Origin of the sequence: Palleniella intestinalis (genome assembly GCF_013166595.1) — a bacterium.
GTDB lineage: Bacteria > Bacteroidota > Bacteroidia > Bacteroidales > Bacteroidaceae > Prevotella > Prevotella intestinalis.
On sequence record NZ_JABKKG010000003.1, the window covers coordinates 173014 to 288356 of the forward strand.

Genomic DNA, 115343 nt, shown 5'->3' on the forward strand with positions numbered 1-115343 from the left:
GAACTCTGTCGATTCCCTCAACACTGCTGTGGCTAACGTGACAACAGAAAAGGATGCTGCGCAGAAAGCGTCATTGCAGTTGGAGAACGAGCTGAACACTTGCTACTACACTGTAGACACAAAATCAAATCTCAAGAAGCATAAGGTCATCGAGACTGGTTTCCTGCGCAAGTCAAAACTCATGAAGGGTGACTTTGACCAGAACGTGTTTGTCATCAGTGACAAGAGAACCCTCACCACAATTAATCTGAAGTCAAAGAAGGCGAAGATACGCACAAACCATCCTGCCGGCTCTTATGAGTTGGTGGAGAACAACGGACAGAAAGTGTTGCGCATAACAAAGCCGCAGCAGTTCTGGGAACTTTCCAACTATTTGGTTGTCCAGACGGATTAAAGTCTTGCGCCTTTCCGAACATAAGGAAAAAAGGAGATTCATCCAAACTGGGATTGGCAAACCTGAAAGCCTTCTGACATGGTTTACACATTTATATAATTAGGTTTGCCAGTACAGTGTTTTTATAAAGAATATCCTTCTGAGGAGCGTTCGCAGATACTTGCATCTTATGTGCAGTCTGTGGACGCTCTTTTTGTGTTATGGCTGTTATATTCCCGTTTGGGTAATAAGAGTATGTATCGCATAGACAGAGGCATAAAACAAAGATGTGCAGACATTTCACAATGTCTGCACATCTTGTTTGTATTGATTTCTAAACTTTTCAAAAAGAAAGACGAGCCTCACGGCTGGTCGGTGTTACCTGAATTAACAACAAATCTTTTTACACTTAAAAATCTAATACAATCTAAACTAACTAACTTTTACCTAATAACTAAAACCTAACTATATACTATCTATGAAAAACTAATTTCTTTTTTGTGTCAAGACTGTGTTTCAAGTCCTGTTGTCATCAGTACTTTTTGATGTCTCTACATCCTTTGTTCCTTTTGACGATGCAAAGGTACGACTGTTCTCGCACATGACAAAATATTTATGTTGTTTTTTACTCAAAAAAGCGTTATTATTGATAGGGGTCAAGCAGGTTTCGCGGTGTATAGTGTAAATGTAACACTTTTTCGCATTTATCACGATTCTTTGTGTTTTCTCTGAACAGCATATTTTTGCATATTGTTTGTGCTTATTGTTCCTTTTTGTGACATATATTTATGGTAGGGTAGAGTATTCCTGACATTTTGCAATATGGACGTTTTACGTGTTTTTCATGTTTAATGCTTTGAAAAAGATGTTTTTTGTTGTGAAAAGCCTTTTTTTGCGGATATGAAAAAATGGGGCTGCACTTCAAATAGGTGCAGCCCCATGGAAAGGTAAGGTAATGTTCTTTATTTTATCTTGTTCACGTAAGCATCGATTACAGCCACGGCAACAATGTTGACCACGTCACGAACTGTAGAGTCGAAGTCAGTGAAATGGATAGGCTTCTTAAGACCCATCTGTATAGGGCCTATCACTTCAGTCTCAGGAGAGAAGCCCTTTATGAGCTTATAGGCAGAGTTTGCTGCCGAGAGGTTTGTGAAAATCATTGAGTTCACTACCTCACCGTGCAGGCGGAGGAATGGGTACTTCTTGTCTCTGCGCTCATGGTCAAGTGCAAGGTCGATAGACATCTCGCCGTCAATCTTCAGGTCCGGGTATTCAGCCTGCATCTCTGCCACGACATCGTGCATAAGTCTTGGGCTGCCATCCTTGTCCACACCGAAGTTTGAGTATGAGATCATTGCCATCTTCGGCTCATCATTGAAGAATCGGATGGAGTCGGCTGTGAGGCGTGCAATGTCCTTCAGCGTGTCCTTGTCCGGGTGACGGTTGATGAGAGTGTCAGCGATGTAGTATGTGCCACGCTTTGAATTGACGAGATGCATTGTGCCGAAGTGCTTGTAGTTGTCGCGTATGCCGATTACTTCCTTTGCCACTTTGATGGTGTTTGAGAACTTTGTGTAGACACCAGTGATGAATGCGTCAGCCTCTCCTGTCTCAACCATCATCATGCCGAAGTAGTTGCGCTCGAACATTTTGTCGTTTGCCTCCTCAAAGTTATACCCTTCGCGGCAGCATTTCTCAGCAAGCAGCTGTGCATACTTCTCACGGCGTGCCATTTCTCTGTCATGACGGAGGTTGATGATTTCTATTCCTGTCATGTCAAGATCCAGTTCGGCGGCTTTCTTTGCAATCATCTCGTCGTTTCCGAGAAGTATTGGCTGGCAGATGCCCTCCTGCTTAGCCTGCACGGCAGCCTTTATCATTGTCGGGTGGAGTCCTTCGGCGAACACCACGCGTTGCGGATGCTTGCGTGCGGTCTCGTAAAGTGACTGTGTGACATTTGTCTCCTGGCCCATCTTGCGGCGCAGGTTACGCTTGTATTCCTCCCAGTCAGTGATAGAGGTGCGTGCCACTCCTGAGTCCATGGCTGCCTTTGCAACAGCAGCGGAAACCTCAGTGATGAGGCGTGGGTCGACAGGTTTCGGAATGAAATAGTCAGGGCCGAAGGTAAGGTTGTTCACCTTATATACTTGGTTCACCACATCCGGAACCGGCTGTTTTGCAAGGTCAGCGATGGCATGTACAGCCGCAATCTTCATTTCCTCGTTGATTGCAGATGCGTTAACGTCCAGTGCTCCGCGGAAGATGTAAGGGAATCCGATGACATTGTTTATCTGGTTAGGATAGTCAGAGCGTCCTGTTGACATGAGGACATCAGGGCGTGCCGCCATTGCGTCCTCGTATGAGATTTCCGGTACAGGGTTTGCGCATGCGAAGACGATAGGGTTCTCTGCCATGGAACGTATCATGTCCTGGCTGACAACATTGCCCTTTGAGAGTCCGAGGAACACGTCTGCACCCTTCATTGCCTCTTCCAGAGTGTGTGCGTCGCGGCGTTCTGTAGCGAAGAATTTCTTCTCTTCCGTAAGATTAGGTCTGTCGCTGGTGATTACGCCCTTGGAGTCAAGCATCAGGATGTTCTCCAGTTTTGCGCCGAGGGCGACATACAGCTTTGTGCACATTATGGCTGCCGCACCCGCACCGCTGACCACAATCTTCACATCCTCAATCTTCTTTCCTGCCACCTCAAGTGCGTTGAGAAGGCCTGCTGAAGAGATGATTGCCGTACCATGCTGGTCATCGTGCATGACAGGGATGTCAAGTGTCCTCTTCAGACGCTCCTCGATGTAGAAACACTCTGGAGCCTTGATGTCCTCAAGGTTGATGCCGCCGAATGTCGGTGCTATCTTCTCCACTGCCTCGCAGAATTTCTCCGGGTCTTTCTCGTCAACCTCAATGTCGAAGACGTCCACTCCGCCATAGATTTTGAACAGAAGGCCTTTTCCCTCCATGACAGGCTTGCCTGACATCGCGCCTATGTCACCGAGTCCGAGAACGGCTGTGCCATTGGAGATTACGGCAACGAGGTTGCCCTTGTCTGTGTACTTGTAAACAGAATCAGGATTATCTTGAATCTCCAGGCAAGGATATGCCACGCCCGGTGAGTACGCTAATGACAAGTCTGTCTGAGTACGATAAGGTTTTGTTGGCACTACCTCGATTTTACCGGGTCGGCCGGCCTCGTGATATTCAAGGGCGGCTTCTTTCGTTATTTTCACCATAATATTATATGTATTTAAAAAGTTTAGTTATCGTGAATGAATCTTTTTATAAGAAAAACCTGCTGCAAAATAACAAAAAAAAAACGAGTTGACCAAATATATATAATGTTTTTCTCCAAAATAACAAAAAAACTAACAAACTTTTTGGTACTTATTGATAATTTTCTTAACTTTGCGGTACAAAAAAACTATACCGAAGATATACAGTTCAACTATATAAACAAATAAAAAACTATGGTAAATTACAAAGAACTTGGTCTCGTAAATACTCGCGAGATGTTCAAGAAGGCTGTTGCCGGTGGTTATGCTATCCCTGCGTTCAACTTCAACACAATGGAGCAGATGCAGGCTATCGTCATGGCAGCAGTGGAGACAAAGTCACCTGTCATCATGCAGGTGTCACGCGGTGCACGTAACTATGCTAACCCGACAATCCTCCGCTACATGGCAGAGGGCGCTGTCGAGTACGCTAAGGAGTTGGGATGCCCTAATCCTGAAATCGTTCTTCATCTTGACCATGGTGACTCTTTCGAGACCTGCAAGTCATGTATCGACATGGGCTTCTCTTCTGTAATGATTGACGGTTCTTCACTCCCTTACGAGGAGAACATCGCTCTCACAAAGAAAGTCGTTGAGTATGCACACCAGTTCGACGTGACTGTCGAGGCTGAACTCGGCGTGCTCGCAGGTGTTGAGGATGAGGTTGTTGCTGAGGAGTCTCACTATACAAAGCCTGAGGAGGTTATCGATTTCGCTACACGCACAGGCTGCGACTCACTCGCTATCTCTATCGGCACATCCCACGGTGCATACAAGTTCACACCGGACCAGTGCACACGTGACCCTAAGACAGGCAAGCTCGTGCCTCCTCCACTCGCATTCGAGATTCTTCATGAAATCGAGGAGAAGCTCCCGGGATTCCCAATCGTGCTCCACGGCTCTTCTTCCGTGCCACAGGACTGCGTGGATACAATCAACGAGTTCGGCGGCAAGTTGCCTGATGCAGTAGGTATTCCTGAGGAACAGCTCCGTGAGGCTTCCAAGTCTGCCGTTTGCAAGATTAACATCGACTCCGACTCACGTCTTGCAATGACAGCTGCCATCCGCAAGTATCTCGCAGAGAACCCAAGCCACTTCGACCCTCGCCAGTACCTTACACCGGCTCGTGAGGCAATGAAGCAGATGTACATCCACAAGATTGTTGACGTACTGGGCTCCAACGACAAACTGTAATCTATGCAAATGAAGAAATATATAGTTGTGGCAGTCGTCTTTTTGACGGCTGCCATTTCTGCTTTTGGGCAGAAATACCATGTCACCAATGTCACACGGGAACGCATCCTTGTCGACAGCACCTTTGCCGACGATGCGCGTGGCGTGGAGGTTCTTGCGCCCTACAAGCACATTGTCGATTCCATAATGTCACCGGTTGTCGGCAAGGTTGCCAAATACATGGCGGCACACAATCCTGAAAGCGAGCTGTCCAACCTCCTTGCGGACATCATGGTGTGGCAGGGCAGGCGGTACGGCGAGAAGCCCGACCTCGGCATCTACAACATGGGAGGCATCCGCGCGGCACTTCCCGCCGGCGATGTGACGTTCGGTGATGTCAATGACGTCGCGCCTTTTGAGAACTACATCACTTTCATCTCCCTTACAGGCGGGCAGATGAAGACACTCTTCGACCAGATAGCCAAGAGCAACGGGTGCGGCCTGTCAAAGGGAACAGCCCTCGTCATAAAGGGCAGGGAGGTGGAATCGGTCACCCTCAACGGACAGCCGATAGACCCGAACCGCACCTACCGCATTGTCACACTGAACTATCTTGCTGAAGGAAACGACGGTTTTGCGGTGCTTCCTGAAGGTTTTGACATAAAATCCCCTAAGGATGAGCAAGCCCGCACAAGAGAATTCATTGTCGACTATTTCATCGAGAAGAACAAGGCCGGTGAGGTTGTAGATGCGGAAATAGAGGGGCGTGTCGTGCTGAAGTAAGCATGAAAGGCCGGAATTCAAAGTAAACAAAAAAGCGGAAAACTATGATTGATTCTATAAAGATTAAAGCCATTGTCGTCTGTGCCCTTGCCTGCACCCTGCTGCCTGCATACGCACAGAAGCGGCTCACCATACTTCACACCAATGACACGCACTCATGCGTCCTGCCGATGAACCCGAATCTTTCCGACAAGAGCGTTGCCGGACGTGGCGGATACCTGCGGCGCATCACGCTGATTAACGAGGAGCGGACGAAAGACCCTGACCTCCTTTACATCGATTCGGGTGATTTCTCGCAAGGCTCTTCCTACTACACACTCTTCAAGGGTGACGTGGAGGTGCAGCTGATGAATGAGATGGGCTGTGACGCGTCGACAATCGCCAACCATGAGTGGGACTACGGACTGGAAAATCTTCTGCGCAACGCACGCATGGCAAAGTTCCCGTTCATCTGTTCTAACTACGACTTCAAGGGCACGGAGCTTGAGGATGTCATCAAACCGTATACAATCATCAAACGTAACGGTCTGAAAATAGGCATATTCGCCCTTTGTCCGCCACTCGAAGGGCTTGTGTTTGCCGGAAACTGCAAAGGTGTTACCTACAACGACCCTATTGCTTGCGGGCTGGAAATGGGGACGTTTTTGAAGAAAAAGAAGAAATGTGATGTCGTCATCTGCATCTCCCACCTTGGCTGGGACGAGCGTGGCGACATCGGGATGATAAAAGGCTCACGCAACATAGACATCGTTCTTGGAGGCCACAGCCACAGTTATTTCACCGAATTGCAGTATGCCAAGGACCTTGACGGCAAGGATGTCCCTGCCGACCAGAACGGAAAATCCGGCATATATGTAGGCAAAATCGTCCTCGAGCTTGACAAATGACATGACTTCCATGTAGTGGTTGCCGTTGTTTTGCGGCAAACACGACTTGCGTATAGGTTGGTTTGCCATAGCTGTTTATGGAGTCAGGCGGTATCTGTAACGCACGGATACCGCCTGATTTGTTTATGGATGTTATCGAAAAAAAGTGCATGAGTTTTCTAATCCTCTATTTATCATAATGTGAGAAACAAGCCTTCGTTACGTGAAAAATCATGCTCCATTCAGTCAAAGCCGGTCATTCAGACAGTAAATCAATACCTTTGGCAGTGCGAAAGGTATTGATTTTCACTGCAAAGCGTTATGGTTTGCAGGGTAAATGGTAACGAATTGGCGTGCTTTATCATGCCCCATAAGTGCTGTTTTGTTGCTAATGCTTTGATTTTCAGAAGAATGATAAAGCGGCTAAATTTGAGGAATTTCCGTAATTCCCTTGCGAAAAAATCTACAGACGATTCTCAGAGGGCAAAAATGGTGTGAGTTTTCTAATTCTTCTCCTCTTTCAGCGGTTGGGCATACAGCACAAGTGCATATCCCACAGGATTTCTGCTGCCCCGTGGAAATACCAATACAACGAAATAGTCCACAGTCTGTTCGTAGGAACAAGCTGTGGACTGTCATGTCATAAGCTGCTATGTAGCAAAAAGCGTAACTACTCAAAGTACAGTGACAAGCAAATCATCTTCGTGCGTGTCTTGTCCACGGAGTAGGCGTAGGGCAGCATACTCTCGTCGCGGAGAGTGCCGGCATGCTTCGTGTCAAGGCTGTTTGTCAGGCTGTACATGAACTTCAGTTCCGGGCGGAGCTTGAAGAAAGGCAGATAAAAATCGCACCCCAAGCCCGCAGAAAGGAATATGTCGTACTTCTTCAGGCGCAGATAATCGTTCGCCTTTGTTGTCAGATTGAACATCGGAGTCAGTCCGGCAACGATGTAAGGACGGTGGTTGTTGAAACGTTTCGCACTGAAAATCATGTCCATTGTCGCCGCGATGTACACGGATTTCATGTTCTGCACCACCTCTCGCGGCTGTTCCTGCTCGTCAAGGTCTGTCCGATTGTGGAATGTAAGGTGCTTTGTGCCGAAATAAAGCATCGGTGCAAGGCGGAAAGCAAAGTGTGCTCCGAGGCGCGCTTCGCCAAGCACACCAACCTGAAAGCCCGGATCCCAACGGTCCTGGTCAACGCTTACGACAGATGTGTATTGCCCTCCGTCCTCCGTCTCTATGGTGACGGGACCGACATTGTTCAGTTCCATGTCCTGCAAGTGAGTGCCGAGAACCACGCCGAAATGGAACGGACGCAGGTCTGTATACGGGCGGTTCTCCACCGACCTGTCCTGTGCGCCGGCGTTGAGAGCCGGCAGCAAAGCGAGTATTATTATCAAAATATTCTTCATCTTTTATATAACGTGTAGGCTTTTGTTTTATTGTGCCAAAATGGTGCTGCATGAATTTATCTGCATTTTCCTTGGTAGTGCATAATATAAAATAAGGTGAAAAGTTTGGGAAATTGGGGAAAAATGAGTAACTTTGCCCCAAATTAGCAAACCGTAATGGCAAAAGACTTGCAGAAGACAGAAAGTCAGTTCCATGAAGCATTGGAACTGTGCAGAGATATTTTCCGGAAGAAGCTCTATGACTATAAGCCGTCATGGAGGATGCTGCGTCCGTCGTCACTGACCGACCAGCTCTTCATCAAGGCAAAGCGTATCCGTTCGTTGGAGATAAAGAGGGAATCCAAAGTCGGTGAGGGCATTTTCCCTGAGTTTATAGCGTTGATAAACTACGGTATTGTAGGGCTTATCCAGCTTGATAATGGCTTTGTGGACGAGATAGACATCACCAACGACCAGGCTATGGCACTCTATGACGAGTATGCCGAGGCATGCCTGTTGCTGATGATGAAGAAGAACCATGACTATGATGAGGCATGGAGAGGCATGCGTGTGAGCAGCTATACCGACTTCATCCTCACGAAGATAGAGCGCATCAAGGAAATCGAGAACCATAATGGCGAGACCATCGCTTCGGAAGGCATCGGCTCCAACTATATGGACATCATCAACTATGCGGTGTTTGGTGTCATAAAGTTCATGGAAGCGGCAAAAATGTAGAAGCCTGTGGATAAACGTAAGATTGCGAATGCTGTCATAGTAAACCTCTCCAGGGTATTGCTTGGCGTGGTTTTTGTGTTCTCGGGCTTTTCCAAGGCTGTCGACCCGTTAGGGACTGTCTACAAGTTCCAGGACTATCTTGCAGCCCTCGGGCTTGGAAACACTATTCCGGACGCCCTGCTTCTGCTCTGTGCCGTGGCATTGTCAACTGTCGAGTTTGCCATGGGCGTGTTCATCCTGCTGGCAATATGGCGTCGCAAGACATCGAAGGCTGTGCTTGCCTTCATGGCTTTCATGACGTTGCTGAGCGTCTGGATTTATGCTGCCGACCCGGTGCAGGACTGCGGATGCTTCGGCGATGCACTTGTTCTGACGAACAGGGACACACTCATCAAGAACCTGCTCCTCATGGTCTGTGCCATCGTGCTTGCCCGCTACCCGCTGTCAATGCCACGCATGCTTGGCAAAAACATACAATGGATGACAGTGCATGTCACTGTTGCAGGCTCAATCGTGCTTAGCGGATGGTGTCTTTACGACTTGCCGGTGGTGGATTTCCGCCCGTATCATGTCGGAGCCGACATACGTCAGGGGATGATTGTGCCGGAAGACGCCGAGCAACCGGAGTTTGAGACTGTCTTCATCTTGGAGAAAGACGGCAGGCGGGAGGAGTTCTCGCTGGAGAACTATCCGGACTCCACATGGACATTTGTTGACAGCAGGACAACCGTTGTCAAGCAAGGGTATGTCCCTCCGATACATGACTTCTCGATAATGACCTCCGGTGACGAAGACATAACCGAGGATGTGCTGTCCTATAAAGGCTGCACGTTCCTGCTCATAGCACCTTTTATTGAGAAGGCTGACGACTCCAATTTTGGTGAGATAGACCGGATTTATGAGTTTGCGGACGACAACGGCCACCGGTTCTATTGCCTGACATCCAGTGGCGAAAAGGCGATTGGGCACTGGCGGAACATCACCGGCGCGGAATATCCTTTCTGTTTCACCGACGGAACGACGCTGAAGACCATAGTCCGAAGCAATCCCGGTCTGCTGCTCCTTAAGGATGGCAGGATTATAGGCAAGTGGAGCCATAACTTCCTTCCGTCATTGGAGAGGCTCTCGGAGATGATAAAGCAGAACAAATAACAGTTTAACACTTAAAAAATAAAAACAAAATGGCAAAGAAAATTGTTGCGGGCAACTGGAAGATGAACAAGAATCTTCAGGAAGGTGTTGCCCTTGCTAAGGAACTTACAGAAGTTGTCAAGAACCCTAATTGCGGTGTAATCATCTGCACACCATTCATCCACCTTGCAAGTGTGGCTGAGGTTGTCAAGGGTTCTGCAATAGAGCTTGGCGCAGAGAACTGTGCTGACAAGACTTCCGGCGCATATACAGGTGAGGTTTCAGCAGAGATGGTCAAGTCAACCGGTGCAGAGTACGTTATCCTCGGCCACTCAGAGCGTCGCGAGTACTACAATGAGACTCCGGAAATCCTCAAGGAGAAGGTTGAGCTTGCACTGGCTAACGGTCTGAAGGTGATCTTCTGCATCGGCGAGTCTCTCGAGGAGCGCGAGGCAAACAAGCAGAACGAGGTTGTTAAGGCAGAGCTTGCAGGTTCTGTGTTCCACCTTACAGCAGAGCAGTGGAAGAACATCGTCATCGCTTACGAGCCAATCTGGGCTATCGGAACAGGCAAGACAGCTACTGCAGAGCAGGCTGAGGAGATCCACGCTTACATCCGTTCTTGCGTTGCTGAGGTTTACGGCGCAGAGGTAGCGGCAGAGACATCTATCCTTTACGGTGGTTCTTGCAAGGCTTCCAACGCTCCTGAGCTCTTCGCAAAGCCTGACATTGACGGCGGACTTATCGGTGGCGCGTCACTCAAGGCTGCTGACTTCAAGGGCATCATCGACGCTTGGGGATAATGGCGTGAAGCCTGTGGTGGAATGGAGGAGAGCATATTTTATATATGATTTTTTGAATATGATGAAACATCTCTTTATTACAATATGTCTGGCATTGGTGGCTTTCGCTGCCAATGCACAGACTATTACTGATGAACTCCGACGCTCCAAGGACGGAGAGGGTACGGTAGTCATAAACCAAAGTCAGGAGATCGAACGTCTCGTGAATGCTGCAGATGTGCGCCAACAGGCAGAGAAAGCACCGTCGGCAACGACATCAGAGCCGGCGACAGCAACCGCTCCGTCAACGGAGAGAGGCACTTCCGCCACGGAAGGTGTAGCCGCCACGGCGGAAACTGGAAAGAAAATAATGCGCCATAGTTACAAGACTACAGGCTACCGCATACAGATTTACAGCGGAGGAAACAAGCGTGCCGACCGCATCAAGTGTGAGCAGATTGCGCAAAGGGTGAAGGGCAGTTTCCCGAATCTCCCTGTTTATGTGCATTTCTACTCTCCGAGCTGGAAGTGCCGCGTGGGAAATTTCACCAACCAGGAGGAGGCCTCGGCTGTGCTTAAGCAGATACGTGCCATGGGATATTCACAGGCGTGTCTTGTCAAAGGTAAAATTAATGTTCAGTATTGATGACAGAGGAAGAGACATATTTGCGTCCGGGGCTTGATGAACTTGCAGGACATTACAAGGAAATCCTCGGACTGCTTGGGGAAGACCCCGGGCGTGAGGGGCTTGAAAAGACACCGATGCGTGTGGCAAAGGCGATGCAGTTCCTTACGAAAGGCTACGGGCAAGACCCGAAAGCGATACTTGAAAAGGCGCTGTTCCATGAGGAGTACAGCCACATGGTTATCGTCAAGGACATCAATTTCTACTCGATGTGCGAGCACCACATGCTGCCGTTCTACGGGAAAGTGCATGTGGCATACATCCCAAACGGAACAATCACAGGGCTTTCCAAGATAGCACGCGTTGTGGAAGTCTTCGCACGACGCCTGCAAGTGCAGGAGAGAATGACTCATCAGATTATGGAAGTCATACAGGAGACCCTGCATCCTATGGGTGTCATTGTTGTCATAGAGGCGGCACACATGTGCATGCAGATGCGCGGTGTGGAGAAGCAGAATTCCGTAACCACAACATCCGCATTCTCGGGTGTGTTCAAGGCACAGGAGACTCGGCAGGAATTCATGAACCTGATAAAGTGAGCAGGCTTTCCCAGGGATAGCCTTTAAGCGGTTCAATGCCGCCGTACGTACGGTGGAAGCCGTATATTTACAGGAAGAAAACAAAAATAAATCAACCATAAATCAAACTAACAATGACAGCAAAAGAACTTACTCTGCAGTCAGAAACCAACCGTAAGCGCTTGGTGGAGATTGTCTACAATGGAGGTGCCGGCCATATTGGCGGCGACTTGTCATGCCTTAATGTTATGACAGCACTCTATTTCGATGTGATGAATGTTAACCCTGAAGACCCTAAAATGCCAGAACGCGACCGTTTCGTGCTCTCTAAGGGACATTGTGTGGAGGCTCTTTACAGTGTGCTGGAAGCAAAAGGCTTTATCACAAAGGAACTTACGGACACTCTCGGACAGTTCAATTCTGTGCTTTCCGGACACCCTACGATTGAGGTTCCGGGCATAGAGGTGAACTCCGGCGCTCTCGGCCACGGCCTTCCTATCGGTGTTGGAATGGCTATTGCGGCAAAGATGGACAAGCAGCCATGGCGCACTTATGTCATGATGGGCGACGGCGAGCAGGGTGAAGGCTCTATATATGAGGCTGCCATGGCAGGCTCTAACTACAAGCTGGATAATCTTGTGGCAATCATTGACCGCAATCATCTTCAGATTTCCGGTGACACAGAGGATGTCATGAAGATTGATTCCGTAAAGGAACGCTGGACAGCGTTCGGCTGGGATGTCATTGAAATCAATGGCGACTCTTGTGAGGAGATTCTTGATGCGTTCCATTCTATCGACTACACTAACGGCAAGCCTCACCTCATCATCTCTCATACGACAAAGGGATATGGCATCTCTTATATGGAGAATGTGGCAAAATGGCACCACGGAATGCCTAATCAGGAGCAGTACGAGCAGGCTGTCAGTGAGATAAGCGCACGTATCGAAAGCCTGAAGTAAGTAGTCTTCATGGCAGGATGTTATGCTTTTCCTGCCCAATCCATCAACATTTAACCTAAAAATCGAAAGAAATGATTGCTTGTAGAAAGAGTTTTACCGATGAGCTTTTGCGTCTCGGTAAGCAAGATAAAGATATTATTGCCGTGACAAGTGACGCGCGCGGCTCAGTGACATTGGGCGATTTCGCCAACGAACTCCCTGAACAGTTCGTGGAGTGTGGCATCGCCGAGCAGGATGCTGTCGGCATTTCCGCAGGTCTGGCTCACTCAGGAAAGAAGGTTTTCTGCTGCGGACCGGCATGTTTCTATGTCGCACGCTCCTTGGAGCAGGTAAAGGTTGACCTCGCATATTCACAGAATCCTGTGACAATCCTTGGCGTATCGGGCGGTATTGCCTATGGCGCACTCGGCGCAACCCACCATTCTCTCCACGACATCGCTGCTCTCCGCACATTCCCGGGAATGTCTGTATTCCTCCCTGCTGACGGCCAGCAGACAAAGGTTCTTGTCGGCAAACTTGTGGATTACAATCAGGCGGCTTATGTACGTGTGGGACGTGCTGCCGTTCCTGAGGTTTATCCTGAGACAAAGACAGACTTCGAGATTGGCAAGGCAGAGCAGATTCATGACGGCGACGATGTAGCTATCATCGCAGTAGGTGAGCCTGTATGGCACGCTCTTGAGGCTGCAAAGCGTCTTGAGGCTGACGGAATCCACGCCCGTGTGATAGACATGTCATTGGCAATCAAGCCATGCGACCGTGAGGCTGTCATCAAGGCGGCACGTGAGACCGGACGCATCATCACCGTAGAGGAGCACTCCCGTTATGGAGGTCTTGGCGGTATGGTGGCAGAGATTGTCTGCGAGGAAGTTCCGGGAACAGAGTTGACAATCCTTGGTATTCCTGATGAGAATGCCGTACACGGCACAGACAAGGAGATTCGCCACTATTACGGACTCGATGCTGACGGCATCTATGCTACTGTTAAGGAGTAATTCGTATATTTGATAATACATTTTACAAAACTGTAAAATAATGATTATCTCTATAGATCAGAGCACATCGGCTACTAAAGCCCTGCTCTTCGACGATAACTGCAAACTTCTGAAGCAGGTGGGCGTGCCTCACAAGCAGCACTATCCTCAGCCGGGATGGGTGGAACATGATGCGGAGGAGATTTGGCAGAACACCATAACAGCCATGAAAGAGGCTCTCTGTGCGCTCCCGGAAGGGGAGGGCATGGGAGGCTCTCTCAGCGTTGCCATAACAAACCAGCGCGAGACGGTTGTCGTATGGAACCGCGAGACCGGCAAACCTGTCTGCAATGCTGTCGTATGGCAGTGCATGCGCGGACAGCAAATCTGTGATGACCTGAAGGCAAAAGGCTATGGCGACATGGTGAAAGAGAAGTCCGGACTTCTCATCGACCCTTATTTCGCAGGCTCAGGTGCCAAGTGGATTCTTGACAATGTTGACGGTGCGCGTGCCTTGGCAGAGGAAGGGAAGCTGTGTTTCGGCACGATTGACTCATGGCTTGTTTACAAACTGACCGGTGGAAAGGTGCATGCCACAGATTATACCAACGCTTCACGCACAATGCTGTTCAATGTCCACACTCTTGATTGGGACGACGAACTGCTTGACATGCTTACCGTGCCACGTTCAATGATGCCGGAAGCACTGCCTTGCGATGCCGTTTACGGTGAGGTGTGTGAGGAAGTGCTTGCGCAATTAGGATGCAAGGCAACCATAGTGAAGATAGCCGGAATCCTTGGTGACAGCCATGGCGCACTCAGCGGTCAGATGTGCTTCGCGGAAGGCTTTGGCAAAGCGACTTACGGCACAGGCTCTTCCGTCATGGTGAACATCGGTGAGAACTGCGCTCCAGCTCCTGACGGACTTGTGACATCTGTGGGATTCTCTGCTCTTGGCAAGACTTTCTATGCTTTTGAAGGTAACATCCACTGCACAGGTGCAACGCTTAACTGGCTCCGTGACCAGCTTCAGCTCATCAACGGCCCACAGGAAGTGGAGGCAATGGCTACATCCGTGCCTGACAACGGTGGTGTTTATTTCGTTCCGGCGTTCTCGGGACTTGGAGCACCATGGTGGAATGCTGACGCAAAGGCGTGCATCTCAGGCATGACTTTCGCCTCTACAAAGGCTCATGTGGTACGTGCCGCACTCGAAAGCATTGCCTATCAGGTGACCGACCTTATCAAGACCATGACCGAAAAGGCAGGAATCAATCTGAAGGAAGTCCGTGTCGACGGCGGTCCTACCAAGAACAAGTTCCTCATGCAGATGCAGTCCGACCTCCTTCAAGTGCCTGTCGTGCGTTCCGAAGTGGAGGATGCTTCAGCGTTCGGAGCACTTGTAATGAACCGTTTCGCCCTTGGCGTATGGAAAACTTTTGACGAGGCACAGAAGGCATGGACAGCCCTTGAAGCCACAACTCCGGTACATACTCCTGAGGATATGGCACCGGCGTATGCCGGATGGCAGAAGGCTGTGCAGAGCTTACTATAAAAATAACTTGGGTTGCAAGAGGAATTTAGTGATAAATCATGATTCATCATGATGAAACATGTTGCATCAACCCACAATCAATCACCCCATAATCAATAACAAACAACCCAAATACCTATTAATATTATGTATCAACCAGCTAAACCGGGAAAAGAGACTTTCGGTCTCATCATAGGCACACGCGCCTATTTCAATTATGAGCTTGCCATTGACGTGCGCAACACTCTTATCAGTGAACTTACCAAAGCAGGCTATGGCATTGTGCTTCTTGATGAAAACGAGACAGTTACAGCAGGTGCAATGGAGACTGTCGAGGACGGCAAGAAGTGTGCTGAACTCTTCCGCAAACATCGTGACGAGATTGACGGAATCATCGTCTCTCTTCCAAACTTCGGCTTCGAGATTGGCATCATCAACGCCATCTCACGTGCAGAGCTGAATGTCCCTGTACTCGTTCAGGCTTGTGACGACGAGAACGACAAGGTTGACCTTGACCACCGCCGTGACTCTTTCTGCGGAAAGATTTCTGTTTGCAACAACCTCTACCAGTATGGCATTCCTTTCACAGACACAACTCTCCACACATACTCCATCAACTCTCCGCTGATGATGCAGGATGTCAACCGCTTTGCTGCCATTTGCCGCGTGGTGAAGAAGCTGACTCACTGCCGTGTGGGACAGATAGGCACACGTCCGCTTGGCTTCAACACTTGCCGCGCATCCGAGAAACTCCTTCAGGCTTCCGGCATAACAGTCGTTCCTGTCGACCTTTCTGAAATCCTCTACAATGCAGAGCGTGTGGCTGACGATGACCCGAAACTCATCGAAAAGATGGCTGCCATCCGCGGATATGCCACAGTTCCTGAGGCTTATGACGACAAAGTCAAGACACAGGCTAAGTTCGGTGTTGCCGTAGAAAACTGGATTGAGGCAAACGAAGTGGACTGTGTGGCAATGCAGTGCTGGGATTCTCTCGAAGTAAACTATGGCTGCGCTGCCTGCGTGACAATGTCCATGCTCGGCGAGAAGGGCATCCCTTGCGCTTGCGAGACAGACCTCGCCGGTGCTGTGGCTATGTATGCTCTGCACCTTGCTTCTGAGCTTGCTCCTGCTCTTGCCGACTGGAACAACAATTTCGCCGAGGATCGTGAGAAGTGCGTGGTCACACACTGTGGCAACTTCCCTAAGTCATTCATCCGTAACGAGATAAAGCTCGGCCCTCTCGGTGTGCTCGGCCGTACTCTCGGTAAGGTTCGCACCTTCGGCGCTGTCTATGGCAAGTGTACAGAAGGTGAGTTCACATATTTCCGCATCTCTACCGATGACACTCTCGGCTGCATCAAGGCTTACCTTGGCAAGGGCGAGATGACAAACGACCCATACGGAATGGACGGCTGCATCGCTGTCACTAAGGTGCCAAACCTCCAGGGACTGATGAAGTTCATCTGTAAGAATGGCTTCGAGCACCATGTCGCTATGGTACGTACCGATGTCGTTGAGATTCTCCGCGAGGCTATCGAGACATACCTCGGCTGGGAGCTTTATGTACACGAATAATACATACGTTCCGCAATGAAGTTCATTTCATGGAATGTCAACGGTCTGCGTGCTTGCGTAGGGAAAGACTTCGAGAAGTCTTTCCTTGCGCTTGACGCAGACTTTTTTTGTCTTCAGGAGACAAAGATGCAGGCGGGACAGCTTGATTTGCAGTTCGTCGGGTATAAGTCTTATTGGAACTATGCCGAGAAGAAAGGCTATTCCGGCACAGCCATCTACACAAAGCATGAGCCGCAGAGTGTGCTGTACGGCATGCGTCCAATCCTCGGTGACGATGTCGACGAGCATGAGCACGAAGGCCGCGTGATAACCCTCGAGTACGAGGATTTCTTCCTTACAACAGTATATGTGCCGAATGCCCAGGACGGACTGCGCCGCTTGGACTACCGTATGCGTTGGGAAGACGATTTCCTGCGCTACATAAAGGCTTTGGACGAAAAGAAACCTGTCATCTTCTGCGGTGACCTCAATGTCGCCCATGAGGAGATAGACCTTAAGAATCCGAAGACAAACCGCAGGAATGCGGGCTTCACCGACGAGGAGCGCGGCAAGTTCTCCACCCTGCTGGCAAACGGTTTTGCGGACACGTTCCGCACACTTCATCCCGAGGAGCAGACCTACTCATGGTGGTCCTACCGTTTCCATGCCCGTGAGAAGAATGTCGGCTGGCGCATCGACTATTTTGTTGTGTCCGAACGTCTGATGCCGAGGGTGGAAAGTGCCGCTATCCATACAGACATTTTCGGCAGCGACCACTGTCCCGTGGAGCTTGTTTTGAAATGAGGAATCTTCGCTCGTCGCATGAGGATGTCATTACTTTCCCATCCGGATTCGGAAGATTTTTGCAGATAAAACAAATCCAATGCGTGTTTGATATGTAAGAGTATCAGACACGCATTGTTTGTAAATCATTGTTTTCGCGATACCCATTTTAAGCTTCGGATGCCAAACAAAAATATATTATTCTAACAGATTGAAAAACAGAAGGATAGAGACGGGGTGACGAAAGGTAACACTTTACATTGCAAAGTGTTACCTTTCGCTTGGTAAAGTGTTACCTTTTACAGTGTCAAGTGTTACCTTTCGCCCGATGAAGTGTGTCACCTTCCGTAATGTCTCGGTGTCAATATGAGAGAAAGCCGTTTTTTTTCAGTAACTAATCAGTGTGTATCAGTCCGGAAAAAGTTACTTTTCCCATGGGATTTTGTTAATGTATTGTAAAAAATATGTTGTTCGCTTGATAGTTTTTGGATATTAATGAAATAAAAGTTAACTTTGTTGTTGACTTTTTAGAGTCTTTGTCAAAATGTTGTGAATGAGAACGTGTTCTTGCAATGCAACATGACGAGGGCAGCCTGCGCCGGGTTGATAAGCAGACGCTTTGCAACGGATGGGTGGGAAAGAAAAGTCAAGACATAATTAAGGCGTTTACTTAACGCTACGTTCGTGACGTATCAGAAATCTAGCAAATTTTAAGATACAAATATTAAAGTCGTGGACATAGCAACGGTAGATGCCCCGGGTGTGATTATATCACGACCTATCGTGGATTGGTGCAAAAACCTCTTTAAAAAAAGTGGTCATATTGCGCCATGGGATGGGTGTATTATATTCATATCGGCGTGGGCTCTGACGTTGTCTGTTCGACTTTAATAGGCAATTGCTAGAGCCTCTGATGCGTGGAATGGACAGCAGGAAGTTCTCACGCTTTTTTTGTGTCCTATTGAGTTGATTATATATTATTATGTAGGACTATTTCCGGCTCAGCCGTTATTCATTTATGGGTGCATTGTTTGATATCATGTATTATGCCATTGGTAGCTTCTTTTTAGGAGTTATCCTCACGTTGTTAGGCATGATTCTTATGTTTTTTCTTGTGAAGTCTTGGCTTAAGAATGCAGAGTTCACTCTTGCAAGTTACATTGTAGGAGGCGTCCTGTTCTTTTTCCTTGCGTTTCAGACAGTTCTTCTTTGTGGTGCTGTAACGATAAAGTCGTATGTCGGTGATGTGGAACTCTATGTAAACAATTTGGTTTCAGGACTATCACAATCGGCAGTGTTGTCAAGTCAGGATAGCCAGGAGATACTTGAAAGCATCAGTAATGAATTCCCGCTTGTCGGCTACTATGTCGATATTGCAGATTTCAGTGGGCATACTCCGCTTACAATTGCTGCATCTATGGCTGAGGAGTTGGGCAGCTATATGAATTGGTATATTCTGAGGCGATTGTTATGGATGTTGCTGTTCATTGCCATAGGCGCATTTGCTGTGATTAAGACAATGGACAAAAGCATGAAATATACGCCAAAGCGTGGCAGCACAACTAACAGGTATGTGTATGACGACTAACTTTCCAGTAGAAATAAACAAGTAATCAAATAACTTAATAAAAACAATAATTATGTCAAATCATCTTATCATTGGACTTGGAGGTACAGGTGGAAAAGTTCTCCGTGAATTCCGTAAGCGTGTATACGAGGAATTTCGTAGTAACGACCCTTGCCATGGTGTGTTTTTGGATTATGTCTATGTAGATTCGTCGCCTGCCGACCTTAACGACCGTTCCGGTTGGAAGGTAATAGGCAAAAGTGTTCATCTTGGTGAGGCTCAGAAAGTTAACATCAATGGCATGAACGCTTCTGTGCTCCAGAATCTTGGAATGTATCCTGGCATCCAGAGCTTTATCAATGGCAATGACAAATCCTTGATGGACAGGCACATGGGGCCGCTTATCACTGCCGGAATTGGAGGTCAGCGTCGCCGTTTGGGACGCATGTTGCTGGCTAACAACCTTAGTGATTCTGCCAACCAAAGCAATCTGAACAATGTGATTCACAATGCCGTGGTACGTTTGCAGAGCGCGTCAGGCGACAATGATGTGACTTTCCACATCTGTGCAGGTTTGGCAGGTGGAACAGGTTCGGGTTCGATTGTGGATGTCATTGCCCAGATACGAAAGCAATATCCTTATCAGGAGAGCACTCATGCATTCAAGATTCGCCTTTTTGTGTACATGCCTGAGCGCAATATGGTTTATGCCAACCATGACAGCGGATTCTATCAGGCCAATGGCTATGCTGCTTTGCAGGAACTGAACGCCATCAGTGCAGGTTACTATGCCCCTGTGGACATTACAGGCGAGAAGGATGTCTACACTCAGGAAGTAAGGAAACTTATGGAGAGGCAGGAATCTTTTGAGGCTGCCTACATTTACAGTAATGTGAATGAAGCCGGCAAGATGCTTGACTTGAGCCATGGACTTCCGGCATCTGTAGCTGATTTCATGTTCCAGACCATCGTTGTCGCCAACATGACAGGCGGCGCAGGAAAGATGGCAAGGCTTGTGGGATGCGAGAATGACGGTGCCGGTCCTGAGCAGGATCAAAGCGGTGCTAAGAACAGAAGCCGTAAATTCCTGTCATTCGGTATCAGCCGCATAGAGTACCCTGAGTCAGAAATCAATGAGTATATGGTTTATAACTATGCCATCCAGGCTGCACGTCAGCTCACATACGACATGTGGCAGGAGGGTATAGGCTATGGTGAACGTTCCATAGAAGAGGTTGGTGCCGGATTCTTGGATGAAATCAAGAACCCAACAAACAGAGAGCGCTTCAAATTGGCGAACTCTTATATCACCTTAGGACGCCCTATCATTGAGTCTTCCTCAACAAAACGGTGGAAAGACCTGACTACCACATGGGAAGACCGCACACAGCAGGATGCCGGTCTGGTGCAGTCGCAATATGAAAAGAAACAGTGGTTTGCTGAGTTTACCACATTGATAGACGCTTATTATGCCGATGGATTCCGTTCCCATGGTGTAGTGAAGTTCTATGATATACAGCGTCAGGAAGTGAAAGCCTACGCCCGCAACATCCGTAGGGTCATTGAGAAAATTCTTTTTGATGAATGGACAAGCGGTGGAAAAGATAGCAAAAGCATATTGGCGATAGAGCGTTATGCACAGTTGCTGCGAGCGGACTGTAATGACCGTATTGCTACTTTTAAGCGGCAAATCGGAAATATGGAGGCGGAACTTGAAGAACATTCTGCTGCTGTCAAGGCTGCTGATACCGCTTGGAATAACATAGGCTGGCTTAAGGATGCGCTTACAAATGCGTCATCAAAGGTTTTTGCACAATACAAGACTGCAAAATGCAACTATTACACAACATCCACGCGCATTCAGGCTTACCTCTATGGCATAACCCTCCTGCAAGAGATTATTGTGGAATTGGGCAACATGATAGAGGGAGTGCAGGCGTTTAAGAATGAACTGAACGAAATCTTGTCACAGGTGGTTGTTCAGGCAGGCACGAAATGCCAGGTGAATGCTGTTCAGGATGATGCTATCATCAAGAAGTATGACCCGGAGAAAATACAGCAGTTGGGCAAATTGTATGCAACAAACTTTGAGTATCAAAGTGGTAATGCTGCCGAGATTCGTGCAAAAATGGTAGCGAACTTAGGCGAGGATGGTGAACATACATTTGCTAATCTGTATGATTCCATTGACCAGGAGACGGCTATGGGAATCATTTTGGATGTCTGCACAAAGAACGCCCATGCCGCAATGGATGATTCAGCAAAGAATGACCCGATGATGAAAATGGTAGGAGTGAACATCCTTGACAAACTTAAGGTGGAATTGAACACAGAGGAAAAGATAGAGGCGTTTGTTAAGTCGTGTGTCAATTGGGCGCGTTCCTATGTACAGTTCAATCCGGAGGAGACAGGCAAGGTCATTGCAGGCAATTCGGGTAAGATGATGTCTATGGTACAGGTGGCTCTGCCAAAGGCTGAAAGTGACTCCACAGAGGCTTTCCGAAACAAACTCCTTGATGCCTTTGTGCAGAATGTTCCTGGATTTGTTCCTAACCTGGACACTGACTTGTCAATCAACTATAAGTCGAACCAAATGGTTGTGGTGTGTGCTAACGCCGGTTTCCCACTGCGCTATCTGGAGAACATGAAGACTTTGAAACAGAAATATGACCAACTGTTAGCTTCTCCTGAAGGAGAGTTGAACAAGATGGTGCTTCATACAGCAAGTTTTGCAAAGCCTCTTCCATCGCTCTTTGAACAAAGTGCGGTAGACTTGATGGAGAAGGCAAAGCGTCAGTTGATGTTGGCATTTGCATTTCAGATTGTCAAGCAGCACCAAGATCCTGTCACAGGGGAAAGTTTCTATGCACTGCGTGTGCCTGACGGAGACTTTGGTGATAGCTGGGTTAAACTGGCAAAAGATTTCAAGAGCTGCTTGGAGGCACTGTCACAAAACTTCAAGAACTACACACTTGTGGAAGAACAGGTTGCAGCAGAATTGAAAATCCAGGCTCGCAGCAATGAGCAGAAAGCAAACATGCGCAAGGCTGTTGGTGCTGTTGTTAAGCAAGTGATATTGCCGACAATGTGTGAGAACAATGAGTTTGACCCAACATACCTCAAATACAGAGATTTGGCAAAAGACATCTTCAATATGGAACTGAAAGAACTTTAATAGCAACAAAAAAACTGAAATACAAAATGGCAAAGATAAAAGGACTGTGTCACAATGATGATTGTGACTTGGCGGCAGAAAGAGTTATCCAAGAGGTAGAGAAATCCAACTTTGTGTGTGAGGAATGTGGCAAACCGTTGATTCCATTCGGCAACACATCCACAAAACCTAAGAACGGCTGGCAAAAGAATGTAGCCATTGGTGTTGCTGCATTGGCAGTGCTTGGTGGCGGTGGCTTCGCCCTTTCCCAAATGGGTGGCGGTGAGGAAAAGACTCCGGAGGCAGTTAATAAAGTTGATACAGCCAAAGTTGAACCGGTAAAAGCCGATACAGCTAAGGTTGAACCTGTCTCCGAACCTGTGAAGCCGGAGACGGAGAAAAAGGAGGAGACAAAGCCTGCACCGGAGAAAACACAGCCTGCTGCCCCTAAAGGCCCGTCTGTATCGTGGGGCAAATATACCGGTCCTGCTAACGGACTTGGTGGCACTATACGTGTGACAAAGTCATACTCTCTTGACCTGAACAATATGGATGGCGATGTCCTTGAACTTAATCCGGGTGATGAGATACAGAACACACAGTTCAAGAACGGACAGCTGCGCGGAGGTGTATGGGTGCATGGCGGTAAGCGCAGGTTCTTCAACAGATAATCCTCGATGCTGATGGCACAGCCATTTATGATAATAAAGCGTTTGTTGGCATTCCTTGTCTTGGGGATGCTGGCAAACGTATGCTCTTTTGCTGCTTCAGGATTCCGCTCCAATCTCTTGCAGGAAATGGCGGTGGTGTCGGGCATAAAACCTCAGATTGATAAACTTACGGACGGCTGTTATTATGATGTGTTCTCTTATAAGAACCGTCCGCTGACAGTGGTTGTGGACAATGATGAGGTTGTGCATGTCGGTTACACAATCTTTTCTCCAATGCAGAGGGAGTTTGTTGGCAGAGATATTGCTGATTTTATTGAAAGGTATTGGCTGTCAACTGATTTGCCATTGAAACGTTTGAAGACAGTAGAGCAACAAATGCGTGAGGACAGAGTCGTTTTTTCCAAAGGCTCTATGTCTGTAATTGCCAAGTTGCAAGGAGATTCAACTTTGTCTGTGCAGACATTAATGGATTTTGAGAGGCGTTATGACATTACTTGGAAGAAAGGCGATGTTACAGTGTGTGCATTGAGCTTCCCTGTCGATAATGAATTGCTCAGTGGCAGAAGCCTTATCGAGAATGACCAAAGGTTGGCTGATGACATTCAACGTGCAAGACAGATTCAGCCCTCGAAGGACATTACCGTAAATGGCGACATGTTGCAACATTCTCAGGAACATGGATATTATGTGCTTCCGGGTGAAAGCTATTACATGGATTCGCTTACAGGCAACCGTTATTTCCATAGGGACAAGAAGAATAGACAGTTCCACTTGCTGAATACTCCTGAATATGGGTTTGAAACCATAGCGAACATGTTGACAGGCACAGACTTGCCTCAGGCAGAGAACTATGCTCTTACGCTTCGGCAGCAGACCTATAATTACCAACAGAAGATTGTCACGACTTCCTTAAGGCAATATGTCTCGTTTTGCCTGCAGAGCGGTTGCACTCCTTATGTGGGGCTTATAAGTGAGACGGGCAACATCGTGGAGGTTGAACTTGTGATGCGTAATGTCGCGTTGGGATATGTGCATGTCGCAAAACTGACATTCGACACCTCACAAATGGGTGAGGGCAGGGGAACAGTGTCCGGACGACTGAACGCGTATGTTCCGACTGCCAATGTCAAGAATCTGTTCAAAGACTTAAAAACAAAATGAAAGAGTAATGAAAAAGATATTTTTATGTTTGGTTGCATTGCTGACGTTTTTCCCAAACCTTTCCATCGATGCTATGGCACAGGAAGGGGAGTCCCCTTCGAAGACTATCAATAAGATAAAGCGGGACGGCAGCTATGTTTATGCGGAAGCTACTGCAAAGACAAGGGAAGAAGCTGCTGAGGCTGCAAAACAGTTGCTGTTGATAGAGATTAGTCAGTATGTGGCAACAAAGAAGAAGTTCTCAGGAGCCGACCAGGTGCTTATCAAGGACATGCAGACAGAAAGCCAGTCCATAGAGATGCCGCGTGGAGACATGACAAGAGTTTTCCTGTATGTAAAGAAAAATGACCTTATTGCCGCTGAAACTGTTGAGGCTGTCAATCAGAAAACGCTCAATGCTATCACACCGCGACCTGAACCCAAGAAGGTGAAAGAGGAAAAGAAAGCTGCTCCTGCACGTAAGGAAGAGGTGGCAGAAACCGTAACTCATAAGGTGTTGACGGTGAATGACCCTTCATTGAAGGACTGGCAGAAGAAACTTGTACAGGATGTGATGGACAGACAGGAATTCCATAAGGTCAAATTGGCTCTCAATAAGTACAAGTCACAATACAAGGTTAAACGCCTTGGCAGCAATGAAACATCTTGTCCAAATCCAAGCGAAGCGTTTTACGTGGTGTTTGGGAACGGTGGGAGCATCACACAGTTCATAAGTGCCGATACAGGCTCAGGGCGTATAGACTACGTGTCAGGCAAGTCGGCTGATGCAAGGGGTATAGAGTCAAAAAAGCATGTATGGTTTACGCTTTCTAAATAAACAAAACTTATATAACAATGAAAAAACTTATATATTTATTTCTCTTTTCACTTGTCTTCTGTGGCAGTGTGCATGCGCAGAATCATGTTGCTTTTGAAATAGACAAGAATGGTGGAGTCGCTTCCGATATGCCTGTCTCCATGATAGAGACAAATACGGCACGGCTGTTGACTGCCATTAATAATGCTGAGGCTGCAAAATCAAAGGAGCTGGACTTCTCCGGCATCAACATGACGGATGATGCAAAGAACAGTTTGGCTCAGATGTGGGCGAATGTTCATTTCAAAGTCATGGATGATGATATTTTCCAGAAGTGCATATCACTGAAAGCCAATGGGCGTGTGCGTGGCTATGAGGTGGCAAACATCGCCATTGAGATGATTCCTATGAATGACGAATATAAAGAGAGCCGCACTCAGGAGATAACCATCAGCTACAACAAGGGTGGAACGATTGATGACATTGTGATTTCAATGGGCAAGCATCAGTACACATCGTTGATGAAAGGTGCGGTGACACTTGATGACTACGACCGCCGCATGCAGATTCTACATTATGTGGAGCAGTTCCGCACGGCTTACTGCCAGAAGGATATGACTTTCCTTGACAATGTCTTCAGCGACGACGCACTTATCATAACCGGCAAGCGCACGATGAACAGAGTAAAGGATGGGCGTGGCATGGTTGCCAAGACTGAATACACCAAGCAGTCAAAGGCGGATTATCTTGCAGGGCTTGCCAAGGCATTCAAAAAAAACAAATACATCAATGTGAAGTTTGATGAAATCGAGGTTGAGAACAATCCTTTGCATACTCACATGTACGGAGTGACATTGAAACAGAAATGGAACTCTTCCACATACAGTGATGAAGGCATTGTCTTCCTCTTATGGGATTTCTCCAACGAGGAAGCTCCGAAGATTTATGTGCGTACATGGCAGTATCTGGACGATCCAAACAGGTTCAAGACAACTGATTTCGAATTCTAACAAATAAAAGCGATTTTATGAGACACCGATTAGTGTTTTTGCTGGCAACATTCTTCCTTTTAGCCTCTGAGTCCTATGCCCAGTTGAAGGTTTCGACCCCATGCTACAAGAAGGAAGGAGACATTTCTGCTAGCACAGAGGCACAAAACAGACCTTCAAAGAATGCTTATGGACAGAATCTTCCGTTTGCCTTGGTTCGCGTAGGCTTGGCGGAAGAGAATGTAAAGTTTGAGGGAAAGGGCGTCATCGAGAGCGAGTTCCGTGACAATGAGTATTGGGTTAGATTGCTGAGTACGGCAAAGGAGATGACCATCAAATCCCCACTGCATGAGCCATTGATTTACAGATTCCCCATACAGCTTGAAAACAACGCCACTTATATCATGTCCATAAACAAGGTTTTAGGAAAGCTGGAAATATCAAGCAATCTTGGTTCAAAAGTCAAAGTCTACATTGACAGCTGTCTGGTAAGCGAAGTGACCCCTTTCGTCTTTGAAGGAGACCAGGGGGAGCATGAACTGCTTGTCAAAGCCGATGGTTATGCCGATGAGAAGCGCGCTGTGAAAATCCCTGCCAACGGAACTGTAAAGATAACTGTCAATCTTAATGTGGAAGGCTCTCTGAAGGTAGGCAATGTCAGCTATGGAGAGATAGCCGTACGGAATGTTTCATTCTCCATGGGTGACAATAGTTTCTACTATGGTCGTCCTGTGCATACTGTGCAACTCCGTCCGTTCAACGTTGGCAAGGCAATGGTTTCCGCATCATTATGGAAGAGCGTGATGGGAGAGATTGACGAGAACATGATAGGTGCAAACGGTCAGGTTGTCAATGTGACTTACAGCCAATGCCTGGATTTCATTGCGTTGCTGAATGAGAAGACCGGCAAGTCCTATCGCCTGCCTACTGAGGCAGAGTGGGAGTACTGCGCCAAGAATGCCGGCAAACTTGGCATTGAAGATATGACAAGATGCCGTGAATGGTGTTCGGACTGGTTCGGTCATTATGCACAGTCAGGACCTTCGCCACAGGGACCGGCAACCGGCTTCCTGCGTGTTGTCAGAGGAGCAGATGGTCCGGGTACTTATTTTACTGTGGGCAGTGCCACATGGCGTGGGCAGATGAATCCTGAATCATCTGCCAAGGATGTCTCTTTCCGTTTGGCATCCGATAACTGATAAATTAAAACTACAATTAAAGAAAAGATTATGAGAGCAAGAGAATTTCTTTTGACAGCATTTGCTGCTTTGGCTGCAATGTCTGCCAATGCACAAGTGGAAAAGGTTTACATGAACCCTGTACAGTCTGCTGTCTCTTTGGACAGTAACAAGAAAAACCGTCTGCAGACAAAACTGATTATGGGTATGAGCAAGGCACATACTCTGAAAACGACAAAGGGACAGACGCTGACTGCCAACGGAAAACTGGCTTCCGACGGATATAAGTATGCACTCAACGTAAATGTTACGGAGGCGTCACACAAGCAGGATGAGGAACTTTTCTCAAGCAAGAAGAAGGACACCTACACTGCTACGGTGAAGATGAACGTTGCTTTGGTTGACGTTACAAACGGCAAGGAGGTGGCGAGCTCCCTCTTTGAGTGCTCTGCCAGCAACAAGGACATCAACACAGCCTACTATAAGGCTTTCAATACTGTTGACGAGGACATAATCGACTTCATAGACAACAGTCTTCCTGTCACGGCTGAGATGATAGAAATCTATGAAAGCAATGTTGACAAGGAGGATGCCGAAGCTAAAGCAGTGAAGGTCAACAAAGGGGCTGCCGCCGGTGTGCGTCGTGACATGATGTTCACTGTCTATAAGGAAGTCAACGGCGACAGACAAGAAATCGGCAAGGCGCGTTGTGAGCAGGTGCTCAGTGCCGATGAGTCTTTGCTGAAGGTTTATGGCAAGGAGGATGGCGACAAGACTGTTGCCGAGTTGTTCAAGAACATGGATGGCTCGTTCAATGTGGTCTTTGTCTCACGCTCCAAAAAACTATGGGGAAAGTTGGGCTCCAGTCTGACAAAGGTGTTCAAGAAGGATGAACGCACCAACTACTATGAGCCGGACCTTGACCGTCAGGCAAAACTCAAGGTTGGACTCATGGGCATCAATGCTGCAAACTCCAGTGTGACAAAGGAAGCCTTGGAACTTCTGGCATCTGAGACTGTGGAAGGCTTGTCAAAGGTGACAACAATCGACTTCGTCAAGCAGCTGCATCCTACTCTTGAAGCTGCTCAAAAGGCGGGTCTCGACGGACTGATTAACATCACTTTCGACAAACTTGACCAGACGACAAGCAAGACAAAGGAAGGCAAGACAAAGTATGAGTCTCACGCATACATCTCCATCGAGGGAATCAACGTGCACGACGGCTCATGGATAGAGATGACTGATGCCGACCAGCCACACTCCTCAATGGAGAATGCTGCAGAAGCTGTGAAGAAGGCTGTGGACGCTATGGATGACCATATCAAGAAATTTGCCGAGGATGTATTCCCTGTTGCCGGCAAGGTCATGGAAATCAAGGAGGCAAAAGACTATGTGGACAAGAAATCAAAGAAAAAGAAGGCAGAGGAGGACAATGCCCAGCCTGCCAAGCAGCGTGGCTCTGTGAAAGTGGCATCCATAAGCATCGGCTCAAATGTCGGAGTGCGCAAGAACATGATGTTTGACATCTACAAGCAGATAAAAGGTGTCGGTGCGGACTCACGTGTGTTCCTTGGAACAGGAAAAGTCAGCGAGAATCCATCTGCAACCGAGGCTGTAATCAAGATAAAGGGCTCAAAGAAGGGTGACGAGGTGATTTATGACATACTGAAGAACGCCACCGACGATTCAATCGAAATTATCGTCATTTCACGTGCCTTTGACGGACTTGGCGGTTTCTTGGACAGATTGTTGTAATATAAAAAAGCAGCTTATGAGATTATTATTTGGAATCCTGTTCGCACTGTCGGTAATGCCCTTGTTCGCTAAAAGTGATGTAGTCTATTTGGAAAAGGTCGGCAATGGAGGGACACGCGTGTTCTCGGTCGTTGTCCCTGTGATGGACAAAGAGCCTGAGACGATAGACTTGGCGAAACGCACATTGATAAATGCCTTGCTGTTTGAAGGTGTGGAGAACTACAATGGCGGCTTTCCGCTTGTGTCGAATCCCGAGCATATCTATGCCAAGGAGATGGTTGACCCAAACAAAGGTCAGTACCGCATCTACAGCAAGGAAATCTATTATGAGAATCGCGACAGCAGATCGTTGGCGTATTTCACCATTGTGCTGAACCATTTCAATTTGCTGAGGGTGCTGAACATGCGCAAAGCGATGGACACTCCATTTGCGGAGTAACCGTGAAAAGCAGTGTGCAGCTTGTTCTTATGCAATGAAATAATCTGCACACCGGAGAATGTTTTTAATTTAATCAGGGGTAGTAATGAGTTGTGAAAGTCATTACTACCCTTTGTTTTGTCAATATGTAAGCAAAAGTGTGCCTGTTGCTTGTAAAATGCTACGTATCTTAGTGTTTAAGGTAAACTGAAAAACCAACAAATGTTAAAATATTATTGCCGTGACGGAAGCTAACGCTTTGCATTGCAAAAGGTAACACTTTGCTTGGTGAAAGGTAGCCTTTCGCACTGTAAAAGGTAACCTGTCACTGTGCCCGGCATAGTTTGATGAATATGTAAGAATTCATTTGACTGTTTTGACTTATACATAAACCTTAAGTTAATACAAATATTTGTGGAAAAAAGAGTGAAAATCTGGTGGTCTATAATTTAATTGCTCAAATCTTAAATAATCTCAGTTATTTTCGTTAATTTTGTGACAAAATTAGAAAGTAAAATTATGAGCAATACTCTTATCGACAACAGTTGTGGCTTTGAACTTATTGAATACTTGAAAAAATATGTGTCAGACAACAGATGTAATCATATTCGCATAGCTTCCGGTTATTGGGATTTGCCGGGAACAAAACTCATTTACGACGAGCTCCAGGCATTTCTGCATCATGGCGGCAGATTGGATTTGTTGATTGGGCAAGAGCCTATGCTGCGCAGTTATCAAATGCGTAACGATTTGTCCAAGGAAGAGAGATTCCCAGATTTCTATATCAAGAGGGATGTTGATAAACTTTCTGACGAATATAAGCCTGTTGTACATTTACTGCTTGACTATATGAATGAGGACGAGGATAAATCTCAAGTCAGGATAAGAGTGTATGGACAAGATGGCGAAGAAAAAAGATTCCTTCACGCAAAATGCTATATATTTACCGGAGAAGGCTTGGGCTACGGTATTGTAGGAAGCTCTAACTTTACTCAAAAAGGATTACAGGACAATGCAGAATTGAACTATCTTGAAACCAGTTCTTTGATTGTCAAAAACGAATCTATAATAGACAATCAAATGCCACACCTTTATTGGTTTAACAAGCACTGGGAAGAGAGTATTCCTTGGACTGGTAAATTCATCAAGGAAATCCTCTTGCCTTCCCCGGTTGGCACAGCCGTACAGAAAGAAAAAAATGAGTTGACGCCATACGAGGTGTATATAAAATATCTACAAACGCAATTCGGTGACATTGCAAATCCTGATGCAATTGAGATTCTGAAGTCTTATCTTCCCAAAGGGTTCACATCTCTAAGCTATCAGCTTGATGCTGTGCAACAGTGTTTCTACATTATGCGCCAGCATGGCGGTTTTATTCTTGGCGATGTTGTAGGACTGGGAAAAACAATTATAGGAGTATTGGTAATCAAAAAATTCCTGAACGAAGCATCCTCACTTGGCAGATTGCCAAAGGTTCTTGTTGTAGTTCCACCAGCCGTAAAATCATCATGGGAAAAGACTGTTAGTTATTTTGACAAGGAACGTATAGACAAAATAGCACCTTTCATAACATTCATAACAACAGGCAGTATTGGAAAGATAATCATGGAATCCGATACCAATGATGCCACTGATGTAGAAGATACAGGCACAGAGGACTTTGAGTCTGAACTTGCATATGATAATTACGGGATGATTCTCATAGATGAAAGCCATAATTTCCGTAACCGCAGTGCTCAGAAATACAAAGACCTTGACGACCTCATACAGACGATAGATGCGCGAACCGGTGCTGCACCTTTTATCGGTCTGTTATCTGCCACACCTCAAAACAATACGCCTACCGACATATATAATCAGATTCTGTTCTTCCAAAGAGAACCAAACAAAAGCAGTCTGCCAAACATTCCCGGCGGAAAGCTTGACAGCTTTATGAGCGAGAAAAGTAAACTCTTTGCCGAACTCAGAAAAAAGGACACTCCTGAGGCAAAGGCGGAACTGCAACTGTTGGCGGAAGAAATAAGGGATAAGGTACTAAATGAACTGGTTGTCCGCAGAACACGTAAAGACATAAAAACATTTTATCAGCAGGACAGCGAGACATTGCGCTTCCCTACGGTGAAAGGTCCGCACAAGCTGGAATACAAGCTGGACAAGCAACTTTGCCAACTGTTTGCTGATACTATAGACTACATTGTCGGTGACCCTAAGAACAATCAGAAGTCAAAGATTGGTTACTATCGTTATACAGGCATCACATTCTTCAAAGACAAAAAGAACAAGGATCTGTATAAAATCAAAAACCTGACACCTGAAAAGATTGCCGAGCAGTTGGCAAACATCATGCGCATCTTGCTTGTAAAACGACTTGAAAGCAGTTTCACGGCATTCAAGAAGTCGCTCCATAACCTGCAGCGATACACGCAGAACATGATAGACATGATAAATGCCGATGCAGTGTTCATTTGCCCGGACTTGGACATCAACGATATAATCGCAAAACACACGACACTGCAAAACGCCATTCCGTTCATAGAGGAAAAAATCAAAGAAAAAGGCGGCAATAACAGGCGTTTCAATAAGGCTGATTTCAAGGATGAATACTTGGATAATCTGAAAAAAGATAAGGCACTTATCGATGCATTGTGTGAACGATGGGATGAGAATGACTATGACCCAAAGCTTGATGTATTCAAAGAGTGTATCAATACCAAACTGTTTAATCCTGAAATCAATAATCCTTCCGGATTTGACAAACCACGGCTTGTGGTGTTCTCTGAAGCCAAGGACACTGTGGATTCATTGGAACGTGTGCTTAATGCAAAAGGGCATAAGGTCTTAAAAGTCACAGCAGAAAACAGAGTAAAGAAACAATCCGAGATACAAGAGAACTTCGATGCAAACTCTAAAGTACAGAAAGATGACTACGATGTGATTGTCACAACTGAGGTGCTTGCCGAAGGCGTGAACCTTCATCGTGCAAATGTCATTCTGAACTATGATACCCCATGGAATGCAACACGACTGATGCAGCGCATCGGACGTGTGAATCGCATTGGTTCAAAAGAAGAGTTTGTGCATGTATTCAATTTCTTCCCGTCATACGAAGGCAATGAACAGATAAAACTTGCAGAGATAGCATACGCCAAGTTGCAGGCTTTCCACACTATGTTTGGGGAGGACAACAAAGTGTTCACAGAGGCAGAGGAACTGTCAGAAGCCGGATTTCAGCATATTGTAGACGGTGAAGTGTCTCCATTGAGTGAATATATACAAGACATGAAGGACTTCCAGAACGAGCAACCTGAAAGATTTAAGTATCTGCAAGGGAAAGAGTTCCTGCACATTGGCGGAACTATTGGCTTCAAGGACGAGCAACAAAGCCTTGTGGTTATTCATTCAGAAAACAGGGGACTGACAAACATAATCATTGACAAAGACAGCAAAGCATCAGTCGTTGCACCAATCACAGCTATGCAGTTCCTGAAATGCGGCAAGGATGAAAAGTTTTCCAAGAAGCCTATGGACTCGGAAATTGAAAAGCAGTCCATGATGGAATACAGTATGCATGTGAATAAGATGCGCACCTCGAAAGATGCTACAGCTGAAGTCAAGAAAGCACAAAAATTCCTTCATGAAACTGTAAAACCAAAACTTATCTCACAAGAAGCACGTAAGGCATACGGATATGCAGATAAGGCACTACGTGGAAACTCACATGCAGTGGCACGGCAGATATTGAAATTTGCAAAGGTCTATGAAACCCAAGGCGCATCAATGTTTGGACTGGACAATGATGTGAATGAATGGGTGACATCCGCATTTGGAAGACTTGCAGAACAAGGAAACAAAAAAAATGGAGAAGCAAAAATTGCACTGACAATAACAAAATAAGATATGCTGAAAGATAATCTTAAAAACATATTCAATAGTGACTATCCCGGTATAAACACTATTGCCAACGAAGTGATTTTACCTATATTCAAGGAGAGTGCAGAGATATTCCAATATCCTGAATCACAGGAAATAGACAGGTATGCTACCAACGCAAATATTACAGAAATCATACACTTTGGGTGCATTGACACTAATGCAGTAGGAAATGACCCAATAGAGCTGTTTGATGTTTCTGTAAATAGTCATTCTAAGTTGGAGCGTTCCCGTGTAAACATTCAGCGATGGATAAGAAAAGAACTTGCCAACTATTCTCATGCATTCATTGTATTTCATTATGATGAGCCAAAAGGAAGAAGCTGGAGATTTTCATATCTGCATAAAGACACGAATGCCTCATCCACAGATGCCAAGCGTTACACATACTTGTTAGGTAAGAATTTCTCTGCGAAGACAATCACAGAACGTTTCACCAAACTTGCATCAAGCAAACTTGATGATGCAGCATTAAAGGAGGCATTCTCTGTACAAGCTGTTTCAGATGATTTCTTTAACGGCTATCGTGACTTGTATGCAGATTTCGTACAGTATATTACAGGAACAAGATACGAAAAAGTTAAAGGTAAGTGGGTAGAAGTGCAAAAGGGAGAGCCGACGGAAGAAATCTTTGCTGAATTCAAGAATGACAAAAAGGCTGTCCGTGACTATATCAAGAAGATGATGGGAAGACTCACATTCCTTTATTTCTTGCAGCGCAAGGGCTGGCTCAATGGCAGCTATGATTATATGAACAGCTTGTATGAATCTTCTTCCCAAAAGGAAGATTTCCTTGACGCTGTACTTGAACCTCTGTTCTTTGGTGTGCTGAATACTCCATTAGAAAAAAGAATGGATGTTTTCACAAGAAATCATTGGGACACGGATTTGTTGGAGGAATGGAAGGGCATCCCTTACCTCAATGGCGGACTATTTGAACAGAGCGATGATGACCGACGCACTGTCAAGTTCCCGATGGAATACTTTGACAATCTCTTCGATTTCTTTAGTCGGTATAACTTCACTGTTGACGAGAACGACCCTAATGATTCGGAAATAGGCATCGACCCGGAAATGCTTGGACGTGTATTCGAGAGTCTGTTGGAGGATAATAAAGACAAAGGGGCGTTCTATACTCCAAAGGAGATTGTACAGTATATGTGCAAACAGAGTATCATCCAGTATCTGAAAACAAACACGGAGGAGACACTGTATCCTGACATTGAGGAACTTATCAATACAGGTTTCGTCAATCAATCATTGCAGGAAAAAGGAAATGCTACAATGGTGTATAATCTTCTCTGCAACGTAAAAGTATGCGACCCTGCCATTGGCTCCGGAGCTTTCCCTATGGGCATTTTGGATTTGCTGTACTCCACACGCAGGCATTTGTATGATTACTTGGAATTTCCTGAAGCGTTCAATCCTGTTGAAGTGAAGAAGTCTATCATTAAGAACAACATTTTTGGTGTGGATATAGAGCAGGGAGCGGTAGACATTGCTCGCCTGCGATTCTGGCTGGCTATATTGTTGGAAGAAACAGAACCATCGCCACTGCCAAACCTTGATTACAGGATTATACGTGGAAACTCATTGTTGACAACTTTCAATGATGAGTACCTTGACTTGTCATGCCCATCAGACAGAAAGGTGAAAATAAACAGAATGAAAAGAGAGCTGTTTATATTGCAGAACCAGTTGTATAGCTTAAATGGTGATAAGAAATTGGAATGTGAGATTGCTGTCAAACATAAGATTCTTGATATTGTCGGGTATCAATTAGGCTTCCATAAGAAGAGTGCACTCTGTGGAATGAGAACAGATACCGAGGATTTGTTTTCAGACCAACCTGTATTAACCAAAGCACAAAAGAAACAAGAAGAAAAGGCAACGCAGATTTATCACATCAAACAGAAGAGCATAAACGCAATAGACGGAATGCTGACCAAACTGAAAACTCCTAATTATTCATTGATGGATAGAGCACAAACAGACATAAATTTCTTTGACTGGGAGATTATGTTTAGTGACATATTCTGCAATGGGGGATTTGATGTTGTCATTGGTAATCCGCCGTATTTTGTTTACGAAGGTTCTCATAAAGATGAAATATCCAATTTGAAATCTAAAGAGGAATTGAAAATAGCTTTTGGAGGAAAGTTGAATGCCTATAAATTATTTTTGGCAAAAGCATTGAATACACTTGTAAAGGAAAATGGTGTAATCTCCTATATATTCCAAAATTCTTTTTTGGCGGACAAACAGGCAGCTACTTTGAGGAAGAATGTCTTGCAGAATAATCAAATAATAGTGGTAGATTCTTATCCTGAACGTGATAGCATAAAAAAGCGTGTGTTTGAATCTGCCAAAATGAGTGTATGTATCTTAACTGTAAAACATACAAAAAACAACATGCCATTTGTTGTTAATATCTGGGATGACAAATACAAATCATCTGGTATAACGACACATTTTGTATCTTCAGAAATAGAGAGCATTGATCCTGAAGGTTTCTCTATACCTAGATTAAGGCAAGAGCATCTGCCATTAGTAATAAAAATAAACAACATAAACAAAAAGACTTATCTGCGTTGTTTCCAAGGGGAACTTAATATGACTATTCATCGTAATTTTTTCTCATGTGACACAACGTTTCCGAAAGTGCTTAAAGGTGCTTCCATACAAAGATATTTCTGGACAGAAGATGTCAGCCAGGGAGTTAATGAAACTGTTGATGAGGTTGCCTATTTGAAAGCATTCCCAAAGTCGGAAAAATCTTCTCACCATGCAATTCCTCGTATAGCAATGCAAGGAATGACAGGAGCTAATGACAAAATAAGAATAGTCGCCACTTTAATTGATAATAATCTATATCTTGCCCATTCGTGTAACTATATAATACCAGTAGAGGGCTTTGAACTTAAGTATATATTGGGCATACTGAATTCAAAATTAGTTAATTGGTATTTTAGATGCTTCAGCACAAACAGTAATGTCAATAGTTATGAAATAGAAAACATTCCCTTTCCCAATATTTCCATAGAACAGCAACAACCGATAGCAAAACTTGTTGATAGTATTCTTTCTGCTAAGAATTCAGATGCAAATGCAGATACCTCTACATATGAGCATGAAATAGACTTACTTGTATATCACCTCTACGGCTTAACTTATAATGAGATGAAAATAATCAATCCAGATACACCAATAACAAAAGAGAAATATAATAATATATGATATCACCTACACAAATAAGAAAACCTGAGAATTGGCAAGACTTTGAGAAACTCTGTAAGTTTTTATGGGGAGAGATATGGAATTGTTCAGATAGCATAGTTCGAAATGGACGTAGTGGTCAAAATCAACATGGTGTAGACATTTATGCTATGCCTAAAGGTGAAAAATGTTATTTTGGGATTCAATGTAAATTGAAAGACGAATATACCCATGCTAAATTAAAAAAGAAGATTGTTGACGAAGAGATAAATAATGCAAGAAATTTCAGACCGAAATTGGGTAAATTAATTTTTGCTACTACGGCAAACAAAGATGCGGAAATTGAGCAATACATCCGTGAAAAGAATATTGAACATTTGGAGAATGAAGATTTTGGAATAGAATATAAAGCATGGGAAGATATTGTTGATTTATTAGAACAGCATAGGTCTACATACCAGTGGTATGTCAATAACTGTCAGTATAAAGATGTTGCAAACATAAATGTATCATTTCAAGGAAATGAAACAGTAACTATCTATCCGGAATATGTAAGAACAATTATCAAAACTGTTTTTGAGGAGTTTACGGAATATGACCCAGTTTTGATAAAGCTTAGGAATTTAAACAGAAAGATAGCACAACAGCAAAAAATAGCTATTCGGGGAGAGCATGATTATAGATGGCAAAAGGTGTATATTGACATAGAAAACACAGGTAACGTAACATTAGACGATTGTAAGTTGTACTTATACTTAGACATGTCAAAAGTAGAAAATATCGATACACCATATCATTATATAAATGATTGGCGAATATCTGATGTGGAAAAGGCTCAGGCTAATGCACGTATAGATAACGAACGAGATGTTTTCAAGATAGATAACGGTATTGTGTATGAACCTATAATTCCATTATTATTAAAGGATTCTATGCAATTTCATTTTAGTATTATTGCAAAAGATAATGTTACATGTATTCCTGTTGTATGGGAGTTTAAATCACGAGATTATACAAAAGAAGGATGTCTTAAAATACATGTATCGCCTCAATATGAGGAAGTCGTTGAAAAAAAAGTAGTAAGGGACAAGTCTGCAATTATTGATGATGTTATTGAGATTAAACCAAAAATAAAATAATAAACTTTGTCAGATATGATAAACAAAGACGAACTCATAAAGCTTCTGCATAGCACAGAAACATACAGAATAGAGCGCACTGTGTCTACAGGAGACATGGATAAGTTTCAGGAAGCAATATGCGCTTTCTCAAATGACTTGCCAGGTTCTCACAAGAAAGGATATCTGATAATTGGAGCTCGAGACAATGGATGTTTGTCCGGGCTTAAGGTCAATGATGCCTTGATGAAACGAATATCAGGTATAAGGTCGGATGGAAATATTCTTCCTGTACCTATTATGTCTGTTGAACGGTTTGAGTTTGACGATGGTGATTTACTTGTTGTAGAAGTCTCTCCATCATTACTGCCACCTGTGCGTTATCGTGGCAGAACATTCATCCGCATTGGTCCACGTAGAGACATTGCAACAGAAGCAGAAGAGCGCATATTGAATGAGAGACGCACTGCGTTTATGGCGACATTTGATGCTATGCCTTGTTTCGATGCAAAACTGACGGATATTGATGTAGACTTTATTGTAAACAAGTATCTGCCACAAATCATTGATGAAGAGATCTTGGTTAATGACAAACGTAATGTGAAAGAACAATTAGCTGCCATACACTTATATGACTTAAAGCATGATTGTCCAACGTATGCTTCTCTTATTCTGTTTGGGAAAAATCCCAAATACTTCATGTCTGGTGCCTATATCCAATATGTTCATTTTGAAGGTGTGGACAATGGAAGTGAGATAATGAATGAACGCCAATTACATGGAGGGCTTTATGCAATGCTGCCACAGTTGGATACATTTGTGCGTGATGCGATTGTTATGGAACGCCCTATTCCGGAAAGTGTGTTACGTGAGAAAATGGTCGTCAATTATCCCTTTCCAGCTCTTCGGGAGCTACTCATGAATGCCTGTATGCACCGCGACTATCAGTCAAATATGCCCATCAGATTATATCAATACAAAGACCGCATTGAAATAATGAATGCCGGTGGTCTGTATGGTGAAGCACGTCCTGAGAATTTTCCGAAAGTAAATGATTACCGCAATCCCATTATAGCAGAGGCGATGAAAGGCATGAAATATGTCAATATGTTCAATCGTGGTATACAGCGTGTAAAAACAATGCTTAAAGAGAATGGAAACCCTATACCGGAGTTCAGGGTTGATAAAATCACAGCTTTTGAGGTTTGCGTAAAATTAAACAGAAAGGCTCAAAAGGGCATGAAAGGGCATGAAAAAGGGCATGAAAAAGGGCATGAAAAAGGGCATGAAATCAAAGAGATAATACTACTTATATCTAAGGATAACTCCATATCAATAGTTGGATTGGCTAAAGCGAGTGGATTGTCTGTGAAATCTGTCCGGAACATTATCAACAGATTGAAAGATTCGGGAAAAATACAGCATATCGGACCTGCAAGAGGTGGACATTGGAAGATTATGGATGATTGTGATAAATGAACTTTCTGACAAGATGTTTATTTCTGTGTCTTTTTAACATCTGACATAAATTGCAAGATTCAAGAATGCTTAACATTCCTGCCAGATTTATGAAGAAAAGAATAATCGTATTTTCTTCGCACCTTATTACTATGAGGCGTATCTCTTTCCCAATGAAGAGACACGCCTCAATTATTATAATAAGTTCATCAACATGATTTCAGAGCTTTTATTATAACTCCTATGTTTTTATATAGTAAAATCTTTGCTTAAAACATGAAAAACAACAAAGATAATGGCATGTACCCCCCCCATTGATACCCCTATAAAATTTGGAATCGCTTGTGAAATGTTGTACCTTTGCACCAGCGAAGATAAGTTGCACCTTAGCATACATGAATTAATTCTGTCTGCATTCGGTTGGCACTGGCTTTGCATCCGTAATCGAAACCTTGATAATGGGGGATTACAAGTGTTCTTTGACAGATTTGCCATACAATATTATATTATAGTGCCGGGAGAATGCCGTGGGTATGTTTTCGTAAAGCCAGATGGGCAGAGCCGAGTGTGCTTGTGCTATGCCATGGAGATGAAAGGTCGAATGGGGTGCAACAAAAAAATCTCGCCACCATTATTTTTGGTGGCGAGATTTGAGTTCTCATTAATCGAAGATTGCCGATGTAGGAATGAATCCCGGCGGCACATCTTATCGGCGGAGACCAAGAGCCTTAATGATGGCACGATAGCGATTGATGTCGCGGTCGTAGAGGTAGTCAAGGAGAGCACGGCGCTTGCCGACGAGCTTTGTCAGTGAACGTGCTGTTCTGAAATCCTTGTGGTTAACCTTCAGGTGCTCTGTAAGGTGCTTGATACGGTAAGTGAAGAGTGCGATCTGGCTCTCTGCTGAACCTGTGTCAGTTGTTGACTTTCCGTACTGTGTGAAGATCTCTGCCTTCTTTGTTGGGTCTAAATACATGAATTTAGTGTGATTAATGGTTTGTTAATTACGTTCTTCTGATGTCTCCGCAACCTTAATCGTAGTCCGGCACATCATCGAATGCAGCACTCCTTAGTGAAAATGCGTTGCAAAATTACAACTTTTTCCTCTATCAGCAAAATATTTAATATATTTTTTGTAATTTTGCACCGAAAAATAATGATAATTAGGTTGTAACCATAAGTTTTTCTGTCACAGGAATGCAATGATACTGGTTTTCATGCTATTGTGGCAGGATGGCAACGGTAAAATGAAATTGTGTTTCTTTGGAACACCAAAAAAGATTATGCAGGATATTAGAAATATCGCAATTATTGCGCATGTCGACCATGGCAAGACTACTTTGGTTGACAAGATGATGCTTGCGGGAAAGCTTTTCCGTGACGGCCAGAACAATTCCGGCCAAGTGCTTGATGCCAATGATCTTGAGAGAGAGCGTGGCATAACGATTTTGTCAAAGAATGTCTCTATCAATTGGAAAGGGACAAAAATAAACATCATCGATACTCCGGGACACTCCGATTTCGGTGGTGAGGTGGAGCGCGTGCTGAATATGGCCGACGGCTGTATTCTTCTTGTTGATGCCTTTGAAGGTCCTATGCCGCAGACTCGTTTCGTATTGCAGAAGGCTTTGCAGATAGGCCTGAAGCCTATTGTTGTGGTGAACAAAGTTGATAAGCCTAACTGCCGTCCGGAGGAAGTCTACGAGATGGTTTTTGACCTGATGTTCTCGCTTGATGCTACAGAGGAGCAGTTGGATTTCCCTGTAGTATATGGTTCTGCCAAGAACGGTTGGATGTCAGAGGATTACAATGTTCCTACTGACAATATCGACTATCTTTTGGATAAGATTGTTGAGGTCATCCCTGCTCCGACTGTGCTTGAGGGCACTCCGCAGATGCTCATAACATCTTTGGATTACTCTAATTATACGGGACGCATTGCTGTCGGCCGTGTTCATCGTGGTTCGCTGAAGGAAGGCATGAATGTCACTATTGCCCACCGTGACGGCAGCATGGAGAAGACACGCATTAAGGAGGTGCATGTCTTTGAGGGCATGTCACATGCCAAGGCTGCGGAAGTCCAGAGTGGTGACATCTGTGCGATTATTGGTTTGGAGAAGTTTGAGATTGGTGACACTATCTGTGATTTCGAGAATCCTGAGCCAATGAAGCCGATTGCCATTGACGAGCCGACAATGTCCATGCTCTTCACTATCAATGATTCTCCTTTCTTTGGCAAGGAAGGCAAGTTTGTCACTTCACGTCACATCAATGACCGTTTGGAAAAGGAGCTTGAGAAGAACCTTGCCCTCCGTGTAGAACCTTTCGGAGACTCCACAGACAAATGGATAGTCAGCGGGCGTGGTGTGCTCCATCTCTCTGTCCTTGTTGAGACAATGCGTCGTGAAGGATATGAGTTGCAGGTGGGACAGCCTACTGTAATCTACAAAGAGATTGACGGTGTGAAATGTGAGCCAATCGAGGAACTTACTATCAATGTGCCGGAGGAGTTCTCTTCAAAGATGATTGACATGGTTACACGCCGCAAGGGCGAGATGACTTCAATGGAGGCGCAGGGCGACCGTGTGAACATTGAGTTTGACATACCTTCCCGTGGCATTATGGGACTTCGTACAAATGTCCTTACAGCGTCACAGGGTGAGGCTATCATGGCTCACCGTTTCAAGAAATATGAGCCATACAAGGGAGACATTCTCCGTCGTACAAACGGTTCTATGATTGCTCTTGAGACCGGTAACGCATTTGCTTACTCCATAGACAAATTGCAGGACAGAGGAAAGTTCTTCATCGATCCGGGTGAGGATGTCTACTACGGTCAGGTTGTGGGTGAGCATGTCCATGACAATGACCTTGTCATCAATGTGACCAAGGCAAAGCAGCTGACCAATGTTCGTGCGTCCGGTTCCGATGATAAGGCACGCATCATTCCTAAGACAGTGCTTTCTTTGGAAGAATGCCTTGAATACATCAAGGCCGATGAGCTTGTGGAGGTCACACCACAGTCCATGCGTATACGCAAGACAATCCTTGACCATAACGAGCGAAAGAAGGCGAATAAGGATTGACCTTGATAAGTGAATTACATAGGCTGTGCGGATTGCAGGCAATAGAGTGCTATCTGCACAGTCATGCAGAACAAAGATAATGAAACAAACGAACTACTACCTATTTGATTGGATGGACTTTGATGAAAGTCTGTCAAAGGATGAGTCCTTGTGGAAGGCCTATACGTCAACAGAGGTGAAGGCTGTCGATGGCGACATACATATCGCTGTGCCTTACCAGAAGCAGGTGCTGCAGGAAGATATGCTTGCCGACACAAATGTGCCACAGAGGAATTACACTCTGATTCTCCGTGCCTATGGCGATTCTATTGTCCGTATGTTCACATCCATGGTGGATGATGAGATGAAGGACACTGGCAGCTATATGCTGGAGCTTGACAAAACTTTGGCGCATAAGCCGTTGTCTGTCGAGTTGGCGGATAATGTCTATACCATAAAGGACAATGACGGCAGGACACGTGCAAGGATAGGCCTTACCCCTTATAATATAGAATGGTGGAGCGACCTGCAGCCCGGTCCACAGCCGACAATACATCTGACGGTGTACCCTGATGGCAATCTTGCAAAAGGGGTGGAATTGAGCGATGACCATTTCTCTCCTCCGCGCTATGATGCGCTGCCGATAGGTTTCTGCCTTACAGAAGGCAATCCGGACCGTGCAACAGTATCATTCAAATGTGAGGCCGATGAGTGCTTCGTCGGCACAGGCGAGCGTTTCCGCAAGATGGACCTTTCCGGTCAGACATTCTATCTGAAAAACCAGGACGGACAAGGTGTGAACAACAGGCGTGCATATAAGAATATACCTTTCTATATGTCAAGCCGTATGTATGGTGTGTTCTACCATACTTCCGACTATTGCCGCCTTTCGCTTGCTGACCACTCAAGCCGTTCTGTGCAGTTCCGCAATGACCGCGCGACGATTGACACATTCATCATTGGTGGTGAGACTCCGGAGCGCATCTTGTTCCACTATCGTCAGTTGACAGGCTTCCCTCCGATGCTCCCGATTTGGTCATTTGGTATATGGATGTCACGCATGACATATTTCTCAGCCGATGAGGTGGACGAGATTTGCGACAGGCTGCGTGCCGAGCATTATCCGTGTGACGTGATTCACCTTGACACAGGTTGGTTCCGCACAGACTGGCTCTGCGAATGGAAATTCAATCCTGAGCGTTTTCCCAATCCGGAAGGTTTCCTGAAGCGTCTTTCCGACAATGGCTATAAGGTTTCGCTTTGGCAGCTGCCTTACGTTGCCAATGGTGCAGAGCAGATAGAGGAGGCAAAGGCAAATAAGTATATCTCCACACCGACAGGAGGTTGGGATACAGCATCAGGAACATCCGGTGCGTCAAACTTCTCAACCCTTGACTATGCAGGTACGATAGACTTCACTTCCGAGAAGGCTACGGAGTGGTATAAAGGTCTGTTGAAGAATCTACTTGACATGGGTGTGAAGTGCATAAAGACCGATTTCGGTGAGAACATCCACATGGATGCAACTTACGAGTCCATGACACCGGAGCAGCTTAACAACATCTACTCATTGCTGTACCAGAAGGCGGCTTATGAGGTAACGAAGGATGTCACTGGCGACGGCATTGTCTGGGCACGTGCAGCATGGGCAGGTTGTCAGCGCTATCCTTTGCATTGGGGTGGTGACTCCGAGAGTTCATGGGCAGGACTGGCAGGTTCTCTGAAAGGCGGCTTGCATTTCGGACTCTCCGGTTTTGCATTCTGGAGTCATGATGTGCCGGGTTTCCATAGCGAACCGGACTTCATGAACTCGGTAATCGACCCTAAGGTTTACATGCGTTGGACACAGTTCGGTGTGTTCTCTTCCCACATGCGCTATCACGGTTCCCACAAGCGTGAGCCATGGTACTATCCGACAATAGCCGAGGACGTAAAGAAATGGTGGCGTCTGCGTTACCGTCTCTTACCTTATATTATAGAGGAGTCACACATTGCCACAGAGTCCGGCTGGCCTATGGTTCAGGCGTTGCTGATGCATCATCCGGAGGACAAGACCGTATGGCACATTGACGATGAATATTACTTCGGACGCAAGTTCCTTGTATGTCCTGTTATGAACGGAAATGACCGCCGTGACATCTATCTTCCTGAGGGAGAGTGGGTGAACTTCTTTACCGGCGAGCATTTTGAAGGTGGAAAGTGGTATCGCAATGTTGAGGTTTCTCTCAACGAGATGCCGGTGTTCTGCCGTCCTGGTACGGAGATTAAGGTTTATGATGAAGAGGTAGATTCTACCGATGACATAGACTGGCAGAAGGTCAAGACACTTGTTATAAAATAATAATATAAGTGGCTGTTGGAGGCTTTGTTTTATATTGGTTATGGCTTCGATAATTTTTTTCAATATAAAATTGCTTTCCAGCAGTCACTTTAATGTATAATGAACATCAGCCTTTTTATATTATGAAGACTGTGATAGGAATAGATGTCGGCATCTCCACGACTAAGATAGTCGGCATACGCGACGGAAAGATAATTTCTCCAATACGCATCAAGGCGACAGACCCCGTCACCTCGCTTTATGGTGCTTTCGGAAAGTACATCAACGAGAACAATCTTACTCTCGGTGACATAGAGCAAGTAATGCTTACAGGTGTCGGAGCTGCATATATCAAGGGTGACATTTATGGTCTTCCCACAGCTCGCACCGATGAGTTTGTGGCAGACGGTTTGGGAGCGCAGTATGAGAGCGGTCTTGACAGAATGCTTGTTGTCTCCATGGGTACAGGAACCACACTTGTGAAATATGACAACGGCGAGGTGCATCATATCGGTGGACTTGGTATCGGTGGCGGAACGCTTGCCGGTCTTTCACGACTGTTGTTGGGCACGGATGACATAAAGCATGTCTCCAGCCTTGCCAAGAATGGGAATATCTCCAACATTGACTTGCAGATAGGTGATATATGTGCAGAGGAAATCCCCGGTCTGCCGGCATTTGCCACGGCATCACTCTTCGGGAATGCCAAGGCCACGGCAAAGCACGAGGACATAGCGTTAGGCATCATCTGTTCTGTTGTGCAGACAATCGGCTCGGCGGCAATCCTTGCATCTATCAGCAGTGGGATAAAGGATTTTGTGATGATAGGCAATCTTACCCTTCTTCCACAGTGCAAGAAGGTGTTTGGGATTATGGAACAGATCTATGGCGTGCGGTATCATATACCGAAACATTCCGAGTTTGCCACTGCCATCGGTTCTGCGCTGAACTATTTCAAGAAATAATGTCATAAGAACATGATTCCGTATGATTTGACAAAAATACGTGCCATCATCTTTGATGTCGATGGCGTTCTTTCTGTCGGCACTATCACTATGGATAGTACAGGAGAGCCGTTGCGTACAGTGAACATCAAGGACGGTTATGCCATTCAGTTGGCGCAGAAGCTTGGCCTGCGGATTGTCATCCTGACCGGTGGCAACACATCTTCTGTGCGCAAGCGTTATGAGAATCTTGGAGTTAAGGATATTTTCATGGGGTGCGCCGTGAAAGTTGAGACTTACAATAAGTTCCTTGCTGATTCGGGACTCTCTGATGAGGAGGTTATGTATATGGGCGATGACATTCCTGACTATGAGGTAATGAGAAGGGTAGGATGTCCGTGTTGTCCGAAAGATGCTTGCAGTGACATCCGCGAGATAAGTCTTTATGTCTCTCCTTATAATGGAGGATATGGTTGTGGCAGGGATGTCATAGAACAGGTTCTCCGTGCCCAAGGATTATGGATGAAGGATGCGAAGGCATTCGGCTGGTGAGCGGCAGGATTGCTATCAAGGATGGATAAATAGATCTGTGAAAACAATAAAAAACGATATGAAGACAATAATACTTACCGGAGGGAGTTCCGGAATAGGAAAAGCCACAGCCGAGCTGTTTGTTAGTAAAGGCTATGAGGTATACGAGTTCTCACGACATGGCGAGAGCCATGACGGTATCAACCATGTCGACTGCGATGTGACTGACCCTGCTGTATGCCGTGCGGCAGTGGAGAAAGTCATTGCCTCTTCCGGCAAGGTGGACATCCTTGTATGCAATGCCGGCATGGGTGTCTCCGGAGCGATAGAGTTCACAAAAGTGGAGGATGCGAAGCGCCAGTTCGAGGTTAATTTCTTCGGAGCTCTGAACATCACGCAGGCAGTCCTTCCCTATATGCGTGAGCGTCGTCAGGGGCGCATCGTGTTTACAAGCAGTGTTGCAGCCATTTATGCCATTCCTTTCCAGGCGTTCTACTCTGCCTCCAAAGCTGCGCTGAACTCCATGGCGCTTGCTCTTGCCAATGAGGTTCGTCCGTTTGGCATCACAGTTGCCAGTGTACTTCCCGGAGATGTCAAGACAAACTTCCAGAGAAAGAAAATCGTTGAGGGTGCGGACATTTACACTCACATGGACAAGGCTGTCAAGCAGATGGAACATGACGAGGAGAACGGTATGCCGGCAGAGCAGATTGCACGTTGCATCTACCGCACTGCCACAGCTCGCCGTCCGTGGGCATTTAACACAACAGGTATGATGTACCACCTCTTCATATTTGCCGGCAGACTCTTCCCTACATCGTTCATTAATTGGGTGCTTGGAAAGATGTATTAACCAAATGCTTTTACCTTAAACTAACCTATGAATATGAAAAGACAAATACTGCTGTTGTTCCTCGTTGCGGTGAATTTGCACTGCTTTGCCGGTGACATTTATGTGTCTGTCAGCGGCAGCGACAAGGCAATAGGTGATAAGAATGCTCCTGTACAAACTCTTCAAAAGGCGTTGCGCATAGCAAGGGAATGGCGGCGAACGAACAATCCCAACATGAAAGGCGGCATAACAATAAACCTTGCCAAGGGGGAAACATTCGTATTGGATGAGCCACTTTACATACGCCCGGAAGACAGCGGAACTACTGACAGCCCAACAGTCATCATGGGTGGAACTATTTCCGGTGGCCAGGCAGACAATTCCTGTTCCATGGACGAGTATCCGAAAATGGAACGTATGCTTGCCTTTGACAAGGACAAGGAGCAAATTATCATTCCTGCAAAGTCGTTACAGACTTATGGAATAACCAATGTTGCCGATGCTGCCAAGTACGAAATGGTTGTGCATCAGCGTTGGGCAATAGCCATCCTGCGCATCAAGGCCATTCGTATCTCCGGCAACAAAGCCATTGTCACGTTCCGCAATCCTGAGTCGCGCTGGGAGTTCTCTCATCCGTGGCCACAACCGGTGATAGGCGAGGAGAGAGGTTCTTCCTCATTCCTGATGCGTCCGATAGCTTACCCTTCTGCCTCTTTGTCACGCCTTGTGACAATAGAAGGTTCGGAATATGCCTCTGTACATGACATCTCTTTTAAGAATGTCTCTTTTGAGAATGCCTCATGGGAGCGTCCTTTGAAATATGGACATGTCACACTTCAGGGCGGTTTCCCGATAATCGACGCATACAAACTCACAGAGAACGAGGGCACGCCATGGGCTCCTACGCTTGAAAACCAGGCATGGGTGATACGCCCGGAGGCTGCAGTGTCCGTGACTTATGCCGAGCGTGTTAACTTTAAGGACTGCACATTCACAAACTTATCGTCCACAGCGTTGGATTATGCACATCACTGTGCCGATGCAATGATTGTCGGAAACAAGTTTGAGAACATTGGCGGTACGGCAATTATGGCAGGCTCGTTTGGTGAAGGACCATGTGAAGCGCATCATCCACGTAACTACACCAATACAACCGGCTTTGTCATTGACAGTAACATCATTCACAATGCCACAACATGCGACTGGGGTGCGGTGGCTGTCGGCTGTGGCTATGTGCGTGATTTCGTCATTCGCAAGAATAAAGTATCGAAAGTGAACTATTCCGGCATCTGTGTTGGTTGGGGTTGGACTCCGGAGGACACCGGAATGCGCAATAACCGTATCACGGAGAATACAGTCACGGACTATGCACGCATACTCTATGATGCAGGTGGAATCTACACAATGTCCAATCAGCCCGGCTCGCTCATAGAGCACAATACGGTCAGCTCACCTTATCCTTCACCTTATGCCACTAATTTCCGTGCATTCCCTATCTATTTCGATGCCTGCACGGATGGCTATACTGTCAGAAATAACAGCCTTTCGGTAAACTCTTCCGTACAGAAAGAAAAGTACGGCTGGAACAATCCCGGACCTAAAATGGATGTGGAGAAGTAGAGGGCAACAATGAGAAAATAGCCAACCTGTTTTTTCTCAAATGCTTTGCTAAATGTGTATTTCTCAAATCACTGAAAGTATAATATATAGTAAAACAAAATTAAATTGCGAAAACACTCATGCCCTATTGCCAAAATTTCCATGCAAAGTGTGGCGGAGCCACAATCCTTACGGTAACCCACTGCTTCAGCTTGTGGGGCTATAGGCTGAAATCATCAGCTTGTGTGGTGGAACCACACTCCTTTATGCCGGAATCACAGACGGCACGAATCCCAACAAGCCACTTTCATACAGTTGGACGAAGATTGAACATACAGGAGTGTGGTGCTGCCACACAACTTGCAGCACAGCTTATTATCCCCATCGCTAAAGCGAGGGGTTACCATAAGGGCTGTGGCTCCGCCACACTTTTACATGAGAAGCTATATTACATAGGAGCATATTGCAAAAATACAGTCAGGGATTAATATAAAAGTCACGAGTAATGTGTCTGCATATTTTTGCAAATCAATTCTGTCTTACCATAAAATCACTATATGGAAATTATATCATTACGACATTCACCTGAATATCTTGAACGTGCAATAGCCTATTTTCAAGAAAAGTGGGCTACCGAAGAGTCCATGCCTGTTTACGACGATTGCCTGCGTAATTGTATGGATGCTGAGAACCCTCTGCCGCAATGGTATCTGCTTCTGGACGAGGAGCGGATTGTCGGTTGTGCAGGGCTTGTCACTAATGATTTCAATTCACGTATGGATTTGTACCCATGGCTTGTAGCCCTGTACATTGAAGAAGATTGCCGAGGGCGCAACCTTGGCAAGACACTGATAGACCGTGCAATCCAAGATACAGAAGCATTCGGATTCAAGACGCTGAATCTGTGCACTGAACATATAGGATATTACGAGAAATTCGGTTTCAGATATTTAGGCGATTGCTATCATCCTTGGGGAGAATCAACAAGGGTTTATCAAATAGGACTGTAACAATGGCGACAGAGATGCGAAAACAACAGCTAAGATGGATAGGCGTAACGTTTGTTGTTATGTTTGTTCTGCCTTTTGCCGTTGCACGCCTTGCTTCTGAGTGTAGTGGTATGGCATTGTGCATGATGTTGTTCTTAGCCCTTAATCCCATGTACTCAATAGCCTTGGGTATCAATTGCGGTAAGAGCATCAGGCAAATGTGGCATATACCTTTGTTTTCAGCTATTATGTTCCTTTCCGGGACATGGCTGTTTTTCGATATTCACGAACCATGGTTTATACTGTATGCGAGTGTGTACCTTGTTATTGGTTGGATAGCCATGTTTGTTACGCACTATATTACAAACCGCTGACTCTGTTTCTCGAATACTTATTATTTATATCAACCCATTAAAAAAAACAAATACAAATATACAATGAAGACCAAAATACTTTTTGTCTGCCACGGCAACATCTGCAGAAGCCCGATGGCGGAGTTCATAATGAAGAGACTTGTCAGTGAAGCCGGCAGGGCTGATGAGTTTGAGATAGCCTCTGCAGCGACAAGCACAGAGGAAATAGGCAACAGTGTCTATCCTCCTGCACGCCGCAAGCTGGCAGAGCATGGCATCAGCTGCGAGGGAAAAACCGCACGCCAATTACGCCGTGATGATTATGATCACTACGATTTGCTGATAGGCATGGATTCCTATAACATACGCAATATGCAGCGCATGTGCGGTGGTGATTCCGAAGGCAAAATCCACATGTTGCTTGATTATACAGACCGTCCTGGAGATGTCGCCGACCCATGGTACACCGGCAACTTTGACGCTACCTACCGTGACTGCCTTGAAGGCTGCCGCGAACTGCTGAAACAATGCCCTTAAATGTGAAGGTTTGATTATAAGTAACTGTTGGAAAGATGAAAAAAAAGATACGTATTGCTGCCTTATCCTTACTTGTCTTGGTGGGTTGGTGCGATGTCAATGCACAGACAGTGACGCTGAGTCCCCAAAACGGTGCTGTCGGCGTTTGCCCGGACACACGTCTTCGAATCACTTTCAATGACATCCCTGCCGTAGGCTCTGCGGGAATGATACGCATCACGGATGTTGCCACAGGAATGGTAGTTGACAGCATTGACCTAAGTGTTCCCGCCGGTCCGACGGAGAGCCGCACTTACGGAAAAGACTGCGACTATACGAAAATCCCATATGATTATGCGCGCACGGTGATGCCTACCAATCGGGACACTCGCCCCGGCACTCCGTCAGGCACGGCTGAGCCAACGCCTCCTGAGTATCAGCTTAACATTATCGGCGGTTTTACCGATGCTTTCCATTTCCATCCGGTCATAATCCACGACAAGACAGCCACAATCTGTCTGCATAACAACGTTCTGGACTATGGCAGGAAATATAGTGTGGAAATATCCGGCGGAGCGATAAGGGCGCGGAAGTATAAAGGTACAACGCGCAAGCAGCCATGGACTTTCACAACAAAGGAAGCGCCGAAGTTCCTGAAAGACACTCTCGTTGTGGACGCTTCCGGTTGTGGTGATTATTGTACAGTGCAAGGCGCACTTGATGCTGTGCCTGATTTCAGTGCCCGGCGTACAGTGATATTCGTGAAAGCCGGCGATTATGAGGAGATAGTTTACGCCCGCAACAAGACTAATGTGAAGATTAAAGGTGAGGGCATGGCCTCTACACGTGTGCATTACGCTAACAACGAGGTGTTCAATCCCCACCCTTTGACGGTGAAAACCAATGAATGGCCCGGTACGTTCCCCTCTCGTCGTGCAGCTTTCGCACTTGACAATTGTCATGACATCATTTTGGAAGACATAACAATAGCCACTGATTTGCAAGGTCAGGCCGAGGGATTGCTGCTCAATGGAGAGCGTATTGCGCTGTACAGGGTTCATGTCATAGGGTCCGGTGATGCGCTTCAGGCAAACGGCACTGTCTATATGGAGTGCTGCGAACTTGACGGCGGAGGTGACACAATACTTGGAAGGGGCAGTCTTTTTGCCTATCGCAGCCATTTCCGCAATGGTGGAGGACCATTCTCATGGGTGAGGAACACTGCAGGCCATCATGGTGATGTGTTTTTGGAATGCACGTTCTCTGCTCCTGACGGATGCAAAGCTGACTTTGGGCGCACCAGCACCAACAAGGGCACGTCATATCCTGATGCCGAGTTTGTGTTAATCAATTGTTTCACTCACAACATCATCCCTGAAGGATGGAGCTCTATAGGATTGCCGACAGCACGTATGCTTGAATATGGCACACGAGACAGCCACACACGCCGGCTTGTGGATACTTCCCAACGGCATCCTTATTCCCGCCAACTGAATGCCAAGACTGATGCCGCCCTTATCAAATGCTATTCCACACCGGTCTTCGTCTTGAAAGGTTGGCATCCTGCCGGCTCTTCCGTACCTCCGCAAACAAACTGTGCAGCGGAATAAACAAAGAAAGAACAAGTTTTAGTACAAACACAACTTACATGTAAAGTAATTTACAATAGTTACTTATCAATATTATCAAACAAGTATAATCTCTGTTACTCTTATTTGCCCAACGGTTTACATTTGCTTATGACAATCGAAGAACATCCTTTGCGCCCGTTCCTTCCGTCAGGAGGAAAAATACTGTTCCTCGGAAGTTTCCCGCCGCCGAAAGCACGGTGGTCGATGGATTTCTTTTACCCAAACTGGATAAATGACTTCTGGCGTCTCATGGGCTTGATTCACTATGGCGACAAGACTCATTTTGAGGTGAAAGGGGAGAAACGCTTCGACAAAGAACGGATAGTAGAGTTTGCGGAACGCAACGGACTGGCATTCTACGACACAGCGGTGAAAGTGTGCCGCCACAAGGACAATGCCAGTGACAATTTCCTTGAGATACTCGAACCTACGGACATCTCCGCCTTGCTCTCCGCCATGCCATGCTGCCACACAGTTGCCACGACAGGAGGGAAAGCGAGTGAAGAGTTGCAGATGCAGCTCTCCGCAGTTGGCAATGCCGGCACTCCCTCCTCACAGCCTGCCGCTCTTGTCCCCATGCCGCCGATAGGAGGCAGTGTGGAACTGGAGTTTGCCGGCCGTAAGTTGCGGTGGTGGCGTATGCCGTCATCATCACGCGCCTATCCTCTCAAATTGGAAAAGAAGGCGGAATACTACCGCCGCCTGTTTGAGTAGCGCGAAGCGTTTCCGGCTGAGGACGCTATAAGATAAATAAAGTGAGTTCGACGAATTTGCAGTATATTATAAAAAGCAAAACGCTATCAAAGCACCGTGAAACGGTGGCTCTTCGTTCTGCCGGATGATTGCTCACATTAATATAAATAAGGTATGGTAAATATGTCAAAGACCACTTGTAATCTTTCCCCCCCCCCTATTATCAAGGTTTCGATTACGGATGCAAAGCCAGTGCCAACCGAATGCAATAAAGTTTACTTTAATTGCTGAGGTGCCGCCTGGCTTATACGACTGCAAAGGTACAACATTTCACAAGCGATTCCAAATTTTATAGGGGTATCAATGGGGGTATATACAAATTGCTACAAAACATCTGAAAAATAAAGTTGTACTTTACGCCTCATGAAGTACAACTTTACAAGTGCAAAAGCACAACTTTTTAAAAACATGGAGCGCAATGGATTTCAAGCCATTGCGCTCCTGTTTGAACTTATAGGAACATCTGTCATGTGGATAGTAACGATGCAAGCATTTGCGAGTAACTGACAAAGTGTTTGCAATGGGCAATTAACTATCTTTGTTCTATCATACCAATTTTTCTTTAAGTTTATCGCACAACACCCAACCACCGGTTTTCTTTGACCCTTCACGCTTGATAAGTTCCATTTGCTGTAAGATATTTGTGTATTCTGTAATCGTGCGACGAGATGTTTTTGTACACTCAACCAATTCTTTGCTTGTTATGGCAGGGCGTGACGCTATCAATACTGTCATCTCTTGAAGGGATTTTATTTTGCCGTCTGAAAGTGTGTTGCACGCTCCCAACAGTTTATGTGCAGCTTCCAATATTCTCTTTGCATTATCAGGCGAAAGTTGCGCATTATCAGGCGAAAGTTGCGCATTATTTTGGTCTCTCCAAATAGTAGCCACAAATTTATCCCGCTCTACATCATTGTTCAGTTCTATGCGTGAGCCGGATTTCATGGTGCGCGTGATGCCTGTTCCCAATCCTCTGTATGGCATTGTTTTGCCACAGAATTGCGACAATTGGGGATTGCGTATCTTGGCATTGCCTAGCATGATCTTTTCTACAGTCAGGTCGGCAGGTAAGCATCCGGGGCTTTCTATCTCAATACGATTGTCAAAGATAAACAGTTTTACGACATCATCACCAATCATTTCTCTGTGAACCAAGGCATTTTGGATAAGCTCTTCAAGCGCAATGCGTGATACTTCCAATTTTCCTGTAGAGTTGAAAGACTGCCCCTCCTGCAAATGACGAAGGTTTCCTTCACAGAAGCGAATAGCCTGTTCATACATCTCAGGTATGGTCCCTTCTATGTCAACACTGTCCCTATATTCTGTCCCGGATTTATCATTACCGACAAAACAAACAGCCTTTATCTTAAACTGTGGGCATTTCCATGTAGGCATAACGCCAAAGAAGAGCAAGCCGGCTAAGGTCGCTTGGCCTTTTTCATCAAGCAGACACAGATTCTCGTACAAGGTGGTAATGGGTATATCAAAATCTTCTTTCGTTTTGCCAAATTGTTTTAAGAAGAACTTGTCAATTAATGATTCGCTCAGATTCTTAACGGATGTGCCAGGCACACCAATCCTATCCGGATGGTATTGGCCAGACTCGTAAAACATTCGTAGTATCTCATGATTGTCACTTACCTGCCTCTTGTCGGCACCTTGTTTTACATAGATAAGCCCATTCTTTTTGGATTTATAGGGCTTGTTGATGCCTGGAGGAATGTCAACAACCAGCACGGTCTTACCTTCTATTTCTTCCGGATGTGACATAATATAGAGAGGGGGAACCACATTGTTCTCTGCCATATTGCCAGCTTTAGATGAAATTTCCTGTACTTCATCGTATGTCAGTCCCTTTATGCAACCTGTTTTGTCTTCCACACCAAATACGATACTACCGCCTCTGCTGTTGGCAAAAGCTATTATCTCTTTGGTTATCTTATCGTTATCGCTCCACTGCAGTTTGAACTACAGTATAGAAGATTCGCCTTGCGCGATACGTTTTTTCAAATCTTCTTTTGTCATAATTAATAGTCCGAATTAAAATGTGTGATTTGACTGACACTGGTTTAATCATGTAATACAGATGCCTACTTTTATCTGTTTTTTTGAATCAAAATTCTCTTGTTGGAGGAACATCGTATGTAGTATATGCAAATATTCTCAGTATAGGTTTTTCACTATTTCGTTCTAATGTTGTATTATCGTTTATATTCAAGAAGTTCATTGCCTTTCACATAGATAGGAGCACCTTCTATGAATTGTTCCTTAGTGTCTATGCGTCTCGTGGAAATCAACTTGTTTATATCATAATGGCCTATTTTCACTTCTTCCTCAAGACTGAAAATCAAATAATCTCCTTTTGGTTCGCGCGGATAAAATGATGTCTTCATATCCTCTTCCGACATAACAGGATAACCATTTATGCGGAATACATGGTATTTGTTTTCAAATTCATGTCCTTCTTCATACAGAATAGCGAATTTAGGTCTCATTTTATGTATCTTGCCAACCTGCTGGGCACCTTCACGATTTTTCGCCAAACGGACATTGTATCTCAATGTCTTATCTTTGTTGTTGCCTTTAATCCAGTCAAGATGTGCCTTGTCATGGTACATTCCCACAACAAAAAACTCATCTTGGTAGCGTTCAACATGGTACTCTGTGAGCCACTCCTCATTGGTATGCTCTGCTTCATAAGCCTTGCCCGCCTCAATGGCATTGACGAGTTTTGGTTCCGGGTCTATACCAATCTTTATCTCTTCCACATAGAAATGTTTTCTCAGTTCTACAAGAAGTTCTTCGTTCTCAGCTTTATACTTGTCGCCATTATCAAGTGCAAGAGAGAAATAATCAGGGTTTTGATATGGTTTGTACATCTTGCCGAGGACACTTTGGAAATTCTTCTCGATATACTCTTTGGCATCTACACCGGGATGTGCCGTCATGGCATAGAAAGAGAAACTTGCCTCCAGCATCTTTTGTATCTCCTCACGGAACATCTTCCTGACTTTGTCTTTCCACAGCCTCTTTGCACTGTCATTATCTTGTGCATACAGCGACACGACATATAGGAAATTCACATCATAATGATAAATAAGCAATGTATCGCGATCAAAAAGACGGTTCTCAAAATGCCTTTGCACAAACGACTGCTTTTCCTTGTCAACATTATAGATACGGTCTGCATACGACAACCCTTCATCCATCCTTGCACTGATGAAAAAGTTCGGGACGATGTTATACCCTTCAGTCACATCATCTCTGTACTTCTGAGTCCGGTTGCGCCATTTCTCGTTTTTCTCGTCAGGATTAAGGAAGATGTCCATATTCCACTGTATGACATTCCGTGCATACGTATACTGCTTATATACAGACTCATCAGAAATGTCATTCTTCAAATGATAGTACTTGCTGTCACCGATATAGTATATTGATTTGTCGTCCGTCCCTACTGTCGTCAAACCTTTATAGCTATACAAATGGTCGACACGCTTGCCGTCATTTTGGTCTTTCAGTCCGTCCGGAAGCTCAGCTTTCTTGTCTCCGACAAGTTCGTCAATGATAGACTCAAACACAATGTTGAAGTTCTTGGCAATCAAATACTCCTGCAACTCACTTGCAACGGAAATGTTTCTCGCCTTGTCAAAGAATGCAAAACACAACTCCCACAAATAAAGTGCTTTATCCGAGAAATACTTGTATTTAATCTGCCGCAACCTTACTTGGCCATAACCATTCAGGTAGTGCTCGAACTTAGCACCGGTAATCAGTTCAAAACCTACATTTATCGTTACAGGGAAACCATATTTCTCATTAATATGCTTCAATATGGAAAAGAAGATGATGAGTAACTCCTCGTCAAAGTTGATCTGCCGTTTCTTGTTGACAGGATTAAGATAAACAGGTCTGTTGTTCTGCACTATAGCCTGGCAACGTGCAATGGTGCGTGTCCAGTTTATCTTGTTTAAGCCTGAATGAAGGTTCTTCAGGATGGTCATGAAGAAATTCCGGTTCTTCTTGTTGAAGTCTATCAACGCCAGCAACACTTCAAGATAAGTGTTGGTAAGGTGCTTTTGACGGCTTCCCACCTTAAGCATCTGCTTATGGTATACTATATCATTCTCAGGATTGTACTTGTTGAAGACAAATAGCGCACGGTAAATCCACACAGCGAACTCATAAAGGAATCTGCGCTCATCGTCAGCCAACCCCTCCGCTTCCTCAACATGGATTATCGTTGAAGGGTCAAGGTGCGAGAAAGCCATGCCATGCTTGTCAACAATCACTTTCGGCAAAATGAATACACAGTCATGAATATGCGGGTTATACAAATAACCTACATAATTCACGACTACCTCATGATGGACATTCTCCAAGAAATCAAGCCCCGTAAGAACGCCCTTCACATCATCAGCCTTGTAATGATAACCTTCAATCAGTATGCGCATGTCATGCTTTTTTTATACGTATATTCCAATCCTGCAAATTAACCTTATCAATAAAGTCTTTTATGTTTCCACTGCCTATTTGTGTTGACACATAAATAGATTCTCCGTTATTTAAGGTTATTACCTTTGCACGTTTGTTTGGGTCTATAGAGGTTGATGTCCTTTCTTCAAAATCAGTCTGTGTTTCTACAAGGTGTGGGATTGTCATAATGTTGAGAGACATCCATGCGTCTTTTATTGCACTTGCATCCTTCTCTGGATTTTGGGAGCAATAATAGGCTATAGTTTCTCGGACAAGTGCGCCCTTGCCGTATTCTGCTGCTCCGTCGTTGATTCTGTATTTAGAGTAATCTCTATCCTTTTTTGACAATCCGGCTAACTCGTCAGTGTCGTCTTCCTCTTCTGTGTCACCTGCATCTGTTGTCAATGGTTTGGGTTGGATTTCATTGTAGTCCATGAACGCCTTAACTTGCTCCTCACGCCCATCACCGAAGAATGTGGTGAAAGATACCTTTTTACTGCCGTCAGCCGTTTTTATTCTGAAAATACTGTCATTGCTGTCCACATAATCCTTGTAGACATCATTCCACAGGTAGAACAACACCTTTGAAACAAACTGCTTGCAGTCAATCTCTGTGCCTCCGTTAGCCGGCTTGGCAAACCAATAGCCTAACTTCTTGTCCTCAGAACAGGTGATACCCTCAATCTTCTTATTAATAGTGCTGATGAACTCCCACCAGTCGTACTTTGTATTGTCAATATTGATTACAAACTCCTTATCCCCTTTCTCTATTGGCATATACTCCCAATCCCAACGACGCTTGAAAGCGGAGTCAATCGGGAACAGCGACTGGTCACTGGTGTTCATCGTTGCCCAAATGTACAGATTCTCAGGCAATCGCATCTCATTGCCTGTCCTTATATTTTCGTCAATATTCGTGCAATCATCCAATTCCTTTGCTATATGACGCCTCATATCATCGTCAGGGGCAATAGCATAACGTGACCTGCCCCTATCGTCCCTGTCAAGCAATTGGAACAAATCACCAAATATCTGTGCGCAATTGCCACGGTTTATTTCCTCAATGACAAGATAATACGAACTGTCATCTCCTGCATCCATGCGCTTCCAAGCCTCCACATAAGCCTTTAAGAATGCTTGTGGGACAAAAGAATAAGTTATCTGTTCCTCTTCCCTAATAGAACCGCTTGCCTCATAGACAGTAACAGTCTTGACTGTTGGCTTGTAAGCACCGACAAATGTTGAGTAATCACTATCGGGGTGGAAAGTTGTTCGTATCCTATTACTATTATTTGTGTCCTTTTCTATACGGTTTGACTTGCCTGTACCAGGTGCGCCGTAGAAGATTATTTGGCGAGAGTATAAACTATTACCAGTTGGAGTCATAGCAAGTTTATGGTCTTTCATCATTTTTGCCATTATCAGCAGTGTGGATGAATAACCATATTCAAATTTATCAACATCAGATTTACCGCATAGTATTTCTCTTGCTTGATTGGCGTTGATTTCAGGATTCTCGCTAATCAACTTGAAAAATTCCAATAAAAGTTGCTTGGATATTGTTCTAAGCCCAACAGCTCCCTTGCTTTCAGACCTTACAAGAAAGCATAGCCTATCTTCGTCAATAATTTTTACTTGACCATTTGATGAAGTGTCTCCTATTTTCAAACCAAAAAAATCCATTGTGTCAGGTTTATGTGATATGCTATTATTTGTGTTCTTTTCTCCATCGAGTATGACTATAAAGCCATTTGCAAAGTTACTAATATTTGCTTAATTTGCCAAAAAAAATTGTAATAATAAACGCACTTATTTCCCTGCTACTTTTTTAAGTATACGAAATCATATGTAATTGGTGTCTTACCATTGCTTTCCCATTTTTCGATGAAGGCTAGAAATTCTTCTATAATAGGACTTGATGGCAGTCCCCTTAAATCAGACTTCATTTTATCTATATTATTTCCCCACATATTCAAAATCGTATCAGATAGTTTCCATCGATATGGCTCTTCTAAATGACTATTAGTCCACACTTGTCCAGGTAGCATCTCGTCAGGTCTATCCAAGCAAATGTCTTTCATTAGCATTAATGCATTTTTATCATATTCTGCTTGCCCCTTGCCGTCTTTTTTCATTGTATACCTAAAAAAATCGTAGACGTCATCAATGTCTGCTCTTTCTTCGATTGCGAATTGGAGCATTTTTATTTTCAGTTCTTGTTTTTCTTTCTCTGTGAAAAGTTCCTCCCATCTGTACTTAACGTACATTCTATGATTGTCAATGGCACTTAAAATCATTTTCACGAAATGAGAAGCCCCATTTTTAGTCATCAACTCCATTATTAATATTTTTCTTGGAGCAATGTCAGCATTTGTATATTCTAAGAACTCATATACAACATCTGGTTTGATGAAGAAGCCTTTCATCTTAGAACCAGCATAAAATATCACTTCCAACAAATTTGTTGCTATTGTACTATCTTCAGTATGATACTGCTCTATTTTATATCTGAGTGCTGTGGATTTATTTTCAAGATTATTGTCCACATAAGATTTCATATCGCTTAGAGACGATTTGCAGAATGCGGAAAAATCTTTGTCGGCAATATCATCACTTTGTATAGAAGTATAAAAATAGCGATCGAAACAGAATGGATTATTTATTGCTCTATCTTCAGCACCATACATCCTCGCCTTAAATAATCTGCTCAGGATGGATTCAAGATACTCCTTTTCTTTTTCCTTGCCTATATTGTCAAATTCTTTTGCAGGAGAATTCTTCCAAAAATCTTTTTTGCTTCCACAATGTATCTTACGTTCAATATCATCTTTATGTTCGTATGCTTTTTCATTGAACAACACCAACATTCCGTTTTCTTCTATAAGATATGTCTTGTGCTCATTTCTAATTGACATATATACTGCATGATAATAAATCTTCAGAAGAGTGAGATCGGCATAATCTTCAATCTTCACGTCATCCTTTATTAGTGCATAATCAATTCTTATGGTATTTATCCATCTCTTCAATTCACGAATATTTGTTATCAATGTTCCTATTGGAGATGTATTTCCCCAAAAATGTTCTGTTTGGGTGCAATATTTTATGAAATTATTGTAATCCGTATTACTTAAGAAAACTGCATATTCTTTAGCCAACTCCACAAGAATATTTGTATTGTAGGAAGGCAAATAATATTCAGTATTGAAGAACTTTTTTATGTAGTTTTCGTTCATAGCATTTGAGACAGTCTGCAATGCAGTAATTACATATTCTTTGTCAAATGTTACTACAAAGATAAGGTTTGGGAAATTTGCACTACCACGCATTAGTTTGAATACCTCCAAGATTTCCCTTCCCTCCAATCTGTCAATATCATCAATAAACACTACGATTTTTTTACCATATCCAGCCAACGCATTACAAATGTCATTATATGATACAGCATGGACATGACTTGGTACTATTGTGTCAAGAAATTTGTTTGTGTCATTTCCCAACATAAAAGCTGCATAGTTTTTTAGCAAGTGATATAAATCCTTATCGGAATTAACGAATTTGCCAGCAAGAATTTTAAAGAAATGTTCAGCTGGACTAATGTTGCAAGGTAAATTCCAAGGACTATAATCAATTGTTTCTATATTCTTACTAAAATTGGACTGTAAATTCTCTTTCATTAAATTGATGAAAGAGGTTTTTCCATATCCCCAAGGTGCTACGATTCCAAATGTTTGAGCAAAATGAGTTGTATCAGAATTACATATTTCTCCACTTACTTCTCTTACAAAAACACTACGTTCCAATGAGTCTTGGGACATTGACAGTATAGGCGTGTCATTTTGCAATTTGCACAACTCATTCTGACATTTTTTTTGCTTATAATAAAAATTGATTATACTTTCTAACAAAAATAAGCCAGTATAAACTCCAAATAAATCAGCATAAGCGATGCCATTCGCAATGTATGCAAAATCATCTTTGTTTGTTATTCGATAATAGCCATACACAAATACAAATGCAATAAGGAAAAAAATACTTTCCTTGTCATATATGTAATTCTTCCAACGTTTTATGAGTAGTATCGTAGGATAAACCAATATTATGCCTAACATTACTACTGTTGCCCAACTATAATCGAAAGTCAGCCAAGGTGTTACCCATTTGTTCCATTGCACAATGAAACATTCCTGACTACATGCGAAAACAATAACAAATATAGTTGATAAGAACCATTGCCATGGTAAATATCGAAAGATAGAATTCATGAATTGCGAGTTTTAAGTTAAAAAAATATCAAGTTCTTCCGCTTTTCGAGTTGGTCGTATATAGTCTAATTTATTGCTGTATAGTAAAAAATAGCAAGAATAAAGCTCTTGTATATTACTATCTTATGAGCTTCTTCTTCAGAATGGTTTTATCGTGGTAAAATCTATTAGTGTCTGCAAATATACAAAGTCTATACATAAAAAAATGTATTACAATTCCCTTTGCAATTCTTCATATAAATCCACCGGTCCCAGATGCCAATATTTTGTGCTTTCGGTTGATAGTTTCTTATAGAGTTTTGAATGATAGATACGGTTTATGGCATCCTTTAGACTGATGCCTTTATCTTCCATGAGCCATTCGGCAAGCCAGCTTATTTTTATTGGCAGAATCAGATACAAATTATCTTGTGTTATTTGAGCGTTCATAATTTCACTTCGATTGATTCAACGAATTTAATGGCAGTTAATGACCTTTCTGTATGGAACAGATATTGATCCACAAGGGAACGATTGGGTTGGCGTATCTCCGGGTTTTCGACAACCTCTATGCTGCCATGATATATTTTGCTCATTTCTTTCTTTGTTTAATCATTTCGTCAATTTCTTCAATCAGCCAATTATGACCTTGGGTGTGGAGAACATCATAAAAAGCACAGAAATGTTCTGTAATTCCATATTGCTCAAAAAGCTCCACCACATCATCCGTTGCCATATTTTTAGCCTTTGCGTATTGTTCTATGCAGAACGAGATGAAGAGGGCTATGTTTTTGTCTTTTTTGTCCATCGTTATGAGTTGAAGCAATTCAGTGCATCTGATTTGTTTTCTTACATAAACTAAGCTTCACCTCAGCAATAAGAGCAAGTTCTTGCTGCATTCGGTTTGCATTAGTTTTGCAAATATACAAACTTTACTTCGTATATGAAAAGTTATTCTTAGAAAAAATGTGAAATAGTAATGTGTTTTTTATTAAGTTAGTCCACAAAATTAATTTGCATTATCTGTGCTGTTATTTTTGAGGGAAAATAGTGGGTTGAAGAGGGAGTGTAGCGGGCTACATGACCGATGAGACCTATGGTTTTCACCAAAAAGAACAAGCAGAGAAGGCGAAAGACAAATCCATACATAACGATTGAAAAGAATGTCGTTTAATTTTGTGGACTGACTTAGTTTCATGATTTGAGAACCGTACTGTAATCACTTGATTTCCCAATCCTATTGATTGGCATTCTGAAAGGTAACACTTTGTGTGGTGAAAGATAACGGTTTGCGGGGTAAAAGGTAACGATTCGCCACACAAATCGTTACCTTTTGTTGAGGTGTGAGTATGGGCTTGATTTTGAGGCGGTTATGTGTGGGTTGCGTGTGAATGGGAATTGCTGCGTTTAAGAAGGCGAGGGACACAGTAGTGATACGGTTTGGGATAGGTGGGGCTTATAAGATGATTTCCGCAATATAGTTGCGCTTCTTGCCGTCTTTGCCACGTTTGAGGAAGAGGATGATATGGATTTCCTGATTTTCTGTGAGTTGTGCGCTGCCGGCGAGGGATAGGTTTGCGTATCCTTCTTTGGTTATCTCGCCTTCAGGGGTAGGGGAGATGGGGGAGAGGAGTTCATAGGCAAAGTATTCTTTTTCGAGGTTGATGTATTTGACTCTTGCTTTCATTATGCCGAAGGCACGCCGGCCGTTGTGGTGGTTCTCAGGCGATAGGGCGACGGCGGTCTTGAAATTGCCTTTTTCCGGTATGACGGGAGCGAAGCGGACATAGCTGCCTACGGTCGGAGGGGTAGGCGGGTCGATGGCCACAAAGTGGCGCGAGAGAGGGTCGAAGATGTGGTAATGCTTGTGCTTCGCGTCGTAGCGGTCGACATATCCTATTGTTTTCTGCGACGTGTCGATATGTCTCTGTCGGTATTCCCTGACCGCTCTTTCAGTCCTTTCCCTGAGTGAGGCCACTGTCCTGCCGTTGGGGAGTGTGCGCCATAGCATGTCCTCCGGTCGGAGGTTTGCCGGGAAGCCCCACATTTTGAGGAATGCCGGCAGGTTGAAGCTGTCGTGCACGGCGGCCATTTTGAGTGCTGTGCCTAACACGCACGAATGGAGCAGCGAGGGATGTGCGAGTGGTATTTTCATGTATGATGCCAGCAGTGTGCGTGCTTCCTCGGAGCTCATCTCCTTATGGTAGGCGTTGAGGTATCGATAGATGCTCCATGCCGTGTCTGCCGGGTGCTGTACCGATGTGGACATGGACGCTAAAAGTTCGTCCCAGGTGGGTATCTTGCTTTCGTTTTTCATGTTAGGATATTTAGGTTTTAGTGGGGATTGTTTGTTCCTTGGTCACACTATCTGTCTGACGGTTACAGGTTTTTGTGATGATTATGCTTATGCAATGGCAGACATTTGTATTGCAACGCCACGATGGGGGAATCTGATATTGCCAGCAAAGTTACAAATAAAAAGTGAGAAAGACACCGCTTGCTATGGATTTTTTCCAACAAATTCTGTAATTTTTTTGTGGCAATTCCGCTCGTTTTTCATAAATAATCACTATCTTTGCAAGAAGATAAGCTGCGCCTCGGCAATCAGAGCAAGCTCTATTGCGCTCGGCTTGCATTATCTTTGCATAAAAATCACGTTAGGTGCAAATCGAAAGAGTATGTGATTCTGTAACTGAAACCATCCATAGCATAATGAATATAACGAAAGAGAACCCAACGGGTGAACAGGAGTATCAGCAAATACTGCAACAGGCTGTTGCAGTTTTGGATAAAGCAAGAGCGAACATTGCAAAGAGTATTGCCGGCAATGTGAGCAATGCTCATTGGGAAATGGGCATGCTTTTGTATGAGCGCAAATTGTATGCGAAGCATGGTGACAGTGTTGTCAGGAGATTGTCGGCTGACCTGAAGAAGAGGTTTCCGACAATGGGACTGTCGCCACGTAATTTGTGGGATATGAAGCGGTTCTTTGTGCGTTTTAATGAGGCAGACCCAAAAGTGCGACAGGCTGTCGCACTTTTGCCTTGGTGGAACACATTGTACCTTATGTCAAAGTTTGGTGATGATGACAATGCCATACTTTATTATGCAACAGAAAACATCAACAAAGGGTGGAACAGGGAGCTGCTGACTAATGCGGTGAATTTGGAAATGCACAAAAGTGCTGCATCACTGCATCGCAATGATAACAACTTCAAAGCAGTTCTCCCTGCCGGACAGGCTGAATATGCAAATGAGATTGTGAGAAGCACATACAATCTGGGATTCCTTGGAGTAACAACCCCTGTACTTGAGCAGGAACTGGAAAGCAGGATTGTCAACAGGATAAAGCAATTTCTTTTGGAGATGGGAAAGGGTTTTGCATTCATTGGAAGCCAATATGAGATAGAATACAAAGGGCGTGTGGGTAGAATAGACTTGCTTCTGTATCACAGGCATTTGCGCTGTCTCGTGGCAATAGAGTTGAAAGCGGGGGCATATCGTCCGGAATATGCTGGGAAAATGAATTACTATCTCTCAATCCTTGACCGTACAGAAAGGGCGGAAGGCGAGAATCCGTCTATTGGCATTGTTCTGTGTGCGGAGAAAAATCATGTGGATGTAGAGTTGTCTTTGGACGGATTGGATAAGCCTATAGGAGTGTCGGACTATAAACTTTTCATTCCTAAGGATGAACTAAAAAGCATTGTTCAAAGTGAGATTGAAAGTTATTCAAAGGATAATGGATAGGAAAAGTGTGTGACATGAAAGGCAAGAGATTGTTTGCCGGCAGCTTTATTTTAACGTGAGTTCGACGAATTTGCAACTATCCGGCAGAATGAAGAAAAACGCTATCAAAGCACGTGAAACGGTGCTTTTTATAGCATTTCGCTTTTTATCAGATACAGCAAATTCGTAGAACTCACGTTATTTTATGCAATATAGGAATTTATTGCTGTCCGGTAAACATATACAACACATAATCCTTCATCTGTTTCAGTTGTGACAAGCCCCTATCCTCGCATACAGCAACAGGATTTAGCTGTAAAGTGTGGCTCCGCCACATTTTATGAGAAACATTTCCTATGAAAATGTGATTTCACAACAACTTGTGGAGTTTTACCGGACAGTAATAATAGGAATTTTTGAAAATTAATTTAGTACAAGCATCACTTGAATATAAAGTAAGTTGGATAGTTACTTATGCAAACAATCAGGGCGCATTCCACAAGGAACGCGCCCTGATTGTGTTATCAGGAATCAGTTGTAGAGATACCTCTTGATTGATTTCTTGGGAGTCTTCTTGAATTCTGTCTCCATCAGTTCTATGGCTGAGAGCTTTTGGTAAGCAGGCTGTGTGGCGTTGAGCGTCTCGCGGTTCTGCTCCATTATGCCTTTCAGTGCTTCGTGGTCAAGGCCTTGCTTCTTTGCCTCGTCGTAGTCAGGGTAGACCAGTCCCACGAGTTTCTCGCCTCGTTGCACCACAAGGCATTCGCTGACCATGGAGAGGCTTGACAGGGCGTCCTCAATCTCCTCCGGATAGATGTTCTGGCCGTTGGCTCCGAGCAGCATGTTCTTGGAGCGTCCTTTGATGAATATCTGTCCTTCGGCGTTCATGACGCCAAGGTCGCCTGTGTGATACCAGCCGTCGATGAGCACCTCTTTTGTCGCTTCCTCATTCTTGTAGTAGCCAAGCATGGTGTTGCATCCACGTGTGAGAATCTCGCCCGGAACGTTCTGAGGGTCGGTGGAGTCAATCATCACCTCCATGTGGTATGCCGCACGTCCGCATGAGCCTATCGCACGGTCTTGCCAGTCATCGTATGATATGATTGGCGCGCACTCTGTTGCACCGTAGCCTACGGTGACAGGGAAACCGATGTCAGAGAGGAATTTCTCCACTTCCTGATTGAGCGCCGCTCCACCCACAATGATTTCGTAGAGATTTCCGCCGAAAGCCTCGTAGACCTGCTCACGTATGCGCGCTTTGAGCTTTGTCCCCACGACAGGGGTCTTGAGGAGAGCCTTGACATGTGGGGCGGAAACCTTCGGGAGAACCTTCTTCTTGATGATTTTCTCGATGATGAGCGGCACGGCGATGATTATGCACGGCTTGATGTCGGCGAAAGCCTGAGCCACGATGGCAGGTGAGGGGACACGTGTCAGGTAATGGATATGGCATCCCGCCACGAACTCGTAGATGAACTCAAACGCCATGCCGTACATGTGCGCCATTGGCAGTATGGAGATTGTCTTATAGCCCGGGCTGACATATTTGCCAAGCGCATTGTGGGCAAAGTCAAGGTTTCCCCACAGTGCGCGGTAAGGAATCATGACACCCTTTGAGAACCCTGTCGTTCCGGATGTGTAGTTTATCATTGCAAGGTCCTCGGAGTCAGCCTCGCGGAAATAGGACACATGCTCTTTGCGGAAATATTTCGGGAATTTCTTTCCGAACAGTTCGTTAAGGTGCTCACGTGCATAAGTCAGTTTCTCCGTGCGTGACTCTATGAGCGAGAAGTCTGTGATGTTGATGATTCCTGCCAATGCCGGCATGTCTGCCGGTGTGATGCTCTTTGCCACAACGTCTCCGACAAAGAGGAGTTTTGCGTCAGAGTGGTTGACGATGTTGTGGACTTGCTCCGGTGTGAACTCATGAAGGATTGGCACAACTACTGCGCCGTAGGTCATTGTGGCAAGGAATGCCACTGCCCAATGGCTCATGTTCCTGCCGCAGATAGCCACTTTGTCGCCCGGGACAACACCGCAGCTCTCGAACAGGATGTGCATCTTTTCTATCTTGCGCGCCACATCCTTGTATTGCAGTGTGGCACCCTGGTAGTCTGTGAGTGCATTGAGGTCCCAATGGTCGATGATGGACTTCTCTATATATGCGTTGAAGCTTGGAATCTCAGCCGGGATGCTGAGTCTTTCCATTGTTGTCTTGTCTAATTTCATAACTATATGTTTTCTGCACAAAAGGCATGTTCAGTGTGCAAAATTAGCTCTTTTTCTGCATATTAGCAAGAAAAATCAATGTAAAATTGTATAATGATGCAAAATAACGTTGATTATTGCTCATTGTATTTGTTTTGTGCAGCAGAAAATTTGATGTATAACAAAAAAACAGCTGTAAAACATTAGAAATCAGCGTTGAAGTTTTCCCATGTTGGAATAATGTACTACCTTTGCCGAATGAAAAGAGTGGGATGTCCGGGATTCTTCCGCCGGTCAGTGACTGAAAGAAGAGGATGTCCCTCAGTATTAATTGATGCTTAGAGCTGTTAACTTCCGTACTAAACACCTTATTCTATATTATAATAGAGCGGATGAGAATTCAAGGGTAAAAGTAATATAGTCAATATACGGATGCTCATATCCCAGAGTATAACGGTTCGCGGATGGACGTGATGTCGTTTCCAAAGCGTCAGAAACCGATAAATAATGAAATTCAATTTTGTAAAGAGTGTATTATTATCAGTAGTATTATTATTTACAACAGTGCCAACATCCGCCAATGAGGCATTTGACTGGGAGCCGGTCATGGATGCAATCATTCAGGTGGAGAGTGAAGGTAACCCAAAGGCGGTAAACGGCTTGTCTTGTGGCGCGATGCAGATTAATCCGATTTTGGTCAAGGACTGCAACAAGATTCTCAAGGCACGCAACTCCAAGAAGCGTTACACACTCAAAGACCGGTTCTCCGTGGAGAAGTCAAAGGAGATGTTCCTGCTCATACAGAGCCATTACAACAAGGACAACAACGTGGAGAAAGCCATCAGGGCATGGAACGGAGGAGTGAATTACCGTGTGAAGAGTACCAACAGGTACTACAAGAAAGTCCTCGCAGCAATGAAGTGACATGTGGGATTCTTCCGGCTTCCCTGATGCTTCGTGGAGGCAAGACAGAAAGCATTTGTTGACAGAAACTTGCATTCGGAGCCACAGAAAAGGTTCTTACTGCATAAAAAAGATACGCCAAGCTTGCAGCATCGTGCAAATTTGGCGTATCTTTTTTATGCTGTGGCAGACAGGAAAGTTTGAGTCGGAGTGGAACTTAGAAGTAATATTTCAGTCCTGCCATGACACTTATGCGCTGGATGCCGTAGGCCTCGTTCTTGTCCATGTAATAATCTGCCTCGTCAGGACGGCTGAACCTTGATGTGACTGCATTCACATTCAAACCGATGCCAAAGTGCTTGGAGATGCAGTAATCAACTCCCATGCGGCCCATTACGCCAAAGCCATTATGGATATAATCACCATTCTCACTGTATCGCGCATATCCAAGACCAAGTGAATATTCGAAACGCCACTTGTCAGAAGGTTTCTGCATAAAAACAAAACTTGGACCAATATAAGCCAATGTAATTTCATAATCCCCGCAATATGAGTCTCCCATATCATCAAAAGATGTCTGATAATATGCGAAATCTATGCCGAATCCCATGCCTTTCTTCCAGAAATGCTCATAGTTAACCATTCCCTCAATGCCCGATTTGCCTTTGTAAGTACGGTTAGGCGCATAAAGATTTGATGTGATCCACGAAGGTCCGAAATTCACCATAAGAACGTTTCCTGACATGTCAATGTTCGTTCGGGACTGCAACGCCTGTCTGTTGTACTCATCCACTCTTGCCTTTGTCTCTGCCACATGACCGGCGGCTGCGGTGGTGTCATCGGTCTTAAGGATTGTGCCCCATAGACGGTGGCAGGTGCTCCTCATGTCCGGATACCTGTGTTCTGTGAGTTTCAGGATGTTTCCGCCCACCTCTGCTGTTTTGCTCTTTGCGATGCCAAGCATCCTGTCCAGTCCGCAGTCTGTGGTAAACCCTCTGTCCTTCACTTGAATGGTGCCCAGTTCTTCCGCTTTGACGTTCACACTGTCATAGACTTCGTACACAACCACATCCTCGGCATTGGTTGCCGGATATGTCTTTGCGATGTCAGTGACAACTTTTGGTGAGCATGATGAAAGGAGCGCAATACCTATCATCACGGAGGCGCATTTTCTTATATTCATATTCTTTAGTATATAATTGTTGCAAAGGTAACGCAAACCGAATGCAATATAGCTTGCTCTGAATTGCTGATGTGCAGCTTGTCTTATGCAAAGATAATGCAAACCGAATGCAATAGAGCTTGCTCTGAATTGCTGAGGTGCAGCTTATCTTATGCAAAGGTACTAAAATTTTAATAAAATTGATAACAAAACAAAAAATATATTGCATCCTCCCACATATTTTTTATAGTCAAACAAAATTGATTTGCGAAAACACTCCTGCCTTATTGTCAACATCTCCATGCAAAGTGTGGCAGAGCCACAATCCTTATGGTAACCTCCGGCTTTAGCCGTGAGGACTGTAAAGCAACTCAAACGCTGTGTGGTGGAACCACACTCCTTTATGGCTAACCCACACAGACAGCACAAACCTCAACAATCCATTTTCATACGCTTGTGCGAAGATGAATCATAAAGGGTTGTGGCTCTGCCACACTTTGCACGGAAGCGATTATGGCAGAACATGGAAATTATATAAAAACGTAGTCATTGGGTAATTGGAAAACCATGAGCAATGCGCTTGCATATTTTCGCAAATCTATTCTGTCTTACTATATAAAGTGCGATATGAGTAGTCGAAGGTTCCGGAAGGATTATCAGACAGCCATGTAGGATACACTGCAACTTTGTATTGTAAACCAAACGCTTTATCCACAATTTCTTTTGAAAATATGTAATAAAGCATAAAAAAGCCATGCCAATTTGTCTGTTTCGGTAATTGGCGTTATTTTTGCATGTTAGATAGTGTGCGCACCTTCCTGCATGTCATATTTTAGTGTTGGGAGGGCAAAACAAACATGAACTAACAAAAAACAAGAAAATATGGTTACAACAATCGTTATTATCGCCGTCGTGGTACTGATAGTACTCTGGGTGATTTCTATCTACAACAACCTCGTGCGCTTGCGCAACAACCGTGAAAACGCTTTCGGCAACATCGATGTCCAGCTGAAACAGCGTTATGACCTCGTGCCACAGCTTGTGGCGACAGTCAAAGGCTATGCCAAGCATGAGAAGGAACTCCTTGAGGCTGTGACAGCAGCACGTTCGGCTTGCATGACAGCTGCAAGCATGAACGACAAGATCGCTGCGGACAATCTGCTCTCCAGCGCTCTCTCAGGTCTTAAGATTTCCGTTGAGGCTTATCCTGAGTTGAAAGCTAATCAGAACTTCCTGCAGCTGCAGACTGAGTTGTCTGACATCGAGAACAAGCTCGCTGCGACACGCCGCTTCTTCAACTCCACAACACGTGAGTTGAACAACGCTGTACAGACATTCCCGGGAAATATCCTTGCCGGCATGTTCGGATTCCAGAAAGAGCCGATGTTTGAGGTGGCACCGGCAGAGCGCGCGGCAGTAGAAAAGGCTCCTGAGATAAACTTTTAAGTAGAACCGCCGTACTGTAAAAGATATGAAATATGTCGGGATGCATACCCAGCAGTCAAGGAACAACATGATGAGTATAATCCTTCTCATTATGTTTCCTGTCATCCTGCTTGGCATGGTGTGGGTGTTCCTTGCTCTGGTGAATTATTTTGGAGGCGGATATTACAATCAGTATGGTGAACTTGTGCACACTCTTGACGCTGATGCGGTCAATCATTATTTCCTCAGGACTCTCCCATGGGTAGTTGGTGGAGTGGGAATTTGGTTTGCAATAGCATATTTCGGCAACACCGCCATGATTCGCTCGGCTATGGGGGCACGTCCGTTGGAGCGCCGTGAGAACCCGCGTGTATATAACATTGTGGAGAATCTCACCATGGCTTGCGGTATGGAGATGCCGAAAGTCAATGTCATTGATGACCCTCAGCTTAATGCTTTCGCGTCAGGGATAGACAGCAAGTCCTATACTGTCACGGTGACGACAGGCCTTCTTGACCTGCTTGACGACGATGAGCTTGCCGGAGTGATAGGTCATGAGCTGACCCATATCCGCAACCACGACACTCGTCTGCTTGTCATCAGCATTGTCTTTGTGGGCATCATCTCCACAGTAATGGGCATGGTCTACAACATGTTCTACCACATGCTGTGGTTCGGTGGTGGCAGTCGCAGCAGCCGTGATGACGAGAAAGGCAACGGACTGTCGATGATGGCAGTTATGCTGATTGGTCTTTTCTGCTGTGCGATAGCCTATTTGTTCACTATGATGACACGCTTTGCCATTTCCAGAAAGCGTGAGTACATGGCCGACGCAGGTGGTGCGGAGCTTTGCGGTAATCCGCTTGCCCTTGCTTCTGCCCTGAGGAAAATCTCGGGTGACCCGGGATTGGGAGAGACCGGGCGTGACGATGTGGCACAGATGTTCATCATCCGTCCTGAGATGGCTTTGTCAGGTTTCAGCTCATTCATGGGCAATCTCTTCTCAACTCACCCTGACACTGCGAAAAGGATAAAGATTCTTGAACAATTCTGATAAGACTGTTTATTAGGTAGATACAATAATACGGCTTCTATGTAATATAATCATAATGTATTACATAGAAGCCGTATTTTTTATAGTCAAACAAAATTGATTTGCGAAAACACTCATGCCTTATTGTCAACATCTCCATGCAAAGTGTGGCGGAGCCACAACCCTTACGGTAACCTCCGGCTTTAGCCGTGAGGATTGAAAAACGACTCAAACGCTGTGTGGTGGAACCACACTCCTTTATGCAGAACACACAGATGGCACTAACCTCAACAATCCACTTTCATACGCTTGTGAGAAGGTGAATCATAAAGGAGTGTGGCGCTGCCACACGTTATGTATGACTATTCACTGCCCGCAGGGCTGAAGCCTGCGGTTATCATGAGGGCTGTGGCTCCGCCACAATTATTAGCGAACCTATCATATAATATCATATAATAGGTTTGTTTGAGAACAAAATGCTTATTATCAGAATGTTAGGTTTGTTAGCCAATACGCTGGTATTTTTTTGAAATCAGGAAGATAATGAGTGGTAAAATGAAAGGTAACACTTTGTATAGTAAAAGGTAACACTTGACCATGCAAAGTGTTACCTTTTGTTATGTCAAGTGTTACCTTTCGCTACACCAATAATATTCCGATGTATTTTATGGCGTTATGTAGCACAAATTCTTTGCTGCAGAAGCCTTTACTTGTTGAAGTAGTAGAGGAACGTTGCGATACCCTCAAGAGCAGGTTTGCGCTGGTCCTGGATTTCGATAGTGAACTTGATTTCTGCCTTGCAGACACCGCGGAGGTTCTGGATGTTGTGCAGGACGGTCTTCATACGGATGGAGCTTCCTGTGATGACAGGCATTCCGAACTTCATCTTGTCGAGACCATAGTTCACGAGCTGTGCCACATTGTTCACCTCGATTGTGTCGTACCACAGTTTCGGGAGCAGTGACATTGTCAGATAACCATGTGCGATGGTTGACTTGAAAGGGCTCTCTGTCTTTGCGCGCTCCACGTCGACATGAATCCACTGATAGTCAAGTGTCGCATCTGCGAACAGGTTTATACGCTCCTGATCGATTTGAAACCAGTCTGTTGTACCTATCTCTTTGCCGAGATATTCTGCAAACTCATCGTATGAGTTGATAATAACTTTTGCCATTATATTATTGTTTTGTTTGTTTTTGCCTTACTTCACCTTTTTGTGCCAATGACATGAACCGATGCTTCCTGTCACATCTGCAAGTAAGTTTTCAATATGCAAAGATAACAATTTTTTCATTCTTATTGCATATATTGTTGTAAAAAAAGCGAAAAATTAGTATAAAGCATTGTATTATTACGGAAAATATCCGTAACTTTGCCATTACTATGACAGAAACAGAACGCATATTACAACTACGCCGTGAGCTTCATGAGCACAATCACCGTTACTATGTGCTCAACCAGCCGACTATCTCTGACCAGGATTTTGACTTCCTTCTCCGTGAATTGCAGGACTTGGAGGCAAAGCATCCTGAATTGTTTGATGCCAATTCTCCTACGCAGAGGGTTGGCAATGACATCAATCAGCAGTTTCAGCAGGTGGAACATCGTTATCCGATGCTCTCTCTTGCCAACACGTACAGCCGAGAGGAGGTGCAGGCATGGTATGAGCAGGTGAGCAAAGGGCTTGAAGGACAGGAGTTTGAGGTTTGCTGTGAGATGAAATATGACGGTCTGTCAATATCACTGACTTACGAGAATGGCAGGCTTGTGCGTGCCGTCACGCGCGGTGACGGTGTGCGTGGTGATGATGTGACGCAGAATGTCCGTACAATCAGGTGCATACCGTTGCAGCTTCCAGAGGAGCTTTCGGCAGCAAATATGCCGGGCGGTTATCCCGAAAACTTTGAGATTCGTGGTGAAATCCTGCTTCCGTGGGAGTCGTTCCGCAGGCTTAACGCAGAGCGTGAGGAGGCCGGAGAGAGGCTGTTTGCCAACCCTCGAAACGCTGCTTCGGGGACTTTGAAGTCGCAAAACTCGCGTGTTGTGGCAGAGCGTGGCCTTGATGCGTACCTTTATTATCTGCTTGGCGAGGAGCTTCCTTCCGACGGTCATTATGAGAACCTTATGCAGTGCGCACGCTGGGGATTCAAGATGTCGGAAGGAATGAGGAAATGCAAGACGCTGCAGGAGGTGATGGACTGCATAGCCTATTGGGATGAGGAGCGCAAAAACCTGCCTGTCGCCACTGACGGCGTAGTGCTGAAAGTCAATTCCCTGCGTCAGCAGCAGCATTTGGGCTATACTGCCAAAAGTCCGCGCTGGGCGATTGCTTACAAGTTCAAGGCGGAACGTGTCAGCACACCGTTGCTGGAAGTGACCTATCAGGTGGGGCGCACCGGTGCGATAACTCCTGTTGCCAACATGGCTCCGGTGTGGCTGGCGGGAACGACTGTTAAGCGTGCGACGCTGAACAATGAGGATTTTATCCGCTCTTTTGATTTGCATATCGGTGATTATGTGTATGTCGAGAAAGGCGGTGAGATTATTCCGAAGATTGTCGGTGTGGAAACATCACGCCGCAATGCAGATGCAGTGCCGGTGAAGTTCGCCACCCATTGCCCTGAATGCGGCGCGGAGCTTGTGCGTTATGAGGGAGAGGCTGCCCATTATTGCCCCAATGATGCCGGTTGTCCCCCTCAGATAAAGGGGCGCATAGAGCATTTCATCGCGCGAAAGGCTATGAACATCATGACGCTTGGGCCTGAAACAGTCGACGATTATTACAATCGAGGCCTGATACATAACATTGCCGACCTCTATGAACTTACCCCTCAGCAGATTACATCAGGTAATGACAACCGCCTGGTGTCTGCGAAAAAGGTGGTGAAGAGTATCAGCGACAGCAAGGAAGTGCCGTTTGAGCGTGTCGTTTTCGCGCTTGGCATCCGCTTCGTTGGTGAGACAACGGCGCGCCTTCTTGCACGCCATTTCAAGGATATGGACACACTTGCTTCGGCTTCTCTTGAGGAACTGCTTGAAGTTGATGGAGTAGGCGAGGTGATAGCTGAGAGCGTGATAAGGTATTTCCATGACGAAAAGAACATTGAAATACTCCACCGTCTTCGTGAATACGGTTTGCAGATGAGGCTCTCCGAACAGGAAATGTCTGGCGGTTCTGACACTTTCGCCGGGCAGTCGGTGGTAATCAGCGGTGTTTTCACTCACCACAGCCGTGACGAGTATAAGGCTATGATCGAGCGGCATGGAGGAAAGAATGTCGGTTCCATATCTGGCAAGACATCATTTGTCCTTGCCGGTGAGAACATGGGCCCGTCAAAGTTGCAGAAAGCGGAACGCCTTGGCGTGAAGATTGTCAGTGAGGACGAGTTCCTTGCTATGGTTGCAGGGGACGTTTCCTCTTCGGAGACAGTGGAAAACACCGTTGATGAGAGCGGAAACCGGTCTCTGCCGGACAGCAATTCGGCAGGCATTCCGCAGCAACTGAGCTTTTTTGATTAATTTCAGGCTGCTGTCATAAGGATAAAAAACAATGTTTTTGCAATGAAAAGGATAGGCATAATCAGCGATACACATTCATGGTGGGATGACAAATACTTGCAGTACTTTGAGGAGTGCGACGAGATTTGGCATGCCGGGGACATCTGCGACATGAGCATAACCGACCGTCTTGCTGCACCATTTGGCACGGATAGCGAAGGAAACCCGAAGATCAGGACAGTCAGGGCTGTATGTGGCAACTGCGACGGTGGCATGCTTCGCCTTGCGTTTCCTGAGGTCTTGCGGTGGAAATGTGAGGGCGTGGATGTGCTGATGAAGCATATCGGCGGTTATCCGGGCAAGTATGACCGCTCCATTGCACAACAGATATACAGCAATCCGCCACAGCTTTTTATCTCAGGACACTCACATATACTGAAAGTTATGCCGGACAAAGCTCTCGGTCTGTTGCACATCAATCCCGGTGCGGCAGGCATACAAGGGTGGCATGTGGAAAGAACGCTGGTGCGTCTGACCATTGACGGTGACCGTATGAAGGATCTTGATGTCGTGACCTTGGGCGACAGGGGGGCTGAGCAAATGCTTTAAGCGGAATCTTGTTATACAAACTATAAAACCGAATCTTATGAAAAGTCTGATTATTACATTGGTTTGGGCAATGATGTTTGCAACAACGCCTTGCATGGCGCAGAACGATTGCGGTCGGCATGGTGAGAGAAAACATGAAAAACGACACCACCGCCCACATTATTATATAGGTGCAGATGCAGTGCTCTTTGGCGATAGGAAGGTGGAAGGTGCGTCGGTGACAAGTTTCAAGGTGCTGAATGACGGTTATGCCAAAGACAGTTGGAGTGTCTACTTTGATGGAACGAAGATAAAAGACGCATCATGCAACAGTTTCACCGTGCTTGGTCATGGTTATGCCAAAGACAGTTGGAACGTCTACTACTATGGCAAAAAGATAGAGGGTGCAAGCAGCGATTCGTTCAAATGTGACTCCCATGGTTATGCTCACGACTCATGGAACACCTATTTCCGTGGTCGCAAGGTTGAGAAATGACAGAATACATAAAACAAGTAGCAGTCCCAAACTGCTACTTATTTTATTTTTATTATCAACGGTGCTTGCAGTTCTTCGTAAAAATCAGTGAGATACTGCTCCCAATGCTGCATGCCTTTTATGCCGCCTTTGCTCCAACCGGCACCCCAATAGTATGTGTACGAGTGGCCGGGAGTGTACGATGTGTGGCTGATGATTTGTGAAACAGCGTCTCCTTGGGCAGGATTCAATGGAGTTACGGACACGGAGTCCGGACGGATAGGGCTTACTATGCCGATGAAAATCACACCGTTGCCGTTGTCCGGGTTGTCGGTAAGGTCGGCATAGGCGATGAATCGGTTGTCTTTGCCTATCGAGTAACCTCGCTTGTTCTGCTTGTGTATGACAATACCCGTAACGAGTTCATGGGCAGTTGACAGGTTTGAGTATGTCACTGTTGTCTTGTTCATCCACGAACCTTTGTCAAGACTGATGACACGGCTTTCCACAACGGTGTCCGTACCTATGACTTCCGGGCAGCAAGTGATGCGTGCCGTGGTGCGGAGTGGGCCGTTTTCGAGGATTTCGCACCTCTCATAGGCGCACGGATAGGCAATGCTGCCATTGTCCACAAGCGCATTCATGCCTGCTCCGAGTGTGCGCCCGACGGTGTAAGCGTCCATTCCCGAACCATGGTCTTTGTGGTAGCTTATGCCTTTTTGGCAATGGTCATGGTAGCGTTGCTCCAGTACAGGGTAGCCGACAGACTTCGTCCAGATGTCGTAACCGCTGACATTGCCGCCTCCGTTGCGGTATGCCGGGCCATAAAGACGGTAGCCGCCACGGTCGTTCTCCCATGTGAAATCGTCCTGAAAGTCATACCTTATCTGGCTCACACATACCGTGTCGAATGCTTGTGCAGTGCTTTTTCTCAGCTTGTAGTGCTTTGTCTCTCCTGCACGGATGTCTGTTTCTATCAGCAGTTTGTTGTCGTAAGTCAGTTGGTAGATCACTTTCCTGCCGTCATTGTCCAATAGTTCAAATCCCGATGCGAACTTCGCAGGCAGAGCGGATGCGTCCATCTCTGCCACACATGCATATCGGTGGTGGGATGACGGATTATGAACAGACAGTGTGCTGCCCGCAGAACAGCTTCCCAATGTCAGGATAGCGGCTGCGGACAGAACACTGAAAGGTATGTAATATCGTTTTCTTGAAACCATTCTTGATATTCAAACAGTAAGGCGTTTATGTCGAAATCTTAGAACAAATCGCGGACTTTGCTCCCGTCATCCCAATGATGGTCCTTCGGGAAAGGCTTGCCGTTCCATGCCTTTTTGTTTGTCCAATCTGCAGGAGCGTCACTCCAGAAAGGATGAGTGGCAGGGAGACCGAGAGGCAGGAATGACAGTGAGGTCATGTACAGAGACCCGTTGTTCGTGTACCAGTCGGCAATGTTCGGCTGCCGTCCGGCGAATCCGATTGTCAGGAAGCCACCTTCGTTGAAATTCTCCTTGCCGTCAAACATCCTGTGCATGACCGCAGTCAATGCTGCCCGCACCTGTCCGTTGGTCAGTCCGGCAGGAAGTTTCTCGTGCCATGCCATCATTGCCAAAGGCTGCATTGTCGCCATGCGGTAGGGAATGGAACGTCCGAAGACAGGGAACGTGCCTTCCGGCGAAATCATACGCTCGAGTACGATGGCAAACTTCTGCGCCCGCTTGAGTGCACGGTCATAGTATTTCTGATAATGTATGCGTGTGCGCACCTTCGCATCTATCATAGCTTGAAGCGTTTCAAGATACATAGGGTGGAAAACAAAACTGCTGTAATAGTCAAAGGCAAAAGAAGGACCGTCGGCATACCATCCGTCGCCGACATACCACTCCTCGACTTTGCGTATTGCGGAGTTTATGCGGAAGTCATCATGTGGCGCACCCGCTTTGGCAAGCAGGCTTTCGATGGTGGCAGAGAACAGCAGCCAGTTGGTATAAGGTGGGTCGACACGGCGCAACAGTGTGAACTCCTTGATGTAGCGTTGCTTTGTTGTCTCGTCAAGTGGTGTCCACAACGCATCAAATCCGCGCAGGAAACTCTCTGCAATGTATGCCGCATCCACAAGTGGTTGTCCTTCATTGCGCCACAGGAGGTAGTCCGGGCTGTCAGGGTCAACGGCGTTCTTGTAGCTTGCGAGCGCCAGTTGGCGCAGCTCCTTGCGCTTTGCACCCTCGTCAGTGTTGTCGTCCGGCAGTGCCAGCCATGGAGCAATGCCTGCCATAAGTCTGCCGAACGCCTCCATGTAGGTCACCTTCTTGTCGCGTCCGTCCCATGTCGGGCTGACTTCCACAACCATATTCTTCTGCAGTTCGCCTTTTGCCATGTTGCTGAGGACAGGATAAGCCATATTGTAAAGCAAGTCCACCCAATACTTTCGGTCGGTATTGCTGCCTGCTTCGAGGTAGCGTGTGTACTCGCAGGCTGCAAGCAGGAATGCACCGACACCGAAGTTTGATGTGGATTTTGCGTCAACCACCTGTCCCGGAATAGCCTTCTCGCCGATAGGCTGCACGTAGCCTATGCGCCCGTCCTTCTGCAAAGCAGTGTTCTTGAGATAGTTCCAGCCTTTCAAAGCCGCATCCTTGTATTTCGCTTCGGTAAGGTAACCATTGTTTATTCCCCACAGAAGACCGTAGGTGAAGAATGCCGTACCGGAGGTTTCCGGTCCCGGCGCGTGTGCTTCATCGTACATGGAACGGCTCCAATAGCCACCCTTCTGCTGACACGCCACCACACCGTCGGCAAGCCTTATGTACTTGTCCTCGAAGAATTTGCGGTGCTTGTAGTCGTCAGGCAAATCCTGAAGCACTTTCGCAAGTCCTGCAAGCACCCAGCCGTCGCCACGCGCCCAGAAGTCTTTCTTGCCGTTCGCGCTCTTATGCTTTGGATAAACATATTTCGCATCACGATAGTACAGCCCCTCATCAGCGTCATACATTATGCTGTCGGAATACAGAATATACTCATACAGCTTTTCAAGATACTTCGGGTTGCCGGTTATCTTATGCAGTTTTGTCATGACCGGCATGACCATGTACAGTCCGTCCGACCACCACCAATAATCGTTTTTCGGTGTGGACATCTCGTATTCCATCACCTGCCGTGCACGTCGTATGCGTCTGTCGTCGGGAAGGATGTTGTAAAGGTCGGCATAAGTCTGGAAGCAAATCTGCCAGTCGCCGAACAGCACATGGTTGTCCGTCTCGCCATAGTTGTATTTCCATTTCGACTTGTCGTTGCCTTTCGCGCCCTTCCATTCGTTGTGTTCAGCCCATTTCAGTGAGTAAGCAAGCCATTCCTCATTGCCTGTGAGACGGTAAGCCTCCATGTTGCCGGTGTGATACGCGGCATTATCCCAAAAGGCATTCCTTTCCGGCTTGTTGTTGCGTTGCCAATAGTTGTTGGCTTTTGCTATGATAGAGCGTACTTTTGCCGCCTCATTTGCCGGCAAAACGGTAGGGAAACACAATAAAAGACATGCAAACAGTGCTGTTTTGATATAATGTTTTCTTGAAATCATAAAACAGATAATAATTAGTTAGATATGTGAAATTTCCTTACAAAGTTAGGAAAAATTCCTGTAATCTGCAAGAATTGTGCACGAAAACGTGGAATATCGGAAGTTTTTGGCATGCAAGAAAATCTTTTTTCAAATATATTGTGTAAATTTGCACTTGAAGACTATGCAATCCATGTAAAACAAATAAAATGAAAATCAGTATCTTTCTTGCTGCTATGCTTGCTTTGACAAGTGTGGCAGCCTTCCCGAAAAGCCCTAAAACAAAGCCGTTGAAGACGCATCTTTCGATGGTGGGGAGCGGCTGGAGCGGCACTTCCGTCAATACGGCGGTGTTCCGTACGAACTCCGTGGCCTCGCACGGCAACACGCAATATGTGTCCTATTACGATGCGGACGGTTTCCTTACCCTTGCCAAACGGCGCATGGGGACGGACAAATGGACCGTGCAGCGCAGCCAATACAAGGGGAATGTCAAGGATGGGCATAACGTAATCTGCATAGGCATTGACGGTGACGGCTACCTTCATGTGGCATTTGACCACCACGGGCATCCGCTGCGCTATGCCCGCAGCATAGCTCCCGGCAGCCTTACGCTTGGTGACCGGGAGCCGATGACCGGCATTGACGAGAAGAATGTGACATACCCGGAGTTCTATACCCTTGCCGACGGTGACCTGCTCTTTGTCTATCGCTCAGGCGCTTCAGGGCGCGGAAACATGGCGATGAACCGTTATGACAGGCGGACGAAGCAATGGATTAGGGTTCAGGACTCGCTGATTGACGGCGAGAACCAACGCAGTCCGTATTGGCAGGTGTATGTCGACGGCAAGGGAATAATCCATGTTTCGTGGGTATGGCGTGAGACATGGCTCGTGGAGACAAACCATGATTTGTGCTATGCGCGTTCTGCTGACGGCGGAAAGACATGGACTCGCAGTGACGGAACGCCATACGTGCTGCCGATAACTGCCGCAAATGCGGAATACGCCTGGCGCATACCGCAAAACTCAGAGCTGATAAACCAAACTTCCATGACGGCGGATGCCGATTCGCGCCCATACATCGTGACCTATTGGCGTGACAGTGACTCCACCGTTCCGCAGTACAGGCTGGTGTGGCATGACGGCGGGAAGTGGGGCAGCCGTGTCATATCCCGGCGCACCACGCCATTCTCCTTGTCAGGCGGCGGCACGAAAATGATTCCCATTTCCCGCCCGAGGATAGTTGCCGACGGCAAGAATGTCGGTGTCATCTTCCGCGATGTTGAGCGCGACAGCCGTGTGTCCTATGCCTATTCCACCACTGGCTGCAACGGCGAGTGGCAGACCGTTGACCTTACCGACTTCCCCGTTGGTGCATGGGAGCCAAGCTGTGACACAGAATTATGGCGCAGCAAGCAACGCCTTGACATCTTTGTGCAGCAGACATCGCAGGGCGACGGCGAGCGCACGGTGGACGCTGCACCGACTCCGGTGTATGTCTTGGAGGTGCGATAGGATGATATTGATAGTCAATGTGATAATGTTGTGATAAAGCATTGTGTTCAAGTAAGCAACTGTTGAAAAAGAGTTTTCAACAGTTGCTTACTATAAAACCGATATTTTTATGTGGCTATTTATAGCTTTTCCTCTTAGTCTATTATTCGGTTATCACATTTTTCCGATACAAAAATACTCATTTTATCACATTTTTCCAGGTGTTTTTGGGTGCTGTTTATCACATTTTTCCAAGAAAAGGAAGGGAAGATGTTGTTTTTTGCATATTCTCAGTGTATGGTAAAAAAGCTATCTGTATGCTTGCGAGAGACTGATGATTTAGGCATGAAAAATATGCATGAGTTTTCTAATGTTTTACTTGTAATAATTGGAAAAATATGCTTCATTTTGCCAATTATGACCTTTCGTTATGCAAAAAGTAGTACTTTAGATGATGAAAAGTTATACTTTGTGTGGTAAAAGGTTATGAAAAACACTGCATTTTGTTACCAAAAAACTGGTAAAAATGCAGTGTTTTTTATATTTTCATGTGAGACGTATTGGGTAAGTTGTTGATTGCCAGTGTGATGAGTAAATGCGTGAGATTTTAAAATTCCCACATTTCTTATCAGAAAAAATCTACAAGCGATTCTCCAGAGGGCAAAATGCCGTGAGTTTTCTAATTATTCTGTTGCAGAGGGAAAGAAAGCAGGGGCTCGCTGTTCGGTGAAACAAGCATTGTCGCTGTGCTTGCCGGCTATTTCCGGCAGTGCTTGCGCACAATGTCAAGCAGCAGGCGGTGGTTGTCAGGAGAATTGCCTGCGACGAGGCCGCATGGGTCAATGCAGGTTACGGCATTGCCCTCAAGGTCGGTGATTATGCCTCCTGCTTCGGTGAGGATGAGGGATGCTGCAGCATAGTCCCATGGGCTGAGGATATATTCAAAATAGAGTTCGCAGCGTCCCATGGCAACATAGCACAGTTCCGGTGCACAGGCTCCGAAGCGTCTGAGGTCATTGATCTGTGGGAAAGTCTCGCTGATTATTGCCGAGCATACGGCGGCGTGCTCCTTATGGTACACCGGCAGGGCGGTGCATAGCAGGGAATTGCCGAAAGAACGATGTGAGACACTGATGCGTCTGGCTGGTTTGAGTGTTGTTTTTGTCTCGCAGTCAATCATTTCAAGGTATGCCCCTTTGCCTTTTTCTGCAAAGAATAGTTCACCGGTGATAGGGATGTAGACCATGCCGAGCTGCATGGCGGAATCTTTGCGCAGTCCGACACAGATGGCTGATTGTGCTATGCCGCGGCTGTAGTTTGCCGTGCCGTCGATAGGGTCGATAATCCATGTGTACTCATGTGTGGCATCATTGATGTCTTTCTCTTCGCATAGGAATCCGCTTTCAGGAAGGATTGTAGAGAGATTCTTGCATAGGAAGTCTTGGACGGCGACATCTGACGAGGTGACAATGTTTGCCATTCCGTCTTTTTCCTCTATTTCAAATGCATCTGTGGACATCAGGCGCGATGCTTCAAGTACAATCTGTTTTACTTTGTCTATCATGTGTTGGTGTGTTATGTAGGTTTGATGTTTCTTTCTTTTTGTACTTTGCACAGGCTGTTGGCAAAGTGTATGCCAATACAGGATTGTGATGGTCTCTGTTGTCAGGGAAACAAAAAGACCGCCGACTCTGAGAGCCAGCGGTCATGTCTGTCGTACTGTTCGTACTAAGTTGATGATTAAGCAACTGTGTCAACAGCAACTGTGTCAACAGCAACTGTGTCAACAGCAACTGTGTCAACAGTGTCAGTAGCAGGAGCCTGCTCTGTTTTGTTACCACCGCAAGATGCGAATGAGATAGCTGCCATAGCTACGAACATAAATACCAATTTCTTCATTTCTTTTTAAGCTTTTAAATCTGTAAAACAATCAATTGTTATTAAAACGATGCAAAGGTACATACTTTTTTGAATCCTGCAAAGTTTTTTTATGTTTTTTTTTAGGGGTTATGTGTAACTTTTTCGCAAAGTATTGATTATCAGGTGTTATATGAAAGTTAAAATAATGTTAACATTAATAGGTGTGTACATAAACTGTAAAAACCTATGATTTTTGTGCAGGTGGGATTGTGTGGCTGCCGGTGGTGTTTCCTGCTTTATTCTTCGATGCTGTCAAGTGCGTTTTTGGTCAGTTGGCTCCAGTAGCCTATGGCACCGAATGGTGAATAGCGCAGCAGTGAGGTGGTTTTTCCTACAAATCCGATGGCTGTCTTACGTTGCAGCTCTTCGCAGACAAGTGTCCGTGTGTTCTTGTATTTTTTATAGAGGAAAGGCAGTTCGTCAGCGTCAAACCCGAATATGTCCATCAGCAATGAGCCGATGAGGGAGCTCATGCGGCGGATGTGCAGTTTGCTTATCCAGTTGTCGAGTTTGACAAAATCCACGCGGTCTCCTCTTTGGCGGAGATATTGCCCTATGAGTATGATGCCGGGAATGGATGTCCCGAGCCTTTCGATATGGTCCACATTATATATAATAAGGTTGAGGAACTCCAGCGTTTCAGTTGAAGTGTCGATGCTGTGCGGCTCTTCATGCCATATTGTCTCCCTTTTCTTTTCTTGGAATTTGCTGACAAAATGGTAACGTTCTGCACAGGAGTAAGGTTCGATCTCTTCTTCTGCTTTCTTCATGAGCAGTTCTGTCTGCTGCCATTTCCATTGGGACATAGGGATAGACTCTTCTTCCGAGTTGAACGCAGTGCGGCGCATGAGGATGAAGAGGTTGTCAAAAATGATTTCTGTGGTTCTGTTCATTTGTCTGTAAACCGACGTGGGCGGCCTGTTATTATAGCCACGGTAGCGCAGATACCTAAGGCGTATGGGTAGAACAAGTAGGGAATGATTTCTATTGGAGCGATAGCCGCGAGTCCTCCTGCCATGAGCAGCTGTGCCCCATAGGGTATGATGCCTTGTGCAAAGCATGAGAACGAGTCGAGTATGGATGCGGAGCGTCGCGGGTCAATGCCGAACTTTTCAGCTATTTGCCTGGCTATTGGTCCTACGGTGATTATTGCCACGGTGTTGTTGGCGGTGCAGAAGTTGACTACACTGACGAGGATTGCTATCGCTGCTTCTCCTCCCCGGCGGTTGTCAATGTGGCGTGTGATGCGGTTGATGATAAGGTTTATGCCTCCGTTTTCACGGACAATTTCAAGCATTCCGCCGGCAAGCATGGTGACGATTATCAGTTCGGACATTCCGAGAATGCCGGTGTTCATTGACAGCATCCAGCCGAAGATGTCGAAAGCTCCGCTCATTATGCCGATGATTCCTGTCAAAGCAATGCCTATGGTGAGGACAACGAGCACATTAAGTCCTGCGGCTGCCGTCACAAGGACAATGAGATAAGGCAGTACTTTTAGGAAGTTTACCTCATGGATGCCTGTCGGACTGCCGGTGTTTCTGCCAATGAAGAGGTAGAGAAAGAAGATGGCTATGGCAGCCGGAGCAACGATGAAGAGATTCGCCCTGAACTTGTCGCTCATTTTGCAGCCTTGTGTCTGTGTTGCGACTACAGTTGTGTCGGATATGAATGACAGGTTGTCACCAAAGAATGCTCCACCCACGACTACGGCTGTCATCATTGCGATGCTTGTCCCTGTTGACGCAGCGAGGCCTGAGGCGATAGGGACGAGTGCCACCACCGTGCCGACACTTGTTCCTACGGAAATGGATATGAAGCATGCGGCAAGGAAGATCCCGGCCATGAGCATGTCGGGTGGAAGGTAGGCGAGGGCGAGGTTTACTGTGTTGTCTATGCTTCCCATCTCTTTTGCGGAAGAGGCGAATGCGCCGGCGAGGATGAAGATGAGAATCATGAGGATCATGTTCTCAGAGCTTGCGCCACGGGAGAACACCTTGACTCTTTCTTTCAGCGGTTTGCCTTTCAGCGTTGCCATGGCCACTATGGCAGAAGCCAGAAAAGCCACCGTTATAGGCACTTTGTAGAAATCGCCCATAACGATGGATACAACCAGATACAGTGTTATGAATGTGAGGAGTGGGAGTAATGCCATGTGCTTTTGACTTCCATCTTTTACCGTTATTATGAAAGTGAACAAAATCAGCTTTCTCGTTGTCGCACAACGGGTATCGCTGGTTTTGTTCACTCTATTGCAGGGCGGGAAAGCCGCCTTTTGATTACAATGTCACGCCGTTCTTGAAGATAGAAATCTCACGGTAGCCGTTGATTTCGTTGCGTGCCGGTTCACCTGAAGCGACAGCGAGCACCTTGTCAATGAACTCATTGCGGACGGTAAGCATGTCCTTGCCTTCGATAAGCTGGCCGGCATTGAAGTCTATCCAGTTTGACTTGCGGCTTGCAAGGGTAGGGTTGGTTGCGACTTTCATTGTTGGCACGAATGTTCCGAATGGAGTTCCGCGTCCAGTTGTAAAGAGCACGATGTGGCACCCAGCACTTGCCAGAGCGGTGGAAGCCACGAGGTCGTTGCCCGGAGCGGAGAGGAGGTTAAGTCCGTTGACCTGCAGACGGTCGCCATAGCCGAGGACTCCGCTGACAGGAGCACGTCCGCACTTCTGTGTACAGCCGAGAGCTTTGTCCTCAAGTGTTGAGATGCCGCCCTTCTTGTTGCCCGGTGAAGGGTTCTCTCCTACAGGCTCACCGTGGGAAAGGAAGTACTCTTTGAAGTCGTTGACGAGTTTCACAGTGTCCTCGAAGAGCTCTTTTGTCTCGCAACGGTTCATGAGGATTGTCTCAGCACCGAACATTTCAGGTACTTCTGTGAGGATTGATGTGCCGCCCTGTGCCACAAGCCAGTCAGACAGTTCTCCTACAAGAGGGTTGGCTGTGATGCCGGAGAAACCGTCAGAGCCGCCACATTTCAAGCCTATGCGCAGCTTTGATACCGGCACATCCTCACGCTTGTCCTCCTTGGCAATCTTGTAAAGGTCACGCAGGATCTCCATTCCTGCTTCAACCTCGTCGCCGTCAACATCCTGTGTTACAAGGAGCTTGATGCGTTCTTTGTCATAATCGCCGAGCATTTCCATGAAATCCTTTGGCTGGTTGTTCTCGCAACCGAGGGAGAGTACGAGCACTGCACCTGCATTTGGGTGGAGAACGAGGTCACGGAGCACTTTTCTTGTGTTCTCATGGTCATCAGACAACTGTGAGCAGCCATAGTTGTGATGCCATGTGTAGACAGCGTCGATGCCCTCACACTTGGTCTCTTCGCGAAGTTTCTCTGCAAGTTTCTCTGCAATGCCGTTAACACAGCCAACGGTAGGCACAATCCACACCTCGTTGCGTACACCTACATCGCCGTTCTTGCGTACATAGCCTTTGAATGTGCGGTTCTCACAAGGGATTGTCAGTTTTTCGTCTACCGGATTGTATGTATATTCAAGTTTTCCGGAAAGGTTTGTTTTCAAGTTGTCCTCGTTGACCCATTCGCCTGCTTTGAGAGCTGTCATGGCGTGTCCGATAGGATAACCGTACTTTATGATGTTCTCGCCCTCTGCCTTGTCTTCAATAAGGACTTTATGTCCTGCAGGAGTATCCTGAAGAAGAGTGATTGACTTTCCGTCAACTTCAATCTGTGTGCCTTTTGCGATAGGCTGTAGGCAGACAACTACGGAGTCGGCAGGATTGATTTTTAAGAATGCTTGCTGCTTCATAATTTGTTTAGATTTATTGTTTGTAAGATTTTGATATAATAGTTTCTGTCATGCAGTTAATGGATTCCTAAGTGCCTGCTTGTAAAGCATTTCATCAAATGCAGCCCACTTTTGTGTAATGGTCCTAAATTTGCTTATGCTGGTAGAAATCGACATTCTCTTTCGTGAGAAGCTCGATAGGCATGTAATTCACAGGGTTCACCTCCTGTTTCAGTATGATGGCACGGAACAATGCATCCACACAGTTGTATCCCTGCATATACCCATGTTGTGCTATCAGGAACGAGATGCTGCCCTGGCGGATGCATTCCGCATTCTTTTTAATCATGTCATAGCCCATTATCTGTACATTCCTGCGGTTGGTACGCTGGATGAACTCCGCAACGATATACGCCTTTGAGGTGAAAGTGATGCAATGGTGTATCTTCGGATGGTTTTCAAAGAACTTCTCAAGCAGTTCGTTGTGTGTCTTCGCATCTTTCTCCAACAGCAGGTCAAGCTCTATTACCTTTATTTCAGGGTAATGCTCATTGATATAGTGGCGGAATCCGACTTCACGGTTATACTGCTGCTTTGATGCAATATTTCCGTTCCTTGTCTGTTTCATCAGCATTATCTCCTTTTCGTTTCCGGCAACAAGCATCATCATCTTGGCAGCAAACTGCCCTGAGCAGAAAGGGTCTTGACCATAGAACGCCAAAGGCTTCAGGTCGGGAAGATATGAGTCAAGGAATATAAAAGGTATGTCAAGTTCGTGGAGCTTGTCAGTGAACGTGCGTGTGTATTCGAGTGATGCCGGTACGACAATCACGCCATCAGGCTTTTCTGTCATGCATTGCAGGCATGTGTCATGGAAAGAGTCAGCACAGAAACGGTCGTAGCGTATTGTACGGACATTTATCTTGAAGTCACGATGAGTCTCTACGGCATGCATGGCTCCTTCCTCAACTTCAGTCCAATAGTCTTCGGACTCCTTCTTTGGCAACAGCAGGTAGAATGTGCAATGACGGTTGGTAGCCATTGCTGAAGCGTAGGCGTTTGGCTGGTAGTTTATGGTCTCCAACACATTCTTTACCTTTTCTAATGCAGATTTCGACACGTTGGGGCGGTTGTGTAGCACTCTGTCAACTGTTCCCACCGAGACTCCGGCACGTTTTGCTATATCCTTTATTGTTACCTTTTGACTCATTGCTTAAAGATATTGTTCTGGAATTCTTTGCAAAAATAGTAATAAAATTTGAATTGTGCGAACACACAGTCCATAAAAATATTAAAAAAAGTCATTTTTTTCATTATTTTCTTCTTTTATTAGCAAAATTATGTGTAGTTTTGTAGATGATTTTAATCAAGTGTATGGATTGAGAGACATAATTTATAACAAATATATCTATAACATTATAAACATAACTTAAATCAGAACAAAACTATGGCAAAAGTGGTGACACTCGGCGAGATTATGCTTCGCCTTAGTCCTAACGGACAGGATCGTTTCATTCAGACAGACATTTTCCGCATCATCCCTGGTGGTGGCGAGGCAAATGTGGCAGTAAGCTGTGCCAACTATGGTCACGATGCTTATCTTGTGACAAAGCTCCCTGCTCATGAAATCGGTCAGATTGCTGTCAACTCTCTTCGCCGTTACGGTGTGAACACTGAGTTCATTGCACGTGGCGGTGATCGTGTAGGTCTTTACTATTGCGAGACAGGTGCTTCAATGCGTCCTTCAAAGGTTATTTATGACCGTGCAAACTCTGCCATTGCAGAGGCAAATCCTGAGGATTTCGATTTCGATGCAATCATGGAAGGTGCAGACTGGTTCCACTGGTCAGGCATCACTCCTGCTATCTCTGACAAGGCTGCCGAGCTGACAAAGCTTGCTTGCGAGGCTGCCAAGCGTCACGGTGTGACAGTGTCTGTTGACCTTAACTTCCGCAAGAAGCTCTGGACATCAGAGAAGGCTATCTCTATCATGCGTCCTCTCATGCAGTACGTTGATGTCTGCATAGGCAATGAGGAAGACGCAGAGCTCTGCCTCGGCTTCAAGCCTGACGCAGACGTAGAGGGTGGCGAGACAAATGCTGCCGGCTACGAGGGCATCTTCAAGCAGATGAAGGAAGAGTTCGGCTTCAAGTATGTCGTATCTACTCTCCGCGAGTCTTACTCTGCAACCTTCAACGGCTGGAAGGCTCTCATCTATGACGGCAAGGAGTTCTATCAGTCAAAGCGTTACGAAATCAACCCAATCATTGACCGCGTAGGTGGCGGTGACTCATTCTCCGGTGGTCTTATCCATGGTCTTCTCACTAAGGAGACACAGGGCGAGGCTCTTGAGTTCGCTGTTGCTGCTTCTGCTCTCAAGCACACTATCAACGGTGACTACAACCTCGTCAATGCTTCTGAGGTAGAGGCTCTTGCAGGTGGTAACGCTAACGGTCGCGTACAGCGCTAATTGGTTGACAATTTAGGAATTGACAATTTACTACTATTACTTAAGGATATGACGACGGCAGAATTGAAGGAACGGATGAAGAGGTTCGCCCTTCGCATTCTGAAAATGGTTGATTCTCTGCCAAGAACATATTCTGGAGTCGCAATAGCAAAACAGATTGTCAGATCAGGCACATCGCCTGGTGCAAATTATCGTGCTGCTTGTTTGGCGAAGTCGCATAAAGACTTCGTCAACAAGTTAAAGATTGTTGAGGAAGAATTGGACGAAACCATATATTGGATAGAACTCATCATTGATGCAGAACTTATTCCTGAACGAAAGATGAGACCTTTATATGGTGAGGCTGTGGAGCTATTAAAAATAATAGTTAGCTCCATTAATACTTCAAAGAGAAACCTCAACAATTCCGCAAGTAGTTTGCAGTAGTAACAGTAGTAAATGGTAAATAAAAAAATAGTAAATAAAGTAATGGCAAAGTTCGATAAGTTTCAGGTGATGGCGAAAATCGCTGCAGCACCTATGGTTCCTGTTTTCTATAACAAGGACGTTGAGGTTTGTAAGAATGTAATCAAGGCTTGCTACGAAGGTGGCGTACGCGCTTTCGAGTTCACTAACCGTGGCGACTTCGCTCACGAGGTGTTCGGTGAACTTTCAAAGTGGGCTAACACAGAGTGCCCTGAACTCGCTCTCGGCATCGGTTCTGTAGTTGACGCTCCTACGGCAGCTCTTTACCTCCAGCTTGGTGCAAACTTCGTTGTAGGTCCGCTCTTCAACCCTGACGTTGCTGTTGTCTGCAACCGCCGTTGCGTGACATACTGTCCGGGATGTCTCACACCATCCGAAATCGGCAAGGCTCAGGAAGTCGGATGCGACTTCACAAAGGTGTTCCCTGGCGATGTTGTCGGCACAAACCTCATCAAAGGCCTCATGGCTCCAATGCCTTGGTCAAAGATTATGGTCACAGGCGGTGTTGCTCCTGAGAAGGAGAACCTTGAGAAGTGGTTTGCAGCAGGCGTGTTCTGCGTAGGCATGGGCTCCAAGCTCTTCCCTAAGGACAAGGTTGCGGCAGGCGACTGGCAGTACATCACTGACAAGTGCAAAGAGGCTCTCAGCTACTGCAAGAAGTAAGAACCCGATACACGGCTGTTCACAGACAGGAGACTATCCAATGACGCATCACAGTGTGTCTCCAAGGACAGCCATAAATGATAATTGAGGAAAATAAGTTGTCATTTATAAGTAACATAACAGGCAGACTTTCTATCATCATAACGATGATGGGAAGTCTGCTTTCTTTTTACTCCTGTTCGGATGATGACCCAGAGGCACAGCGTCTGAACAGGATAGCCTACTCGCAGCACTACCGTTCCCTTGAAAAGACAAAGCAGTATTCTGACAGTGTCCTGACGCTTCCTGCTGCTTCCGCAGACCAAAGGGCTGAGGCTTTGAACAACTTGGCTTTCCATCATATAGGCAAGATGCAGTATGCTGTTGCAGACTCGCTTTTGAGAAAAGTGCATCAGACGACGGACAACAGCATCGAACTTCTCATTGCCTCTGTCCAGCAGATGCGCATCTGCCAGCGTTGCTCTGCAAATAAGGACTACTACCAGTACCGCCAGAATGCGTTGCAGCACTTGAAACGCATAAAGACAGAACAGCCGGCACTGTCGGAACATGAGCAGGAAAGACTGTTGTACGGCGAGAGTGAGCTGTATCTTGTCTCCTCAGTCTATGACTATTATGTCGGAAACACAGACGCAGCTGTGGCGTCGCACCTAAAGGTTGACAGTCTTGTCGGGCTGCGCCGTGACACTGCACAGTACGTCGCTTTTCTCTACAATATCGGCTCCGGCGGCATCCTCCGCCATGGAACAAAGGAAAACATTGCCCACCAAGAGCTGGAATGCCTGATGCTTTGCTACATCATCTCTCGTGAGAACGGCTACATTTATTGGTGTGCCAATGTCTTGCAGGCGCTAAGTGAGCAAATGATGGATAACCCTGACATGGAGATGCCTGACGAACGCTTGGCACGAAGGTACATGGGCATTGACAGCATACAAGGCTCTTTCGTGCCGGGAACCCTTGCCGACAAGGCGCTGCGGCTGTTCAATGACTATGGTGATGTCTACCAACAGGCGGCTGCATGGCGTACCTTGTCACGCTGCTACATCCGTGTAGGCGACTATCCCGGTGCCGTCTACTCCTTGCAGCAGGCGGTGAAAGGTGATTCCGCAATAGCCCAGGCTCCTGCTCTCATGGCATCAATCCACGAACAGTTCTCGATAGCTTTCTCGGCAATGGACATGAAGCAGGAGAGCGACCGACACCGCAACACATATCTTGACCTTTACGAGAACACGCGCCAGGACAAGCAATTGGAGGCGCGTGCCGAGCAGCTTGGCAGCCAAGTGCAATGGCTCAACATACTTATATATATAATAATATGTGTCGTTGCCGCGCTTTTGTTCCTCCTTCTCTATCTCGTCATGCGCCGCAGACGCATGACACGTGCCGGAAAACCTTTGGCAAAAATGTCGTCAATGCAAGAAGAAAGCCGGCAGGGCATAGCGGATCTTGAAGAGAAATTGGAGGAGTGCGAAGAGCAATGTGCCATGGCAGAGCATGAACTCTCCGTGCTTCAGGAGACCTATGCAGAGCATCGCGCCAAGATGCACCTGATAAACTCAATGACACCACTCATAGACCGGATGCTGCACGAGACATCATCGCTTTGCGGAAAGGCAGAGTCGGAGGAGATGCGTGAGGGGCGCAGGCAGTACATAGTGGAGCTTGTGGAGCAGATAAACAGCCGGAATGACTTCCTTACCACATGGATAAAACTGAGACAGGGCGAACTGTCCCTCCATATCGAGTCCTTCCCTTTGCAGCCATTGTTTGACATCATACGCAATAATGCTGCAAGCTATACGCATCGAGGCATAAGGCTTGAGGTGGAGGACACTGCCGAGACGGTGAAGGCGGACAGGAGTCTTACACTCTTTATGCTCAACACGTTGTGCGACAATGCGAGGAAATTCACAGCGCGTGATGGTTCTGTAAAGGTTTATGCGCGCCGGGAACGAAATGGTAGCATGGTGGAAATCTCTGTCGAGGACAATGGTTGCGGCATGACGGAACGGCAGACAGAGCGTGTCTTTGATGTGAAGCCGATTGCCGACGAGGTGACACGCGGCATGAACACTGCCGGCATGTCCCATGGATTCGGACTTATCAACTGTAAGGGTATCATTGAAAAGTACAAGAAGACCAATGCGCTTTTTGCCGACTGCATGATAGGTGTGGAGAGTGAAGAGGGCAGGGGCTCGCGCTTTTTCTTCCGTCTGCCTGTTGGCGTGAAGCGTCTTTCCATGGCGGTTATGGCATTTGCCTTGTCCTTCAGTGCCGGTGCACAGGATTATGTCTCCCTTGCTGACAGTGTCTATGAGTGCAATGTGAAAGGCAGATACTCCGAAGCACTTGACTTTGCGAAACGTTGCATAGAGGAAATCAACGAGGATTATGTTGCCGGAGGCGGACAACGCAGCGACACACTGATGTTCTTTGACCGTGAGATGGCATCTTCCGCAGACATGCGCTGGCTGAATGACTCCGTTTCCTTTGACTATCAGCTGCTGATGTCCTTGCGCAATGAGATTGCTGTGTCTGCTCTTGCCCTGCATGAATGGGACATATATGCGTACAACAACAGGATTTACACGCAGATGTACAAGGAATATTATGCCGACACCACGCTTGCCGACTACTGCCGGCGCATGCAGGTCACAGAGACCAACCGCAATGTGGCGATAGTCCTTCTTGTCATTCTGCTGTTCCTTTTCCTGCCTGTCTACTATTTTGCGTACTACAAATATGTCATCAAGGATGTACGTTCAGCCATGGATGCCATGCGCAGGGAAAGGAGAAAGCGTGAGAAACTGCTTGCCGAATTGCGTGAACGCAATGATAGGATGTCTTTTGAGCGTGATAGGTTGCATGTCCTTGACAATGTGATGGCTAACTCCTTTTCTGCCATAAAGCATGAGACAATGTACTATCCTTCCCGCATCCGCCAGTTGCTTCTTGATGCGGATGCTGACCTGTCGTATTGCGAACTGGACGAGGTGACACGCTATTACCGTGCGGTCTACGGCATATTGGCGCAGCAGGCTATGGCAAACAGCCGGCAGAAACTTCCGCCTGTCGTCCTCATGGATATTCTTTTGCGGAATCTTGCCCGACTGAGTGGGCAGCGCAAGGCGGACATTGTGCCGAACGAAAGCGATGGACAGTACATCATCTACCGTATAGAGATCATGCGCCATGATGAAGTCCGCATAAGAATCTGCACGCAGATAGTCCGTGACCTTGGGGAGATGTTCACTCTTCACAGGTGCGGCACGGCTTTGGAAGGCTCTGCATTTCAGGTCGTTGCTCCAAAGATGTGAAAGTCATTGGTGTATGCTAAAACTCCACAAGTTGTTGTGAAATCACGTTTTAATGTGAAATGTTTCGCATAAGATGTGGCTCCGCCACACTTTTACAGCGAAATCCTGTTGCTGTATGCGAGGATAGTGGCTTGTCACAACTGAAACAGATGAATGAATGTGTTGTATATGTTTGGCGGACGACACCAATATTTTAACATTTGCTATTGCTCCACACATCATCGTAATTTCGTCGAACTCACGTTAAATAGGGTGTTGATATGCGAGTCCTCGCAAATGAAACTCATTTCAAAGTTAGTGATTTATTATTATTATGTACGACACTAACAGTGGTTTTGTTAATATGTAAACAAATGGGTTGCTGTAGTTTGCATATTGTCATCAAAATAGCGGTTTTGTAAAACTAATAAAACAAGAAATGTTAAAATAGTATAGATACAATGAAAGGTAACACTTTGTCATGCAAAGTGTTACCTTTCATTAAGTCAAGCGTTACCTTTTACCGTGCAAAAGGTAACCGTTCAATGTGTCACTTGATACTGTATGCTGATTAAGCCTACAGTTACTTGCCGTTTTTACTGTGTCCTACGAGTGATTAGCCTTGTGGCTTTTCTTCGTTGCCCTTGTTGGCAGGCTTGCGGCGTGGACGGCTTTGCTTCTTTTTAGGAGAAGCCTCCCTGTGTGGTTTTGCCTTGTTTGTCTTTGTGCGTTGTGAAGGTCGAGCGTTGCGTTTTCCTCCCTGCCTTTGGCGTGAGAAGTCTTTCTTTGCGGTTTTGTACTCAGGGCCGTTGTCAAGACCGTCAGGCATAGGGAGTTTTGTGACCTCGCGTTCAAGGAATTTCTCTATCATCTGGAAATAATAGATGTCACCCTCGCTGACGAGAGTGATGGCGCGTCCGTCCCTCTGTGCACGTGCCGTGCGGCCTATGCGGTGGACATAATCCTCAGCATCATGCGGCACATCGTAGTTGATTACCATGAGAATGTCGTCGATGTCAATGCCTCGTGACACGATGTCCGTGGCGACAAGCACATCAATCTGCCCTGCCTTGAAGCGGAACATGATGTCATCGCGCTCCGCCTGTGTAAGGTCGGAGTGCATCGCCCCACAGTTGATTTTCATGCGTGTGAGTTTGGTGGCAATGTCCTTGACCTTCGTCTTTTTGCCGGAGAAGATGATTACGCGCTGCAAGTCGCCTTGGCGGAATATGCTTTCTATGATGCGCAGCTTCTGCGGTTCGTAGCAGACGTAAGCTGCCTGTTGGATTTTCTCGGCAGGCTTTGACACTGCAATCTTCACTTCCACAGGGTTTTTGAGGATTGTCTTAGCAAGTTCCTCGATTTTCTCAGGCATGGTTGCCGAGAACATTATTGTCTGGCATGTCGGCGGAAGTTCCTTTGCTATCTTCATGATGTCCTCGGAGAATCCCATGTCAAGCATGCGGTCAGCCTCGTCGAGGATGAAGAATGAGCAGCGCGAGAGGTCGAGATTGCCGATTTGGAGGTGGGAGATGAGGCGTCCCGGAGTGGCTATGAGAAGTCCTGCCCCCTCTTTCATGGCTTTCACTTCCTGGTCGAAGCGGTTGCCGTCGTTACCTCCGTAGACAGGGATTGAGGATATTCCGTCAAGGTAGTAGCCGAAGCCCTGCATCGCCTGGTCAATCTGCTGTGCGAGTTCTCTGGTCGGCGACATGATGACGCAGTTGATTGCGTCGCTTGGAAAGTCGTTAGGATAGTCGTCGATGAGCGAGAGCACCGGCAGGAGGTAAGCTGCTGTCTTGCCTGTTCCTGTCTGTGCGATGCCGAGGACATCCTCGCCGTTGAGTATGTGTGGTATGGTCTTTTCCTGTATTGGTGTGCATTCCTCGAACTTCATGTCGTAGAGTGCATCAAGGATATTGTACGAGAGGTCTAATTCTTCAAATTTCATTAAATGTTCTTTCTTGTTTTGTTGTTTTCAAATTGCTGTGTTATTCTTATTTTACCGTCCTACCTTTGGTTTCCACAACCGCAGGGGCTTCTACGGCGGAGAACTCCGGTGCATAGGCGCAAGATACGGTGCAAGTGCCCTGACGGTATCTGCCTTCGCGGTCGACAAAGTACTCTGTCTCAATGATGTGTGTGCCTTTCGCCATCCGATCGAAATAGTAGTTTGTCATGTTGTCCTTTGTCTCGCGGTAGTATCCGCTCCATGAGCCGCGCGCTGTGCCACCTGTCTTTGCTGCATTGTAGCCGCTGAGCTGCTGAACCGGTTCAAGGCATGCTGCACGGTTGTCGGTTACCTTCACGAAATCATAGTCACGGTCGGCGTTGATGATTATGCGCACAATGACTTTGTCTCCTAAGGCAGGGTTCTTGTCGCTGACAATCTCACGCTTTACAGAGAAGCCTGTGCCGCGTGTCTTCACAGATGAGAGTGGCGCACGCTGTGTAACGAGCAGTCCGCCCCATGCAGTGCCTTTGGAATCCTTGGATGCAGAGAAGGCAGTCTGTCCCGGTTGGATGTCAACGATGTCACCGTCTTTCACCTCTTTTCCGCCGATTGTCAGCTTATAGGTTATGTCACGGTTCATCTCAATGTCATTGTTGCCGCTCATGAATGCCCATACAGCGTCGGCAGTGTTTGCGGAGTTGTCCCATTGCTGGGTGCGCTTCTCGTGCAAGAGCCACTGCTGCATCTCCTCAACGGTGCGCACATCCTCCGGGCAAACGATGCGGAGAGCCTCTATGGCAGCCACTTCGGTAGGAATCTTGTAGTTGCGCCAAGAGTAGTAAGCCTTGCGAGTGTCGTAGTAGCGACCTGCCTCCGGCGTGTAGATAGAATACTGTCGCATGCTCTCAATGAACTCCTTTGCCTTGCTCTTCTTGCCGTAGCGTGAGAGAATCACTGCACTTTGGGCTTTGCCATAGATAGTGAACTCGGCAGGAACTTTCTCCAACAGATTGACAAGATACTTGATGTCAGATTCTGCAGTGCTGCCGAAAGTCTTGCCATTGCCTTTCTGCAAGGCGCAGATGTACAGGATTTCAGTGGCGAGTTCGGACGGATGCACACCCTTGGTTGACTTGAGTTTCTTAAGGTCTTTGACCTCTTTTGCAAGTCTTTCAAGGAGGAATGGCATAGCCTTCGTGAGCATCTTGTCAGTCTCCGCTGTTGCAATGTACTTTGATTGCAGGCGGGCAAAATATTTTGCGACACTTGCCGTGATGTAGGACGAACCACACATGCCTTTCCACCATGACCATGAGCCGTCGGAAAGCTGCATTTCGGCAAGCTCTTTTGTCACAGAAGTGAGGAGAGAGTCAGGCGTTTGTGCAGGATACATCGCACCTACATACACTGCGGTGGCGAGGGACAATGCGTCCTTGTGCTCCGGATTGGTGATGTGAGGGATAGCATCAAGCACGACACGCTCGGCATTTGATGTGTAACGCACTGTCATTTTGCGGTCTGTGCTGCCATTGATCAGCAGATCGTTGATGTCTGTTGTAAACACACTGTCGCCACGTTGCATGAACGCAATGGTGGAGATTGTCTCCTCAACGGCAGGGAGCACAGGGATGAATTGCTGCTCACCGTCGCTTGCACCATTGGTATCGGCAGCCACAATGCGGTAGACAAGCACACTGTCATTGCGTGTTACGGCAGGAGCTGCAAGCATGACAGCCTCCGAACCTTTCGCCTTGACAGTGACAATGGTCTTCTTCTCCCAAAGGACTGTCTCTGTATCGGCAGCAAGGAGCTGCATTGTGACATTTGCATTGATGCCCTTGTCGGTGGTGTTGCTTACGGTTGCCGCGAACACAGGTCGGTCAGCGGTCTTCTTGTCGCCTTCGCGGAGGAAGCGAGGGATGTTAGGCTTGACGATGATTGACTTCTGTGCGACGCATGTGGTGTCAATGAATGCATAGCGCATCCTGTCATCATGGACAAAGCCCATGAATCTCCAAGTGGTCATTGTCTCAGGCATGCGGAACGACATTGTGATGTTTCCGTCCTTGTCAGCCACGAGTGACGGTGTGAAATATGCCGTCTCGCCGAGGTCAGTGCGCACGAGTGTGGAGAGATTTTCAGTGTCTTTGACCTCTGCCAAGTCCTCTGTGCTAGCAATTCCGCCGTCTTCGGCACTGCTTTCCGTGACCAGAAACGCTCCTACAGCCTTTTCCTCGACAGTGTCATATTGTATGTTTGCTGCTTGTTTTGCAGCAGCAAACATCACAGGGCGTGCACCGCGGATGCGTATTCCGCCTGCAGCGTTTGGCATCAATGCCATTTCTTCCTCGGCATAGTAGAGCAATTCCGGTTTGAAGGAACCGTAATCGATATACTTTTCTGTCAGACTTTTGTATGTTGCAGACGTGTTGCACCACATGGATGTTGTGTTGTGTGCAGTCCAGTGGTTATAGAGGCTGAAAGAGTTTCTTATGACACCAATGCCCCAAGAGTGCTTTGCCACAAGGTCAAGGCTCTTGTCGAAGATTGTTGCAATCAGCGAAGCAGAGCCTGCAGGAGTGTTTTTGCCCTTTCCGCCTGTTATGCGCAAGCTCCATGTCTCCATTGCTCCCGGCTGTGTCCTGTCGCGGAATGTAGTCCAAGTCGGCGTGAGTTTGAGGTCAGGCTGCGGGCGTTTGATGCTTTGGCTGTAAGTATAAGTCTCGCCGTCCCTTACTGCCACGCATTTTATTGTGAGGTTTTCGCCGTATTCCTTTTTGTAAGTGAATGGCTTGGAGTAAGTGCCTTTCACAGTGAAGCGGTCGTGTCGGAGGCATTTCTTGTCAGCAAACAGTGAGTAATAGACATATAATGGCTTTGTGGAAGCACTGTCGCTGACAGTCAGAATGACATTTCCGTTATGTGGAAATTCTTCACTGTTCACGCTGAATTTGACGAGTTCTTCTTTCTCCCTGCTATTGTTTGGAGCATAGAGAGGCATAATCTTGCCGTTTTTGGCAACACTTGCGCGCACACTTGTCCTTGCTTCGCGTGATTCTCCGTCCTTGGAAGTGACCTTTGCGGTAATGTCATAGACGTAAGTTCCCCAACCTTCCTCCGGGAGAGAAATGCGCAATGGGATGACAACCTTGCCGTCACTGTCGGTAACAGTCTTTACATTGTTTGCCACAATGCGCTGCCTGCCCCAGCGATAGAAGTCTGTACGGCGCTGTATGGTGTACTCCACATCAGCGTTGGCTACCGGCATTTGCGTGAAAGTCTTAGCCTCAAAAGCCACACTGATGCTGTCGCCGTGGCGGTAAATGCTGTCAGGGTTGGCATAAAGTGACTTGTCGTCAATGGCATTTACCTCAAATGTCGGGCGCTTGTACTCTTCGACAAAGACTGTGGCAGAGGAGTGGACACTGTTGCGCGTTTTTGCAGAGATGGTGAAATGACCGTTTTTCTCAACAGATTTTGGCAAGGTGAACTCGAAACCGGCATTGCCATGCGCATCGGTTATTACGGAATCGGTGTGTATTTCCTTGTAGTCAGTATCGTTGATGATGATGTTAACCTGCTTTCCTGCAATGACATGGATAGAGTCAGTGTCATAAGCGTTATGTGCCACAATGCTGCCTTTTATTGTCTGTCCCGGTCGGTAGACAGCCTTGTCGGTGAAGATTGTGAGGATGTCCTTATCCTCTTTGTGGGCATAGTGGCTGAAATAGTTTGAGCAACTCTTTTTCCGGAACGCTTTGTCGGTGGTGGTGAAGGCATAAATTTGGTTCGGTTGGAACGCAGCTTTGCACACAATTTCCCCTTTTGCGTCAGTCACCAAAGAGAGTGTTTTCTCAGTTTTGCTTCTCCGTTCCTTGGTAAGGACAATGGTGCATGACGGGATAGCCTTGCCCGTTGTTGTCGAAACAGCGACAAGACGCAGCCTTTCTTGGTCGATAGGAAGGGAAAGCACGGTTATGTCTGAGTTGTAGAGCACTTCATAAGCGGTAATCTTGCCCGAAGAGACCTTGACAAGATACATTCCTACAGGCAATTGCGGACGGCTGACAGTGTCGTTGACAACCTCCCACGGTTTGTTGGAGGAATAGTCGCGTGACAGTGTGCAAGCGGACGAACCATTGACAAGTCTGAGGATTTTCGGCAGATCCTCCTTGCGATTGGTGCTTAAAGAAAGTTTCCCGTCACAATTCATCGGCAGGAACTCAATGGTGAGTTTGCCAATGTTGCGTATGTTTTGGAGTGTGAGTTGCTTGTCAAGTTTCAGCCCGAACTTTGGGAGTGTCAGCTCCGTAAGCCGGTTTTTGAAGAAATTGGCGTATCTGTTGCCGGCATATTCCGCAATCTTTTCCTGAAGAAATTCATAGCGTGACTTGTTGGAAATGTCCTCATCGCGCAGCATTGTTGTATAGTAAGCCTGTTCGAGGAGTGCCACTTCCTCGACATTCTTGTACTTTGCGATGCCGTCTTTCAGCAGTTTGCGCCTTGTCGACAGTGAGAAATCGTCCTCGAAAGTGTTGATGTTCTGCACCTGGAAGTACAGTTCCACGCATGCCGCCTTAGTGTTTCCGATGCTGTCATAGTAGTTTCTCAGAAACTCATAACGCCTTGCCTGATGCCCGATGATGCTCAGGAGGTCATAGTTCCACAGGCTGTCGTCCTCGCCTTTGTTGATGATTCGTTTCCATGGTGTGGACTTCTCCTTAGCCAGCAGGTCAGGATTGCTGAGAGCCTTGTCATAATCTTTCCGGATAGTATGGTAGACAGCGGCAAGGACAGGGTCTTTCTCTGCCAACTTTTCTATTTTCTTCAGCTGTTCCTGTGCATCCCGGTACATGTCCTTTTCGACAGCCTCACAGTATTTTTTCCATAGAGTGTCATAGTCTGCGGCACATACCGTTAGAGATATGGCGACAGAAAAGAGTATGCTAAGAAACTTTCTCATTGTGTGATGAATTGTGTAATGATGTGTTGTTATGCAGCACTGTTTATTTTATTTTCTGTCCGGCAATATTATAATCGCCTATTGTCAGCCGTCCGTTTCTGATAATCTTCTTAGGGCATGTGCCGGCATTTGTATAGCTATTGATGTTGTTGATACCGGTTTGGTCTCCGCCCATGAAGCGGAAACTGATGCTGCCGTCAGGATTATTGGTGATGTCTGTGATAGGGAACTTCGCCGCCATATCATCTCCGGCATAGTTCTTGTACGCCTCCACCGTTGTGACGCTTTTGCTTCCCGGATACGGGTCGCCTTTCAGTTCGTTCTCGAACATCTCCTTTGTGCCAGTCTGTGCTTTGCCTTCATACCAAATCTTCTCATTGACAGAGTACATCCCAAACAGGAATCCGTCAGCAGGAATGAGGGTGAGGTTAGGGCGTTTGTATGTGTTGTTTGGCGACATGCCCTGCTTGCTGATGTCATTGACATGCGTGATAATCAGACCTGTGCCGCTTCTTCGTCCCTGATACTCGTTCCATGTGTTTTTCCCGAAATTCTCCACGACATAGTATTCGTTGGCATTCTCCGGGTTTGTTATGCGGTAAGCCTTCCCATTGTCATTATCATTGTCAAGCGGATGTATTGTTATGTCTGCCGGTTTGTCAAGTTCTTCAAGGCTCATCCAACCCATGATGTCCCTTTCCCATGCTGCATACTGCACAGGCCAGAAGCCGTTGAATATGTTTTCTCCACCGTCCATCAAGTCCCAATACTCCGGACCGCAGTTGTTGTAGTCTGCATATCCGTGTTCGTCCTTTGGCGTTAGGGATAGTGTGTAGTAAAGGTCCGGCAGTCCAAGTCCATGGCTCATCTCATGGCAGAGCACGCCGATGCCGGCTCGCAGGGCTGTCCCTTGGTTGTTTTGTGCAGTTATGGCAAGTTCGTTGGACAGTCCGACGACGGGGATTCTTTTTCCATCATGCTGGTAGTTGCTTTTGTAATAGCATTGAGGCCAGACATCGCTATTGTCTCCGCTGAGGTTCGCTCCTGCTCCTGCATACAGGATGTAGACCATATCCACTCTGCCGTCGTTGTTGGAATCATATTGCGTGAAGTCTATATCGTTGTCTGCAAGTTTGAGTACCTCTGTGATGAGTGTGCTTGTTCTTCCTGTGTTGTTGCCATAGTAGTCATGATGCTTGGAGACAGTGTAGATGCCATACAGATCGAATTCCGGAGTGAAATCCCCAAAACTTGCGTCTGAGAAATATTGTGCCACAGAACTGTGACCTTTGAATCTGTTCTCCTGCGTCGGTGAAAAGCGTTCCGTGCCGTTGAAATAATCTTCCCATACGCTTCTCTCGCTGAATGTGAACTTCACGTCTGTGTACTCAACCATTATGACAGGGATGCGTATCTTGCCACTGTGTGGGCAGAAATCGCTGCTTGGGTAGCCTGCGATGGCTTTGCGTCTTGCCTGTGAAGCTTCTGCTCCTTTTGCGAAAAAGAGGCTCTTGTCCTGTGCTTTTGCCAACTGCAGCTCCTGTCCTTTCCTGCTGTCGAGGTTGTGTGCAAGCACTCCCGTGCTTTTCAATGAGCCGTCAGCGCAGATTTCTGCAACATAGAACGCCTTGTCTTGCTGCATGATGACAACTCCGTCCATTGTCTGATGCCATGAGAAATGCTCGTCACCGAGAAGGCGTACCATGAGAGTAGTGCCGTCAGGCTGCTTGACAGCTTTTGGTGTTCCTGATGATTTTGCTGCATGGATACAGGTGGCAGCGGCAAGTATAAATAAGGATAAAAGAATGATTCGTCGCATAATGGTTGTTTTTTAGTATGTGAATAAATAGTTATATTGTTGTGTATTAATTCACAAAGGTACGAATAATCCATGAAATAATCCATAATATTTAAACTTTTTTATTCGTTAGTTAGCGAAATTATGTTTACCTTTGCATAAGATAATGAAAACAGGACGCAGTCGGACATGTCCAAAACTGCCGATACGCAGCTTGTCTTTACATAATGATAAGCTGTGATTGCATTTGGAAAAACTAACTATTTGAACTGTAAATATGAGAATAAACATTATTGCCGCTGTGGCAGAAAACCGTGCGATAGGTTATGGTAACAAACTGATTTACTGGTTGCCTGACGACCAGAAAAGGTTTAAGCAACTGACCACCGGACATACAATAATCATGGGCCGAAAGACTTTCGAGTCGTTGCCGAAAGGGGCATTGCCTAACCGCCGTAATGTAGTGCTTTCGAAAAGTGCTTTCGAGAATCCGTCAGGTAATCCTGATATGGCCTCCATGTTTCCGGGATGTGACGTCTATCCTTCACTTGATGCCGCATTGAAGAACTGTGGTGTGAATGAGGATGTGTACATCATCGGCGGCTCATCAGTCTATGAGCAGGCGTTGTCCTTTGCCGACCGCCTGTGCCTGACAGAAGTCTTTGACACTCCGGAGAATGCGGATGCCTTCTTCCCTGATTATGCCGGCTGGAAGGAAGTGTGGAGCGAGAACCACGAAATTGACGAGAAACATAAGCAGCGTTTCCGCTTTGTAGATTATGAGCGGTAAATGCCTATACAACAAAGTGTCACCTATCATGTAACGAAAAGTGACACTTTGTCATGTAAAAGGTGGTCTTTTGATACATGAAAGATTACCTTCTGTTTCTTTATTGAAGTCAAGTGATATATGACTTGATAATCACTGCAGGCAATGCCCTATGCAGGTGACAGAATAGCTAAACCTAATTAACTATATGAAAGGACTGACAAAATTATTTTCATCGGTAGCCATAGCTTTGCTCATGCTGCCGACATCCGTATTGGCACAGCGCATCCAGCAGCCCTTGGGGCGCGGTGTTGTTGCTGTTTATGGCAGAAGTAATGGCTCTGCCGGAGTTGAGATTTCCTGGCGTCGACTGGCGCAGGAACCGGAGAATGCGAGGTATAATGTTTATGTGTCGCAGAGCGAGATGGGAGCATATACGCTGCTGAATGCCGAACCGCTGACGAACACCAACTATGCCACCACATTGGGTAAAGTGCCTTATGGTAGTTATGTGGCGGTGAGTCTTGTTGCTGATGGAAAGGAAAGTGCGAAGTCAAAGCCTTTCCTGTTCAAGAACAATGGTCTCCGCAATATTTATATGGAGATTAGTTATGACAAATCGCCGTTGGACAAGACGAAATACACGACGAAATTTGTGTGGCCATGCGACTTGAACGGTGACGGAGAGTATGACTATGTCGTTGATCGTTGCCCTGTCGATGGCTCGCGGAATTATTATGTGGAGGGCTATCTCGCCGATGGAACTTTCCTTTGGAATGTTGACCTCGGTGTGAACGAGAAGCCGTGTGACGGTCAGAATGACAACATGTGTGCCTATGACATTGACTGCGACGGATATGGCGAATTGATTGTGCAAACTTCCGACGGCACTCGCTTTTGGGATTCACAGACCGGAACTTGGGGGAAATATCTCTTTGGCAAGGACACTGCCGATTCTGACGGTGACGGTATAATTGATTATGATACGCAAAGCACCAAGAATCCTCCGCGATATATGACCGTGGTTGACGGCATGACAGGCGCAGAGAAGGCAAGTGTGGAGTTTATGTATGACGATGCCTATAACCGTACAAACAAAGCATCGCTGATGGGAGAACAGTATAACAAGCATGAGGCGCATGTGGGCATAGCGTATCTTGACGGTGTGCATCCGGCTATAGTCGGTGAATGGATGTCGCGTCGTGCGAGTGACAAGGTTCACATGTACCGCAACTGTGCGTTCCAGTATGTCAATGGTGAATGGAAGCAGCTCTTTATGGAGAATGTCGGTGGTGCTGAGTTCCACATGATTCGCATCTTTGATGCTGACGGCGACGGACGGGATGAAATGTCGAGTGGAGCATACGTCATGGACCATGACGGCACTACATTATATAATACAGGCATTTCCCACGGTGACCGCCACCGCACCAGCGACATTGACCCTGAGCGTCCGGGATTGGAGACTTTCTCTATACAGCAGAATGCTCCTGACATGCTTGGCATGATTCTTTTCGATGCAGGAACAGGTGAACCGATAAAGAAATGGTATTTGCCTGCTGTTGGTGATGTAGGTCGTGGCGAGTGCATTGACCTCGACCCTGACCACATCGGCTGGGAAATGTTCTCAACAATGGATGATTATCAGATGTATGACGCCAAAGGGAACAAGATAGAAGGAAAGAAAGGCTATTTCCCGACTGAAGGAATATGGTGGGACGGAGAGCTTGACCGTGAGAATGTCAACTCTCCTGACGGTGGTGGCTACAACGCAATGATTGTCGATTACAAGAATGGAAGACTCATCGAAATGGCAAAAGAGTCAAACTGGACGATAAAGACAAGCAATGCAAAGCGTGGCAAGTATTGGGGCGACATCATCGGTGACTGGCGCGAGGAACTTGTCCTTATCCGTGAACGCGACGGTGTCTGTGAAGGAATCGTAGGTTTTGCGACAGACTATAAGACTGACATCGACAACATCTATTGCTTGCAGCAAGACCCGCATTATCGTGGCGACTGCACGACACGCGGCTACTATCAGTCTCCTAATCCTGGATTCTATCTCGGCTACGACATGCCTCGTCCACAGCTTCCACCATGTATGACAAGCGATGACGAGACAGATGTGTTCGGTATTGCTGACGGCAATGCTACCGTCACTCCGCGCAATGGTGTGAAGAAGGTTTATGCCATGCCGGTCAAGGGGCAGACATTGACACTTAACAGTGGCTCGTCTGCTCAGGAAGGAAGCGGCACAGAGATTTGGAAAGGACAGCAGGGCATACTTGTAATGGCACAGTCTCATTCCGGAGATGTCTATATCACCGAAGGGACAGTCCGCGGAACATCTTTCCTTGGCAATGTCAACCTTCGCGCTCGCGGCACTTTGGCAGGCGCATCCTTTGTCAATAACGTGATTCTCGAAGGCGCACTCAATTATGAGGGTTGCCGCTTGATGCCTGAGGAGGCAATGATAATAGGCAAGAAAGTTGTCGTGCCTGAAAAGAAGAGACTTTACATAGAATTGATGCCGGGCAAAGACCGCCTGATATTGAAGAACGGAGTTGACCTGAAGGGAAGCATCGCTTTCAATCTTCCTGACGACCTACCGGAAGGAAATTATGCTTTGGTTGAAGGATGCGACAACATTGACTTGAATAAGTTGGAGGTGAATGGACTGAAGGGCAAGTCATACAGCTTCAAGTTAGTTGTTGGTGAAGGAGAGAATGCTCCTGCAGTCCTTGCTCTTACCGTTGAAGGACAGCGTGGAGCTGCCGACGGTGTGCTTTGGACAGGCGCGGAAAGTTCAGTGTGGGACTATCAGGCAAAGAATTTCTCACTCAATGGACAGCCTACGGCATTCGTGGAAGGCGACAAGGTTATCTTTGATGACAGTGCTGTGAAAACAACCATAATTCTTAACGAAATGATGCCTGCTGATGCCGTATTCAAGAACAATAGTAAGAACTATACTCTGAATGGGACAGGAGGCATTTCAGGCAAAACCATATTAGAATCAGGCAAACTTACTGTTAAGGAGTTGAACTATAACTTTGAAATAGGTAAGGCAACTCTCGCTGTGAATAACAGCAACGCCTCATGTGAGAATCCTATCCTTCTTACCGGTGCTGCAACGATTTCCATTGCTTCGGGAACTACCTCACTCAAAGGCAAAATCACAGGCGAAGGTTCATTGCTTAAAACAGGTGCAGGACAGCTTAACATCACTTACGCAGGTGCAAACTCTTGGACAGAGACAATACTGCAAGCCGGAACGCTCGCCATGGGAACATGGAACACAACATTCGGAAAGTCAACATCACCAATTCATGTGACGGGGAATGCAGCCATCACTGTGTTCAACAACAACTCGACAAGTCAGATGCCACAGTTCCAGAATGCAGTGACAATCGACAAGGGAAAGACACTGACTTTCCATGCAGGACAGCGTTGCTCGATAAAAGGGAAGCTCCTTGGCGAGGGGACATACAAGATTGATTTCCCGTATGTGCGCGGTGATGTATACACAAACTGCTCGCAATTTGAAGGCACTTATCAGGTCACAACGACCAACTGCCGCTTTGTTCAGGCGATGGATCTCTCAAAAGCCACACTCAGAATAGACAAAGGAGCAGAAGTGGTGAGTGTGAAAGCCGGTTCCGGTACAGCACAGAGCTATACGCACAAAGTCGGCAATCTGGCCGGTGAAGGTATTCTTGGCAACGGCACTTGGAATGTTAGTGGAATAACCTATTCAAACGGTTCGACAATAATCAACGGCACACTGAAACTTAACAGTCCGCTTATCGACGTGACTGCACTGACCAGAGGCACTGTGCCTGACAATGCCGAGTTCAAGATTTTGACTATCAATGGGACAGCAAGCATTACCGGCACGCCGACATTCCTCCCTGCCACACCGAAAGACGGCTGGGAGTGGGACACATCGACACTCACCACCGACGGTGTGCTGCGCATGAAACTGTCCACAGCAATAGACGCTGTGGAAGCAGGCATGGCAGCAGAACCAAATGTCTATACAGTCACAGGTGTGAAGGTTTCTTCAAATACTTCTGTCCCAAAAGGCAGAATCCTGATAGTGAACGGTAAGAAGATTATTAATAAATAACAACATAATAAAGATGAGTAAGAGAAATATTATTGCCATGATGTTCTTGCTTGTGTCACATGTGGCAAATGCCAAGACATGGTACATGGCAACCAATGGAAGTGACAGTAACAGTGGTGACATCAGTTCACCATTTGCCACGCTGCCATATGCACAGACAAAGATGAGTGCGGGCGATACGCTGATGATACGTGGTGGAAAGTATAGAATCACCGACTATACAAATGTGCAGGAGAAAATCTATGCAGTTGTTTTCGATATAACGAAGAGCGGCAAGTCGAAAGACAACCCCACGTGTTTCTTTGGCTATCCGGGTGAGCGTCCGGAATTTGACCTCTCGGCAATAAAGCCTGAAGGGTGCCGTGTGTCTGGCTTCTATATCAATGCCGATTATGTGCATCTTAGGAACTTCGATGTGACGGGAATACAAGTCACAATCAAGACCCATACACAGAGTGAGAACGTCTCTGTGCGCCGTGGCAACCACGACATAACAATAGAGAATCTTGCTTTGCATGACGGTATGGGCATAGGTGTCTACATCAACAAAGGAAGCAATGTGCTTGTGTTGAACTGTGATGCATACAACAACTACGACTCTGTGTCGGAAGACGGAATGGGCGGAAACAGTGACGGATTCGGTTCGCATTGCGGTGCTAATTATACAGGGATTGTCTTCCGCGGATGCCGTGCATGGTGCAACAGTGACGACGGCTTTGACTTGATAAAGCAGCGCACGCCTGTCGTCATTGACCACTGTTGGGCATTGTTCAGCGGATATAAGGATTTTGACACTCTGACACCGGGTGACGGTAATGGTTTCAAGGCTGGAGGTTATGGTAAGAGACCTCAGGCGGCAGCTTTCAAAGTGCCACGCCATACAATCAAGAATTGCATAGCGTACAGCAACAAGTCTAACGGCATTTATGCCAATCATCATCTTGGTGGCAATGACTGGAAGAACAACACCGCCTATCTGAACAGGTATGACTACAGCATGGTCAACCAAGTGACTTGGGATGTTGGTGAGGATGTTGACGGCTATGACCATCTGTTGGTGAACAATATTGCCGTGAAGGGAAGGCAAGGGCTTTACACTGCAATAGACAAAAGCCGTTGCACTCTTGTGAACAACACTTTCCTGCCTGAGAACATAGCCGTGAACCTTTCTGATTTCGAGAACTCCACAGACTACAAACAGCTGATAGCACCGAGAAATGCTGATGGCAGTCTGCCCGAGATTACTTTCTTGAAACTGAAAAAGTCGAGCAAGATGTATGCCTTGAAAATGGGCTATCAGTTTGATTGAGATGCTGTTTGTATGTCTTATGATAAACAAGTATCCTAAGCATCAGTGTTAGGTAATGCAAAAGCGACAGAGCCGTCAATTATGGAGTAATCCATAGCTGACGGCTCTGTCGCTTTAAGTGTGTTTGTCATGTTGAAACCGCGTTCTGCGTTCTATGCAACGCCTAAGAGCTCTATCTCAAAAATGAGAGTGGAGCCTCCGGGAATGCCCGGCTGGGAGAATTTCCCGTAGCCCATCTCCGCAGGGATATAGACTTCCCATTTGTCACCGATGTGCATTTGCTGCAAGGCGATTATCCAACCTTCGATAAGGTCGCAGAGACGGCACGCGAGAGGTACACCGCCACGGCTGCTGTCGAATTGCTTCCCGTCGATGGTCCTGCCTGTATAATGCACTGTGACAATGCTTCTTACAGAAGGACAGTTGCCGGAAGGTGTGCCATTGGACAGCACCTTGTAGAATATTCCTTTAGGAAGCGGAATGACTCCTTTCTCCTTTGATTTTGCGATAATCCAATCCTTGTTTGCTTGTATGTAAGCCCTGTTTGCCATTTTTGTGTGGGTTTGGCTTAGAAAACAATTTTCAGTATGGCGCCACTATTTGCAGGGACTGTGAATTTCACGCTTTTTTCTTCGGAAAGATTCAGTGAGATGTCTTTCTTGGAAAGGAGCTCTTTCGCCTTGTATTTGCCGCGTTTTGCACGAAGGTAGTCAAGCGCAGCGGCAGGGATGTTGAGTTCGACTGTTTCATTGCTGTCAGAGAAATTCGCTGTGATGAGCAGTATCTCTTTGCCATTGCCACGCATGAAGGCGTATTGCTTGTCCAGATGCGGGTTGACATACATGAGGTCAAAGAACTTTCCGTCAGAAACAGAGGTTTCGGAATTGGCGATGTTGAGCACCTGTGAGTGGATTTTCTCCAGTGCTTTTTCCTCCTTGCTCAGTTCCTTGCGTGCGTAATAGCCTTTGCGCAATGTGTCAACACACCAATAGTCGAATATTGTTGTGCGGCCGTCACATCCGGAGAAGCCTTCTGCGTCCATGCCTTTCTCACCAAATTCCTCACCGGCATAGAGCATGAAAGGATTGTTGCGGAGTAGGGCGGAGACGATAAGTGCCGGGATGCCTTTCTCTGCAGAGCCTGCAAAGAAGTCTGACGCAATGCGCTGCTCGTCATGGTTTTCAAGGAAATAGAGCATCTTGTCCTTGATGTCCTCTGTTGCTTGCCATTGGTGTGTTATTTCCTGTGTGGAACATTGTCCGCAGGTTATGGCGCGGACAGTGTCGTACATACCAACCTTGTCATAGAGATAATCGAAGCCTGCACTGATGTAGTTGCGGTATTGGTTAGGGTCATAGACCTCACCGATGAAGCTTATCCATGGATATTCCTCTCGGACCTCATTGGTGGCATAGTGCCAGAAAGCTGCCGGCACCATCTCTGCCATGTCACATCGGAAGCCGTCGACACCTTTTGAAGCCCAGAACATCAGGATCTGTGTCATCTTGAACCATGTGTCAGGCACGTTTCCTTCTTCGTCAGTGAAATGTTCGGAGCGTCCTCCTGCGTCACAGTAGTCTATGCCATAATTGAGTTTGACAGTCTCGTACCAGTCGTTCTTTCCCGGTTGTGCAGAGAACACATCATTGCCTGTTGCTTTTGCAGGCTGCTCTGTGTATGGCTCTATGGTGTTGCCGTCACTGTCATGGGATGTGTCAAACCCCGGATTGAAGTCTTGTCCCCAGCAATAGTAGAAATTGTTCTTGACGGAGAAATGCCAGTCCTTGTTGTCATCGGCACCAAGGTACTTCACGCCTTCAGGACAGCAGATGGAGTGATATTCGCGGGCAACGTGGTTAGGCACAAAGTCCATGATGACTTTCAGTCCTGCTTTGTGTGCTCTTGCAATGAGTTGTTCATACTCATCCATACGTTTTGTTACGTCCGTTGCCATGTCCGGGTCGACATCGTAGTAGTCAACTATCGCATATGGGGAGCCCGCCTTGCCTTTTATGATTGCCGGATGATTCTTCGGAATACCGTACTGAGTGTAATCGGTGGCAGTGCCGTGGCGTATGACTCCTGTGAACCATACATGCGTGCATCCAAGTTTTCTGATGCGTCGGAGTGCGGTGAGGTCAATATCATTGAATTTGCCAACACCGTTCTCTGCTATAGATGCGTTCACCCGCCTGTTGACATTCTTGTTGCCAAACAAGCGGGTGAACATCTGATATATTATGATTTTTTCCATTTATACAATTGATGGTGAATGCTGATATTAAGTAACTGCTGATTGATTTCCAACAGTTACTTATGCAATACCGGAGATTGTCACTGCATCATTGCCTTTCGCAATTTTTGCAATCATTCCCTGAAGAGCTTTACCAGGGCCGCACTCCACGAAATCCGTTGCGCCATCAGCAATCATCTGCTGTACTTCATAAGTCCATTTTACAGGAGCTGTGAGCTGTGCGATAAGGTTCTCCTTGATTTCAGCAGGGTTAGTGTGTGCCTTTGCGTCAACATTCTGGTAAACAGGAACTTTTGGTGTCCGGAACTCAGTTGCTTCGATAGCTGCCTGAAGCTCATCCTTTGCAGGCTGCATAAGAGGGGAGTGGAACGCTCCGCCTACAGGAAGTGGAAGGGCGCGTTTTGCACCGGCAGCTTTCAGCTGTTCGCAAGCCTCGGCAATAGCCTCTTTGTTTCCTGAGATTACAAGCTGCCCCGGGTTGTTATAGTTGGCAGGGACAACGATGTTACCCTCCTTTGATATTCCTGCACAGATTTCTTCAATCTTGGCATCCTCAAGTCCGATGATTGCTGCCATTGTTGAAGGTGCAGCTTCGCATGCCTTCTGCATAGCCATGGCACGCTTTGACACAAGTTTCAAGCCATCCTCAAAGGACAGTGCGCCTGCTGCTACAAGGGCAGAGAACTCACCGAGAGAGTGACCTGCAACCATTTCTGCGTCAAACTGATCACCGAGGCATATTGCTGAGATTACAGAGTGGAGGAAGACTGCTGGTTGTGTCACCTTTGTCTGCTTAAGTTCCTCTGCTGTTCCTTCAAACATCACCTTTGTGATTTCAAAACCGAGGATTTCGTTAGCCTTATCGAAAAGTTCCTTTGCTTTAGGATTGTTGTCATACAGTTCCTTGCCCATTCCTGAGAACTGGGCGCCTTGACCGGGGAATACAAATGCTTTCATATTTATATCTATATAATATGTTGTGTGATGATTATTGGTATTTACAAAAAAAGTCCCAAACAGACAGGCTGTAAGGAACTTTTTATATTAAGATTTTGCTTTTGGTGCAAAAGGATTACTCTGCAACTTCCTCTGCAGGAGTTTCTGTAGCCTCAGCCTCTGTTTCTGCAACAGGAGCCTCTTCCTTTACAGGAGCTGTCTCGCCTTCAGCGATGACTGTCACAGGAATCTCAACTTTGACTTCCTTGTGGAAAACAAGTGTTGCAGCATACTCGCCAACGAACTTGATGTCCTTCATGATGACACGCTTGCGGTCAATCTCAAGACCCTGCTTAGCAAGCTCGGCAGCAACTGTTGCAGCTGTGACAGAACCGTAGAGAGCACCTGTAGTAGAAACTTTGCCTTCTACTGTTACAGAAGCACCGTTGAACTTAGCTGCCTCTTCCTCTGCCTTTGCGAGAATAGCAGCGAGTTTGTGAGCCTGCTGCTTGAGGTTCTCAGCGAGAACTTTCTTTGCTGAAGGAGAAGCAATGATAGCTTTGCCTTGTGGGATGAGGTAGTTACGGCCGTAACCTGACTTCACTTCCACGATATCGTTCTTGTATCCAAGACCGATAACATCTTCTTTCAGAATGATTTCCATTATTGTAGTCCTCCAGTTTTTATTACTTCATCATATCTGTTACATAAGGAAGGAGTGCAATCTGGCGGCAACGCTTGATAGCTGTAGCCACACGACGCTGATACTTCAGAGATGTACCTGTGATACGGCGTGGGAGAATCTTGCCCTGCTCGTTCAGGAACTTCTTGAGGAACTCAGGATCCTTATAGTCGATATACTTGATACCGCTCTTCTTGAAACGGCAATACTTCTTTTTCTTAACGTCAATTGTTGGGGCGGTAAGATATCTGATTTCTGACTGCTCTGCCATGATTATGCCTCCTTGTTTGAAAGTTTGTTACGACGCTTCTCAGCATACTGTGCTGCATACTTGTCAAGTTTGACAGTCATAAAGCGGATTACTTTTTCATCACGGCGGAAACCTGTCTCAAGAGTAGCGATTACCTCAGGCTCAGCCTTGAACTCAACGAGGTTGTAGAAACCTGTAGACTTCTTGTCGATAGCGTAAGCCATCTTCTTGAGTCCCCAGTTCTCCTCGTTCACGATTTCTGCTCCGTTGTTCTTGAGCAGTGTTGTGAATTTTGCAACTGTCTCCTTTGCCTGTTCGTCAGACAAAACGGGAGTAAGAATGAAGACAGTCTCGTACTGATTCATCATAATAGATTGAATGTTTATTAATTAATTATATGTATAGATGGTGCGCTCATGGGTATGCATGACATGCCCTGTTTGCACAAACCAAATGCAAAGTTAGTAAGAATTATGCAGATACACAGTATGTCTTGGTATGATGTGCCTGATAATTATTTTTTTTTAACTATTTATAGGCGTTTAAAGACTTAATATTAAGAGATATTGTTGTATCATCTTTGCAAATAAAGGCCTTTCTTTGTCTTATTGTTGTTTGGAAAACGCCTTGATTGGCGTTGGGCTTATTTGTTGTTTCTTTTTGTGTCTTTTGGGTTTTTACGTTCCCGGCTCATCTGCCTGAACTTTATTTTGTCAAATTTGTCAGACTGATGCAATGCTTCCATGACTTTTGTTGCAGGCAACTCCTTAAGCATGCGCAAGTGGTACTTCTGTTGCAGCTGCTTTCTTTGGATGTCAAGTTTGTCGCCTTCTATGATAGCCTTGCGGCATTCGCTTTCGGTTGTCGGGCGATGTCTTTTCTGTTTGTGGCTCTGCTTGAAGAGTTCGCGCTCTTTTGCGCGCATCTCATCGTATATGGCAAAGAATTTTTTCGCCTCTTCTTGCGTCAGTTTTGCCTCACGGGTGACAAATTGGCGGTGTTCCTTTCTGTATGACTCTTTGTCGAATTTCTGGCAATTCGCCATTGCTGTTACCATTGTCAAGGAGAGTAACAGTATAAGATGAATGAATCTGTTCATGTGTTGTCGCTTTTTGGAATGTACGTTTAGGGTTGTGTTCATTCGTTTAGCATGTCGTGAATGTCCTGACTGTCAAACATTACGTAGTCGGCAGCCTCGTCAACAGTGTAAGCATACTGCTCTGCAGATTTCCCAATCTCTGCCTCTGCCAGATGCTTGTCGTACTGTGAGTCATTGTGCATTGTCACTGCGACAACGGCAATAAGCAGCGAAGCAGCGATGGATGCGGCATAATATGTGAGTCGGGACTTCGTTTTTGAGACTGCGATAGGATGCTTTGTGACTTGCAATGGCTCTTCACTCTGCTCCGGAATCTTTGCCATTATTGACGAAGACAGATTCTCAAAGTATCCTTCCGGCACTTTGAAATGCTCCTTTATGTTAATACCCTTGTCGTTCATAATATACATGTTTTGACAGTTGTTCTTTTAAGGATAAGATGACAAAAGCAGGAAAAGGTTTAATCGTACTGCTCGAAAAATGCTGAGATTTTCTTTACTGCAATGTGGTAGCTGGCTTTCAGTGCTCCTTCTGACTTGCCGAGAATCTCGCTTATCTCTGAATATTTCTTGTTTTCAAAATATTTAAGCTGGAACACAAGTTTCTGCATGTGAGGCAGTTCTCCTATTGCTTGCTGTAGTCTTGCGGCTGTCTCGTCACCGTCAAAATATTCGTCAGCCATGAGCCTTGATGCGATAGAGCATTCTTCGCTGCCCTCATCTGAGAGTGAGTAAAACTGTTTCTTTTTTCTCAGGAACTCGAGTGCTTCATTGATTGCTATCCTGTACAGCCATGACGAAAGGCTTGATCTTCCTTCGAATTGTGGCAGTCCGTTCCAAGCCTTGATGAATGTATTTTGTAGAACGTCGTTAGCGTCGTCATGGCTAAGCACCATACGACGAATTTGCCAATACAGTTTTTCACCGTATTGGCCAACTATCTGCTCGAATTCTTTTCTTGATTGTTCCATCTGTCAAGGTGAAACTTCTCGCCACAAGCAGGGATGCACATTTCTGTTCCCTGCCGGAAATGCAAAACAAAAGTTTTTTGCGGTTTATTTTATGGATATTTTTCTGACTGTCTTTCCCACCTTTATTATATAGCAGCCTTTAGGGAGGTTGAGGTCATAGTGGCGGTCGTGTCCGTCGACAACAAAGCTTTTCACGCGTACACCTGCCACATTATACACATACAGCATCTGTCCGTTAGCATTGGCAACATGAATCGTTGACTCGTTCGTCACGGAGACAACCGGTTGCTGTTCTTGCTCGATGATTTCCACATTAGCCATTGCGCACTCAGGCACAACGACAGTCATGGTCAAAGCGAAGAGAATGGAGTATATGTATTTC

At 46.0% G+C, this 115343-nt stretch carries 86 protein-coding genes and 1 pseudogene (2 of these 87 only partly in view); 53 read left to right on the forward strand and 34 right to left on the reverse strand.

Annotated elements, in window-relative coordinates; all coding sequences use genetic code 11:
- Positions 1 to 394 carry the 3' portion of a Cbp1 family collagen-binding glycoprotein adhesin gene (locus tag HPS57_RS05445; RefSeq protein WP_172180966.1) on the forward strand. The gene continues 464 nt to the left of window position 1, outside the view, so 394 of the gene's 858 nt are visible here — the last part of the coding sequence; its start codon lies off the left edge, out of view; its stop codon occupies positions 392 to 394.
- Between the two features lie 941 nt (positions 395 to 1335).
- Here HPS57_RS05445 and HPS57_RS05450 read toward each other — a convergent pair.
- Positions 1336 to 3615 (reverse strand): NADP-dependent malic enzyme, encoded by a 2280-nt coding sequence (locus HPS57_RS05450; protein WP_172180968.1) that lies wholly within the window; start codon positions 3613 to 3615, stop codon positions 1336 to 1338.
- A 234-nt stretch (positions 3616 to 3849) separates the two neighbouring features.
- Between HPS57_RS05450 and HPS57_RS05455 the strand changes: the two genes are divergently transcribed.
- Genes HPS57_RS05455 through HPS57_RS05465 form a run of 3 tightly spaced genes read left to right on the forward strand, consistent with a single transcriptional unit; the run spans position 3850 to position 6497 of the window.
- Positions 3850 to 4848: a class II fructose-bisphosphate aldolase gene (locus HPS57_RS05455; protein ID WP_172180970.1), complete on the forward strand. Its 999-nt coding sequence runs from the start codon at positions 3850 to 3852 to the stop codon at positions 4846 to 4848.
- Between the two features lie 9 nt (positions 4849 to 4857).
- Complete coding sequence (locus tag HPS57_RS05460) at positions 4858 to 5610, forward strand: 5'-nucleotidase C-terminal domain-containing protein (protein WP_172180972.1); 753 nt, start codon at positions 4858 to 4860, stop codon at positions 5608 to 5610.
- A gap of 44 nt (positions 5611 to 5654) precedes the next feature.
- Positions 5655 to 6497 (forward strand): bifunctional metallophosphatase/5'-nucleotidase, encoded by an 843-nt coding sequence (locus HPS57_RS05465; RefSeq protein WP_172180973.1) that lies wholly within the window; start codon positions 5655 to 5657, stop codon positions 6495 to 6497.
- Positions 6498 to 7146: 649 nt separating this feature from the next.
- On the opposite strand, the gene porT is transcribed toward HPS57_RS05465, so the two are convergent.
- A complete protein-coding gene (gene porT / locus HPS57_RS05470) occupies positions 7147 to 7890 on the reverse strand; it encodes a type IX secretion/gliding motility protein PorT/SprT (RefSeq protein ID WP_172180975.1) in 744 nt (247 codons plus the stop codon).
- Positions 7891 to 8046: 156 nt separating this feature from the next.
- Here porT and HPS57_RS05475 point away from each other — a divergent pair, with 156 nt between their 5' ends.
- The 23 genes from HPS57_RS05475 (at position 8047) to HPS57_RS05585 (ending at position 38968) form a co-directional block, all read left to right on the forward strand.
- A complete protein-coding gene (locus HPS57_RS05475; RefSeq protein WP_168354630.1) occupies positions 8047 to 8607 on the forward strand; it encodes a DUF1599 domain-containing protein in 561 nt (186 codons plus the stop codon).
- Positions 8608 to 8613: 6 nt separating this feature from the next.
- Positions 8614 to 9759: a BT_3928 family protein gene (locus HPS57_RS14570; protein ID WP_172180977.1), complete on the forward strand. Its 1146-nt coding sequence runs from the start codon at positions 8614 to 8616 to the stop codon at positions 9757 to 9759.
- A gap of 29 nt (positions 9760 to 9788) precedes the next feature.
- Positions 9789 to 10541 (forward strand): triose-phosphate isomerase, encoded by a 753-nt coding sequence (tpiA, locus tag HPS57_RS14575; protein ID WP_172180979.1) that lies wholly within the window; start codon positions 9789 to 9791, stop codon positions 10539 to 10541.
- Between the two features lie 58 nt (positions 10542 to 10599).
- The gene (locus HPS57_RS05490) at positions 10600 to 11166 is read left to right on the forward strand and encodes an SPOR domain-containing protein (protein ID WP_253946473.1); all 567 of its coding nucleotides are present in this window, start codon (positions 10600 to 10602) and stop codon (positions 11164 to 11166) included.
- Entirely contained in the window at positions 11166 to 11744 is a 579-nt protein-coding gene (gene folE, locus HPS57_RS05495) for a GTP cyclohydrolase I FolE (protein WP_172180981.1), read from the forward strand. The genes HPS57_RS05490 and folE overlap by 1 nt, the downstream gene beginning before the upstream one ends.
- A gap of 113 nt (positions 11745 to 11857) precedes the next feature.
- Positions 11858 to 12685: a transketolase gene (locus HPS57_RS05500; RefSeq protein ID WP_172180983.1), complete on the forward strand. Its 828-nt coding sequence runs from the start codon at positions 11858 to 11860 to the stop codon at positions 12683 to 12685.
- 71 nt (positions 12686 to 12756) lie between these two features.
- Complete coding sequence (locus HPS57_RS05505) at positions 12757 to 13680, forward strand: transketolase family protein (protein WP_172180985.1); 924 nt, start codon at positions 12757 to 12759, stop codon at positions 13678 to 13680.
- A gap of 40 nt (positions 13681 to 13720) precedes the next feature.
- Positions 13721 to 15214 (forward strand): FGGY-family carbohydrate kinase, encoded by a 1494-nt coding sequence (locus tag HPS57_RS05510; protein WP_172180987.1) that lies wholly within the window; start codon positions 13721 to 13723, stop codon positions 15212 to 15214.
- A 126-nt stretch (positions 15215 to 15340) separates the two neighbouring features.
- Positions 15341 to 16771 carry an L-fucose/L-arabinose isomerase family protein gene (locus HPS57_RS05515; protein WP_172180989.1) on the forward strand — a complete coding sequence of 477 codons (1431 nt, stop codon included), beginning with the start codon at positions 15341 to 15343 and terminating at the stop codon, positions 16769 to 16771.
- Between the two features lie 15 nt (positions 16772 to 16786).
- Positions 16787 to 17554 (forward strand): exodeoxyribonuclease III, encoded by a 768-nt coding sequence (locus HPS57_RS05520; protein WP_172180991.1) that lies wholly within the window; start codon positions 16787 to 16789, stop codon positions 17552 to 17554.
- Positions 17555 to 18626: 1072 nt separating this feature from the next.
- On the forward strand, positions 18627 to 19121 hold the full coding sequence (locus tag HPS57_RS05525; RefSeq protein ID WP_253946474.1) for a hypothetical protein: 495 nt from the start codon (positions 18627 to 18629) through the stop codon (positions 19119 to 19121).
- Between the two features lie 52 nt (positions 19122 to 19173).
- The gene (locus HPS57_RS05530) at positions 19174 to 22275 is read left to right on the forward strand and encodes a tubulin-like doman-containing protein (protein ID WP_172180994.1); all 3102 of its coding nucleotides are present in this window, start codon (positions 19174 to 19176) and stop codon (positions 22273 to 22275) included.
- A gap of 26 nt (positions 22276 to 22301) precedes the next feature.
- A complete protein-coding gene (locus HPS57_RS05535; protein WP_172180995.1) occupies positions 22302 to 22925 on the forward strand; it encodes a hypothetical protein in 624 nt (207 codons plus the stop codon).
- A gap of 12 nt (positions 22926 to 22937) precedes the next feature.
- Complete coding sequence (locus tag HPS57_RS05540) at positions 22938 to 24086, forward strand: hypothetical protein (RefSeq protein ID WP_172180996.1); 1149 nt, start codon at positions 22938 to 22940, stop codon at positions 24084 to 24086.
- 7 nt (positions 24087 to 24093) lie between these two features.
- On the forward strand, positions 24094 to 24903 hold the full coding sequence (locus tag HPS57_RS05545) for a hypothetical protein (protein WP_172180998.1): 810 nt from the start codon (positions 24094 to 24096) through the stop codon (positions 24901 to 24903).
- A gap of 17 nt (positions 24904 to 24920) precedes the next feature.
- Positions 24921 to 25892, forward strand: a complete 972-nt coding sequence (locus HPS57_RS05550; RefSeq protein ID WP_172181000.1) for a nuclear transport factor 2 family protein — start codon at positions 24921 to 24923, stop codon at positions 25890 to 25892.
- Positions 25893 to 25909: 17 nt separating this feature from the next.
- Positions 25910 to 27070 carry a formylglycine-generating enzyme family protein gene (locus tag HPS57_RS05555; protein ID WP_172181012.1) on the forward strand — a complete coding sequence of 387 codons (1161 nt, stop codon included), beginning with the start codon at positions 25910 to 25912 and terminating at the stop codon, positions 27068 to 27070.
- Positions 27071 to 27100: 30 nt separating this feature from the next.
- Positions 27101 to 28804, forward strand: a complete 1704-nt coding sequence (locus HPS57_RS05560) for a hypothetical protein (RefSeq protein WP_172181014.1) — start codon at positions 27101 to 27103, stop codon at positions 28802 to 28804.
- 16 nt (positions 28805 to 28820) lie between these two features.
- Positions 28821 to 29243 (forward strand): hypothetical protein, encoded by a 423-nt coding sequence (locus HPS57_RS05565; RefSeq protein ID WP_172181016.1) that lies wholly within the window; start codon positions 28821 to 28823, stop codon positions 29241 to 29243.
- Between the two features lie 498 nt (positions 29244 to 29741).
- A complete protein-coding gene (locus HPS57_RS05570) occupies positions 29742 to 33119 on the forward strand; it encodes a helicase-related protein (protein WP_172181018.1) in 3378 nt (1125 codons plus the stop codon).
- Positions 33120 to 33122: 3 nt separating this feature from the next.
- Entirely contained in the window at positions 33123 to 36392 is a 3270-nt protein-coding gene (locus HPS57_RS05575; protein WP_172181020.1) for an Eco57I restriction-modification methylase domain-containing protein, read from the forward strand.
- Positions 36389 to 37510 carry a restriction endonuclease gene (locus HPS57_RS05580; RefSeq protein WP_172181022.1) on the forward strand — a complete coding sequence of 374 codons (1122 nt, stop codon included), beginning with the start codon at positions 36389 to 36391 and terminating at the stop codon, positions 37508 to 37510. Before HPS57_RS05575 ends, HPS57_RS05580 begins: the two co-directional genes overlap by 4 nt.
- Before the next feature lie 15 nt (positions 37511 to 37525).
- Complete coding sequence (locus HPS57_RS05585; RefSeq protein ID WP_172181024.1) at positions 37526 to 38968, forward strand: ATP-binding protein; 1443 nt, start codon at positions 37526 to 37528, stop codon at positions 38966 to 38968.
- A 685-nt stretch (positions 38969 to 39653) separates the two neighbouring features.
- Here the strand turns inward: HPS57_RS05585 and rpsO are convergent.
- On the reverse strand, positions 39654 to 39923 hold the full coding sequence (gene rpsO / locus HPS57_RS05590; protein ID WP_172181026.1) for a 30S ribosomal protein S15: 270 nt from the start codon (positions 39921 to 39923) through the stop codon (positions 39654 to 39656).
- A 307-nt stretch (positions 39924 to 40230) separates the two neighbouring features.
- Between rpsO and typA the strand changes: the two genes are divergently transcribed.
- The 11 genes from typA to HPS57_RS05640 all read left to right on the forward strand — a co-directional run bounded on the left by typA (position 40231) and on the right by HPS57_RS05640 (position 52441).
- Entirely contained in the window at positions 40231 to 42033 is a 1803-nt protein-coding gene (gene typA, locus HPS57_RS05595; RefSeq protein ID WP_172181028.1) for a translational GTPase TypA, read from the forward strand.
- A gap of 79 nt (positions 42034 to 42112) precedes the next feature.
- Positions 42113 to 44353, forward strand: a complete 2241-nt coding sequence (locus tag HPS57_RS05600; RefSeq protein WP_172181030.1) for a glycoside hydrolase family 31 protein — start codon at positions 42113 to 42115, stop codon at positions 44351 to 44353.
- A gap of 122 nt (positions 44354 to 44475) precedes the next feature.
- Positions 44476 to 45297, forward strand: a complete 822-nt coding sequence (gene coaW, locus HPS57_RS05605; RefSeq protein WP_172181032.1) for a type II pantothenate kinase — start codon at positions 44476 to 44478, stop codon at positions 45295 to 45297.
- 12 nt (positions 45298 to 45309) lie between these two features.
- Complete coding sequence (locus tag HPS57_RS05610) at positions 45310 to 45828, forward strand: KdsC family phosphatase (RefSeq protein WP_172181034.1); 519 nt, start codon at positions 45310 to 45312, stop codon at positions 45826 to 45828.
- A 58-nt stretch (positions 45829 to 45886) separates the two neighbouring features.
- Positions 45887 to 46660: an SDR family oxidoreductase gene (locus tag HPS57_RS05615; RefSeq protein ID WP_172181036.1), complete on the forward strand. Its 774-nt coding sequence runs from the start codon at positions 45887 to 45889 to the stop codon at positions 46658 to 46660.
- Between the two features lie 33 nt (positions 46661 to 46693).
- A complete protein-coding gene (locus HPS57_RS05620; protein ID WP_172181038.1) occupies positions 46694 to 48259 on the forward strand; it encodes a right-handed parallel beta-helix repeat-containing protein in 1566 nt (521 codons plus the stop codon).
- Positions 48260 to 48795: 536 nt separating this feature from the next.
- Positions 48796 to 49248: a GNAT family N-acetyltransferase gene (locus tag HPS57_RS05625; protein WP_172181040.1), complete on the forward strand. Its 453-nt coding sequence runs from the start codon at positions 48796 to 48798 to the stop codon at positions 49246 to 49248.
- Between the two features lie 125 nt (positions 49249 to 49373).
- On the forward strand, positions 49374 to 49601 hold the full coding sequence (locus HPS57_RS14600; RefSeq protein WP_501981536.1) for a DUF2651 family protein: 228 nt from the start codon (positions 49374 to 49376) through the stop codon (positions 49599 to 49601).
- 63 nt (positions 49602 to 49664) lie between these two features.
- Positions 49665 to 50117: a low molecular weight protein-tyrosine-phosphatase gene (locus tag HPS57_RS05630; RefSeq protein ID WP_172181042.1), complete on the forward strand. Its 453-nt coding sequence runs from the start codon at positions 49665 to 49667 to the stop codon at positions 50115 to 50117.
- Between the two features lie 35 nt (positions 50118 to 50152).
- On the forward strand, positions 50153 to 51706 hold the full coding sequence (locus tag HPS57_RS05635; RefSeq protein ID WP_172181044.1) for a pectinesterase family protein: 1554 nt from the start codon (positions 50153 to 50155) through the stop codon (positions 51704 to 51706).
- Between the two features lie 129 nt (positions 51707 to 51835).
- Positions 51836 to 52441 carry a uracil-DNA glycosylase family protein gene (locus tag HPS57_RS05640; RefSeq protein WP_172181046.1) on the forward strand — a complete coding sequence of 202 codons (606 nt, stop codon included), beginning with the start codon at positions 51836 to 51838 and terminating at the stop codon, positions 52439 to 52441.
- A 585-nt stretch (positions 52442 to 53026) separates the two neighbouring features.
- Here the strand turns inward: HPS57_RS05640 and HPS57_RS05645 are convergent.
- From HPS57_RS05645 to HPS57_RS05675, 7 genes are all read right to left on the reverse strand, one after another.
- Positions 53027 to 54442, reverse strand: a complete 1416-nt coding sequence (locus HPS57_RS05645; protein WP_253946483.1) for an RNA-binding domain-containing protein — start codon at positions 54440 to 54442, stop codon at positions 53027 to 53029.
- Between the two features lie 239 nt (positions 54443 to 54681).
- Complete coding sequence (locus HPS57_RS05650; RefSeq protein WP_172181050.1) at positions 54682 to 56931, reverse strand: restriction endonuclease; 2250 nt, start codon at positions 56929 to 56931, stop codon at positions 54682 to 54684.
- Between the two features lies 1 nt (position 56932).
- On the reverse strand, positions 56933 to 58495 hold the full coding sequence (locus HPS57_RS05655; protein WP_172181052.1) for an McrB family protein: 1563 nt from the start codon (positions 58493 to 58495) through the stop codon (positions 56933 to 56935).
- Between the two features lie 278 nt (positions 58496 to 58773).
- Positions 58774 to 60756, reverse strand: a complete 1983-nt coding sequence (locus HPS57_RS05660; protein WP_172181054.1) for a KAP family P-loop NTPase fold protein — start codon at positions 60754 to 60756, stop codon at positions 58774 to 58776.
- Positions 60757 to 61428: 672 nt separating this feature from the next.
- The gene (locus HPS57_RS05665; RefSeq protein WP_172181056.1) at positions 61429 to 61647 is read right to left on the reverse strand and encodes a hypothetical protein; all 219 of its coding nucleotides are present in this window, start codon (positions 61645 to 61647) and stop codon (positions 61429 to 61431) included.
- 142 nt (positions 61648 to 61789) lie between these two features.
- Positions 61790 to 62005, reverse strand: a complete 216-nt coding sequence (locus HPS57_RS05670) for a DUF3791 domain-containing protein (RefSeq protein ID WP_172181058.1) — start codon at positions 62003 to 62005, stop codon at positions 61790 to 61792.
- A 648-nt stretch (positions 62006 to 62653) separates the two neighbouring features.
- Entirely contained in the window at positions 62654 to 63514 is an 861-nt protein-coding gene (locus tag HPS57_RS05675; RefSeq protein ID WP_172181060.1) for a hypothetical protein, read from the reverse strand.
- A 395-nt stretch (positions 63515 to 63909) separates the two neighbouring features.
- On the opposite strand from HPS57_RS05675, the gene HPS57_RS05680 reads away from it, so the two are divergent.
- Positions 63910 to 64947, forward strand: coding sequence for a PDDEXK nuclease domain-containing protein (locus HPS57_RS05680; RefSeq protein WP_172181062.1), 1038 nt, complete (start codon positions 63910 to 63912; stop codon positions 64945 to 64947).
- A 510-nt stretch (positions 64948 to 65457) separates the two neighbouring features.
- On the opposite strand, the gene HPS57_RS05685 is transcribed toward HPS57_RS05680, so the two are convergent.
- On the reverse strand, positions 65458 to 67155 hold the full coding sequence (locus tag HPS57_RS05685; RefSeq protein WP_253946475.1) for an AMP-binding protein: 1698 nt from the start codon (positions 67153 to 67155) through the stop codon (positions 65458 to 65460).
- 486 nt (positions 67156 to 67641) lie between these two features.
- On the opposite strand from HPS57_RS05685, the gene HPS57_RS05690 reads away from it, so the two are divergent.
- Positions 67642 to 68058, forward strand: coding sequence for a transglycosylase SLT domain-containing protein (locus HPS57_RS05690; RefSeq protein ID WP_172181064.1), 417 nt, complete (start codon positions 67642 to 67644; stop codon positions 68056 to 68058).
- Positions 68059 to 68254: 196 nt separating this feature from the next.
- Here the strand turns inward: HPS57_RS05690 and HPS57_RS05695 are convergent, their stop codons facing one another.
- Complete coding sequence (locus HPS57_RS05695; RefSeq protein ID WP_172181066.1) at positions 68255 to 69220, reverse strand: hypothetical protein; 966 nt, start codon at positions 69218 to 69220, stop codon at positions 68255 to 68257.
- Between the two features lie 861 nt (positions 69221 to 70081).
- Here HPS57_RS05695 and HPS57_RS05700 point away from each other — a divergent pair.
- Both HPS57_RS05700 and HPS57_RS05705 read left to right on the forward strand, forming a co-directional pair.
- A complete protein-coding gene (locus HPS57_RS05700) occupies positions 70082 to 70645 on the forward strand; it encodes a LemA family protein (RefSeq protein ID WP_172181068.1) in 564 nt (187 codons plus the stop codon).
- A gap of 25 nt (positions 70646 to 70670) precedes the next feature.
- Entirely contained in the window at positions 70671 to 71678 is a 1008-nt protein-coding gene (locus HPS57_RS05705; protein WP_135938858.1) for a M48 family metallopeptidase, read from the forward strand.
- Between the two features lie 685 nt (positions 71679 to 72363).
- Here HPS57_RS05705 and HPS57_RS05710 read toward each other — a convergent pair.
- On the reverse strand, positions 72364 to 72831 hold the full coding sequence (locus HPS57_RS05710; RefSeq protein ID WP_172181070.1) for a MaoC family dehydratase: 468 nt from the start codon (positions 72829 to 72831) through the stop codon (positions 72364 to 72366).
- 209 nt (positions 72832 to 73040) lie between these two features.
- On the opposite strand from HPS57_RS05710, the gene ligA reads away from it, so the two are divergent.
- The 3 genes from ligA to HPS57_RS05725 are packed head-to-tail and all read left to right on the forward strand — an operon-like array spanning position 73041 to position 76239.
- Positions 73041 to 75176 carry an NAD-dependent DNA ligase LigA gene (gene ligA / locus HPS57_RS05715; RefSeq protein ID WP_172181072.1) on the forward strand — a complete coding sequence of 712 codons (2136 nt, stop codon included), beginning with the start codon at positions 73041 to 73043 and terminating at the stop codon, positions 75174 to 75176.
- Positions 75177 to 75218: 42 nt separating this feature from the next.
- Positions 75219 to 75764 (forward strand): metallophosphoesterase family protein, encoded by a 546-nt coding sequence (locus HPS57_RS05720; protein WP_172181074.1) that lies wholly within the window; start codon positions 75219 to 75221, stop codon positions 75762 to 75764.
- Between the two features lie 13 nt (positions 75765 to 75777).
- A complete protein-coding gene (locus HPS57_RS05725) occupies positions 75778 to 76239 on the forward strand; it encodes a DKNYY domain-containing protein (RefSeq protein ID WP_501981537.1) in 462 nt (153 codons plus the stop codon).
- Positions 76240 to 76277: 38 nt separating this feature from the next.
- On the opposite strand, the gene HPS57_RS05730 is transcribed toward HPS57_RS05725, so the two are convergent.
- Positions 76278 to 77441 carry a BT3233 family polysaccharide utilization protein gene (locus HPS57_RS05730; protein ID WP_172181078.1) on the reverse strand — a complete coding sequence of 388 codons (1164 nt, stop codon included), beginning with the start codon at positions 77439 to 77441 and terminating at the stop codon, positions 76278 to 76280.
- 38 nt (positions 77442 to 77479) lie between these two features.
- On the reverse strand, positions 77480 to 79795 hold the full coding sequence (locus HPS57_RS05735) for a DUF2264 domain-containing protein (RefSeq protein WP_172181080.1): 2316 nt from the start codon (positions 79793 to 79795) through the stop codon (positions 77480 to 77482).
- A 188-nt stretch (positions 79796 to 79983) separates the two neighbouring features.
- Here HPS57_RS05735 and HPS57_RS05740 point away from each other — a divergent pair, with 188 nt between their 5' ends.
- Positions 79984 to 81291: an alpha-l-rhamnosidase gene (locus HPS57_RS05740; protein ID WP_172181082.1), complete on the forward strand. Its 1308-nt coding sequence runs from the start codon at positions 79984 to 79986 to the stop codon at positions 81289 to 81291.
- 736 nt (positions 81292 to 82027) lie between these two features.
- Here HPS57_RS05740 and HPS57_RS05745 read toward each other — a convergent pair.
- The 6 genes from HPS57_RS05745 to HPS57_RS05770 all read right to left on the reverse strand — a co-directional run bounded on the left by HPS57_RS05745 (position 82028) and on the right by HPS57_RS05770 (position 88155).
- The gene (locus HPS57_RS05745; RefSeq protein WP_172181084.1) at positions 82028 to 82834 is read right to left on the reverse strand and encodes an inositol monophosphatase family protein; all 807 of its coding nucleotides are present in this window, start codon (positions 82832 to 82834) and stop codon (positions 82028 to 82030) included.
- A 176-nt stretch (positions 82835 to 83010) separates the two neighbouring features.
- Positions 83011 to 83169: a hypothetical protein gene (locus tag HPS57_RS05750; RefSeq protein WP_172181086.1), complete on the reverse strand. Its 159-nt coding sequence runs from the start codon at positions 83167 to 83169 to the stop codon at positions 83011 to 83013.
- 257 nt (positions 83170 to 83426) lie between these two features.
- Positions 83427 to 84083, reverse strand: coding sequence for a hypothetical protein (locus tag HPS57_RS05755; protein ID WP_172181088.1), 657 nt, complete (start codon positions 84081 to 84083; stop codon positions 83427 to 83429).
- Positions 84080 to 85345, reverse strand: a complete 1266-nt coding sequence (locus HPS57_RS05760) for a Na+/H+ antiporter NhaC family protein (RefSeq protein ID WP_172181090.1) — start codon at positions 85343 to 85345, stop codon at positions 84080 to 84082. Before HPS57_RS05760 ends, HPS57_RS05755 begins: the two co-directional genes overlap by 4 nt.
- Positions 85346 to 85469: 124 nt before the next feature.
- Positions 85470 to 86966, reverse strand: coding sequence for a UxaA family hydrolase (locus tag HPS57_RS05765; RefSeq protein WP_172181092.1), 1497 nt, complete (start codon positions 86964 to 86966; stop codon positions 85470 to 85472).
- Between the two features lie 124 nt (positions 86967 to 87090).
- Complete coding sequence (locus HPS57_RS05770) at positions 87091 to 88155, reverse strand: LacI family DNA-binding transcriptional regulator (protein ID WP_172181094.1); 1065 nt, start codon at positions 88153 to 88155, stop codon at positions 87091 to 87093.
- 237 nt (positions 88156 to 88392) lie between these two features.
- Here HPS57_RS05770 and HPS57_RS05775 point away from each other — a divergent pair, with 237 nt between their 5' ends.
- From HPS57_RS05775 to HPS57_RS05790, 4 genes are all read left to right on the forward strand, one after another.
- Positions 88393 to 89415: a sugar kinase gene (locus HPS57_RS05775; RefSeq protein WP_135938875.1), complete on the forward strand. Its 1023-nt coding sequence runs from the start codon at positions 88393 to 88395 to the stop codon at positions 89413 to 89415.
- 48 nt (positions 89416 to 89463) lie between these two features.
- Positions 89464 to 89841: a four helix bundle protein gene (locus tag HPS57_RS05780; protein WP_172181096.1), complete on the forward strand. Its 378-nt coding sequence runs from the start codon at positions 89464 to 89466 to the stop codon at positions 89839 to 89841.
- A gap of 42 nt (positions 89842 to 89883) precedes the next feature.
- A complete protein-coding gene (locus HPS57_RS05785; RefSeq protein ID WP_135938876.1) occupies positions 89884 to 90543 on the forward strand; it encodes a bifunctional 4-hydroxy-2-oxoglutarate aldolase/2-dehydro-3-deoxy-phosphogluconate aldolase in 660 nt (219 codons plus the stop codon).
- A 98-nt stretch (positions 90544 to 90641) separates the two neighbouring features.
- Positions 90642 to 93866, forward strand: coding sequence for an ATP-binding protein (locus HPS57_RS05790; protein ID WP_172181098.1), 3225 nt, complete (start codon positions 90642 to 90644; stop codon positions 93864 to 93866).
- A 798-nt stretch (positions 93867 to 94664) separates the two neighbouring features.
- Here HPS57_RS05790 and HPS57_RS05795 read toward each other — a convergent pair.
- From HPS57_RS05795 to HPS57_RS05805, 3 genes and pseudogenes are all read right to left on the reverse strand, one after another.
- A pseudogene (locus HPS57_RS05795) lies at positions 94665 to 95796 on the reverse strand (DEAD/DEAH box helicase); the annotation flags it as partial.
- A gap of 46 nt (positions 95797 to 95842) precedes the next feature.
- Positions 95843 to 100762: an alpha-2-macroglobulin family protein gene (locus tag HPS57_RS05800; RefSeq protein ID WP_172181102.1), complete on the reverse strand. Its 4920-nt coding sequence runs from the start codon at positions 100760 to 100762 to the stop codon at positions 95843 to 95845.
- A 43-nt stretch (positions 100763 to 100805) separates the two neighbouring features.
- On the reverse strand, positions 100806 to 102581 hold the full coding sequence (locus HPS57_RS05805; protein WP_172181104.1) for a M6 family metalloprotease domain-containing protein: 1776 nt from the start codon (positions 102579 to 102581) through the stop codon (positions 100806 to 100808).
- 256 nt (positions 102582 to 102837) lie between these two features.
- Here HPS57_RS05805 and HPS57_RS05810 point away from each other — a divergent pair, with 256 nt between their 5' ends.
- From HPS57_RS05810 to HPS57_RS05820, 3 genes are all read left to right on the forward strand, one after another.
- The gene (locus HPS57_RS05810) at positions 102838 to 103350 is read left to right on the forward strand and encodes a dihydrofolate reductase (RefSeq protein WP_172181106.1); all 513 of its coding nucleotides are present in this window, start codon (positions 102838 to 102840) and stop codon (positions 103348 to 103350) included.
- Between the two features lie 187 nt (positions 103351 to 103537).
- Positions 103538 to 107461 carry a rhamnogalacturonan lyase family protein gene (locus tag HPS57_RS05815; protein ID WP_172181108.1) on the forward strand — a complete coding sequence of 1308 codons (3924 nt, stop codon included), beginning with the start codon at positions 103538 to 103540 and terminating at the stop codon, positions 107459 to 107461.
- Positions 107462 to 107474: 13 nt separating this feature from the next.
- A complete protein-coding gene (locus HPS57_RS05820) occupies positions 107475 to 108770 on the forward strand; it encodes a right-handed parallel beta-helix repeat-containing protein (RefSeq protein WP_172181110.1) in 1296 nt (431 codons plus the stop codon).
- Positions 108771 to 108922: 152 nt separating this feature from the next.
- Here the strand turns inward: HPS57_RS05820 and bamJ are convergent, their stop codons facing one another.
- From bamJ to HPS57_RS05870, 10 genes are all read right to left on the reverse strand, one after another.
- The gene (bamJ, locus tag HPS57_RS05825; RefSeq protein ID WP_172181112.1) at positions 108923 to 109321 is read right to left on the reverse strand and encodes a BamJ family beta-barrel-assembly machinery protein; all 399 of its coding nucleotides are present in this window, start codon (positions 109319 to 109321) and stop codon (positions 108923 to 108925) included.
- A gap of 17 nt (positions 109322 to 109338) precedes the next feature.
- On the reverse strand, positions 109339 to 111024 hold the full coding sequence (locus HPS57_RS05830; protein ID WP_172181114.1) for an alpha-amylase family glycosyl hydrolase: 1686 nt from the start codon (positions 111022 to 111024) through the stop codon (positions 109339 to 109341).
- 60 nt (positions 111025 to 111084) lie between these two features.
- Positions 111085 to 111981 (reverse strand): ACP S-malonyltransferase, encoded by an 897-nt coding sequence (fabD, locus tag HPS57_RS05835; RefSeq protein WP_172181116.1) that lies wholly within the window; start codon positions 111979 to 111981, stop codon positions 111085 to 111087.
- A gap of 115 nt (positions 111982 to 112096) precedes the next feature.
- Positions 112097 to 112624 carry a 50S ribosomal protein L9 gene (rplI, locus tag HPS57_RS05840; protein WP_172181118.1) on the reverse strand — a complete coding sequence of 176 codons (528 nt, stop codon included), beginning with the start codon at positions 112622 to 112624 and terminating at the stop codon, positions 112097 to 112099.
- A gap of 22 nt (positions 112625 to 112646) precedes the next feature.
- Complete coding sequence (rpsR, locus tag HPS57_RS05845; RefSeq protein WP_135938891.1) at positions 112647 to 112913, reverse strand: 30S ribosomal protein S18; 267 nt, start codon at positions 112911 to 112913, stop codon at positions 112647 to 112649.
- Positions 112914 to 112915: 2 nt separating this feature from the next.
- Positions 112916 to 113257 (reverse strand): 30S ribosomal protein S6, encoded by a 342-nt coding sequence (gene rpsF / locus HPS57_RS05850; protein ID WP_172181412.1) that lies wholly within the window; start codon positions 113255 to 113257, stop codon positions 112916 to 112918.
- 278 nt (positions 113258 to 113535) lie between these two features.
- Positions 113536 to 113991 carry a hypothetical protein gene (locus tag HPS57_RS05855; RefSeq protein WP_172181120.1) on the reverse strand — a complete coding sequence of 152 codons (456 nt, stop codon included), beginning with the start codon at positions 113989 to 113991 and terminating at the stop codon, positions 113536 to 113538.
- Between the two features lie 38 nt (positions 113992 to 114029).
- A complete protein-coding gene (locus HPS57_RS05860) occupies positions 114030 to 114392 on the reverse strand; it encodes a hypothetical protein (RefSeq protein WP_172181122.1) in 363 nt (120 codons plus the stop codon).
- Between the two features lie 59 nt (positions 114393 to 114451).
- On the reverse strand, positions 114452 to 114961 hold the full coding sequence (locus HPS57_RS05865) for an RNA polymerase sigma factor (RefSeq protein ID WP_172181124.1): 510 nt from the start codon (positions 114959 to 114961) through the stop codon (positions 114452 to 114454).
- Between the two features lie 84 nt (positions 114962 to 115045).
- A protein-coding gene (locus HPS57_RS05870) for a T9SS type A sorting domain-containing protein (protein WP_172181126.1) crosses the window boundary here: on the reverse strand, positions 115046 to 115343 show its 3' portion. Its footprint extends 5 nt past the window's final position; 298 of the gene's 303 nt are visible here — the last part of the coding sequence; its start codon lies off the right edge, out of view — the gene reads right to left on this strand; the stop codon is at positions 115046 to 115048.

Excerpts from the sequence above, each read along its gene's own strand:
- HPS57_RS05450 (WP_172180968.1), bottom strand. The coding sequence starts at position 3,615 with ATGGTGAAAATAACGAAAGAAGCCGCCCTTGAATATCACGAGGCCGGC.
- HPS57_RS05455 (WP_172180970.1), top strand. The coding sequence starts at position 3,850 with ATGGTAAATTACAAAGAACTTGGTCTCGTAAATACTCGCGAGATGTTC.
- HPS57_RS05460 (WP_172180972.1), top strand. The coding sequence starts at position 4,858 with ATGAAGAAATATATAGTTGTGGCAGTCGTCTTTTTGACGGCTGCCATT.
- HPS57_RS05465 (WP_172180973.1), top strand. The coding sequence starts at position 5,655 with ATGATTGATTCTATAAAGATTAAAGCCATTGTCGTCTGTGCCCTTGCC.
- porT (WP_172180975.1), bottom strand. The coding sequence starts at position 7,890 with ATGAAGAATATTTTGATAATAATACTCGCTTTGCTGCCGGCTCTCAAC.
- HPS57_RS05475 (WP_168354630.1), top strand. The coding sequence starts at position 8,047 with ATGGCAAAAGACTTGCAGAAGACAGAAAGTCAGTTCCATGAAGCATTG.
- tpiA (WP_172180979.1), top strand. The coding sequence starts at position 9,789 with ATGGCAAAGAAAATTGTTGCGGGCAACTGGAAGATGAACAAGAATCTT.
- HPS57_RS05490 (WP_253946473.1), top strand. The coding sequence starts at position 10,600 with ATGATGAAACATCTCTTTATTACAATATGTCTGGCATTGGTGGCTTTC.
- folE (WP_172180981.1), top strand. The coding sequence starts at position 11,166 with ATGACAGAGGAAGAGACATATTTGCGTCCGGGGCTTGATGAACTTGCA.
- HPS57_RS05500 (WP_172180983.1), top strand. The coding sequence starts at position 11,858 with ATGACAGCAAAAGAACTTACTCTGCAGTCAGAAACCAACCGTAAGCGC.
- HPS57_RS05505 (WP_172180985.1), top strand. The coding sequence starts at position 12,757 with ATGATTGCTTGTAGAAAGAGTTTTACCGATGAGCTTTTGCGTCTCGGT.
- HPS57_RS05510 (WP_172180987.1), top strand. The coding sequence starts at position 13,721 with ATGATTATCTCTATAGATCAGAGCACATCGGCTACTAAAGCCCTGCTC.
- HPS57_RS05515 (WP_172180989.1), top strand. The coding sequence starts at position 15,341 with ATGTATCAACCAGCTAAACCGGGAAAAGAGACTTTCGGTCTCATCATA.
- HPS57_RS05520 (WP_172180991.1), top strand. The coding sequence starts at position 16,787 with ATGAAGTTCATTTCATGGAATGTCAACGGTCTGCGTGCTTGCGTAGGG.
- HPS57_RS05525 (WP_253946474.1), top strand. The coding sequence starts at position 18,627 with ATGATTCTTATGTTTTTTCTTGTGAAGTCTTGGCTTAAGAATGCAGAG.
- HPS57_RS05530 (WP_172180994.1), top strand. The coding sequence starts at position 19,174 with ATGTCAAATCATCTTATCATTGGACTTGGAGGTACAGGTGGAAAAGTT.
- HPS57_RS05535 (WP_172180995.1), top strand. The coding sequence starts at position 22,302 with ATGGCAAAGATAAAAGGACTGTGTCACAATGATGATTGTGACTTGGCG.
- HPS57_RS05540 (WP_172180996.1), top strand. The coding sequence starts at position 22,938 with ATGGCACAGCCATTTATGATAATAAAGCGTTTGTTGGCATTCCTTGTC.
- HPS57_RS05545 (WP_172180998.1), top strand. The coding sequence starts at position 24,094 with ATGAAAAAGATATTTTTATGTTTGGTTGCATTGCTGACGTTTTTCCCA.
- HPS57_RS05550 (WP_172181000.1), top strand. The coding sequence starts at position 24,921 with ATGAAAAAACTTATATATTTATTTCTCTTTTCACTTGTCTTCTGTGGC.
- HPS57_RS05555 (WP_172181012.1), top strand. The coding sequence starts at position 25,910 with ATGAGACACCGATTAGTGTTTTTGCTGGCAACATTCTTCCTTTTAGCC.
- HPS57_RS05560 (WP_172181014.1), top strand. The coding sequence starts at position 27,101 with ATGAGAGCAAGAGAATTTCTTTTGACAGCATTTGCTGCTTTGGCTGCA.
- HPS57_RS05565 (WP_172181016.1), top strand. The coding sequence starts at position 28,821 with ATGAGATTATTATTTGGAATCCTGTTCGCACTGTCGGTAATGCCCTTG.
- HPS57_RS05570 (WP_172181018.1), top strand. The coding sequence starts at position 29,742 with ATGAGCAATACTCTTATCGACAACAGTTGTGGCTTTGAACTTATTGAA.
- HPS57_RS05575 (WP_172181020.1), top strand. The coding sequence starts at position 33,123 with ATGCTGAAAGATAATCTTAAAAACATATTCAATAGTGACTATCCCGGT.
- HPS57_RS05580 (WP_172181022.1), top strand. The coding sequence starts at position 36,389 with ATGATATCACCTACACAAATAAGAAAACCTGAGAATTGGCAAGACTTT.
- HPS57_RS05585 (WP_172181024.1), top strand. The coding sequence starts at position 37,526 with ATGATAAACAAAGACGAACTCATAAAGCTTCTGCATAGCACAGAAACA.
- rpsO (WP_172181026.1), bottom strand. The coding sequence starts at position 39,923 with ATGTATTTAGACCCAACAAAGAAGGCAGAGATCTTCACACAGTACGGA.
- typA (WP_172181028.1), top strand. The coding sequence starts at position 40,231 with ATGCAGGATATTAGAAATATCGCAATTATTGCGCATGTCGACCATGGC.
- HPS57_RS05600 (WP_172181030.1), top strand. The coding sequence starts at position 42,113 with ATGAAACAAACGAACTACTACCTATTTGATTGGATGGACTTTGATGAA.
- coaW (WP_172181032.1), top strand. The coding sequence starts at position 44,476 with ATGAAGACTGTGATAGGAATAGATGTCGGCATCTCCACGACTAAGATA.
- HPS57_RS05610 (WP_172181034.1), top strand. The coding sequence starts at position 45,310 with ATGATTCCGTATGATTTGACAAAAATACGTGCCATCATCTTTGATGTC.
- HPS57_RS05615 (WP_172181036.1), top strand. The coding sequence starts at position 45,887 with ATGAAGACAATAATACTTACCGGAGGGAGTTCCGGAATAGGAAAAGCC.
- HPS57_RS05620 (WP_172181038.1), top strand. The coding sequence starts at position 46,694 with ATGAAAAGACAAATACTGCTGTTGTTCCTCGTTGCGGTGAATTTGCAC.
- HPS57_RS05625 (WP_172181040.1), top strand. The coding sequence starts at position 48,796 with ATGGAAATTATATCATTACGACATTCACCTGAATATCTTGAACGTGCA.
- HPS57_RS14600 (WP_501981536.1), top strand. The coding sequence starts at position 49,374 with ATGTTGTTCTTAGCCCTTAATCCCATGTACTCAATAGCCTTGGGTATC.
- HPS57_RS05630 (WP_172181042.1), top strand. The coding sequence starts at position 49,665 with ATGAAGACCAAAATACTTTTTGTCTGCCACGGCAACATCTGCAGAAGC.
- HPS57_RS05635 (WP_172181044.1), top strand. The coding sequence starts at position 50,153 with ATGAAAAAAAAGATACGTATTGCTGCCTTATCCTTACTTGTCTTGGTG.
- HPS57_RS05640 (WP_172181046.1), top strand. The coding sequence starts at position 51,836 with ATGACAATCGAAGAACATCCTTTGCGCCCGTTCCTTCCGTCAGGAGGA.
- HPS57_RS05650 (WP_172181050.1), bottom strand. The coding sequence starts at position 56,931 with ATGCGCATACTGATTGAAGGTTATCATTACAAGGCTGATGATGTGAAG.
- HPS57_RS05665 (WP_172181056.1), bottom strand. The coding sequence starts at position 61,647 with ATGAACGCTCAAATAACACAAGATAATTTGTATCTGATTCTGCCAATA.
- HPS57_RS05670 (WP_172181058.1), bottom strand. The coding sequence starts at position 62,005 with ATGGACAAAAAAGACAAAAACATAGCCCTCTTCATCTCGTTCTGCATA.
- HPS57_RS05675 (WP_172181060.1), bottom strand. The coding sequence starts at position 63,514 with ATGAAAAACGAAAGCAAGATACCCACCTGGGACGAACTTTTAGCGTCC.
- HPS57_RS05680 (WP_172181062.1), top strand. The coding sequence starts at position 63,910 with ATGAATATAACGAAAGAGAACCCAACGGGTGAACAGGAGTATCAGCAA.
- HPS57_RS05685 (WP_253946475.1), bottom strand. The coding sequence starts at position 67,155 with ATGAAATTAGACAAGACAACAATGGAAAGACTCAGCATCCCGGCTGAG.
- HPS57_RS05690 (WP_172181064.1), top strand. The coding sequence starts at position 67,642 with ATGAAATTCAATTTTGTAAAGAGTGTATTATTATCAGTAGTATTATTA.
- HPS57_RS05695 (WP_172181066.1), bottom strand. The coding sequence starts at position 69,220 with ATGAATATAAGAAAATGCGCCTCCGTGATGATAGGTATTGCGCTCCTT.
- HPS57_RS05700 (WP_172181068.1), top strand. The coding sequence starts at position 70,082 with ATGGTTACAACAATCGTTATTATCGCCGTCGTGGTACTGATAGTACTC.
- HPS57_RS05705 (WP_135938858.1), top strand. The coding sequence starts at position 70,671 with ATGAAATATGTCGGGATGCATACCCAGCAGTCAAGGAACAACATGATG.
- HPS57_RS05710 (WP_172181070.1), bottom strand. The coding sequence starts at position 72,831 with ATGGCAAAAGTTATTATCAACTCATACGATGAGTTTGCAGAATATCTC.
- ligA (WP_172181072.1), top strand. The coding sequence starts at position 73,041 with ATGACAGAAACAGAACGCATATTACAACTACGCCGTGAGCTTCATGAG.
- HPS57_RS05720 (WP_172181074.1), top strand. The coding sequence starts at position 75,219 with ATGAAAAGGATAGGCATAATCAGCGATACACATTCATGGTGGGATGAC.
- HPS57_RS05730 (WP_172181078.1), bottom strand. The coding sequence starts at position 77,441 with ATGGTTTCAAGAAAACGATATTACATACCTTTCAGTGTTCTGTCCGCA.
- HPS57_RS05735 (WP_172181080.1), bottom strand. The coding sequence starts at position 79,795 with ATGATTTCAAGAAAACATTATATCAAAACAGCACTGTTTGCATGTCTT.
- HPS57_RS05740 (WP_172181082.1), top strand. The coding sequence starts at position 79,984 with ATGAAAATCAGTATCTTTCTTGCTGCTATGCTTGCTTTGACAAGTGTG.
- HPS57_RS05745 (WP_172181084.1), bottom strand. The coding sequence starts at position 82,834 with ATGATAGACAAAGTAAAACAGATTGTACTTGAAGCATCGCGCCTGATG.
- HPS57_RS05750 (WP_172181086.1), bottom strand. The coding sequence starts at position 83,169 with ATGAAGAAATTGGTATTTATGTTCGTAGCTATGGCAGCTATCTCATTC.
- HPS57_RS05755 (WP_172181088.1), bottom strand. The coding sequence starts at position 84,083 with ATGAACAGAACCACAGAAATCATTTTTGACAACCTCTTCATCCTCATG.
- HPS57_RS05760 (WP_172181090.1), bottom strand. The coding sequence starts at position 85,345 with ATGGCATTACTCCCACTCCTCACATTCATAACACTGTATCTGGTTGTA.
- HPS57_RS05765 (WP_172181092.1), bottom strand. The coding sequence starts at position 86,966 with ATGAAGCAGCAAGCATTCTTAAAAATCAATCCTGCCGACTCCGTAGTT.
- HPS57_RS05770 (WP_172181094.1), bottom strand. The coding sequence starts at position 88,155 with ATGAGTCAAAAGGTAACAATAAAGGATATAGCAAAACGTGCCGGAGTC.
- HPS57_RS05775 (WP_135938875.1), top strand. The coding sequence starts at position 88,393 with ATGGCAAAAGTGGTGACACTCGGCGAGATTATGCTTCGCCTTAGTCCT.
- HPS57_RS05780 (WP_172181096.1), top strand. The coding sequence starts at position 89,464 with ATGACGACGGCAGAATTGAAGGAACGGATGAAGAGGTTCGCCCTTCGC.
- HPS57_RS05785 (WP_135938876.1), top strand. The coding sequence starts at position 89,884 with ATGGCAAAGTTCGATAAGTTTCAGGTGATGGCGAAAATCGCTGCAGCA.
- HPS57_RS05800 (WP_172181102.1), bottom strand. The coding sequence starts at position 100,762 with ATGAGAAAGTTTCTTAGCATACTCTTTTCTGTCGCCATATCTCTAACG.
- HPS57_RS05805 (WP_172181104.1), bottom strand. The coding sequence starts at position 102,581 with ATGCGACGAATCATTCTTTTATCCTTATTTATACTTGCCGCTGCCACC.
- HPS57_RS05810 (WP_172181106.1), top strand. The coding sequence starts at position 102,838 with ATGAGAATAAACATTATTGCCGCTGTGGCAGAAAACCGTGCGATAGGT.
- HPS57_RS05815 (WP_172181108.1), top strand. The coding sequence starts at position 103,538 with ATGAAAGGACTGACAAAATTATTTTCATCGGTAGCCATAGCTTTGCTC.
- HPS57_RS05820 (WP_172181110.1), top strand. The coding sequence starts at position 107,475 with ATGAGTAAGAGAAATATTATTGCCATGATGTTCTTGCTTGTGTCACAT.
- bamJ (WP_172181112.1), bottom strand. The coding sequence starts at position 109,321 with ATGGCAAACAGGGCTTACATACAAGCAAACAAGGATTGGATTATCGCA.
- HPS57_RS05830 (WP_172181114.1), bottom strand. The coding sequence starts at position 111,024 with ATGGAAAAAATCATAATATATCAGATGTTCACCCGCTTGTTTGGCAAC.
- fabD (WP_172181116.1), bottom strand. The coding sequence starts at position 111,981 with ATGAAAGCATTTGTATTCCCCGGTCAAGGCGCCCAGTTCTCAGGAATG.
- rplI (WP_172181118.1), bottom strand. The coding sequence starts at position 112,624 with ATGGAAATCATTCTGAAAGAAGATGTTATCGGTCTTGGATACAAGAAC.
- rpsR (WP_135938891.1), bottom strand. The coding sequence starts at position 112,913 with ATGGCAGAGCAGTCAGAAATCAGATATCTTACCGCCCCAACAATTGAC.
- rpsF (WP_172181412.1), bottom strand. The coding sequence starts at position 113,257 with ATGAATCAGTACGAGACTGTCTTCATTCTTACTCCCGTTTTGTCTGAC.
- HPS57_RS05855 (WP_172181120.1), bottom strand. The coding sequence starts at position 113,991 with ATGAACAGATTCATTCATCTTATACTGTTACTCTCCTTGACAATGGTA.
- HPS57_RS05860 (WP_172181122.1), bottom strand. The coding sequence starts at position 114,392 with ATGAACGACAAGGGTATTAACATAAAGGAGCATTTCAAAGTGCCGGAA.
- HPS57_RS05865 (WP_172181124.1), bottom strand. The coding sequence starts at position 114,961 with ATGGAACAATCAAGAAAAGAATTCGAGCAGATAGTTGGCCAATACGGT.